General features: G+C 62.2%; 113 protein-coding genes and 10 pseudogenes (2 of these 123 only partly in view). 80 read left to right on the forward strand and 43 right to left on the reverse strand.

Features of this window, described 5'->3' with window-relative positions:
- A protein-coding gene (locus FJ490_RS23505) for a class I SAM-dependent rRNA methyltransferase (protein WP_140500219.1) crosses the window boundary here: on the reverse strand, positions 1–265 show its 5' end (the start). Its footprint begins 809 nt before the window's first position; the window shows 265 of its 1,074 coding nt (coding positions 1–265); its start codon is at positions 263–265; its stop codon lies beyond the left edge, outside the window.
- Between the two features lie 134 nt (positions 266–399).
- Between FJ490_RS23505 and FJ490_RS23510 the strand changes: the two genes are divergently transcribed.
- The 3 genes from FJ490_RS23510 (at position 400) to FJ490_RS23520 (ending at position 2,001) form a co-directional block, all read left to right on the forward strand.
- A complete protein-coding gene (locus FJ490_RS23510; RefSeq protein WP_140729242.1) occupies positions 400–1,086 on the forward strand; it encodes a YafY family protein in 687 nt (228 codons plus the stop codon).
- Positions 1,087–1,177: 91 nt separating this feature from the next.
- Positions 1,178–1,573 carry a VOC family protein gene (locus FJ490_RS23515; RefSeq protein WP_140500216.1) on the forward strand — a complete coding sequence of 132 codons (396 nt, stop codon included), beginning with the start codon at positions 1,178–1,180 and terminating at the stop codon, positions 1,571–1,573.
- On the forward strand, positions 1,570–2,001 hold the full coding sequence (locus FJ490_RS23520) for an EVE domain-containing protein (RefSeq protein ID WP_140558399.1): 432 nt from the start codon (positions 1,570–1,572) through the stop codon (positions 1,999–2,001). Before FJ490_RS23515 ends, FJ490_RS23520 begins: the two co-directional genes overlap by 4 nt.
- Before the next feature lies 1 nt (position 2,002).
- On the opposite strand, the gene FJ490_RS23525 is transcribed toward FJ490_RS23520, so the two are convergent.
- From FJ490_RS23525 to sppA, 4 genes are all read right to left on the reverse strand, one after another.
- On the reverse strand, positions 2,003–2,968 hold the full coding sequence (locus FJ490_RS23525) for an ornithine cyclodeaminase family protein (protein WP_140729241.1): 966 nt from the start codon (positions 2,966–2,968) through the stop codon (positions 2,003–2,005).
- Between the two features lie 56 nt (positions 2,969–3,024).
- Positions 3,025–3,357 (reverse strand): DUF1049 domain-containing protein, encoded by a 333-nt coding sequence (locus tag FJ490_RS23530; RefSeq protein ID WP_140522516.1) that lies wholly within the window; start codon positions 3,355–3,357, stop codon positions 3,025–3,027.
- Positions 3,358–3,410: 53 nt separating this feature from the next.
- Positions 3,411–3,695, reverse strand: a complete 285-nt coding sequence (locus FJ490_RS23535) for an integration host factor subunit beta (protein WP_006200394.1) — start codon at positions 3,693–3,695, stop codon at positions 3,411–3,413.
- A gap of 80 nt (positions 3,696–3,775) precedes the next feature.
- A complete protein-coding gene (sppA, locus tag FJ490_RS23540) occupies positions 3,776–4,732 on the reverse strand; it encodes a signal peptide peptidase SppA (protein WP_140522514.1) in 957 nt (318 codons plus the stop codon).
- A 382-nt stretch (positions 4,733–5,114) separates the two neighbouring features.
- Between sppA and lptC the strand changes: the two genes are divergently transcribed.
- The 6 genes from lptC to ptsN all read left to right on the forward strand — a co-directional run bounded on the left by lptC (position 5,115) and on the right by ptsN (position 10,308).
- On the forward strand, positions 5,115–5,828 hold the full coding sequence (lptC, locus tag FJ490_RS23545) for an LPS export ABC transporter periplasmic protein LptC (protein ID WP_140513755.1): 714 nt from the start codon (positions 5,115–5,117) through the stop codon (positions 5,826–5,828).
- On the forward strand, positions 5,815–6,399 hold the full coding sequence (locus FJ490_RS23550) for an LptA/OstA family protein (protein WP_140566097.1): 585 nt from the start codon (positions 5,815–5,817) through the stop codon (positions 6,397–6,399). The genes lptC and FJ490_RS23550 overlap by 14 nt, the downstream gene beginning before the upstream one ends.
- A complete protein-coding gene (gene lptB / locus FJ490_RS23555) occupies positions 6,399–7,217 on the forward strand; it encodes an LPS export ABC transporter ATP-binding protein (RefSeq protein WP_140500202.1) in 819 nt (272 codons plus the stop codon). Before FJ490_RS23550 ends, lptB begins: the two co-directional genes overlap by 1 nt.
- 195 nt (positions 7,218–7,412) lie before the next feature.
- Positions 7,413–8,942 (forward strand): RNA polymerase factor sigma-54, encoded by a 1,530-nt coding sequence (gene rpoN / locus FJ490_RS23560; protein WP_140729240.1) that lies wholly within the window; start codon positions 7,413–7,415, stop codon positions 8,940–8,942.
- A gap of 264 nt (positions 8,943–9,206) precedes the next feature.
- Positions 9,207–9,785, forward strand: coding sequence for a ribosome-associated translation inhibitor RaiA (raiA, locus tag FJ490_RS23565; RefSeq protein WP_140500197.1), 579 nt, complete (start codon positions 9,207–9,209; stop codon positions 9,783–9,785).
- A 58-nt stretch (positions 9,786–9,843) separates the two neighbouring features.
- Positions 9,844–10,308, forward strand: coding sequence for a PTS IIA-like nitrogen regulatory protein PtsN (gene ptsN, locus FJ490_RS23570; protein ID WP_135898701.1), 465 nt, complete (start codon positions 9,844–9,846; stop codon positions 10,306–10,308).
- Positions 10,309–10,377: 69 nt separating this feature from the next.
- On the opposite strand, the gene FJ490_RS23575 is transcribed toward ptsN, so the two are convergent.
- Together FJ490_RS23575 and FJ490_RS23580 are read right to left on the reverse strand one after the other, a co-directional pair.
- Positions 10,378–10,635 carry a DUF1150 family protein gene (locus FJ490_RS23575; RefSeq protein ID WP_140558405.1) on the reverse strand — a complete coding sequence of 86 codons (258 nt, stop codon included), beginning with the start codon at positions 10,633–10,635 and terminating at the stop codon, positions 10,378–10,380.
- 76 nt (positions 10,636–10,711) lie between these two features.
- Positions 10,712–11,137 carry an Hsp20 family protein gene (locus tag FJ490_RS23580; RefSeq protein WP_013893014.1) on the reverse strand — a complete coding sequence of 142 codons (426 nt, stop codon included), beginning with the start codon at positions 11,135–11,137 and terminating at the stop codon, positions 10,712–10,714.
- Between the two features lie 301 nt (positions 11,138–11,438).
- On the opposite strand from FJ490_RS23580, the gene FJ490_RS23585 reads away from it, so the two are divergent.
- Positions 11,439–12,380, forward strand: a complete 942-nt coding sequence (locus FJ490_RS23585) for a nucleoside hydrolase (RefSeq protein WP_140558406.1) — start codon at positions 11,439–11,441, stop codon at positions 12,378–12,380.
- Between the two features lie 172 nt (positions 12,381–12,552).
- Here FJ490_RS23585 and FJ490_RS23590 read toward each other — a convergent pair whose 3' ends face one another.
- The 4 genes from FJ490_RS23590 to FJ490_RS23605 all read right to left on the reverse strand — a co-directional run bounded on the left by FJ490_RS23590 (position 12,553) and on the right by FJ490_RS23605 (position 16,673).
- A complete protein-coding gene (locus FJ490_RS23590; protein WP_140522507.1) occupies positions 12,553–13,167 on the reverse strand; it encodes a LysE family translocator in 615 nt (204 codons plus the stop codon).
- Positions 13,168–13,277: 110 nt separating this feature from the next.
- Positions 13,278–14,717 (reverse strand): amidase, encoded by a 1,440-nt coding sequence (locus tag FJ490_RS23595; RefSeq protein WP_140558408.1) that lies wholly within the window; start codon positions 14,715–14,717, stop codon positions 13,278–13,280.
- A 10-nt stretch (positions 14,718–14,727) separates the two neighbouring features.
- Complete coding sequence (locus FJ490_RS23600; protein WP_140729239.1) at positions 14,728–15,633, reverse strand: ribokinase; 906 nt, start codon at positions 15,631–15,633, stop codon at positions 14,728–14,730.
- Between the two features lie 161 nt (positions 15,634–15,794).
- Entirely contained in the window at positions 15,795–16,673 is an 879-nt protein-coding gene (locus FJ490_RS23605; protein ID WP_140729238.1) for a bifunctional helix-turn-helix domain-containing protein/methylated-DNA--[protein]-cysteine S-methyltransferase, read from the reverse strand.
- 114 nt (positions 16,674–16,787) lie between these two features.
- Here FJ490_RS23605 and FJ490_RS23610 point away from each other — a divergent pair, with 114 nt between their 5' ends.
- A complete protein-coding gene (locus FJ490_RS23610) occupies positions 16,788–17,603 on the forward strand; it encodes a class I SAM-dependent methyltransferase (RefSeq protein WP_140558411.1) in 816 nt (271 codons plus the stop codon).
- A gap of 45 nt (positions 17,604–17,648) precedes the next feature.
- Here the strand turns inward: FJ490_RS23610 and FJ490_RS23615 are convergent, their stop codons facing one another.
- Entirely contained in the window at positions 17,649–18,143 is a 495-nt protein-coding gene (locus FJ490_RS23615) for a DUF2244 domain-containing protein (protein WP_140500184.1), read from the reverse strand.
- 22 nt (positions 18,144–18,165) lie between these two features.
- Between FJ490_RS23615 and nth the strand changes: the two genes are divergently transcribed.
- Positions 18,166–18,969, forward strand: coding sequence for an endonuclease III (gene nth, locus FJ490_RS23620; protein WP_140560249.1), 804 nt, complete (start codon positions 18,166–18,168; stop codon positions 18,967–18,969).
- 1 nt (position 18,970) lies between these two features.
- Here nth and FJ490_RS23625 read toward each other — a convergent pair whose 3' ends face one another.
- From FJ490_RS23625 to FJ490_RS23635, 3 genes are all read right to left on the reverse strand, one after another.
- The gene (locus tag FJ490_RS23625; protein ID WP_140513750.1) at positions 18,971–20,479 is read right to left on the reverse strand and encodes a tripartite tricarboxylate transporter permease; all 1,509 of its coding nucleotides are present in this window, start codon (positions 20,477–20,479) and stop codon (positions 18,971–18,973) included.
- Positions 20,480–20,489: 10 nt separating this feature from the next.
- Entirely contained in the window at positions 20,490–20,951 is a 462-nt protein-coding gene (locus FJ490_RS23630) for a tripartite tricarboxylate transporter TctB family protein (protein WP_140560255.1), read from the reverse strand.
- A 75-nt stretch (positions 20,952–21,026) separates the two neighbouring features.
- On the reverse strand, positions 21,027–22,004 hold the full coding sequence (locus tag FJ490_RS23635; protein ID WP_140729237.1) for a tripartite tricarboxylate transporter substrate-binding protein: 978 nt from the start codon (positions 22,002–22,004) through the stop codon (positions 21,027–21,029).
- Positions 22,005–22,310: 306 nt separating this feature from the next.
- Between FJ490_RS23635 and FJ490_RS23640 the strand changes: the two genes are divergently transcribed.
- Positions 22,311–22,850, forward strand: coding sequence for a GNAT family N-acetyltransferase (locus FJ490_RS23640; protein WP_140560257.1), 540 nt, complete (start codon positions 22,311–22,313; stop codon positions 22,848–22,850).
- Positions 22,851–22,962: 112 nt separating this feature from the next.
- Here FJ490_RS23640 and FJ490_RS23645 read toward each other — a convergent pair whose 3' ends face one another.
- Positions 22,963–23,811, reverse strand: a complete 849-nt coding sequence (locus tag FJ490_RS23645; protein ID WP_224684736.1) for an IclR family transcriptional regulator — start codon at positions 23,809–23,811, stop codon at positions 22,963–22,965.
- Between the two features lie 183 nt (positions 23,812–23,994).
- Here FJ490_RS23645 and FJ490_RS23650 point away from each other — a divergent pair, with 183 nt between their 5' ends.
- The 5 genes from FJ490_RS23650 (at position 23,995) to FJ490_RS23670 (ending at position 29,229) form a co-directional block, all read left to right on the forward strand.
- Positions 23,995–24,972: a tripartite tricarboxylate transporter substrate-binding protein gene (locus tag FJ490_RS23650; protein ID WP_140513746.1), complete on the forward strand. Its 978-nt coding sequence runs from the start codon at positions 23,995–23,997 to the stop codon at positions 24,970–24,972.
- A gap of 130 nt (positions 24,973–25,102) precedes the next feature.
- On the forward strand, positions 25,103–25,639 hold the full coding sequence (locus tag FJ490_RS23655; RefSeq protein WP_140513745.1) for a tripartite tricarboxylate transporter TctB family protein: 537 nt from the start codon (positions 25,103–25,105) through the stop codon (positions 25,637–25,639).
- A 4-nt stretch (positions 25,640–25,643) separates the two neighbouring features.
- A complete protein-coding gene (locus FJ490_RS23660; protein ID WP_140556474.1) occupies positions 25,644–27,167 on the forward strand; it encodes a tripartite tricarboxylate transporter permease in 1,524 nt (507 codons plus the stop codon).
- A 15-nt stretch (positions 27,168–27,182) separates the two neighbouring features.
- On the forward strand, positions 27,183–28,367 hold the full coding sequence (locus FJ490_RS23665; RefSeq protein ID WP_140560258.1) for a CoA transferase: 1,185 nt from the start codon (positions 27,183–27,185) through the stop codon (positions 28,365–28,367).
- Between the two features lie 16 nt (positions 28,368–28,383).
- Positions 28,384–29,229 carry a citryl-CoA lyase gene (locus FJ490_RS23670; RefSeq protein ID WP_140560259.1) on the forward strand — a complete coding sequence of 282 codons (846 nt, stop codon included), beginning with the start codon at positions 28,384–28,386 and terminating at the stop codon, positions 29,227–29,229.
- A gap of 5 nt (positions 29,230–29,234) precedes the next feature.
- Here the strand turns inward: FJ490_RS23670 and FJ490_RS23675 are convergent, their stop codons facing one another.
- A complete protein-coding gene (locus FJ490_RS23675) occupies positions 29,235–29,711 on the reverse strand; it encodes an NUDIX hydrolase (RefSeq protein WP_140496381.1) in 477 nt (158 codons plus the stop codon).
- 123 nt (positions 29,712–29,834) lie between these two features.
- On the reverse strand, positions 29,835–30,113 hold the full coding sequence (locus FJ490_RS23680; protein ID WP_224557047.1) for a hypothetical protein: 279 nt from the start codon (positions 30,111–30,113) through the stop codon (positions 29,835–29,837).
- Positions 30,114–30,481: 368 nt separating this feature from the next.
- Here FJ490_RS23680 and FJ490_RS23685 point away from each other — a divergent pair, with 368 nt between their 5' ends.
- Positions 30,482–31,057 (forward strand): invasion associated locus B family protein, encoded by a 576-nt coding sequence (locus FJ490_RS23685; protein WP_140729236.1) that lies wholly within the window; start codon positions 30,482–30,484, stop codon positions 31,055–31,057.
- Positions 31,058–31,131: 74 nt separating this feature from the next.
- On the opposite strand, the gene coaBC is transcribed toward FJ490_RS23685, so the two are convergent.
- From coaBC to ubiE, 4 genes are all read right to left on the reverse strand, one after another.
- Positions 31,132–32,604, reverse strand: coding sequence for a bifunctional phosphopantothenoylcysteine decarboxylase/phosphopantothenate--cysteine ligase CoaBC (coaBC, locus tag FJ490_RS23690; protein ID WP_210239491.1), 1,473 nt, complete (start codon positions 32,602–32,604; stop codon positions 31,132–31,134).
- A gap of 2 nt (positions 32,605–32,606) precedes the next feature.
- Positions 32,607–32,816, reverse strand: coding sequence for a hypothetical protein (locus tag FJ490_RS23695; protein WP_140632976.1), 210 nt, complete (start codon positions 32,814–32,816; stop codon positions 32,607–32,609).
- 74 nt (positions 32,817–32,890) lie between these two features.
- On the reverse strand, positions 32,891–34,465 hold the full coding sequence (gene ubiB, locus FJ490_RS23700) for a 2-polyprenylphenol 6-hydroxylase (protein ID WP_140496372.1): 1,575 nt from the start codon (positions 34,463–34,465) through the stop codon (positions 32,891–32,893).
- Between the two features lie 13 nt (positions 34,466–34,478).
- Positions 34,479–35,255 (reverse strand): bifunctional demethylmenaquinone methyltransferase/2-methoxy-6-polyprenyl-1,4-benzoquinol methylase UbiE, encoded by a 777-nt coding sequence (gene ubiE, locus FJ490_RS23705; RefSeq protein WP_140522478.1) that lies wholly within the window; start codon positions 35,253–35,255, stop codon positions 34,479–34,481.
- A gap of 133 nt (positions 35,256–35,388) precedes the next feature.
- On the opposite strand from ubiE, the gene FJ490_RS23710 reads away from it, so the two are divergent.
- The 3 genes from FJ490_RS23710 to FJ490_RS23720 all read left to right on the forward strand — a co-directional run bounded on the left by FJ490_RS23710 (position 35,389) and on the right by FJ490_RS23720 (position 37,873).
- Entirely contained in the window at positions 35,389–36,363 is a 975-nt protein-coding gene (locus tag FJ490_RS23710; RefSeq protein WP_140729235.1) for an adenosine deaminase, read from the forward strand.
- Between the two features lie 130 nt (positions 36,364–36,493).
- Positions 36,494–37,123, forward strand: coding sequence for a uracil phosphoribosyltransferase (upp, locus tag FJ490_RS23715; RefSeq protein WP_140496366.1), 630 nt, complete (start codon positions 36,494–36,496; stop codon positions 37,121–37,123).
- Between the two features lie 186 nt (positions 37,124–37,309).
- Entirely contained in the window at positions 37,310–37,873 is a 564-nt protein-coding gene (locus FJ490_RS23720) for a TIGR02281 family clan AA aspartic protease (protein WP_140496364.1), read from the forward strand.
- Between the two features lie 30 nt (positions 37,874–37,903).
- Here FJ490_RS23720 and deoA read toward each other — a convergent pair whose 3' ends face one another.
- From deoA to FJ490_RS23750, 6 genes are all read right to left on the reverse strand, one after another.
- Positions 37,904–39,223 carry a thymidine phosphorylase gene (gene deoA, locus FJ490_RS23725; RefSeq protein WP_140729234.1) on the reverse strand — a complete coding sequence of 440 codons (1,320 nt, stop codon included), beginning with the start codon at positions 39,221–39,223 and terminating at the stop codon, positions 37,904–37,906.
- Complete coding sequence (locus FJ490_RS23730; protein WP_140496360.1) at positions 39,223–40,029, reverse strand: purine-nucleoside phosphorylase; 807 nt, start codon at positions 40,027–40,029, stop codon at positions 39,223–39,225. The genes deoA and FJ490_RS23730 overlap by 1 nt, the downstream gene beginning before the upstream one ends.
- Positions 40,026–40,418, reverse strand: a complete 393-nt coding sequence (gene cdd, locus FJ490_RS23735; RefSeq protein WP_140665035.1) for a cytidine deaminase — start codon at positions 40,416–40,418, stop codon at positions 40,026–40,028. Before cdd ends, FJ490_RS23730 begins: the two co-directional genes overlap by 4 nt.
- A 65-nt stretch (positions 40,419–40,483) precedes the next feature.
- Positions 40,484–41,455, reverse strand: a complete 972-nt coding sequence (locus tag FJ490_RS23740) for an ABC transporter permease (RefSeq protein WP_140665024.1) — start codon at positions 41,453–41,455, stop codon at positions 40,484–40,486.
- The gene (locus tag FJ490_RS23745; protein WP_140665027.1) at positions 41,456–42,595 is read right to left on the reverse strand and encodes an ABC transporter permease; all 1,140 of its coding nucleotides are present in this window, start codon (positions 42,593–42,595) and stop codon (positions 41,456–41,458) included.
- On the reverse strand, positions 42,592–44,124 hold the full coding sequence (locus FJ490_RS23750; RefSeq protein ID WP_140513932.1) for an ABC transporter ATP-binding protein: 1,533 nt from the start codon (positions 44,122–44,124) through the stop codon (positions 42,592–42,594). Before FJ490_RS23750 ends, FJ490_RS23745 begins: the two co-directional genes overlap by 4 nt.
- Before the next feature lie 213 nt (positions 44,125–44,337).
- Between FJ490_RS23750 and FJ490_RS23755 the strand changes: the two genes are divergently transcribed.
- Together FJ490_RS23755 and FJ490_RS23760 are read left to right on the forward strand one after the other, a co-directional pair.
- Positions 44,338–44,547, forward strand: coding sequence for a SlyX family protein (locus FJ490_RS23755; RefSeq protein WP_140513732.1), 210 nt, complete (start codon positions 44,338–44,340; stop codon positions 44,545–44,547).
- Between the two features lie 17 nt (positions 44,548–44,564).
- Entirely contained in the window at positions 44,565–44,942 is a 378-nt protein-coding gene (locus tag FJ490_RS23760) for a hypothetical protein (RefSeq protein ID WP_140496352.1), read from the forward strand.
- Here FJ490_RS23760 and FJ490_RS23765 read toward each other — a convergent pair.
- From FJ490_RS23765 to FJ490_RS23785, 5 genes are all read right to left on the reverse strand, one after another.
- Positions 44,937–45,377: a GNAT family N-acetyltransferase gene (locus FJ490_RS23765; RefSeq protein ID WP_224681353.1), complete on the reverse strand. Its 441-nt coding sequence runs from the start codon at positions 45,375–45,377 to the stop codon at positions 44,937–44,939. The genes FJ490_RS23760 and FJ490_RS23765 overlap by 6 nt on opposite strands.
- 130 nt (positions 45,378–45,507) lie before the next feature.
- On the reverse strand, positions 45,508–46,497 hold the full coding sequence (locus FJ490_RS23770; RefSeq protein ID WP_140496350.1) for a BMP family ABC transporter substrate-binding protein: 990 nt from the start codon (positions 46,495–46,497) through the stop codon (positions 45,508–45,510).
- Between the two features lie 193 nt (positions 46,498–46,690).
- Positions 46,691–47,008, reverse strand: coding sequence for a hypothetical protein (locus tag FJ490_RS23775; protein WP_140513730.1), 318 nt, complete (start codon positions 47,006–47,008; stop codon positions 46,691–46,693).
- A gap of 129 nt (positions 47,009–47,137) precedes the next feature.
- Positions 47,138–47,725, reverse strand: coding sequence for a hypothetical protein (locus FJ490_RS23780; RefSeq protein ID WP_246672763.1), 588 nt, complete (start codon positions 47,723–47,725; stop codon positions 47,138–47,140).
- Positions 47,726–48,156: 431 nt separating this feature from the next.
- Positions 48,157–49,311 carry an ISNCY family transposase gene (locus FJ490_RS23785; RefSeq protein WP_140670009.1) on the reverse strand — a complete coding sequence of 385 codons (1,155 nt, stop codon included), beginning with the start codon at positions 49,309–49,311 and terminating at the stop codon, positions 48,157–48,159.
- Between the two features lie 183 nt (positions 49,312–49,494).
- On the opposite strand from FJ490_RS23785, the gene FJ490_RS23790 reads away from it, so the two are divergent.
- The 3 genes and pseudogenes from FJ490_RS23790 to FJ490_RS23800 all read left to right on the forward strand — a co-directional run.
- Complete coding sequence (locus tag FJ490_RS23790) at positions 49,495–49,746, forward strand: type II toxin-antitoxin system Phd/YefM family antitoxin (RefSeq protein WP_140522731.1); 252 nt, start codon at positions 49,495–49,497, stop codon at positions 49,744–49,746.
- 2 nt (positions 49,747–49,748) lie between these two features.
- Positions 49,749–50,192, forward strand: a complete 444-nt coding sequence (locus tag FJ490_RS23795) for a type II toxin-antitoxin system VapC family toxin (RefSeq protein ID WP_140522733.1) — start codon at positions 49,749–49,751, stop codon at positions 50,190–50,192.
- 171 nt (positions 50,193–50,363) lie between these two features.
- Positions 50,364–50,984 (forward strand): annotated as a pseudogene (locus tag FJ490_RS23800) (ISNCY family transposase); the annotation flags it as partial.
- Between the two features lie 364 nt (positions 50,985–51,348).
- On the opposite strand, the gene FJ490_RS23805 reads toward FJ490_RS23800, so the two are convergent.
- Positions 51,349–53,973: an EAL domain-containing protein gene (locus FJ490_RS23805; protein WP_140523374.1), complete on the reverse strand. Its 2,625-nt coding sequence runs from the start codon at positions 53,971–53,973 to the stop codon at positions 51,349–51,351.
- A gap of 211 nt (positions 53,974–54,184) precedes the next feature.
- On the opposite strand from FJ490_RS23805, the pseudogene FJ490_RS33195 reads away from it, so the two are divergent.
- From FJ490_RS33195 to FJ490_RS23840, 9 genes and pseudogenes are all read left to right on the forward strand, one after another.
- Positions 54,185–54,327 (forward strand): annotated as a pseudogene (locus FJ490_RS33195) (IS630 family transposase); the annotation flags it as partial.
- A gap of 403 nt (positions 54,328–54,730) precedes the next feature.
- On the forward strand, positions 54,731–54,886 hold the full coding sequence (locus FJ490_RS32800; RefSeq protein ID WP_181165398.1) for a hypothetical protein: 156 nt from the start codon (positions 54,731–54,733) through the stop codon (positions 54,884–54,886).
- Between the two features lie 21 nt (positions 54,887–54,907).
- Positions 54,908–55,804 (forward strand): LysR family transcriptional regulator, encoded by an 897-nt coding sequence (locus tag FJ490_RS23810; RefSeq protein ID WP_140501511.1) that lies wholly within the window; start codon positions 54,908–54,910, stop codon positions 55,802–55,804.
- Between the two features lie 185 nt (positions 55,805–55,989).
- Positions 55,990–56,588, forward strand: a pseudogene (wrbA, locus tag FJ490_RS23815) (NAD(P)H:quinone oxidoreductase).
- Positions 56,540–57,214, forward strand: a complete 675-nt coding sequence (locus FJ490_RS23820) for a DUF1003 domain-containing protein (protein ID WP_224647543.1) — start codon at positions 56,540–56,542, stop codon at positions 57,212–57,214. The pseudogene wrbA and the gene FJ490_RS23820 overlap by 49 nt, the downstream one beginning before the upstream one ends.
- A gap of 149 nt (positions 57,215–57,363) precedes the next feature.
- On the forward strand, positions 57,364–57,969 hold the full coding sequence (locus FJ490_RS23825) for a sulfite oxidase-like oxidoreductase (protein WP_140501506.1): 606 nt from the start codon (positions 57,364–57,366) through the stop codon (positions 57,967–57,969).
- Positions 57,962–58,708 carry a ferredoxin reductase gene (locus FJ490_RS23830; protein WP_181165397.1) on the forward strand — a complete coding sequence of 249 codons (747 nt, stop codon included), beginning with the start codon at positions 57,962–57,964 and terminating at the stop codon, positions 58,706–58,708. Before FJ490_RS23825 ends, FJ490_RS23830 begins: the two co-directional genes overlap by 8 nt.
- Before the next feature lie 250 nt (positions 58,709–58,958).
- Positions 58,959–59,645, forward strand: a complete 687-nt coding sequence (locus FJ490_RS23835) for an antibiotic biosynthesis monooxygenase (protein WP_140522735.1) — start codon at positions 58,959–58,961, stop codon at positions 59,643–59,645.
- Positions 59,646–59,806: 161 nt separating this feature from the next.
- Positions 59,807–60,301 carry an OsmC family protein gene (locus FJ490_RS23840; RefSeq protein ID WP_140522737.1) on the forward strand — a complete coding sequence of 165 codons (495 nt, stop codon included), beginning with the start codon at positions 59,807–59,809 and terminating at the stop codon, positions 60,299–60,301.
- A 183-nt stretch (positions 60,302–60,484) separates the two neighbouring features.
- Here the strand turns inward: FJ490_RS23840 and FJ490_RS23845 are convergent, their stop codons facing one another.
- Positions 60,485–61,030: a carboxymuconolactone decarboxylase family protein gene (locus FJ490_RS23845; protein WP_140501500.1), complete on the reverse strand. Its 546-nt coding sequence runs from the start codon at positions 61,028–61,030 to the stop codon at positions 60,485–60,487.
- A 113-nt stretch (positions 61,031–61,143) separates the two neighbouring features.
- Here FJ490_RS23845 and FJ490_RS23850 point away from each other — a divergent pair, with 113 nt between their 5' ends.
- The 7 genes and pseudogenes from FJ490_RS23850 to FJ490_RS33200 form a co-directional block, all read left to right on the forward strand.
- Positions 61,144–62,091 carry a LysR family transcriptional regulator gene (locus FJ490_RS23850; protein ID WP_140501498.1) on the forward strand — a complete coding sequence of 316 codons (948 nt, stop codon included), beginning with the start codon at positions 61,144–61,146 and terminating at the stop codon, positions 62,089–62,091.
- Positions 62,092–62,283: 192 nt separating this feature from the next.
- Positions 62,284–62,874 carry a peroxiredoxin-like family protein gene (locus FJ490_RS23855; RefSeq protein ID WP_281405129.1) on the forward strand — a complete coding sequence of 197 codons (591 nt, stop codon included), beginning with the start codon at positions 62,284–62,286 and terminating at the stop codon, positions 62,872–62,874.
- Between the two features lie 171 nt (positions 62,875–63,045).
- Positions 63,046–63,981, forward strand: coding sequence for a LysR family transcriptional regulator (locus tag FJ490_RS23860; RefSeq protein ID WP_140522739.1), 936 nt, complete (start codon positions 63,046–63,048; stop codon positions 63,979–63,981).
- A complete protein-coding gene (locus FJ490_RS23865) occupies positions 63,978–64,709 on the forward strand; it encodes a peroxiredoxin family protein (RefSeq protein WP_140522741.1) in 732 nt (243 codons plus the stop codon). Before FJ490_RS23860 ends, FJ490_RS23865 begins: the two co-directional genes overlap by 4 nt.
- A 250-nt stretch (positions 64,710–64,959) precedes the next feature.
- Positions 64,960–65,412, forward strand: coding sequence for a peptide-methionine (R)-S-oxide reductase MsrB (gene msrB / locus FJ490_RS23870; RefSeq protein WP_140501490.1), 453 nt, complete (start codon positions 64,960–64,962; stop codon positions 65,410–65,412).
- Between the two features lie 2 nt (positions 65,413–65,414).
- Positions 65,415–65,927, forward strand: a complete 513-nt coding sequence (gene msrA / locus FJ490_RS23875) for a peptide-methionine (S)-S-oxide reductase MsrA (RefSeq protein WP_140522743.1) — start codon at positions 65,415–65,417, stop codon at positions 65,925–65,927.
- Positions 65,928–66,085: 158 nt separating this feature from the next.
- Positions 66,086–66,323: pseudogene (locus FJ490_RS33200) on the forward strand (SUMF1/EgtB/PvdO family nonheme iron enzyme); the annotation flags it as partial.
- Between the two features lie 234 nt (positions 66,324–66,557).
- On the opposite strand, the gene FJ490_RS23885 reads toward FJ490_RS33200, so the two are convergent.
- Positions 66,558–67,511 carry an AraC family transcriptional regulator gene (locus FJ490_RS23885; RefSeq protein WP_210239479.1) on the reverse strand — a complete coding sequence of 318 codons (954 nt, stop codon included), beginning with the start codon at positions 67,509–67,511 and terminating at the stop codon, positions 66,558–66,560.
- A 729-nt stretch (positions 67,512–68,240) separates the two neighbouring features.
- Between FJ490_RS23885 and FJ490_RS33640 the strand changes: the two genes are divergently transcribed.
- The 3 genes from FJ490_RS33640 to FJ490_RS23900 all read left to right on the forward strand — a co-directional run bounded on the left by FJ490_RS33640 (position 68,241) and on the right by FJ490_RS23900 (position 71,491).
- Positions 68,241–68,813 carry a zinc-binding dehydrogenase gene (locus FJ490_RS33640; protein ID WP_347439607.1) on the forward strand — a complete coding sequence of 191 codons (573 nt, stop codon included), beginning with the start codon at positions 68,241–68,243 and terminating at the stop codon, positions 68,811–68,813.
- A 65-nt stretch (positions 68,814–68,878) separates the two neighbouring features.
- A complete protein-coding gene (locus FJ490_RS23895; RefSeq protein ID WP_140501484.1) occupies positions 68,879–69,796 on the forward strand; it encodes an NADP-dependent oxidoreductase in 918 nt (305 codons plus the stop codon).
- A 1,161-nt stretch (positions 69,797–70,957) separates the two neighbouring features.
- Positions 70,958–71,491 carry a DUF1993 family protein gene (locus FJ490_RS23900; RefSeq protein WP_181165396.1) on the forward strand — a complete coding sequence of 178 codons (534 nt, stop codon included), beginning with the start codon at positions 70,958–70,960 and terminating at the stop codon, positions 71,489–71,491.
- Positions 71,492–71,703: 212 nt separating this feature from the next.
- Here FJ490_RS23900 and msrA (FJ490_RS23905) read toward each other — a convergent pair.
- Positions 71,704–72,233, reverse strand: a pseudogene (msrA, locus tag FJ490_RS23905) (peptide-methionine (S)-S-oxide reductase MsrA).
- A gap of 257 nt (positions 72,234–72,490) precedes the next feature.
- Between msrA (FJ490_RS23905) and FJ490_RS33645 the strand changes: the two are divergent.
- The 6 genes from FJ490_RS33645 to FJ490_RS23945 all read left to right on the forward strand — a co-directional run bounded on the left by FJ490_RS33645 (position 72,491) and on the right by FJ490_RS23945 (position 78,612).
- Positions 72,491–72,973 carry a hypothetical protein gene (locus FJ490_RS33645; RefSeq protein WP_318013163.1) on the forward strand — a complete coding sequence of 161 codons (483 nt, stop codon included), beginning with the start codon at positions 72,491–72,493 and terminating at the stop codon, positions 72,971–72,973.
- A gap of 350 nt (positions 72,974–73,323) precedes the next feature.
- Positions 73,324–73,830 carry a DNA starvation/stationary phase protection protein gene (locus FJ490_RS23915; protein ID WP_140501480.1) on the forward strand — a complete coding sequence of 169 codons (507 nt, stop codon included), beginning with the start codon at positions 73,324–73,326 and terminating at the stop codon, positions 73,828–73,830.
- Between the two features lie 562 nt (positions 73,831–74,392).
- Positions 74,393–75,100: a glutathione S-transferase N-terminal domain-containing protein gene (locus FJ490_RS23925; RefSeq protein ID WP_140522747.1), complete on the forward strand. Its 708-nt coding sequence runs from the start codon at positions 74,393–74,395 to the stop codon at positions 75,098–75,100.
- A gap of 1,108 nt (positions 75,101–76,208) precedes the next feature.
- Entirely contained in the window at positions 76,209–76,391 is a 183-nt protein-coding gene (locus FJ490_RS33205) for a hypothetical protein (RefSeq protein ID WP_224656240.1), read from the forward strand.
- 391 nt (positions 76,392–76,782) lie between these two features.
- A complete protein-coding gene (locus FJ490_RS23940) occupies positions 76,783–77,184 on the forward strand; it encodes a hypothetical protein (protein ID WP_140522749.1) in 402 nt (133 codons plus the stop codon).
- Positions 77,185–77,337: 153 nt separating this feature from the next.
- Positions 77,338–78,612 (forward strand): MFS transporter, encoded by a 1,275-nt coding sequence (locus tag FJ490_RS23945; protein WP_224656239.1) that lies wholly within the window; start codon positions 77,338–77,340, stop codon positions 78,610–78,612.
- Positions 78,613–78,683: 71 nt separating this feature from the next.
- Here the strand turns inward: FJ490_RS23945 and FJ490_RS23950 are convergent, their stop codons facing one another.
- Positions 78,684–79,097, reverse strand: coding sequence for a hypothetical protein (locus FJ490_RS23950; protein WP_140501470.1), 414 nt, complete (start codon positions 79,095–79,097; stop codon positions 78,684–78,686).
- Positions 79,098–79,438: 341 nt separating this feature from the next.
- On the opposite strand from FJ490_RS23950, the gene FJ490_RS23960 reads away from it, so the two are divergent.
- From FJ490_RS23960 to FJ490_RS24005, 7 genes and pseudogenes are all read left to right on the forward strand, one after another.
- Positions 79,439–79,681 (forward strand): hypothetical protein, encoded by a 243-nt coding sequence (locus FJ490_RS23960; RefSeq protein ID WP_140522750.1) that lies wholly within the window; start codon positions 79,439–79,441, stop codon positions 79,679–79,681.
- Between the two features lie 263 nt (positions 79,682–79,944).
- Positions 79,945–80,556, forward strand: a pseudogene (locus tag FJ490_RS23965) (molybdopterin-dependent oxidoreductase); the annotation flags it as partial.
- Positions 80,557–80,735: 179 nt separating this feature from the next.
- Positions 80,736–81,206: pseudogene (locus FJ490_RS23970) on the forward strand (cupin domain-containing protein).
- Positions 81,207–81,667: 461 nt separating this feature from the next.
- Positions 81,668–84,601, forward strand: coding sequence for a lysozyme inhibitor LprI family protein (locus FJ490_RS23975; RefSeq protein WP_140565795.1), 2,934 nt, complete (start codon positions 81,668–81,670; stop codon positions 84,599–84,601).
- A 47-nt stretch (positions 84,602–84,648) separates the two neighbouring features.
- Positions 84,649–85,341, forward strand: coding sequence for a hypothetical protein (locus FJ490_RS23980; RefSeq protein WP_140522756.1), 693 nt, complete (start codon positions 84,649–84,651; stop codon positions 85,339–85,341).
- Positions 85,342–86,135: 794 nt separating this feature from the next.
- Entirely contained in the window at positions 86,136–86,486 is a 351-nt protein-coding gene (locus FJ490_RS23990) for a DUF2200 domain-containing protein (RefSeq protein WP_140522758.1), read from the forward strand.
- A gap of 591 nt (positions 86,487–87,077) precedes the next feature.
- A pseudogene (locus FJ490_RS24005) lies at positions 87,078–87,246 on the forward strand (DUF4158 domain-containing protein); the annotation flags it as partial.
- Positions 87,247–87,415: 169 nt separating this feature from the next.
- Here FJ490_RS24005 and gcvA read toward each other — a convergent pair.
- Positions 87,416–88,330 (reverse strand): transcriptional regulator GcvA, encoded by a 915-nt coding sequence (gcvA, locus tag FJ490_RS24010; RefSeq protein WP_140522762.1) that lies wholly within the window; start codon positions 88,328–88,330, stop codon positions 87,416–87,418.
- Positions 88,331–88,581: 251 nt separating this feature from the next.
- Between gcvA and leuC the strand changes: the two are divergent.
- From leuC to FJ490_RS24045, 7 genes and pseudogenes are all read left to right on the forward strand, one after another.
- Positions 88,582–89,988 (forward strand): annotated as a pseudogene (gene leuC, locus FJ490_RS24015) (3-isopropylmalate dehydratase large subunit); the annotation flags it as partial.
- Positions 89,985–90,623 (forward strand): 3-isopropylmalate dehydratase small subunit, encoded by a 639-nt coding sequence (leuD, locus tag FJ490_RS24020; RefSeq protein ID WP_140522766.1) that lies wholly within the window; start codon positions 89,985–89,987, stop codon positions 90,621–90,623. The pseudogene leuC and the gene leuD, both read left to right, overlap by 4 nt.
- The gene (locus FJ490_RS24025) at positions 90,620–91,498 is read left to right on the forward strand and encodes an isocitrate lyase/PEP mutase family protein (protein ID WP_181165395.1); all 879 of its coding nucleotides are present in this window, start codon (positions 90,620–90,622) and stop codon (positions 91,496–91,498) included. Before leuD ends, FJ490_RS24025 begins: the two co-directional genes overlap by 4 nt.
- Positions 91,499–91,612: 114 nt before the next feature.
- Positions 91,613–92,605 (forward strand): ABC transporter substrate-binding protein, encoded by a 993-nt coding sequence (locus FJ490_RS24030; RefSeq protein ID WP_181167710.1) that lies wholly within the window; start codon positions 91,613–91,615, stop codon positions 92,603–92,605.
- The gene (locus FJ490_RS24035; protein ID WP_140522772.1) at positions 92,602–93,420 is read left to right on the forward strand and encodes an ABC transporter ATP-binding protein; all 819 of its coding nucleotides are present in this window, start codon (positions 92,602–92,604) and stop codon (positions 93,418–93,420) included. Before FJ490_RS24030 ends, FJ490_RS24035 begins: the two co-directional genes overlap by 4 nt.
- On the forward strand, positions 93,417–94,169 hold the full coding sequence (locus FJ490_RS24040; RefSeq protein ID WP_140522773.1) for an ABC transporter permease subunit: 753 nt from the start codon (positions 93,417–93,419) through the stop codon (positions 94,167–94,169). The genes FJ490_RS24035 and FJ490_RS24040 overlap by 4 nt, the downstream gene beginning before the upstream one ends.
- Positions 94,166–94,996 carry an ABC transporter permease gene (locus FJ490_RS24045; RefSeq protein ID WP_140522775.1) on the forward strand — a complete coding sequence of 277 codons (831 nt, stop codon included), beginning with the start codon at positions 94,166–94,168 and terminating at the stop codon, positions 94,994–94,996. The genes FJ490_RS24040 and FJ490_RS24045 overlap by 4 nt, the downstream gene beginning before the upstream one ends.
- 661 nt (positions 94,997–95,657) lie before the next feature.
- Here FJ490_RS24045 and FJ490_RS24050 read toward each other — a convergent pair.
- Positions 95,658–96,101 carry a hypothetical protein gene (locus FJ490_RS24050; RefSeq protein WP_140522777.1) on the reverse strand — a complete coding sequence of 148 codons (444 nt, stop codon included), beginning with the start codon at positions 96,099–96,101 and terminating at the stop codon, positions 95,658–95,660.
- A 68-nt stretch (positions 96,102–96,169) separates the two neighbouring features.
- Positions 96,170–96,634, reverse strand: coding sequence for a metalloregulator ArsR/SmtB family transcription factor (locus tag FJ490_RS33650; RefSeq protein ID WP_210239480.1), 465 nt, complete (start codon positions 96,632–96,634; stop codon positions 96,170–96,172).
- A 161-nt stretch (positions 96,635–96,795) separates the two neighbouring features.
- Between FJ490_RS33650 and FJ490_RS24060 the strand changes: the two genes are divergently transcribed.
- The 6 genes and pseudogenes from FJ490_RS24060 (at position 96,796) to FJ490_RS24085 (ending at position 101,687) form a co-directional block, all read left to right on the forward strand.
- On the forward strand, positions 96,796–97,305 hold the full coding sequence (locus FJ490_RS24060; protein ID WP_140522779.1) for a hypothetical protein: 510 nt from the start codon (positions 96,796–96,798) through the stop codon (positions 97,303–97,305).
- 10 nt (positions 97,306–97,315) lie between these two features.
- Positions 97,316–97,855, forward strand: a complete 540-nt coding sequence (locus FJ490_RS24065) for a hypothetical protein (protein ID WP_140522781.1) — start codon at positions 97,316–97,318, stop codon at positions 97,853–97,855.
- 172 nt (positions 97,856–98,027) lie between these two features.
- A pseudogene (locus tag FJ490_RS33220) lies at positions 98,028–98,459 on the forward strand (ion channel).
- 198 nt (positions 98,460–98,657) lie between these two features.
- On the forward strand, positions 98,658–99,626 hold the full coding sequence (locus FJ490_RS24075) for a GAF domain-containing protein (protein WP_140522783.1): 969 nt from the start codon (positions 98,658–98,660) through the stop codon (positions 99,624–99,626).
- A gap of 142 nt (positions 99,627–99,768) precedes the next feature.
- Positions 99,769–101,286, forward strand: a complete 1,518-nt coding sequence (adh, locus tag FJ490_RS24080) for an aldehyde dehydrogenase (protein WP_140522785.1) — start codon at positions 99,769–99,771, stop codon at positions 101,284–101,286.
- Positions 101,287–101,327: 41 nt separating this feature from the next.
- Positions 101,328–101,687, forward strand: coding sequence for a DUF779 domain-containing protein (locus FJ490_RS24085; RefSeq protein WP_140522787.1), 360 nt, complete (start codon positions 101,328–101,330; stop codon positions 101,685–101,687).
- A 46-nt stretch (positions 101,688–101,733) separates the two neighbouring features.
- On the opposite strand, the gene hemN is transcribed toward FJ490_RS24085, so the two are convergent.
- Positions 101,734–103,083, reverse strand: coding sequence for an oxygen-independent coproporphyrinogen III oxidase (gene hemN, locus FJ490_RS24090; RefSeq protein ID WP_140522789.1), 1,350 nt, complete (start codon positions 103,081–103,083; stop codon positions 101,734–101,736).
- 160 nt (positions 103,084–103,243) lie between these two features.
- Here hemN and FJ490_RS24095 point away from each other — a divergent pair, with 160 nt between their 5' ends.
- The gene (locus tag FJ490_RS24095) at positions 103,244–103,972 is read left to right on the forward strand and encodes a Crp/Fnr family transcriptional regulator (RefSeq protein ID WP_140522791.1); all 729 of its coding nucleotides are present in this window, start codon (positions 103,244–103,246) and stop codon (positions 103,970–103,972) included.
- A 2-nt stretch (positions 103,973–103,974) separates the two neighbouring features.
- Here FJ490_RS24095 and FJ490_RS24100 read toward each other — a convergent pair whose 3' ends face one another.
- The gene (locus FJ490_RS24100; protein WP_319023035.1) at positions 103,975–104,472 is read right to left on the reverse strand and encodes a hemerythrin domain-containing protein; all 498 of its coding nucleotides are present in this window, start codon (positions 104,470–104,472) and stop codon (positions 103,975–103,977) included.
- Between the two features lie 144 nt (positions 104,473–104,616).
- Here FJ490_RS24100 and ccoN point away from each other — a divergent pair, with 144 nt between their 5' ends.
- The 7 genes from ccoN to FJ490_RS24135 all read left to right on the forward strand — a co-directional run.
- Complete coding sequence (gene ccoN, locus FJ490_RS24105; RefSeq protein ID WP_140522793.1) at positions 104,617–106,227, forward strand: cytochrome-c oxidase, cbb3-type subunit I; 1,611 nt, start codon at positions 104,617–104,619, stop codon at positions 106,225–106,227.
- Between the two features lie 11 nt (positions 106,228–106,238).
- Complete coding sequence (ccoO, locus tag FJ490_RS24110) at positions 106,239–106,970, forward strand: cytochrome-c oxidase, cbb3-type subunit II (RefSeq protein ID WP_140522795.1); 732 nt, start codon at positions 106,239–106,241, stop codon at positions 106,968–106,970.
- An 11-nt stretch (positions 106,971–106,981) separates the two neighbouring features.
- A complete protein-coding gene (locus FJ490_RS24115; protein WP_140522798.1) occupies positions 106,982–107,131 on the forward strand; it encodes a cbb3-type cytochrome c oxidase subunit 3 in 150 nt (49 codons plus the stop codon).
- Between the two features lie 2 nt (positions 107,132–107,133).
- Entirely contained in the window at positions 107,134–107,997 is an 864-nt protein-coding gene (gene ccoP / locus FJ490_RS24120; RefSeq protein WP_140522800.1) for a cytochrome-c oxidase, cbb3-type subunit III, read from the forward strand.
- 173 nt (positions 107,998–108,170) lie between these two features.
- Complete coding sequence (gene ccoG / locus FJ490_RS24125) at positions 108,171–109,730, forward strand: cytochrome c oxidase accessory protein CcoG (RefSeq protein WP_140522802.1); 1,560 nt, start codon at positions 108,171–108,173, stop codon at positions 109,728–109,730.
- Positions 109,727–110,245 carry a FixH family protein gene (locus FJ490_RS24130; protein WP_140522804.1) on the forward strand — a complete coding sequence of 173 codons (519 nt, stop codon included), beginning with the start codon at positions 109,727–109,729 and terminating at the stop codon, positions 110,243–110,245. Before ccoG ends, FJ490_RS24130 begins: the two co-directional genes overlap by 4 nt.
- Positions 110,220–111,538 carry the 5' portion of a cation-translocating P-type ATPase gene (locus tag FJ490_RS24135; RefSeq protein ID WP_140522806.1) on the forward strand. Its footprint extends 967 nt past the window's final position, so 1,319 of the gene's 2,286 nt are visible here — the first part of the coding sequence; it begins with the start codon at positions 110,220–110,222; the stop codon falls past the right edge of the window. The genes FJ490_RS24130 and FJ490_RS24135 overlap by 26 nt, the downstream gene beginning before the upstream one ends.

A 111,538-nucleotide genomic window follows, 5' to 3' on the forward strand; every position in this document is an offset into this window, starting at 1 on the left:
GCTTCTGGCCGGCGCCGCTGTCGAGCAGCGCATAGTCGCCATTCGGCGCCACTTCGAGGATCAGCGGAAGCTGTTCGGCCGGAAGAGCGCCGTCGCGACGGGCCAGAATGCGGGGCGCCGACTTCGGTTCGGGGCGCTCGTCGGCCCTGGCGTCGGGCCGCTCCTGCGGCCGGGCCGTTCCACGACCTTCATGCGGACGCACCCGTTGCGCACCGCTTTTTGCGGGCGGACGGCTGTCGCGGCGTTTGTCGCGAAAAGATTTCAAGCAGGAGCATCTCCGAGGCGTGGCCGCTTTTGACATAGGGCAACCGGCTTCGCAACCAAGTCCGCCGCGCGGCCGTCGCCTGGTCATGTCGGCTTGCGATGGACCAATGTCAAAGAAACAGGCAAATCTTCGATATGTCCCGCTCCGAACGCCTGCTCGACCTGATCCAGACATTACGACGGCATCGCATGCCGGTGAGCGGGCAGTCGCTCGCCGACGAACTCGGGATTTCAATTCGCACGCTTTACCGCGACATCGCAACGCTGCAGGGCCAGGGGGCGCCGATCGATGGCGAGGCGGGGCTCGGCTATGTGCTGAAGCCCGGATTCATGCTGCCGCCGTTGATGTTCAGCGACGAGGAGATCGAGGCAATTGTGCTCGGTTCGCGCTGGGTCGCCAAGCAGCCGGATTCGCGGCTTTCGGTAGCGGCCGTCAACGCGCTTGCCAAGATCGCGTCGGTGCTGCCGGATGACCTGCGCGAGGATCTCGACGCCACCGCACTGCTGGTCGGGCCGCCCAGCGGGACTGTCGAAGGCATCGATCTCGGCCTGGTGCGGCAGGCGATCCGCAACGAGCGCAAGCTGGACTTCTTCTATCGCGATGCCGGTGGCGCGGGCTCGTGGCGCATCGTGTGGCCGTTCGCGCTTGGGTTCTTCGACAAGGTGCGGGTCGTGGTGGCGTGGTGCGAAATGCGGCAGGATTTCCGGCATTTTCGCACCGACCGCATAGCCGAGCTCAAGACGACGGATCTGCGTTATCCGCGCCGCCGTCAGGCGCTGCTGAAGGAATGGCGGGCGACGCTCGACACTAGCGGTGTGTAAGCTGTCCAGGGCGCCTCCATGACGGGTACTGCCAGAATCTGACAGTGGCGCGCTTTATATCTGTCCCGGTCGAAACCCCTGGAGAACAGACATGGTCACCCCCAATTTCGTCATCCTCTACGTCGACCAGCCGCAGCGTAGCGGCGCCTTCTACAGCGCGCTGCTCGGCCGCGAGCCGGTCGAAAGCGCGCCGACATTCGTGCTGTTCGTGCTCGACAACGGTTTCAAACTCGGTCTCTGGTCGAGGCATACGGTGGAACCGGCGGCGGCAGCGACCGGTGGCGGCGCCGAGATCGTCTTTGTCCTGGATACGCCCGAGGCAGTCGATGCCGCCCATGCCGACTGGTCCGGACGTGGGCTGAAGATCCTGCAGGCGCCGACCGACATGGATTTCGGCCGCACCTTCGTTGCGCTCGATCCCGACAACCATCGCCTGCGGGTCTACTGGCTGTCGGACGGGCAGCAGGCCGACGGGGAGCAGGAATGAGCGCGTATTGGATCGCGGTGGCGTCGGCGCAGCACGTCCGGCGCGGCCGCGAGGGCGGCTTTATGCAGGTCAACCACGGCAAGGCGGCGCCGCTGCGGCGGATGCAGCCCGGGGACGGCATTGTTTATTATTCGCCGACAACGATTTTGGGCGAGAAAGACGGGCTGCGGGCGTTCACGGCGATCGGCACGGTACGGGAGGGAGAACCCTATCAAGGCGACATGGGCGGCGGCTTCACGCCCTTTCGCCGCGACGTCGACTGGGCGGCGGCCGGGGAAGCGCCGATCAAGCCATTGCTCGACAGGCTGGACTTCACGGCCGGCAAGCCGAATTGGGGGTATCAACTGCGCTTCGGCCTGTTCTCGATAAGCGCGGCCGATTTCGCCGTAATCGCCGAAGCTATGGGCGCTAACCAGCCGGGACAGTAAGCTAGCTCCTGAGCGCCTTGTAGACGGCAATGCCGGCGGCAAGGTCCTCGAGCGCGGCGCCGACCGACTTGAACAGCGTGATCTCGTCGGCGCTCCGGCGCCCTTGCTTCTGACCGCGCGCCAGCTCGTGCAAGTCGGCTATGATGGCTTCCGGTTTCAACACGCCCGAAGCGAGCGGTATGACGATGTCGCCCGCTTCCTTGGTGGCGCCGGCGCGGGTGTCGACATAGACGCGGGCGCGCCCTATCGCCTCGTCGTCGCTTTCGCGCATTGTCGGGGTGAAGCCGCCGACCATGTCGACATGGCTTCCCGGCTTCAGGCGGGCGCCCTTGATCAGCGGATCGGTGGCGATCGTCGCCGACGAGACGATATCGGCCTGGCCGAGCTCGGCATCGAGATCGGTCGCTGCGCTCGCCGCGAAGCCCTCGGCGCGCAGTCCGGCGGCGACCTTCTCGGCGTTGTCCAAGGTGCGATTCCAGATGCGGATGGTCCTGATCGGCCGCACGGCGCAATGCGCCTTGGCGAGGAATGGCGACAGCGCACCGGCCCCGATCACCAGCAGCCGGGAAGCGTCTTCGCGCGCCAGATAGGATGCGGCGAGCGCCGAGGCGCAGGCCGTGCGCCATTGCGTCAGCCGCTGGCCGTCGATCAGGGCCTCCGGTTCGCCGGTGGCGCCGTTGAGCAGGAGATAGACCCCCATCACTGCCGGTTTGCCGATGGCATTGTTGTCGGGCGAGACGGTAACGATCTTGACGCCGATATGCCCCCCGGCCGAGATGCCGGCTGCGTTGAAATCGGTCCAGGCCGGCATCAGCAGCAAGGTCGAGGCCGCACCGTCCGGCCGTTCGACCGTGTGATGGTGCCGGACAGGTTGCACCGCGCCGTCACGGAAAGCCACGCGCAGCGTGTCCACTAGGCCCGGGAAGGTCAACGACTGGTCGACCTCTGCGGCCGAAATGGTCAGCATGGGAAACTCCGTGAAGAAAATCGCGGGCCCGAGAGGGCCGCAGCGCCGTGCGGCGGTCAGTTGGTCGGCTTCGGCAGCACCGGTCCCTGCGGTGTCGACGGGGTGCGGCCGATCGCCTGGCGCAGGTTCTCGGCCTCGACGCCGCGCTGGCGCGCCAGCTTGCGGTAACGTCCCTGCTTGACCCAGGTCGCCAGGCTGCCGACGACCATGCCGACGGCGAGGGCCAGGAACAGGAAGATGAACAGCGGCAAAGTGAGCGTCAGCGCCGGATTGCCGGGATTGAACGGATCCAGCGTGAAGGCGACGAGTTCGCGATTGGCGACGGCCAGCGCGATCAGGATGACCGCCAGGGGCACGAAGACCACGATGAGCATGAAGCGATTGAGCATGATGTTTTCCGTCGGAAACCGGCCTCCCGGGAAGGGCCGGTCTGGCGTCGCGCCTATTTTCCGCCATTCAGCCTTTCGCGCAGTTCCTTGCCGGTCTTGAAGAAAGGCACCCATTTCTCCTCGACCTCGACGGATTCACCGGTGCGCGGGTTGCGGCCGGTGCGGGCGGGGCGATTTTTCACCGAAAAGGCACCGAAGCCACGCAATTCGACCCGGTTGCCTTCGGCGAGCGCGTCGGTGATCTCGTCGAAAATCGCGCCGACGATGTTTTCAACGTCGCGCAGGAAAAGATGCGGATTGCGCGTGGCAATAATCTGCACAAGTTCGGACTTGATCATCGGACGGGTCCCCTGAAATCGGTGCGGTCGAAATTATGAGGATGATTTTGTTTGCTTTTTCATCCACCCCAAACGGCATCTCAAGGGTGCCAGACGGAAACGAGACCGTCAAGAAACAAGCGGTCGGCGCCAAGTTCATGGATGATATCGCCGCTGTAGTCCGGCAGGCCGAGCGCGCCGGCGATCGTGCGCACCATCGCTTTGGAAAACAGGAAGCCGCCGCGCCGCTCCGTGTCCTTCCATTCGACCACCTTGAGTTTCGAGTCGACGCCCTTGGTCGCCAGCCAGTCGATCGCCTCGGTCTCGCCGCCGACGGCGTCGATCAGGCCGTTGGCGACCCCTTGGCGACCGGTGAAGATCGATCCGTCGGCGAGCGCCAGCGCTTGCTCGCGGGTCATCTTGCGGCGTTCGGCGACGATGCCGACGAACCAGTCGTAGCTGTCGAGGATGAGCTTGCGGACCATGGCGCGCTCGTCGTCGTTGGTCGGCTTGAAAGGCGAGGGCGAGGCCTTGAGCGGCGAGGATTTCACTTCCTCCAGCTTGACGCCGAGCTTGTCCATCAGGCCGCTGACATCAGGATACTGGATCAACACGCCGATCGAGCCGACGATCGAGGTCTTGCGGGCGACGATGTGATCGGTGGCGCTCGCGATCATGTAGCCGGCCGACGCGGCGAGCGTGCCGACCTCGGCCGCGACAGGCTTGTCGGCGGCGAGCTTGCGCACCTCCTCATAGATCGATTCACCGCCGACGGTGGTGCCGCCGGGGGAATCGATGGCGAGGATCACGCCTTTCACCCTCGGCGACTTGCGGATGGCTTCCAGCCGCTCGATCAGTTCGTCGTCCTCGGTTATGGTGCCTTCGATCCTGACCTTGGCGATATGATCGACGGCCGAGCCGCCGAAATCGTCGCGATAGAACCAGGCCGAGATCGCAATGACGCCGAGCGCAACGATGGCGATGGCCGCAGCGCGCCAGAAGGTCAGCTTACGCCGCAAGCGGCGGCGGTCGATCAGGTCGTCGGCTCTCAATGCCATGGTCAGCCTCACGGTCGATGGAAAGAGATGCTTTTAGACCATGACGTCCCGGTCTGGAAGCAGTTCCGTCTGCGCATGACGCGGCAATCCGCGCGCGGCGCACGCGAGGCAAGTGCGCGTCAGCGTCCGCCAAGACGTCGGTTTCGTGATTGGTCCGTGAACGAACGGCAGGTAAGGGGAGAGCCGATGGTAACGAAAAATGTACGCCAGACGTCTATTTCTGCTATGAAGCAGGGCTGTCGGTGTTGATCCGTTCTGATCTGCACGACAGCAACTGTCACATTTTCGCGGTTTTCGTCGGCTTGTGCTTGCTTGAAAGCGCCGACGTCCCACCTATAGGCGGTGTTGCCCGGCGGGGCAGGGGTTTTAGAAGAAAGCAGTTATGTTAGCGCGAACGAGTGAAGCGAGCAGCACCGAGACGGAGTTGGCTCCCCCGGCGGACGGCCCGGCGAGGGGGGACGCGTTCGATCGCGCACGGCGGCATTCGCGCCGGGTGCGCGTGCTCAAATTCGCCGTGCCGGTGCTGGCGGCGTTGATCGCCATTGCCTTCCCGGTCTATTCCTACCTCGCCGCACCGGTGTCCGTCGCGGTCCAGGCGGAAGGCACCGCCTTTTCCAACGGCAAGCTGGTGATGGCCAACCCTAAGCTCAACGGCTTCACCAAGCAGAAATTGCCCTATTCCATGACGGCATTGCGCGCCATACAGGACGTCAGCACGCAAGGCATCATCGAACTCGACGGCATCGACGCCAAGGTGCCGATCGCGGCCGACAATGTCGCTGCGATCAAAGCCACGCATGGTACCTACGATCGCGAAGGCAATACGATGCACCTGACCAGCGACGTCACGATCGCCACGACCGACGGCCTTCAGGCCAAGTTCAAATCGGTCTTCCTCGACATGGGCAAAGGCACTATGAAGACGGATGACCCCGTGGACGTCAGCCGTGACGGGTCGCAGATCACCGCGAATTCCTTGTCGGTGCAGGACAATGGCAAGGTTCTGGTGTTCGAGAACAAAGTGCGCGTCAATATCGATCCCGCCAATCTGAAGGCGGCAGAGGCAAAGGGCGAAGAAGCGAATGTGGCTCATTAGTTCGACACGGCTTGCCGCCGCAGCTTCGGCGCTGCTTTTGCTGGGGCTTGCGCCGGCGCTGGCGCAATCCAGCGCCGAGAGCGCGTCCGGGCTCAAACTGTCGGGCGACAAGCCCATCCAGATCGAGAGCGACAAGCTGGAGGTCCGGCAGGCGGACAACGTCGCCGTGTTCACCGGCAACGTCACGGTCGTGCAGGGACCGACCCTGCTCAAGTCCGGCAAGATGATGGTCTACTACGTCAAGGACCCGAACGCGGCCGCAAAGGGGACGGAAGCAGCGGGAGCGGCGATGACCGGCTCCGCCAACATCGACCACCTTGAAGTCAGCGGAAAAGTTTACATCAAGTCGAATGACCAGATCGCGACCGGTGACAATGGCACCTTCGACATGAAGACGCAGGTGCTGGTCCTGTCCGGCAAGGAAGTGGTGCTGTCGCAAGGCCCCAATGTCCTCAAGGGCTGCAAGCTCACCGTGCAGATGAAGACTGGCCTCGCCAATGTCGACGGCTGCGGCGGACGTGTCATCATGTCGATGACGCCACCGCCGAAATCGGGAGCGACGAACCCCTGATGGCCAGCCTGTCGTCGCTGACGGCGCGTCTTCCGGGGCGGGCCGCCGGCAAGGTTTCGGCTCCGGCCACGGTCACCGCCGATAAGGCGAAGTTCAAGGGAACCTTGATCGCCAAGGGCCTGACCAAGAGCTACAAGGGTCGCAAGGTGGTCAGCGGCGTCACGCTCGGGGTGCGTGCCGGCGAGGCCGTCGGGCTGCTCGGTCCGAACGGTGCCGGCAAGACCACCTGTTTCTACATGGTCACCGGCCTGGTGCCGGTGGACGAGGGCACGATCGAGATCGACGGCTTCGATGTCACCTCCATGCCGATGTACCGGCGTGCTCGTCTGGGCATCGGATATCTGCCGCAGGAGGCCTCGATCTTCCGCGGCCTCAGCGTCGAGCAGAACATTCGCGCCGTGCTGGAAGTGGTCGAAAAGAGCCGCAAGGAGCGCGAGCGCAGCCTCGACGAACTGCTCGAGGAGTTCCACATCAGCCATCTGCGCAAGGCGCCGTCGATGTCGCTTTCCGGCGGCGAACGTCGGCGCCTGGAGATCGCGCGTGCGCTGGCCACGCGCCCGGCCTACATGCTGCTCGACGAGCCTTTCGCCGGCATCGACCCGATTGCCGTCGCCGACATCCAGCAACTGGTGCGTCATTTGACGGCGCGCGGCATCGGCGTGCTCATCACCGATCACAATGTGCGCGAGACGCTCGGCCTGATCGACCGCGCCTACATCATCCATGCCGGCCAGGTGCTCACTCATGGCCGGGCCGATGAAGTGGTCGCAAATCCCGACGTGCGGCGGCTCTATCTGGGCGAGGGATTCACGCTTTGAGCGTGAAATTTGTTTCCTGACGCGATTTTTTTCCTGTCAGGGGCCATTTTCTCGCGATTTTGCTCCGGGATAACGCTCCGGTAAGCGGGTTTTGCTAGCGTTTGCCTTGACAAGCAAAAGCCGGGCCAGTTTCTATCGGTTCGCGAAAATTCCTTCCGGCAGTCCGGATGCAGACGAGGCGTTTGAAACCGAACCATGGCGTTGGCGGCGAAACTACAGCTACGACAGTCGCAGTCGCTGGTGATGACGCCGCAGCTGATGCAGTCGATCCGGCTGCTGCAGTTCACCCATGCCGAACTCGAGCACTTCATCGACGAGGAGATCGAGCGCAACCCGTTGCTGGAGCGCGCCGAGCCGCAGGACGACGCCGCCAGCGACCAGGCGGCGCCGAGGACCGAGGCGGCACCGGAAACGGCCGCCGACGGCGACTGGTTCGAGACCGAAGCGGGATGGAGCGCCGAGGCAATCTCGGAAAAGCTCGACACATCGCTGGAGAACCTGTTCCCGGACGACCCGGGCACCAGCGAGCGACTCGGACCAGACCTCACGGCACAGTGGAAATCGGCGACCGGCAATGGCGGCACGTCCTCGACCGAAGGCTTCGATGCCGGCGACATGGCGGCGACCGCGATCACGCTGCGCGATCATGTCAGCGAGCAGATCGCGCTCGCTTTCACCGATCCGGCGGCGCGCCTGATCGCCGGCGAACTCGCGGACGGCCTCGACGAGACCGGCTATATGCGCGCCGATACGGCTGAGATAGCTTCGCGCCTTGGTAGCGGCGCCGACGCCGTGGCCAAGGTGCTGTCGGTGTGCCAGACCTTCGAGCCGTCCGGCCTGTTCGCCCGCGACCTTGCCGAATGCCTGTCGCTGCAACTTGCCGTACGCGACAGGCTCGATCCGGCGATGAAGGCGCTGATTGCCAACCTCGAACTCCTGGCGCGCCGCGATTTCCACACGCTGAAGCGGATCTGCGGCGTCGACGAAGAGGACCTGCTGGACATGCTGGCCGAGGTCCGGGCGCTCGATCCGCGGCCGGGCATGGCCTTTTCGGGCGGCGCCAGCGACGCCGTCATTGCCGATGTCGAGGTGCGCGCGGCCAATGACGGCAGCTGGACGGTCGAGCTCAACGCCGAAACGCTGCCGCGCGTGCTGGTCGACCACATCTATTTCGCCCAGGTTTCGCCGCACGCCAAGAACCAGGCCGAAAAGGATTTCCTGGCCGAGTGCCTGCAGAACGCCAATTGGCTGACGCGAAGCCTCGATCAGCGGGCAAAGACCATTCTCAAGGTCGCATCGGAGATCGTGCGCCAGCAGGATGCCTTCCTCGTCCATGGCGTGCGCCAGCTGAAGCCGCTCAACCTGCGCACGGTGGCCGACGCCATAGGCATGCACGAATCGACCGTCAGCCGGGTCACCGCGAACAAGTACATGCTGACGCCGCGCGGCGTGTTCGAACTGCGCTATTTCTTCACCGCCTCGATCGCCTCGTCGGGCGGTGGCGAGGCGCATTCGTCGGAAGCGGTGCGTGACCGCATCAAGCAATTGATCGACGAGGAAAAAACCGTCGACGTCCTGTCCGACGACGCGATCGTCGACATGTTGCGCGAAAGCGGCGTCGATATCGCCAGGCGTACGGTCGCCAAATACAGGGAAGGCATGAATATCCCGTCCTCGGTGCAGCGCCGGCGCGAGAAGCGGGCCCTTGCCAGCGCCGGGCGCTAGGTTCGGCGATTTCCACAGGGTTCGTGCTTCATTGACAAGCTGCGGTGAAGTGGCTAGAAGCCCGCCCGCATGAGACGGGCTCGGCGCCCGCTAGCGGATGGTCCGTCACGACAATGGCCTAGGGATGGTCAAGAAGGCGGCTTGTGATCAACCGGAAAGTTTGGATTTAAATCGGCGCGAGTGACGCCGCAAAGCTTGTGCGCACGGACCACGAGTATAAACTCCGGCCAGTTTGAAGCCTGAGCAAGGAAGGTCAGTTTTCAGATGAATCTGCGCATATCGGGAAAACACATGGATATCGGCGATGCGTTCCGTACGCGCATCAACGATCGTGTCGGCGAGGCGATCGGCAAATATTTCGACCGCGGCTTTGCCGGACATGTCACCGTCATCAAATCGGGCTCGCGCTATTCGGCGGATTGCATGATCCGGCTGGATTCCGGCGCTTCGCTGCAGGCGACCGGCGATGCCCAGGACCCGACGCTGGCTTTCGAGGCCGCGGCGGATCGTCTGGAAACCCGGCTTCGGCGCTACAAGCGCCGGCTGAAATCGCACAATTCGGGCAATGGCGAGCTCACCGATATCGCCTACACGGTGATGGCGCCACTCGCCGATGACGACGAGGACATTCCGGAGGATTTTGCGCCGGCCATCGTCGCCGAATCGACCATGACGCTGAAGACCATGTCGGTGGCGTCGGCGGTCATAGAACTCGACACAAAGGACAGTCCGGTCTTCGTCTTCCGCAACGCCGGAAACAATCACGTCAACATCGTCTATCGCCGGCCGGATGGGAACATCGGCTGGATCGATCCGTCCACGACCAAGGTCGCACAGGGATAAAACCGGCCGCACGAGGGGTGGGGACTGGTGACGGCAGGCGAACAAGGGATTTTCAAGTATGGATCTGAGCGATCTCATCAACGTTCCGGCGATATTGCCGGCGTTGAAGGCGAACTCCAAGAAGCAGCTTCTGCAATTGCTGTCGGAGAGGGCGGCCGCGATTTCCGGCATTCCGGAGCGGGAGGTGTTCGACACCATCCTGCAGCGCGAGCGGCTCGGCTCGACCGGGGTCGGCAACGGCATCGCCATTCCGCACGGCAAGCTGGCCGGCGTGAAGCGCATCGCCGGCGTGTTCGCCCGCCTGGAGACGCCGGTCGATTTCGAGGCGCTCGACGACCAGCCGGTCGACCTGGTGTTCCTGCTGCTGGCCCCTGAAGGGGCCGGCGCCGATCATCTGAAGGCGCTGTCGCGCATCGCGCGGGTGCTGCGCGACGCCGATACGGTGGCCAAGATCAGGGGAACGCGCGACGCCGTGGCAATCCACGCGCTTCTGTCGGACACCCAGGCCTCGCACGCGGCCTGACGTTTTCTGGATAAACGATGGTCGAGGGCCGCCACGGGCGGCCCCGTTCGTTTTCAGCGGAAAATCGCCTTAATGAATGGCGACCGTGGTCAGGTCGTTTTCCATGGCGCCGGCCAGCGCGCGATCGCGCGCATCCGAAAGCAGGATCGGCTGGCCGTTGGCGGCAAACAGCGCCCACAATTCCATGCCGGGCGCGATTTCGCCAATGCCCGGGAAACGGCCGAGCAGTTCCTCGCTCGTTACCTTGCGCAGATAAGCGACCGAGCCCTCGCCGAGATGGGCGAATTCACCGCTGGTCATGGTGGGATTTTGGTCAATTCTGGTCATTTCAAGCCTCCTTGGCGCGAGACGCCGCCCTGGTCCTGGGCAGTAGGCCATCCCGCATGAGAGCCATCGGCAAAGATCAGTCTTTCACCGATATGTTTATTTTCCGTACCAGCCGCTCGGACTCGGGCCGATCGAGATCGATCGACAAAAGGCCGTTCTTCAACTCCGCCGCGATCACCCGCATGCCGTCGGCCAGCACGAAGCAGCGCTGGAATTGGCGTGCGGCGATGCCGCGGTGAAGAAATTCGCGCTCGGTATCGTCGGTCTGACGACCGCGCACGACCAACTGGTTTTCCTCCGTGGTGACATCGAGATCGCTTTCGGCGAAACCGGCGACAGCGAGCGTGATGCGCAGCCTTTCGGCCTTGCCGTCGGCGCCGCTGAGCCGCTCGATGTTGTAAGGAGGATAGCTGTCACCGGATTTCGCCAGGCGCTCCAGCGTCTTTTCCATGGCGTCGAAACCCAGGAGAAGCGGACTGGAGAAAGGCGTCATTCGGCTCATGTTACATTGTCCTCTCAAGAGCGACATAAACTGGAAAAACCCAGATGGCATTTTTCCCGATGGTCTTGATATGGTCCGCCCCACGACCAAGTTCAAGCCATCAAAACACCCGCCCAAAAAGACCACGTCGTGGACTCACAAGAATGATCGACATGGCGCTTGAAACGGCAGTGAGATGCAAGGAGAAGCGCTGCGCCGGGATTCGTCCCCCGGGCGGAGCGGTTCGGCAGCTCAAGGCCGGTTCGATGCGTTTCGCATGCTCGCTCGGACGCATGGGCTCATGGCCAAACAAGGAATTGAAATGCCCCAAACACGCAAGATCATCATCGACACGGATCCTGGCCAGGACGATGCCGTCGCCATATTGCTGGCGCTTGGCAGCCCCGAGCTGGAGATCGTCGGCATATCAGCCGTAGCCGGCAACGTGCCGCTGAACCTTACCGAAAAGAACGCCCGCAAGATCTGCGAACTGGCCGGCCGACCCGACATAAAGGTCTATGCCGGCGCCGTCCGTCCCCTGGCGCGTGAACTGGTTACGGCCGAGGCGGTGCATGGCCAAACCGGCCTCAACGGGCCGCAATTGCCCGAACCGACGATGAAGCTGCAGGATAAGTACGCCGTCGATTTCATCGTCGAGACGCTGATGAAGGAAGAGAGCGGCAGCATCACGCTGTGCGCTCTCGGGCCGCTCACCAATATCGCGCTGGCGCTGATCCGCGAGCCGAGGATCGCGCCGCGCACCAAGGAAATTATCCTGATGGGCGGTGGCTTCTTCGAAGGCGGCAATGTCACGCCGGCGGCCGAATTCAACATTTATGTCGATCCGCACGCGGCCGAGGTGGTGTTGAAATCCGGCATTCCGATCGTGCTGATGCCGCTCGACGTCACCCACAAGGCGCTGACCACCGCCAAGCGCACCCAGGCCTTTCGCAAGCTCGGCACCAAGGTCGGTACCGCAACGGCCGAGATGCTGGAGTTTTTCGAGCGTTTCGACGAGGAGAAATACGGCACCGATGGCGGGCCGCTGCATGACCCCTGCGTCATCGCCTACCTGTTGAAACCGGAGCTGTTCAAAGGCCGTAACTGCAATGTCAGCGTGGAAACCAGCTCGGAACTGACCATGGGCATGACCGTGATCGACTGGTGGGGCGTCACCAAGCGGGAAAAGAACGCCAAGGTGATGGGCGACATCGACCATGACGGCTTCTTCGCGCTGTTGCTGGAACGGCTGGGGCGGCTTTAAATCCGCCTCCTTACCCTCTCCCCTCGCGGGAAAAGGCGGCCTCGCGAAGCGAGGTCGGATGAGGGGTGTTCCGGGAACGCCGACGCCTCACTCCGTCACGCACCCCTCAACCATCTCGGCGCTGCGCGCCGATCCACCTTCCCCCACAAGGGGGAAGGAAAGGCGGCGGTGCTCACTTCGACCGTGAAAACGCCAGCCACAGGCCGCCGCCGATCATGAAGCTGCCGCTGATCCTGGACAGGAGCTTGACGCGGCGGGCGGACAGGATGCGACCGGCGCGGCCGGCGGCCAGCGCATAAGTCGAATCCGACATGGCGGCGAAGATCATGGCGGTGAGGCCCATGACGGCGATCTGCAGCGAATAATTGCCTTGCGGCGCGATGAATTGCGGAAAGAAGGCGCCGAAGAAGATCAGCGTCTTCGGGTTGCTGAGCGCCACCAGCAGGCCCTGCACGAAAAAGCCGCCGCGCGGCTTCCGCGCCGTTCCGTCGGCGTTCAGCTTGCCCTTGGACCGGAACATCTGCACGCCCATCCAGATCAGGTAGGCGGCACCGATCAGCCGCACCCATTCGAACCAGTGCCCCATGCCCGATATCAGCGTGTTGAGGCCGATGCCGACGATGGCGATCATGACCGCCAGGCCGGCCTGCGTGCCGGCGACATTGGCCAGGCCGGCGCGGGAGCCATGACGGATGCTGTTGGCGATGATCAGCGTGACCGTCGGCCCTGGCACCAGGATGATGACGACGCACGCAAGGACATAGGCGGCATAGAGTTCCAGCGACATGATTTTTCCCTCGGGCAGAATGCCGCCTGTGCGGCGCCACAATCAATGCATGGCGGCGATGCCGGTGCAAGCCGGCACATGGAGCCGCGCGATACGCAGATGCACCGGATTCAGGCGCCGGACGGCCACGGCAGTGTCGTCTCATAGGCCGCCGCCGCCTTCAGCACAGCCATGTCGCCACGCGGCCGGCCGATCAGTTGCATGCCCATCGGCCGGCCTCTGGCCTCGAAGCCGACCGGCACGCTGACGGCCGGGCAGCCGCCCATGGTGGCGGGCGCCGAAACCTGCATCCAGCGGTGATAGCTGTCCATCGGCCGGCCGGCGATCTCGCGCGGCCAATGGGTGCCGACGTCGAACGGAAAGACTTGCGCGGTCGGCAATGCAATCAGGTCGAAGCGGTCGAACAGCGACAGCAGCGTCCGGTACCAGGACGTCCGGACGACCGAGGCGGCGCGAATCCGAGGCGCCGTCAGGAGTTGCGCGTTCTCCACCTCCCAGACGGCTTCGGGCTTCAACAGGGCGCGCCTGGCAGGATCGTCATAATGCACTTTCAGCGCGCAGCCGCTGCTTGCCTGGCGCAACGTCACGAAGGCCTGCCACAAGGCCTCGAAATCAAAATCCGGCACCAGTGCCTCGGCCTTGAACGAGGCCTCCCCGAAGCGGTCGAGCGCGGCCTGGCAGAGCTCGAGGATGCCGGGCTCCATGGGCAAATGCCCGCCCAGATCGCCGAGCCAGGCGACACGGCCGCCTTTGGCGGGCATATGCAGGCCTTCGAGGAAGGAGCCTTGTTTCTCATAGGACAAGGGTGCGCGCGGATGATGGCCCGCCTGCACGTCGAGCAGCAGCGCCATGTCGCCGACATTGCGACCCATCGGCCCATCGACGCCCATCTGGGCATGAAAGACCTCGACGTCCGGGCCGCCGGGGACGAGCCCCTGCGATGGCCGGAAACCATAGACATTGTTCCAGGCGGCTGGATTGCGCAACGAGCCGCCGAAGTCGCTGCCGTCGGCGACGGGCACCATGTCCAGCGCCAGCGCCACCGCGGCGCCGCCGCTCGAGCCGCCGGCGCTCAAATCTGGATCAAAGGCGTTCAGCGTCGGGCCGAACACGGGATTGTAGGTGTTGGAGCCGAGGCCGAATTCGGGAACGTTGGTCTTGCCGATGATGATGGCGCCGGCCTTGCGCATGCGCTCGACGAAGAAATCGTCCTCCTGCGGCACGAAATCGGCGAAGATCGGCGAGCCGAAGGAGGTGCGCAGGCCGCGGGTCATTGCGAGATCCTTGACCGCGATCGGCAGGCCGAAGAGCGCACCGGCCCGGTCCGGACGGGCATCGGCTGCGTCGGCCTCGCGCAGGATATCGCTACGATCGCGCAAGGAAACGATGGCGTTGACGAGCGGGTTGACGGCTTCGACGCGGTCGAGGAATGCCGTCACGACCTCACGTACCGAAAGTTTCCTTTGCCGGATCGCGTCGGCCAGCTCGACGGCGGACAGGCGGCAGATGTCGCCGGTCGGTGGCGCGGCATGCTTTGTCTGGGGGCGCATTCTGGTCGTCTCAGCGGGATTTCAGGAGTGCCTGGTCGACATCGGCGGCCAACGGGATGGCCGGCTGGGCGCCCGGCTTCAGGCATGCCAGCGAGCCGGCCGCGCCGGCCCGGGCGAGCGCCTGTTCGAGGGGCAGGCCCGACGACAGGCCGGCGGCGAAATAGCCGCAAAAGGTGTCGCCTGCACCAACCGTGTCGACCGGGGTGATCTTCAATGCGGGCACCGTCAGGGAATCGGTCGGCGTCGCCGCCATCACGCCGTCGCCGCCGAGCGTGACGACGATGGCGCGGCCGGTTTTCCCGGCAAAGTCGCGCATCCGTGCCGCGCGGTCGCGCCCGCTCAGCGACAGCACCTCGCCATAGAGGTCGAACTCAGTCTCGTTGGCGACGACATAGTCGGCCTTGCCGAGCAAGCCGGCCGCGTCGCGATGGAAGGGTGCGGTGTTGAGCACGGTGACGGCACCGACCGCGCTTGCCTGATCGAGCGCGGCTTCGACGGTCGCAAGCGGGATCTCGTGTTGCAGGAGCATGACATCGCCTTTTCCGGGGAAGGCCTTGGACAGGTCGCCGGGCAGCACCGAGGCGTTGGCACCCGGCACCACGGCGATAATGTTCTCGCCATCGTCGCCGACCATGATCAGCGCGGTGCCCGTCGAGGCAAAAGTTTCGCCCACGCCAGACAGATCCACCTTGGCCTGGCGCAGCAGCGCCAGGGCCTCGCCGGCGAAACTATCCTTGCCGACGGCTCCCACCATGCGCACCTTGGCGCCGGCGCGCGCGGCGGCCAACGCCTGGTTGGCGCCCTTGCCACCGGGCGCGGTGGCGAAACCGGAGCCGCTCACCGTCTCGCCAGGGCTCGGCAAGCGGTCGACATTGGCAATAAGGTCGAGATTGATCGAGCCGACGACGATGATCAAGGAATGCCTCCTCATGAATGAGCGGGAAGCTATCCTGTAAGATCGTTGCTTTCCAGTGCATGCCGATATGGCAAGCGCTGCGGTGCCGCGTCATGCGAGTCAGCGGGGCGTCGTCGTTTTCCACGTGACAATGCCGGCGGAAGTTGCCGGCGTTCCCGATTTCAAGAGGTGACCTGTCCAGCCTCCCAGCCCAGAATGGCGCGCTTGCGGGTCAGGCCCCAGTGGTAGCCGGTGAGGTCGCCGGATTTGCCGATGGCGCGGTGGCAAGGCACCACGAAGGAGAGCGGGTTGGCGCCGTTGGCGGCGCCGACGGCGCGGCTGGCGCTCGGCGCGCCGATGCTGGCGGCAATCGAGGAATAGGTGCGAGCCTTGCCCATCGGAATCTGGAGCAAGGCCTCCCAGACGCGAACCTGGAAGTCGGTGCCGATCATCACGACATGCAGCGGCTGGTCCGGGCGCCACAGCGTCGGGTCGAAGATGCGTGCGGCGTAGGGACCGGTCGCGGCCATGTCCTCGACATAGACGGCATTCGGCCAGCGGCTGGACATATCGGCGAAAGCGGCGCGTTCCTCGCCCGGATCGCTAAAGGCGAGGCCGGCAAGCCCGCGGTCGGTGGCCATGATCAGGGCGGTGCCGAATGGCGAGCTATGATAGCCATAGCGGATGGTGAGCCCGGCGCCGCGCGTCTTGTAGTCGCCCGGCGACATCGCCTCATGGGTGACGAACAGGTCGTGCAGCCGGCCGGGGCCGGACATGCCGACCTCGAACGATGTTTCAAGCAGCGGCATGCCGGAATCGAGCAGCCTGCGGGCATGGTCCAGCGTCACCGCCTGCAGGAAAGCCTTGGGCGAAAGGCCGGCCCAGCGTGTGAACAGCTTCTGCAGGCCGGTCGGCGTCTCGCCGACCTCCTCTGCAAGCTCCTCGAGGGAAGGCTGGTCGCGATAGTCGAGGCTGATCTTCTCGATGGCGCGGCGCACGATTTCGTAGTCGCTGCCTTCGGGCGTGATGTCCTTCTTGAGGACTGCTGTCTGTGTACTCATGGGACTTCTCCTTGAGCCGGAATATCAGCCCTTGGGGCGCCGATCACCACCCGAAACTTGCCTTCTTGCGGCGCATACCCAGATAAACTCTGGTTTTCGAGCCCAGGAGTCGCCATGGCGGGTGAAAAGGTAAATCTCGCCGGCGCGAAAGAAACCTTGCTGATGACGCTCTACGGCAAGGCGCTGGAAAGCCGGATGCCCCATTCGCTGCTTGGGGATCGTTTCGCCGACGAGGCGGTGCGTAAGATCGACTATGATTTCTCAAGACTCAAGGTCGACAGCAATCTCGGCATCGGCCTGGCGATCAGGGCAAAGACGCTGGACGTCCGCGTCGAGGAGTTTTTGGCCAGAAATCCTGATGCCATCGTGCTGCATCTGGGGTGCGGGCTCGACACGCGCATCTTCCGGGTCGATCCGCCGCCAGGCGTGGACTGGTTCGATGTCGACTATCCGGAAGTCATTGAACTCAGGCGCAAGCTTTACCCGCCGCGCGACCGCTATCGCCTCATCGCTTCGTCGGTAACAGAGCCGGACTGGCTGGCTGAAGTGCCCCGCAACCGACCGGCCATCGTGGTGGCGGAGGGGCTGACGCCCTATCTCCCGGCCGAGGAAGGGTTCCGCCTGTTCTCGCGCCTGGTCATACATCTTGCCGGCGGCGACCTGATTTTCGACGCTTACAGCGGTTTCGGCCTGAAGCTGCTGCGCCTCAATCCGGCGATCAGGGCGACAGGCGCCGAGGTCCACTGGGCGATCGAGGATCCGCGCGAACTGGAACTGGCTGTCCCGAAGCTGCGATTCATCGAAGACATTCCGGCCTATGGACCTGAACACGCCGCCCGCATGGGCTGGCCCGCGCAGCTGTTCGTTCGGCTTTGGAAATACATTCCCGCACTGCGCAAGATCGGCAGGCTTTTGCGCTATCGCTTCTGAAACGTCGTACCCTTGTTCGACGCGGTCCGGACGCAAGCTGTTCGGCTAGCGCGCCTTGGCGGTGGCGAGCGCACGTGAAAAGGCGGTGGCGAAGCTTTCGCGGGAATCGGGGTCGAGAAAGCCGCCGATCGCCACGTTTTGTCCCTGCGCCTCGACCGCCATCCGGGTGATGCCGATTTCGGCGTGACGGGCGACCGAAAAGCGCGCCCAGAACGGGTTGAAGCGGTGCGCTTCCGATTTTCCCGACGGCGCGGTCTTGCGGATATCGAGACTGGTGCGCGAGATCGACACCTCCTCGCGGGCGCGGGCGGCACGGTAGTTCATGCGGAAGGCAATGTAGACGGCGACAACGTCCAGACCGAAGAAGCCGAAAACCGGCCAGGCGCCGCGCGACAGGAAAAAAGCCCCGGTCACCAGCCAGCCGAACAGCAGCGCGACCATCAGCACGGCGAAGCCGGTCTTGCCCAGCGACCGGTGCGGGGTCAGCAAGGCGCTGAAGAAGGGTTCGTCCGCCTGGAACGAGGCATTTGTGTCGTTCATATCTGGATATTATAGGAAGGAAATGGCAAGCCCCAAGTCCAAAGTACCCGCACAATCCGAAAAGAAGCCACCGCCTGGACGGCGCGACGGCTCGAACGCCAAGCCGAGCCCCAGGCCGGCCCGATCCAGAACGCTCTACAGTCCGGCGGAGGTGCACGAGATTTTCCGGCGCTTTGCCGTCCAGCGGCCGGAGCCGAAGGGCGAGCTCGAACATGTAAACCCCTTCACCCTGCTGGTGGCCGTCGTGCTGTCGGCGCAGGCGACCGACGCCGGCGTCAACAAGGCGACACGGGCGCTGTTCAAGATCGCCGATACGCCGCGCAAAATGCTGGATCTGGGTGAGGCCAGGGTCGGCGACTATATCAGGACCATCGGTCTGTGGCGCAACAAGGCCAAGAACGTCATCGCGTTGTCGCAGGCATTGATTCGCGATCATGGTGGCGAGGTGCCGGACAGCCGGGACGAACTGGTCAAATTGCCGGGGGTCGGGCGCAAGACCGCCAATGTCGTGCTCAACATGGCCTTCGGCCAGCACACGATGGCCGTCGACACGCACATCTTCCGCATCGGCAACCGCATAGGACTGGCGCCCGGCAAGACGCCCGACCAGGTCGAGCAGGGGCTGTTGAAGATCATTCCCGACGAATATATGCGCCACGCGCATCACTGGCTGATCCTGCATGGCCGCTACGTCTGCAAGGCGCGCAAGCCGGATTGCCCGGCCTGCGTCATCGCCGACCTCTGCAAGGCGCAGGAAAAGACGACCAGCGTGCCGGCGCCGCTGGTCGAGATCGCTCCGCTCGAGGAAGCGAGCGGAATTCAATAAGTTAACTCTCCTCCACAAACACCTCTTCGCGCTTCTTCTTGACCGCGGGCAGGAAGACGATGACGAGCACGGCGAGCGCGATGAGGAGCAGGCCGGCGCTGATCGGTCTCGTCACGAAGGCGCTGGGATCGCCACGCGACAGAATCATGGCCCGGCGGAGATTTTCCTCAAGCAGGGGGCCAAGCACGAAGCCGAGCAGCAGGGGCGCGGGTTCGCAGCGCAGTTTGGTCAGGAGATAGCCGAGGAAGCCGAAAAAGGCGACGGCGTAGAGGTCGTAGACATTGGTGTTGACGCTGTAAACGCCGATCGAGCAGAACGCCATGATGATCGGGAAAAGCACGTAATAGGGGATCGTAAGCAGCTTCACCCAGAGCCCGATCAGCGGCAAGTTCAGGACGATCAGCATCAGGTTGCCGATCCACATGGAGGCGATGATGCCCCAGAAAAGCGCCGGCTGTTCGGTCGCGACATTCGGGCCGGGCACGATGCCCTGGATGATCATCGCGCCGATCATCAGCGCCATGACCGGATTGGCTGGAATGCCGAGCGTCAGCATGGGGATGAAGGAGGTCTGCGCACCGGCATTGTTGGCCGATTCCGGCCCGGCGACACCTGCGATCGCGCCCTTGCCGAATTCTTCGGGGTTTTTCGATACGCGCTTTTCGACCGTGTAGGAGGCAAAGGCCGCGAGGATCGCGCCGCCTCCCGGCAGGATGCCGAGCGCTGAACCGATGATCGTTCCGCGCACGATGGGCGCCGCCATGCGCCTGAAGTCGTCGCGGGTGGGCATGAGGCCGGAAACCTTTCGGATCATCACCGAGCGCTCATGCTCGTTTTCGAGGTTGCGAAGGATCTCGGCGATGCCGAAGACGCCGACCGCCACGGCGACGAAATTCAGCCCGTCGGCATATTCGGGGATACCGAGCGTGAAGCGCGGCGTGCCGGTGTAGATATCGGTGCCGACAATGCCGAGCAACAGACCGAGCACGACCATCGCCAGCGCCTTGACGATCGAACCGTGCGCAAGCGCGACCGACGAGACGAGGCCGACGACCATCAGCGAAAAATATTCGGCCGCGCCGAATTCCAGCGCGATCGAGGTCAGCGGCGGGGCGAAGATGGCGACGAGGAAGGTCGACACCGTGCCGGCGAAGAACGAACCGATCGCCGCGATCGCGAGTGCCGCGCCGGCGCGGCCGTTCCTGGCCATCTGATAGCCGTCGATCGCCGTGACGGCCGAGGACGATTCGCCGGGCATGTTGATGAGAATGGCTGTGGTCGAGCCGCCATATTGCGCACCGTAATAGATGCCGGCGAGCATGATGAGGGAGGAAACCGGGTCGCCGATCTGAAAGGTGATCGGCAAGAGCATGGCGATGGTCGCGGTGGCGCCGATCCCGGGCAGGACGCCGATCAGCGTGCCAAGAAGGACGCCGATCAGGCAGAAACCAAGGTTCGTCAGCGATGAAGCGGTCGAAAAGCCGAGCGCCAGATTGTCGAGGAGCTCCATGCTCATCTCCTCACAATGGCAGCCATGGGCCAAAGCGCCGGAACGGAAGGCCGAGTGCGTAGCTGAAGACGAAAAATGCAAACAGGGTCAGGCCGGTCGACAGCACGAACGCGGTCAGCGGTTTCATGCGGCCGCTGGCGAACGATGCGATCAGCGCCGTCAGGAAGATTGACGGAATGAAGCCGAGGCCGCGCACCGTCAGGCCGAAGAAGATCGGAGCGGGAAGGATGAACAGCGAGCCGCGCCACGCAATGTAGCCGATCGGATCGCCCTCGAATCGCACCGCCTGGAAGAGGATGACGAGGCCAAGCAGGATCAGCACGATCGCCAGCACCAGCGGGAAATAGCCCGGCCCCATGCGGAAGGCGGTGCCGATTTCCAGGCCGAGCGACTGCAACGCGAAAAATGCGCCGAAAACGATGAACAGCGCAGCGCATATGCCGTTCGTCCTGTCGATTGCGAAAGCCTTCATGACATTCCTCCCAGGCTGCGGGCGCGCGACGATACCGAAGCGAGAACGGGGCGCCGGCGGCGCCCCGTTCAAACCTCAGTCGGCGTACTGGCCGGCGGCTTCGATGATCGGCTTCCAGCGAACGATCTCGTTTTCCAGCTTGGCCTTCAGCGCGGCCGGCGTCGCGTCGGCCTGCGGCGACGGCCTGGTGCCGAGCTCGGCGAAGCGGGCGGCGACGTTCTCGTCCTTCAGCGCGACCTGCAGGGATTTCGACAGCCGTTCGGTGATCTCCGCCGGAGTGCCCTTGGGGGCATAAAGACCGTGCCAGATGCTGACCTGCACGTCGGGAAGGCCGGCTTCCGTCGTCGTCGGGACATCGGGCAGCACATCGAGGCGCTCCGGCGAGGTGACGGCGTAAGCCTTGATCGTGCCGCCCTGGATCTGCTTGGTGGTGTTGGTCGTCTGGTCGCACATGATGTCGACCTGGCCGCCGAGGAGATCGGTCATGGCCGGGCCGGTGCCCTTGTAGGGGACGGTGACCAGCGGCGTCTTGATAGCGCTCATGAACAGCATGCCGCAGAGATGCGAGGCAGCACCTATGCCGGCATTGGCTACGGTGACGCTATCCTTGTTGGCCTTGGCGTACTCGACCAATCCCTTCAAATCGGCCGGCTCGAGGTCCTTTCGGCCAACGATGGTCATTGGCACCTCGGTGACGAGGCCGACATATTCGAAGGCGTTCAGCGTGTCGTAGGCGAGCTTTCGGTAGAGTGTGGCACTGGTGGCCATGCCGATGTGATGGAGGAGCAGGGTGTAACCGTCCGGCTCGGCCTTCGCGACGCGGCCAGCGCCCAGCGTGCCACCGGCGCCGCCGACATTCTCGACGATGACCTGCTGGCCGAGATCCTTGGACATAGCTTCCGCGACAAGACGCGTGACCGTGTCGGTCGGGCCGCCGGCCGCAAACGGCACCACGACGGTGATGGTGCGTTCGGGATAGGTTTGCGCGCCTGCGGCGACCGGATAAAGCGTGACGGCCACGGCGGCAGCCAGAGCGGCGACAAATCTTCTCATCGTGATTTCCTCCCAGAGCTTAAATCTTCAACCGCTGCGCGGAGTTCTCCTCGACACCGGCTGCACGGGTACAACTAGGGCAGGCTAACAGATTGCAATCGTACTCAAATGGCAAAGTGCTGATATCCGCAACCGTTCTGAATTGCGATCCATGAGGCGGCCGGACCATCGGAGGAACGACTGTCCCGGCTGGATCGGGGCACGCCAAGCGCGCGCCGTCTGTCTGGAAGATGATCCGCCCGGCCTGGCCCTTGCTCGCGGCCGGTGATTTGCTAGGTGCTTTGCAGGTTTGAGCGAGGGCGACCCATGAACCATCACGACACAAGCGGCGTTCCGATTATCGAAACGACGCGCGCCATCCTGCGAGCGCACCGGCTGGAGGATTTCGACGCCTATGTCGCCATGTGGGCCGATCCGGTCGTCACCCGCTTCATCGGCGGCAGGCCGCGCACGCGAGAAGAGAGCTGGATGCGCTTCCTGCGTCACGCCGGGCTCTGGTCGCTGCTCGGCTACGGTTTCTGGGCGATCGAGGACAAGGCGACGGGCCGTTTCGTCGGTGAGGCCGGGTTTCACGACCTCAAGCGCGATATGGAGCCGCCGATAGAGGGCATTCCGGAGGCCGGGTGGGCGCTCGCTCCGGCCGCCCACGGCGCCGGCCTCGCCACCGAGATCGTCAGCCGCGTGCTTGGCTGGGGCGACGAGACCTTCGGACGTGGCAAAACCGTCTGCATCATCGACCCCGAAAACACCGCTTCCTTGAACGTGGCGACGAAGTGCGGCTACCGGGAGGTGGCGCGGACCATCTATCACGAAACCCCGACCATCCTGCTGGAGCGGTTGGCCTGAGCACTCGCCAAGTGCCTAAAGCGCGCGGCGTCGAAACGGATTCATGCGCTGCGCCTAGCTTTCTTGTTTTACGTCGTTCTCCCAAAGCCGAGGTCCCTTTGGGCGGCATGCATTAGCGGTCGTTCCGCAAAGGCGTCGAAATGATCCGAGAACGCCGTCTGCTCCTGATAACCGCGCCGGGACTGGCATTATCCGTTTGCACCGCGGCTTCGCGAGCCGCTTCATCGAGCATCGAGGCATCCTCGCCGAAGGCGCGGGTGGCACTGGCCGCCGCCTCGAGCAGCGGCCGCCGCATGCGCCGCAGGAAGGCCGCGTCGACGCGTGTGCTCGGGCCGGCCAGGGTCAAGGCGCCGAGCAGAACCCGCCCAGGCCCGAACACCGGCGCCGAGACGCCCGCCGTCTGCGGGTCGCGGTCGCCGATGGCGAGGCAGTTGCAGGTCTTGCGGATGGTTTCGTACGGTTCGCCCGGCTGTCCGGAAAACGCCGCCAGCACACGCCCGCCGGAGCCCACCAGCAACGGCAGGACGTCACCCTCGCGGATCGTATAGCGGATAGGATGCTTGGACTCGACGCGATAGAGACAGGTGCGCACGTCTCCCGACCGGACATAGAACGCAACGCTTTCCCAGCTTAGCTCGCAGAGATCGCGCATGATCGGCAGCAGGATGTCGACCGCCACGACCGACCGCTGATAGAGCGCGCCGAGCCGGAAGCTGGCCGGTCCGATGCGGTAGCGTCCGTCGTCCAGGCGTTCGAGCAATTGTCCGCGCAAAAGCGAATTGGCCAGCCGCAGAATGGTGCTCTTATAGAGGCCGGTTCGGGCCGCGATCTCGGAAAGGCTGAGCGAGCGGTCCGCCGTGGTGAATGCATCGAGGATGGCAATGGCCCGGTCAAGCGCGGCAACACCGTCGGCTGACGCGCTCCGGATTTCGATGCCAGCTGGTTTGCCTGCCGAATTCATTGGTTCCCAGTCGAACAAAGGTCGAGCGGCGCGATTGTGTCGCGCAGCTCAAGCATTCTGTCCAGCAGAATATCGTTCCTGTTGACGGAACGCGGTAAAGTCTGCTTGAACTCAAGCACGGGTCTGGTTTCAGGCGCGTTTTTGGCGGGCACCGGAGGAGGTGTCGTGATTTGGAGGAATCCCATGCTGAACAGACGCAAATTTTTGATGAGCACCGCTGCCGCGGGGGCCGCCGGGCTGGTGGCGTCGCGTCTTTCTCCCGCCTTTGCCCAAGGCACGCCACAGATCCAGATTTTCGTGCCGGCGGCGCCCGGTGGCGGCTGGGACCAGACCGCGCGCACGATGGACCAGGTGCTGCGCAGCGAGAAGCTGATCTCCGGCTCGCAGATCACCAATGTCGGCGGCGCCGGCGGCACGGTCGGGCTGCCGCAATTCATCAGTCAATGGAACGGCAAGGGCAATTCGCTGATGGTTGGCGGCATGGTCATGGTCGGCGCCATCATCGCCAACAAGGCTGCCAATAATTTGACGCAGGTCACGCCGATCGCCCGGCTCACCGGCGAGTTCGAAGCGCTGGTGGTGCCGGCGGCCTCGCCGTTCAAGACGGCCGCCGACTTCGTCGCCGCGCTTAAAGAGGATCCGACGAAGGTTCCCGTCGCCGGCGGCTCGGCCGGCGGTTCGGACCATATCCTGTTCGGCCTGATCGCCAAGACGGCGGGCGTGCCGGCGACAAACCTGTCCTACGTGCCGTTCGCGGGCGGCGGCGAGGCGCTGTCAGCGCTGCTCGGCAACCAGGTGGCGGCGGGCATTTCCGGCTTTGGCGAGTTCTCCGAACAGGTCAAGGCCGGGGCGCTCAGGCTGCTCGCCATTTCCGCCGACAAGCGGCAGGAGGGCATCGATGCGCCAACGCTGAAGGAAGCCGGCATCGACGTCGAACTGTTCAACTGGCGCGGCGTCTTCGCACCCCCCGGCGTCTCCGATACCGATAAGGCGGCGATGATCACGCTGGTCGAGACCATGGCCAAGAGCGATGCCTGGGCCACGGAATGCAAGAACCGCAACTGGACGCCCATCCTGCTCACCGGCGACGACTATGCGAAGTTCCTTGCCGAGGATACGGCTCGCATCGAAGCCATCCTCAAGGATCTCGGGCTCGCCTGATTTCCCTGAAGGGGGCGGGTCCATGGTCCGCCCTTTTTCCTCCCGCCGTTCGCATGGACATGCGATCCACCGGGGATAAAAATAGGATAAAAGCCGGCTGTGAGACGCCGGCTGTCTTGGGAGGACATTCATGAGCACCAGCGACCAGCAGGCTGCGTCCTCGCGCCTTGCCGTACCCGAACTGCTGATCGGCATCGGGCTTCTGGCCTGTGCCGGGGCGGTCGCCTGGCAGACCTTGGCGATCCCGGTGTCGCCGCTCTACTCCAAGGTCGGCCCGACCGTCTTTCCCTACCTCACCATGTTCGGCCTGGTGGTTCTTTCGCTCCTGCTCATCGTCGCCGCACTGCGCGGCGGCTGGCAGCCGGAGGAGGAAAAGGAGACGCCGACCGACTGGAAGGCGATGGGCTTCGTCGTCATCGGCCTTGTCGCCAACCTGCTCCTGATCCAGCCGCTCGGCTTCACCGCGGCATCCGTCATCATGTTCGTTCTGGTCTGCTACGGCTTCGGCAGCCGGCATACGCTGCGCGATGCGCTCACTGGCCTCGTGCTGGCGCTGGCCGCCTATTTCGGCTTCGCCAGGGCGCTCGGCGTCAATATCGGCGCCGGTTTCATCGAGAACCAGCTGAATACGGTAATCGATGCGTTCACCAGCACGCTGAGGGGCTGACGCCATGGAAACGCTAGGCCATCTGGCACACGGTTTCGCCGTCGCCTTCACTCCGGTCAACCTTCTGTGGTGCCTGCTCGGCACCACGCTTGGCACCGCCATCGGCGTGCTGCCCGGCCTCGGACCGGCGCTGACCATCGCGCTGCTTCTGCCGATCACCTACCAGGTTGCGCCGGAGGCCTCCTTCATCCTGTTTGCCGGCATCTATTACGGGGCCATGTATGGCGGCTCGACGACCTCGATCCTGCTCAACACGCCAGGCGAAAGCGCTACCATCGTCACCGCGCTGGAAGGCAACAAGATGGCCCGGTCCGGGCGCGGCGGCGCCGCACTTGCCACCTCGGCGATCGGCTCCTTCGTCGCCGGCACTCTCGGCACGCTGGGCGTCGCCTTCCTGGCGCCTATCGTGGTCAGGTTCGCGCTGGCCTTCGGCCCGGCCGAATATTTCTCGCTGATGGTGCTGGCCTTCATCACGGTTTCGGCGGTGCTCGGCTCGTCCTCGGTGCGCGGCTTGACCAGCCTGTTCGCCGGCTTTGTTATCGGCATGATCGGGGTCGACCTGCAGACCGGCCAGCCGCGCTTCACCTTCGGCATGACCGAACTGCTCGACGGCGTCGACGTCATCATCGCCGCCGTCGGCCTGTTCGCCGTCGGTGAGACGCTCTACATGGCCTCGCGCCGTTATGCCGGCAAGGACGAGATCGTGCCGCTGAAGGGCTCGCTCTATATGACGGCGGCCGAATGGAGGCGCTCGTGGAAGCCCTGGTTGCGCGGCGCCGCGATCGGCTTCCCGATCGGCGCCATGCCGGCCGGCGGCGCCGAGATCCCGACCTTCCTGTCCTATGCCATCGAAAAGAAGCTTTCGAAGCACAAGCAGGAATTCGGCACGGTTGGCGCCATCGAGGGCGTAGCCGGTCCGGAGGCCGCCAACAATGCCTCGGCTGCCGGCGTGCTGGTGCCGATGCTGACGCTCGGGCTGCCGACCTCGGCGACGGCGGCAATCATGCTTTCGGCCTTCCAGAGCTACGGCATCAATCCAGGCCCGCTGCTTCTGACGACACAAGGCAACCTGGTCTGGGGACTGATCGCCAGCCTGTTCATCGCCAACGTCATTCTCGTCATCCTCAATCTGCCGCTGATCGGGCTTTGGGTGCGGCTGCTGAAGATCCCGGCGCCGCAGCTCTATGCCGGCATCCTGGTTTTCGCCACCGTCGGCACCTACGGCATTTCGCAGTCGCCGATCGACCTCGCCATCCTCTATCTCCTGGGTGCTGCCGGCTTCCTGATGCGGCGCTTCGATTTCCCGACCGCGCCCGTCATCATCGGCATGATCCTGGGACCGCTCGCCGAAACCCAATTCCGCCGCGCCATGACGATCTCGAACGGCGACTGGTCGGTGTTCTACAAGCACCCGCTGTCGCTGACCCTGCTGACGCTGGCCTTCATCGGCCTGGTCGGGCCGCATATCTGGGCCTACATCGAACGCCGCCGATTGCGGGGGCCGGAGCATGTGCCGGGCGATGCCTGATCGATTTGAAGTGACATGACAGACCTGCTTTCCGGCATTCGCGTGCTCGACCTGACCAACGTCCTGGCCGGGCCCTACTGCGCCTACCAGTTGGCGCTGCTCGGCGCCGACGTCATCAAGGTCGAGGCGCCGCAAGGCGGCGACCTGGCGCGACAGCTCGGCGGTTCGCCGGAACTCAACCAGGCCGGCATGGGCGCTTCGTTCCTGGCTCAGAATGCCGGCAAACGCTCCGTCGTGCTCGACCTCAAGAAGGAAGCCGAGCGCGAACGCTTCCTCGACCTGGTCGCCAGCGCCGATGCGCTGGTGGAAAACTTCCGCCCCGGCGTCATGGGCCGGCTTGGCCTCGGCTACGAGGCGCTGAAGGCGGTCCGCCCCAACCTTGTCTACTGCGCGATATCGGGCTTCGGCCAGACCGGGCCGATGCGCGACAATCCGGCCTATGACCAGATCATCCAAGGCCTTTCGGGCATTATGAGCATCACCGGCACGCCGGAGACGGCACCCTTGCGGGTCGGCTATCCCGTCGCCGACACGCTGGGCGGACTGGTCGGGGCCTTCGCCATCGTCTCGGCGCTGGTAAGGCAGAAGACGAGCGGCGAGGGTGCTTTTCTCGACGTGTCGATGCTTGAATGCACATTGTCGGCGCTTGGCTGGCCGGTTTCCAACTATCTGACGGCCGGGGTCGATCCCAAGCCGATGGGCAATGAGAACATGACGGCGGCACCGTCGGGCGCCTTTCGCACCGGCGACGGTCTGCTCAACATCGCCGCCAACAAGCAGGAGCAGTTCGTAACGCTTTGCCGGCTTATCGAACGGCCGGAGCTGGCGTCGGATCCACGCTTTGCCGAGCGCGAGACGCGCAAGCGGAACCGTGCGGCGCTGAAGATCGAGATCGAGGGGGCCCTGGCGAATGGCCCGGCGGCTGCGTGGGAAGAAAAACTGAACCGCGCCGGGGTGCCGGCGGGCAGGGTGCTGACGATCCCGCAAGTGCTGGCCGAACCGCAGGTGCTGGAGCGCCAGATGACCAGGGCTTTCGACGGCGTGGCTGACATGGAGAGACCGCTGACGGTTCTGCGCGGCGGCTTCATGGTCGATGGCACGGCTCCATTGCCGGCCTCCCCGCCACCGGCCCTGGGCGAGCACATGGACGAGGTTTTCGCCGGCCTGTCGCCGCGAGCGAAGACAAAGGCACTCACATGAACGAGCAAAAGACGATATGAGTGAGCAAAAGACGGGCCGCGAGCGTGCAGAGGAGTGGTGGCAGACCGGCATTATCGAAATGCGGCCGGGCGTCATCCGGCTGCGCGGCTATGAAATCCAGGACCTGATCGGCCGCGTCAGCTTCCCGGCTGTCATCTGGCTGATGCTGCGCGGCGAATTGCCCAGCGAGGAACAGGCCGCGCTGCTCGGCATTGCGCTGGGCGCCGCAGTCGACCACGGGCCGCAGGCGCCGTCGATCGCCATCGCCCGCATGGCGGCGACCTGCGGTGTCGGCATCAACAGCGCCATGGCTTCGGCCATCAACGTGCTTGGCGACGTCCATGGCGGCGCCGGCGAGCAGGCGCTTGCCTTCTATGGCGACATTGCCGCGGCGCTCGATGGCGGCACGACGCTGAAAGAGGCTGTCTCGGGGCGTCTTGACCGGTTCTTTGCCGGGGAAAAGGGCTACGTGCCGGGGCTGGGCCATCGCTTCCATCCGGTCGACCCGCGCGCGCCGCGCCTGATGGAACTGACTCGGGAGTTTGCCGCGCGCGGCGTGATCCATGGCCGCTTCGCCGATATCGCCGAGGCGATCGAGGCGGAGGTAGCGCGGCGCAAGGGCAAAAAGATACCGCTCAACATCGATGGCGCGACCGCCGTCATTTACGGCGAGCTCGGCTTTCCGCCACCGCTGACGCGGGGGCTTTTCGTGCTGTCGCGCTCGGTCGGCATCCTGGCGCATGCCTGGGAACAATCCCAGCAAGCCGAGCGGAACAAAGGTCCGCTGCCACGCGAATGGCTGTGGGCCTATGCCGGGACGCCAGTGCGACCGCTCCCCGAAGAGGACGGCGCCGGGGCGTGAGGCCTTTACGTAGGGCCGATTTGTGCCGGCTGGGGAAGCTTCAAGGTCCTTACCAGCGTCGAAAGTTCGGGTTCGTCGATGAGCATGGCCGCATCGGCCGGCGCCAGCCAGGCCCGTTGCCGCCGTTTGGCTTCCTGCCAGTCGGCGAGCTCTTGCGTTACTTCCAACAGATAGACGATGACATCGACGCGCACGAACCGGTTGGCCAGCCGCTTCCAATAGGAATAGGTGCCCGCTGGCTGCTTCAGGGTCTTGCCGAGCACGCCCGCTTCTTCCTGCGCCTCGATGGTGGCCGCCTTGCGTCCGCTCTTGCCTTTCATCGGCCAGCCCTTGGGTACGATGAAGCGCCTGGTGGTGCGCGAGGTGACCAGCATCACCTCGATGTCGCCGCGCTGGTCCAGCCGAAAAGGGATAGCCGCGACCTGGCGGATCGTCTCGCCCTTCTTGGCCTTGCGCACGGCCTTTTTCTTGGTGGCTGCCATTCGTAAAATCCAGTCGGTGCAGTGCCCATACCGTGACGCGGTGTCGTTGCAAAACCCAAACTGCCGCAAGGGCACCGGAACGCCCCTACCATGTAAGTCGGCTAAATAAAAGGGAAGCCCGCCTCAGCGGCAGGTGCTTACGGCGGTGTTGCCGATTATCTGGGTCTGGCAGTTCGGCCTGACCCGCGGCACGATGGGCGGCGGCTGTTGCACGATCACCCGGTCCTGAGCCCGATTCTGTTGCTGCTGTTGCTGAAACTGCTGCCGCTGGACACGGTTTTGCAAGGCCTGCAGATCGTTCTGCTGGATCAACGCGTTGTTGTCGACGGAGGGAATGAGCACCTGCGCGGAAGCAGGCAGACAGATGCCCGCCAGCGTCGAGGCTGCCAATGCCGCCGTCATGAAAACCGTTGATGGCCGAAGCGCCAACATCTGCTCATTCCCGCACAAACAGAATTCACTCTACATATAGTGCGTTTGTCCCCTCGTGCCACGCCAGAGTGCCGATTAACAGGAAATCGCGTGATCGCGCCCCCTTCGCGGCGGAGGAGAATCTGCCCCGCCGCCCGCATCGCACTTGACGGAAGCGGTCGATTCACCGCTCTATCGGGTTGACGCTGGCCTCGAATTCCATGGCGTCAACGGCGTCGGCATGTCCGTCGGATGCAACGGCGCCTTCGAGGAAACGGTCAAACAGAACGCCGACAGTGCGTCCCTCAGGATCAGCTTCCAGCTGGCTCAGGGATGGAGCCGGGCAAAAAGGGGTCCTTATGAGGAAGCATGCGTATCTGCTGGCGATGCTGGCGGCTGCCTGCATCGCCGGTCTTCCGGCCACGGCGGCGCAGACAAAAGGCGACAAAGCGGCGGCCGCGCCCGCCGCCAACCAGCCACAGCTGCCCGGCGGCGCATCGGCCCTCTCCGAAACCCATGGCGACTGGGCGGTCAACTGCCAGATATCGGGCGCGGCCAAGGCATGCAGCCTGTCACATCAGCAGTTCAACAAGCAAAGCAACCAGCGCCTGCTGGCGATAGAGCTGTCGAGCAGGACGGGCGAAGACGCGACCGGCACGCTCGCCTTGCCGTTCGGCCTGGCGCTCGCCAAGGGCGTCAGCCTGACGATCGACGACCAGAAGCTGGACGGCAGCCTGCAGTTCAACACCTGCCAGGCGGTCGGCTGCCTGGTGCCGGTGGCGTTCGATGCCAAGGTCGTCCCCGTGCTCAAGGCGGGCACCACCTTGAAGGTCGATGCCTTCGCGGCGGATACGGGGCAAGCGGTTAGCTTCTCCATTCCGCTCAATGGCTTCGGCAGTGCGCTTGCACGGACCGCGGAGCTTCTTGCCGACTAACACGTTCAGCGTTCGATAGAATCGCCAGCCCGCGCTAAACCTTTGTTTTTGCGGAATTCCGACGATCCAGCTCGTCAAACCACGATCGTTTTCAGCCGTTCTGCGATCAGGGTGGCGAGCCGGGCCGCGACTTCGTCCTTGCTCATCTCGGGCCATTCCTCGACGCCGGCCTTCGAGACGATGCGAACACGGTTGCGGTCGCCGCCCATCACACCGGACGGACCGACGCCGCTGGTCTGCGACACGTCGTTGGCGACAATGAAGTCGGCGCCCTTCTTCCTCAGCTTGGCTTCGGCGTTGCGCAAAAGGTCCTGCGTCTCGGCGGCGAAGCCGACTACCAGCGCCGGCCGCCGCCTGTGATGCCCGACGCCCGCAAGGATGTCGGGGTTCTCGATCATGCGCAGCACCGGCGGGCCTTCCCCCGGTGCCTTCTTGATCTTCTCGCCGGCCGGGCTGTCGGCGCGCCAATCGGCGACGGCGGCGACGAATACCGCCGCATCGGCCGGTAGAAGCTGTTCCACGGCATCGCGCATCTCCTGCGCCCGCTCGATGTGGATGGTCTTCACGCCAGCCGGATCGGCGATGCTGACGGGACCGGAGACCAGCCTCACGTCGGCGCCGAGCCTGGCCAATGCCGCCGCAATGGCATGGCCCTGCTTTCCCGACGATCGGTTGGCGATGTAGCGAACGGGGTCGATCGGCTCGTGCGTCGGGCCTGACGTGACGATGATCTTCTTGCCGGCCAGCGGCTTGGATCCGGTATCGAGCAGCGCCTCGATGGCGGCGACGATCTCCAGCGGCTCGGCCATGCGGCCTTCGCCAGCCTCGTTGCTCTCGGCCATCTCGCCTTTGGCGGGGCCAACGAAGGTGATGCCATCCTTGTGCAGCGCCGCACGATTGCGCCGCGTCGCCGGATGCGCCCACATCCTGGGGTTCATGGCCGGCGCCATCAGCACCGGCTTGTCGGTGGCCAGGAGCACGGTGGAGGCAAGATCATTGGCGTGGCCGTTGGCGAGCTTGGCCATCAGGTCGGCGGTGGCGGGCGCCACGACTAGCAGATCGGCCTCGCGCGATAGCCTGATATGGCCGACATCGTGCTCGTCATTGCGATCGAAGAGATCGGTAAAGACATGGTCTGCCGAGAGCGCACCGGCCGACAGCGTGGTGACGAATTCCCGCGCAGCCGACGTCATGACCACGCGCACCGCCGCACCCCTTTCACGCAGACGGCGGATCAGGTCGAGTGCCTTGTAGGCGGCGATGCCGCCGCCGATGATGAGCAGGATGCGCTTGCCGGAGAGGGTCATGGAGGACCAGAGATCATCAGCGAGTTTCTTCTGATCAAAATCTACTTTTTGCAGCTGCCGGCCGAATTCGAGGATCTCCTCCGCCGTAACGAAATCCTCGGCACCTTTGAAGGTGGGCGCCACTTCCTTGAGCAGCAGACTTCTTGCCTCCTGCTCCATCGACACACCATGACGGGCAGCCCGCTCGCGCAGTCTTTGTTTCAAATCCTCGTCGAGATTGCGAATGGTCAGGGTACCCATGGCTAACTTTGCCTGCCTGCCATTGGTTGAGCCTTGGCCTCGTCCTTAAATGTCAGGCGTCCGCCATCGAAGCCTTTCGTGGTCGGAAGCCCAACTGATGCCGCGAGCACATCCCGCGCCTCCTGCTCCATGGAAACGCCGCGCGCGGCACCGCGTTCACGCAATCGCTGCATGACATGATCTTCCAGATTCCGGACAGTAATCCTGGCCATAGTCGCACTCCTGCGCACAATATAGCTATCCCGCCTTTCGACTGCAATGACAGCATCGCTGTCATTGCAGTCACTCAGAGCAGCTTCCAGGCTATATAGACCAGCGTCAGGGCTATCACCCAAAGCGCCACGCGGCCGGAGCGGTTGTAGCGCGCTTCGGCCTTGCCGATGGCACGGGCCGTCGCCTCGTCGAAGCGCAGGCCATGCTCGGCCATCAGGTCGATCTCGCGCGACAGCCGCTCGGTGCGCGCTGCCAACTCGGGGGCTTGGCGGATCAGCGTCAGCATCGCCTTGCCGCCGTCGCGGGCGTCGGCCAGCAGGCCGCTTGGCCCGAGATTTCCTGATATCCAGCCGCTGACCACGGGTTCGGCGGTCTTCCACATGTTGAAGGCCGGATCGAGCGTGCGCGCCACGCCCTCGACCACCACCATGGTTTTCTGCAGGAGGATCAGTTCGGGCCGCGTCGCCATGTCGAAGAGTTCGGTCACCTCGAACAGCAGCGTCAGAAGCTTGGCCATGGAAATGGTCTCGGCCGGCTGGCCATGGATCGGCTCGCCGATGGCGCGGATCGCCTGGGCGAAGGCCGCGACATTGTGCTGGCGCGGCACGTAGCCGGCCTCGAAATGAACCTCGGCGACGCGCAGATAGTCGCGCGTGATGAAGCCGTAGAGGATTTCGGCGAGGAACCGGCGCTCCTTCTTGCCGAGCCTGCCGGCAATGCCGAGATCGACCGCGACGATCGTGCCATCAGCCTCGACGAACAGGTTGCCCGGATGCATGTCGGCGTGAAAGAAGCCGTCGCGCAGCGTATGGCGCAAGAACGACTGGATGAGGTTGGCCGCGATTGCCCTCAGATCGTGTCCAGCGGCGGCGAGTCCGGCGATGTCGTTCATCTTGATGCCGTCGACCCATTCCATGGTCAGCACGTCGCGGCCGGTGCGCTCCCAGTCGACGGAAGGGACGCGAAAGCCCGGATCCTCCCTGGTGCTTTGACCAAGTTCCGAAAGCGCGGCCGCCTCGAGGCGCAGGTCCATCTCGATCTTGGTGGTCTGCGCCAGCGTCTCGGTCACCTCCACAGGCCGCAGCCGGCGTGAGGAGGGGATGTATTTCTCCTGCAGGCGGGCCGCGAGGAAATAGCTTTCGAGATCCTGGAAGAAGCGGCGGCGCACGCCCGGCCGGATCACCTTGACCGCTACCTTCCTGGCGACGCCGCCATCGACGGTTTCAGCGGCATGGACCTGGGCGATGGAGGCCGCGGCGACCGGGTCGCCGAACCGCGTGTAGAGGTCGCCGAGCTTGCGCCCGAGCGAGCCCTCGATGGCCGCCACCGCCTCGGCCGTCGGGAAGGTGTGCATCTTGTCCTGCAGCATGGCGAGATCGAGCGCCATGTCGTTGCCGACGACATCGGGTCGTGTCGCCAGAAACTGGCCAAGCTTGACATAGGACGGCCCGAGCCGGACCACCGCCTTGGCCAGCCGATCGCTGCGCTCATAGGCGAGCGCGCGGCGGCGGGTAAACAGCCGCGCCAGCCGCCAGCCCAATTTCGGCAGGCCGGACAGTTCCTCGCCGGGCAAAGCGGCGACGACGCCCTCGCGCACAAGCACCCAGCCGGCCCGCATGAGCCGAAATCCAGCGCTGACGGTGCTCATGCCCGGGCCTGCCTCAAAGTTTCCAGCCCGAATGAAGCGCGGCGATGCCGCCGGAATAGTTGCGGAACGAGACCCGATCGAAGCCCGCGCGGGTTATCATGGAAGCAAAATTCGCCTGGTTGGGGAATTTCGCGATCGACTCGACCAGATAGGAATAAGGCTCGCCGTCGCCGGTGACGGCCTTGCCGATCTTCGGAATGGCCTTGAACGACCAGGCCTCATAGACCCTGTCGAGCAACGGCATCTCGACCTCGGAAAATTCCAGGCACAGGAACCGCCCGCCCGGCTTCAGCACGCGCAACGCTTCGCTGAGAGCGACGTCGATCCTGGGAACGTTGCGGATGCCGAAAGCGATGGTGTAGGCGTCGAAGGTGGCGTCCGCGAACGGCAGTTCCTCGGCATTGGCTTCGACGAAATCGGTGTTGCCGGACATGCCTTTCTTTTGCGCCCTGTCGCGACCGACGGCGAGCATCGAGCCGTTGATGTCGAGCACGGTGGCATGAGCATGCCCATGGCTGGCATCGACGATGCGAAAGGCGATGTCGCCGGTGCCGCCGGCGACATCGAGCACGCACCAGCCCGGCCGCTTCGGCGGATTGAGCCAGGCTACCATGGCGTCCTTCCACAGCCGGTGCAGGCCGCCCGACATCAGGTCGTTCATCAGATCGTAGCGGTTGGCGACCTTGTGGAAAACATCGTTGACCAGGGGCTGCTTGTCGCCTGCCCCTACACGCTTGAAACCATAGGAGGTTTCCATGCCGCCGGCGGCCGTGGTTCTCTCAACTGACATTTTTTTGATCCGTCATAAAACCGGCGGGACCATAGCCGATCGATGGTGCGGGCGCTATTGTTTAAGGCGCGGTGTTCAGCCGCGCTTCCAGGTGGCGGGTTTCGAGACCTGGACTGACCGACGGGATGTTTGAATGCCTTTGAAAGCGGAACTGCACTGCCACATCGAAGGGGCAGCGGCACCGGAACTCGTCATCCGACAGGCGCAGAAATACGGCAAGGACATCTCGCCCTATATCCAGAACGGCTCTTTCGTCTGGCACGATTTCACCTCTTTTCTCGCCGCCTATGATTTCGCCTCCGACCTGTTCCGGACCGAGGAAGACTATGCGCGGCTGGCTGACCATTATCTGACCAGCCTGGCTCGTGACGGCGCCATCTACTCAGAGGTCTTCACCTCGCCGGATCATGCCATGAAGGCGGGCCTGTCGCCCAAGGCCTATACTGACGCGCTCGGCGAAGGCATGGCCCGCGCCAAGGCCAAGACCGGCATCGAGGGCCGCATGATCGTCACCGGCGTGCGCCATGCCGGCGTCGAGTCCATCGAGCAGGCAGCGCGCTTTGCCGCGCGCTGCGGACATCCGCTGGTAACCGGCTTCGGTGTCGCCGGCGACGAGAGGGTCGGCGAGATGGAGGACTACGTCAGGGCATTCGAAATCGCCCGCGAGGCCGGGCTCGGCATTACCGTTCACGCAGGCGAACTGACGGGGTGGGAGACGGTCCAGGCGGCGCTCGATCACATCCGCCCGTCGCGCATCGGCCATGGCGTGCGCGCCATCGAAAACCCCGATCTTGTCCGGCGCATCGCCGATGAGGGCGTGGTGCTGGAATGCTGTCCCGGCTCCAATATTGCGTTGAAAGTGTTCGACAGTTTCGCCGCCCACCCGTTCCCCGCCCTGCTAGCGGCCGGCTGCAAGGTGACGCTCAACTCGGATGATCCGCCCTATTTCTGGACCTCGCTGAAACGCGAATACGACATTGCGGCCGAGTATTTCTCGATGAACGAGAAGGCGCTGGCGGCCGTTACCCGAACGGCCATCGAGGCCGCTTTCGTCGAGAGGAAGACCAAGGCAACGCTGCTCAGCCGGCTGGATGCGAAGGCCAGGTGAATGAAGGCTGGGTGGACAGGGAGTGGCCAGCAGTGAGCAGTTTGGCGGAGCGCGCATCGGGACTCGCAAATCGGCTCACTATTCACTACTCACTATTGGCTACTCACCACGAACCACGTCGGAGCACATCATGAAGGGCGTCACCGTCGTCGACCACCCGCTTGTCCAGCACAAGCTGAGCATCATGCGCAAGAAGGAGACATCGACGGCCGGTTTCCGGCGGCTGCTGCGCGAGATCTCGCTGCTGCTCGGCTATGAGGTGACGCGCAATCTCGAACTCACGACGACGACCATCGAAACGCCGATCGAAACGATGGAGGCGCCGACGCTGGAAGGCAAGAAGCTGGTCTTCGCCTCGGTGCTGCGCGCCGGCAATGGCTTGCTCGAAGGCCTGCTCGACCTGGTTCCGGCGGCCCGCGTCGCCCATATCGGCCTCTATCGCGACCATGAGACGCTGGAAGCAGTCGAATATTTCTTCAAGGCGCCGAGCGACCTCGCCGACCGGCTGGTCATCGTCGTCGATCCGATGCTGGCCACCGCCAATTCCGCCATCGCGGCGATCGACAAGCTGAAGGGGCGCGGCGCCACCAACATCCGCTTTCTGTGCCTGCTGGCGGCGCCCGAAGGCATCGAGCGCTTCACCAAGGCACATCCCGACGTTCCCGTCTTCACGGCTTCCATCGATCGCCAGCTCAACGAGAAGGGCTACATCATGCCCGGCCTCGGCGACGCCGGCGACCGCATGTACGGGACAAAGTGATTTACCGAAAGTTTACGCAACGGCGCGGTTTCGAGCGGCGTTAAAACGGCAAACACCATCCCGGCGTTAAGGATCGGCCTTCACGACAGCGCCGTGCGTCCTGTCGGACGCTGCGGCACTTTGATTTGCGCGTGATCCTTTCCGAAATCGATCCCGATTTTCGGGGTCATGCGCCGGGGCCGATCCATGCTGCGCAAGCTACTTATCCTCAGCGTCTTTGCCGGTACATCGGCATCCATCCCGATTGTCTATCAGTCGAATCCGCAGATGTTCGAAAGCCTGCTGAAAACGGCGGTGACGGCCAAGCCAGCGGCCGACGCCCGTCCGGAGGTCGCCTTGGCAGCGGCTCCCGACAAGCCGGTGGCGCCGTTGCCGATGGGCCGCAAGGTTGTCGTCACGGCCGACGCGCGAGGGCATTTCTCGTCGGCCTTCAAACTGAACGGACGCCAGATCGACGGCATGATCGATACCGGAGCGACACTGGTCGCCGTCAACACCTCGACGGCGCGCAGGATCGGATTGTCGCTGAACCCATCGGATTTCAGTCATGAGGTCAACACGGCCAACGGCACGATCAAGGCGGCGGTGGTGATGATCGACCGCTTGCAGATCGGCAGCATCACCGTCAACGACGTGCAGGCTATCGTGCTCGACGACAAGGCGCTGCACACCAATTTGATCGGCATGAGCTTTCTCAATCGGCTGGGCAAATATCAGGCCGAAAACGGCACGCTGCTTCTTGTCCAGTGAGCGGGCACGGCCGTTCGGGGCTGGGTCATATCAGCCACGCGGCAGGATGCGCCGGATGACCGACTTGTCGGCAGGCGGCTTGGAAGCGCCGATCGCATAGGCCGAAAGCACCGTTGCCGCCGCGGCTTCGGCGTCGGACACCGAGCGGGCATGGACCAGCGCCAGCGGCTCGCCAGCTCGAACCTCGGCGCCGACCGGCAACAGCCTGGTGATGCCGACCGCCGGGTCGACCTTGTCGTCTGGTCGGGTGCGGCCGCCGCCCAGCCCGACCACGGCAAGGCCGATATCGCGCGTGGCAATGCCGGTGACGAAGCCGTCCGCGATCGCTCTCACCGCGTGTTCCGTTGGCGCAACGGGCAAATATCGTTCCGGCTTGTCGATGAAATCGGCGGGGCCGCCGAGCACCGTCACCATGCGCGCGAAGGTGGCGGCGGCGCGGCCGCTGGCAAGCGTTTCGGTGGCCCGCCGCATGCCGTCCTGGTTGGACGGCACCAGACCCGCCGCCTGCAGCATTTCGGCGGCGAGCGCCAGCGTCACATCCTCCAGGCGCCGGTCGCGAAGGCGGCCGGTCAGGAAATCGACGGCGTTGCGCACCTCGACCGCATTGCCGGCGGCCGAGGCCAGCGGTTCGTTCATGCCGGTGATCAACGCCGAAACTTTTAATCCGGCGCCGCTTGCGACTTCGACCAGGCTGTTGGCGAGCGCCGTCGCGTCGCGCGACTTCTCCATGAAGGCGCCATTGCCGACCTTGACGTCGAGCACCAGCGAGCCCAGGCCCGCCGCCAGTTTCTTCGACAGGATCGAGGCGGTGATCAGCGGCACCGACTCCACGGTTCCGGTCACGTCACGGATGGCATAGAGCCGGCGGTCGGCCGGCGCGAGGTCCGCGGTCTGGCCGATGATGGCGCAACCCGCTTCCAGCACGGCCCTGCGAAACAGCGCGATGTCGGGCTGGCTGGCGTAGCCGGGGATGGAATCCATTTTATCCAGCGTGCCGCCGGTGTGGCCGAGGCCGCGGCCGGATATCATCGGCACATAAGCGCCGCAGGCAGCGACGATCGGCGCCAGCATCAGCGAGACGTTGTCGCCGACGCCGCCTGTCGAATGTTTGTCCGTGACCGGGCCGGGCAGGTCCGACCAGTCGAGCACGTCGCCGGAATCGCGCATGGCCAATGTCAACGCCACGGCCTCGTCGCGGCCCATGCCGTTGAAGAACACCGCCATGGCGAAAGCCGCGACCTGGCCATCGGTGACGGCGCCATCGGTTACGCCAGCGATGAAGTCGGCGATTTCGCGCGCCGGCAGTCTGTGGCCGTCACGCTTGTGGCGGATGATTTCCTGCGGAAGCATCAGTTCTCCAACAGTCCGTCGCGGAACACACGCTTCAGGATCGTCGCCAGCCGCGCGCCGCCGACCGGGGCCATATCCTTGGTCTCCTGGTGCGAAAGCTCGGCTCCGGTCATGCCGGCGGCAAGATTGGTGATGATCGAGCAGGCGGCGACACGCAGGCCAAGGAAGCGGGCAAGGATGACTTCCGGCACGGTCGACATGCCGACCGCGTTGGCGCCCATGATGCGCGCCATGCGGATCTCGGCCGGCGTTTCGAAGCACGGGCCGGAGAACCACATGTAGACGCCCTTGTGCAGCGCCGTGCCGGTCGCCTTTGCCGCCTGTTCGATCGCCTTGCGGATGCCGGCATCGTAGGCTTCGGTCAGGCCGACGAAACGGCGGTCGCTCGGCTCGCCGATCAGCGGGTTGGTGCCGGAGAAATTGATGTGGTCCGATATCAGCATCACCGAACCCGGCCCCATCTCCGGATCGACCGAGCCGGCGGCATTGGTGAGGATCAGCTTGGTGATGCCGGTGCCGGCAAGCACCTCCAGCACCGGCCGCATCGCCGCCGCGTTGCCGTGCTCGTAATAGTGGGCGCGGCCCGACAGCATCAGCACCGGCGTGCCGGCAAACAGCCCGACCACCACCTCTCCGGCATGGCCGGACACGCCGCTTCTGGGAAAGCCGGGCAGATCGGCATAGGAAACACGGATCGGGTTCTCGACCTGGCTGACCAGCCCTCCCAGGCCAGACCCCAGCACCAGCGCCGTGGTCGGCGCCAGGCCGTCCAGCCGTTCGATCAGATGGTCGAGCGCTTCCTTCATTTCAGCATGTCGCCGCGAAAGCCGTAAGGCAGCATGTCGTCCATGGTCACGGTCTCGGCGACGCCGGCATTGTCGCAGAGATAGAGTTTCGTTTCCGGACGGCAGAATTCGGCCAGCCGCTGCCTGCAGCCGCCGCAAGGCGAGCATTTGGCCATGCGCTCGGCAAGGACGGCGATTTCCATGATCTTGCCGCCGCCGCCCATGATATAATGGCCGAGCGCCGTCGTCTCGGCGCACCAGCCTTCGGGATAGGAAGCAACCTCGATGTTAGCGCCTGTGAAGACGCGCCCGTCCTCGGTGCGAAGTGCGGCACCGACCGGAAATTTCGAATAGGGGGCATAGGCCTTGGCCATGGCAGCCTTCGCCGCTTCGAACAATTCATGCGACATTTCGGTGTTCTCTCCGATGATCTTGTCCATAAGCCGGCGCGCCTTTTGCGTCGCGCCCTCGATCCTCAGCGTTCCTTGACATAGGGCACGCCGCCGGCGCGCGGCGGGATCGCCTTGCCGATGAAACCGGCGAGCAGGATGACGGTGAGAATATAGGGCAGGGCCTGCATGAACTGCACCGGCACCTTGCCGATGAGCGGCAGCGGCGAGCCTTGCAGGCGGATCGACAGGGCGTCGAGGAAGCCGAACAGCAGGCAGGCGAACATGGCGTTGACCGGCTTCCACTTGGCAAAGATCAATGCGGCCAGCGCGATGTAGCCCTTGCCGGCGGTCATGTCCTTCACGAAGCCGCCATTCTGCACCATTGACAGATAGGCGCCGGCGACGCCGGTCAGGATGCCGGTGCAGATCAGCGCCCTGTAGCGCAGCCAGGCGACCGAGATGCCGGCGGTGTCCACGGCGGCCGGGTTTTCGCCGACCGCGCGCAGCCGCAGCCCAAAGCGCGTGCGAAACAGCACCCACCAGGTGAAAGGCACCATCGCGAAGGCGAGATAGACCAGTATGGAATGGCCGGAGATCAGTTCCGCGTAGATCGGCCCGAGGATCGGCACGCCTCGGACAGCTTCGGCGCCGGGCCAGATGATCGCTTCGAACCGCTCGCCCGGCTGCAGCGCCGGGGTGCGCCCGCCCTGCTGAAACCATGCCTGGCCAAGGATGATGGTCGATCCGGCGGCGATGAAATTGATCGCCACGCCGGAGACGATCTGGTTGCCGCGATGGGTGATCGAGGCGAAGCCGTGGATCATGGCGAACGCGACCGAGATCACGACCGCCATGCCGAGACCGAGAAAGGCCGAATGGAACACGGAGGCCGCCGCCGCACCGGCGAAGGCGCCGACCAGCATCTTGCCTTCGAGGCCGATGTCGAAGATGCCGGCGCGTTCCGAATAGAGGCCGGCCAGGCAGGCGAGCAGCAGCGGCACCGAGAGGCGGATGGTGGAATCCAGCGTCTGGACGATCGCGTTGAAGGTGTCCATTCAGGCGCCTTTTCCCTTGACCGCTTCCATGCCGACCGACCTCGGGCTGAGCGAGGCGAACAGCGCCTGGATGTAAGGCCTGAACATGTGTTCGAGAGCACCGGCGAACAGGATGACCAACCCTTGAATGATCACGATCATGTCGCGGCTGATCGCAGGCATCTCGAAGGCGAGTTCGGCGCCGCCCTGGTAGAGCATGCCAAACAGGATGGCCGCCAGCACGATGCCGACAGGGTGCAGGCGACCCATCAGCGCCACGGCGATGCCGACGAAACCGGCGCCGCTGACGAAGTCGATCGCGACATTGTGCTGGTCGCCCATCACCGGATTGAGCGCCATCATGCCGGCGAGCGCGCCCGAGATCATCATGGCGGTGATGATGATGCGGGTTTCCGAAATGCCGGCATAGCGCGCCGCCTTTGGGCTGTGGCCGTAGGTACGCATCTCATAGCCGAGCTTGGTGCGCCAGATCAGCAGCCAGACCAGGAAGGCCATGAGCAGCGCGAGCAGGAAGGAGATGTTGAGCGGTGCCGAGCGGATCTTGGCGCCGAACAGCTCGATGACCCAGTTGAGCTTCGGCAATTCCGCGCCGGCGAGGAAATTGCGCGTCTGCGGCGCCTGCGAGGCTGGCGGCTTCAAGGGGCCCACCAGCAGGTAGACCATGATCGAAGCGGCGATGAAGTTGAACATGATGGTGGTGATGACGATGTGCGAGCCGCGCCTGGCCTGCAGATAGGCGGGGATCAGCGCCCACAAGGCGCCCACGGCCGCCGAAGCCACGATGGCCAGCGGAAATGTCAGCCACCATGGCAGCACGCTGTCGAAGGAGAGACAGACGATGGCGATGCCAAGGCCGGCGATGTAGGCCTGCCCCTCGGTGCCGATGTTGAACAGGCCGCAATGCGCTGCCACCGCCACCGAAAGCCCGGTGAAGATGAAGGTGGTGGCATAGAAGAGGGTGAAGGCGATACCTGTTCCCTTGCCGAAAGCGCCCTCGACCAGGATGACGGCGGCACGGAACGGGTTCTCGCCGACCAGAAGCACGACGAAGCCCGCGACGATGAAGGCCACAGACAGATTGATCAGCGGGATCAGCCCATAGTCGGCCCAGGCCGGCAATTTGGCATAGGGCGTGCTCATTGCGCCGCCTCCTGGCGCTCAACACCCGCCATCAGCAGGCCGAGCTCGCCCTCGCTCGCCTCCGGCCCGCGTTCGCCGACGATGCGGCCGGCAAACATGACCAGGATGCGGTCGGAGAGCGAGCGGATCTCATCGAGCTCGACCGACACGACCAGCACGGCCTTGCCCTGGTCGCGCATGGCGATCAGGCGCTTGTGGATGAACTCGATGGCGCCGACGTCGACGCCGCGCGTCGGCTGGCCGACGATGAGAACGCCGGGGTCCTGTTCGATTTCGCGCGCGAGCACGATCTTCTGCTGGTTGCCGCCGGAGAAGTTGGCCGTCTTCAGCCGAGGATTGCCGGGGCGGATGTCGTATTTCTCGATCTTGTCCTTGGCATCGGCAACGATGGCATCGATGTTGAGGAAGGGTCCTCTGAGGTAGCGGGGATCGTCATGATAGCCGAGGATGGAATTCTCGTTCTCCTCGAAGGCCAGCACCAGCCCGACATGATGGCGATCCTCAGGCACATGGGCGAGGCCGCGGTCGCGCAGTTCGCCGGGATCGGCCTTGCCGGTGAGATCGATCGGCTTGCCCTCGAGCATCACCGAACCGGAAACGGCGTGCCTGATGCCGGAGATCGCCTCGAGCAGTTCGGACTGGCCGTTGCCGGCGACACCGGCGATGCCGACGATCTCGCCGGCGCGCAGGTCGAAGGAGATGTCGTCGACCATGGTGACGCCGCGGGAATCCTTGACCGTCAGGTTCTTGACCGCGAGTTTTACCGCGCCGGCTTCCGCTTCGCCCTTCTCCACCCGCAAGAGCACGCGGCGCCCGACCATCAGCTCGGCCAGTTCCGCGACGGTGGTCTTCTTCGTTTCCCTGGTCGCCACCATCGTGCCCTGGCGCATCACCGAAACCGTGTCGGTGATGGCCATGATCTCGCGCAATTTGTGGGTGATCAGCACCACCGTCTTTCCCTGCTCCTTCAATTGCTTGAGGATGCGGAAGAGGTGGTCGGCCTCGGCCGGCGTCAGCACGCCCGTCGGCTCGTCGAGGATCAGGATCTCGGCGCCGCGATAGAGCGCCTTGAGGATCTCGACGCGCTGCTGCAGGCCGACCGGCAATTCCTCGACGATGGCGTCGGGATCGACCTCGAGGCCGTATTCACGCTCCAGCCGCTCCAGTTCGGAACGCGCCTTGGCGATGCTTTTCTTCAGCAAGGCGTCGCTTTCGGCGCCCAGGATGACGTTCTCCAGGACCGAGAAATTGTCGACCAGCATGAAATGCTGGTGCACCATGCCGATGCCGAGCGCGATCGCATCGTTGGGCGTGCTTATCGATGCCGGCTTGCCGCCGACGCGGATCTCGCCGCTGTCGGCCTGGTAGAAGCCATACAGAATCGACATCAGCGTCGACTTGCCGGCGCCGTTCTCGCCGACGATGCCGTGGATGGTGCCGCGCGCGATTTCCAGGTTGATGTCGCGGTTGGCGCGCACGGCGCCAAAACTCTTGTTGATGCCAATCAGTTCGATTGCGGCCAGTTCAATCGCGGCATGCGCCATGCAGCCTGTCCCACTCTTATTTTTTTATCGCTTGGTCAAAATGCCTAGCATGACGCTCCGCCCGTGCCAATTGGCCGGAGCAGCGTCCACTCTCGACAAATCCCGGCGCGCTTGTCAATTTCGAACGTGGCCGAAGCTCTCATATTCGCTAATATGGCAAGCCGATTTGACACTGCGCGCGATACCTGAGGACTTTGCATGACCATGCCCGCCGACCGGCTGACGACGCTGGAGATCCGCTCCGCCGAGCAGGAGAAGACCATCGAGGAGCTGTCCGGCCAGATCGCCGAGCAGTGGAAGGTGATCGAGCGCATGCAGCGCAAGCTCGACGCGCTGACCGACCGCTTCCTGGCGCTGGAGGAACAGGCGGCACCCGACGTGCCGGTGACTAAGCCGCCGCACTGGTAGGGGAGGGAAGTCGAGCGATGGCCAGCGATCGCATCGCAAGAGCCGGCGACTACGTGCTTGGCCTGATGAACGATGCAGAGCGCGAACGGGCCGAGCGCGATCTGGAGATCGATCCAGCCTTTCGCGATGCCGTGGTCCAGCTTGCTGAGCACCTGCATATTTTCGACCGCACCGAAGCCGCCGGTGGCGCGGAGCGCTGGCGGCAGATCACGCAGCGCATCGGCGACTTGCCGCAGATGCGCGCTGTCGGTCTTGAGGACGCTAAACCGGTGATCCGGGGCCCCGCCAAGCCGCATGATGTCGGCTTCTATTCTCTCGGCGACCGGCGCGGACTTGCGGTCGCCATTGGACTGGTCGTGGCTTTCGCATTGGGTTATCTGGCGGGAAAGCTATAGCCCACATTGGCGCGACATCAGCGCCATCGGCTCCCCGTTCTGCCTGAACGGCTCGACGACCATCCAACCAAGCCTCATGTAGTAATCGCGCGCCTCCCACGTGTAGAGATAAAGCGCCTCCACGCCGAGCGATGTGGCATGAGCTTCGATTGCCCTGACCAGCGCAGTGCCGATCCCTCGGTGCTGGTGCTCGGGAGCGATGGCCAGGCCGGCCAGCCATGGTGTCAGATCATGCGCCGGTTCGAGTTCGTCGCGGACCAGCAGGCAGGTCCCGACCGGCACGTCGCCGATCCGGGCCACGAACGCCGTTTCGAAGCCGTCGCCGTGCAGCAGTTTACGAAGTCCGGCCACGTCGTCGTCCAGCGTTCGTCCGGTGCCCGTGAAAAAGGCGGCAACGCGCAATCGCGCCACCGCTGCAATGTCACGTTCGTTCATGGGTTCGACTGTCAACTGCACCATTGGCCTGGGGTCGTGTTTCTTGCGAGACGTCTGCGTCTACCCGGCAGCGACTTCCAAAACAAAACCGCCGGGACCATGCCCGGCGGTTTGCTGTCGGTTTGGCAGATCAATACGGGCAGGCGTTGTCGGCGGTGTAGTCGTGCACCTCGACCTTGCCGGCGATGATGTCGGCCTTGGCCTTCTCGACCGCCGCCTTCATCTCGTCGGTAACCAGCGCCTTGTTGTTGTCGTCCATGGCGTAGTCGACGCCGCCTTCCTTGAGGCCGAGATTTTCGACGCCACCCTTGAAGGTGCCGTTCTTGCCGTCCATGAAGGCGGTGTAGACGGCAACGTCCACGCGCTTCAGCATCGAGGTCAGAACCTTGCCGGGCTGGAGGCCGTTCTGGTTGGAATCGACACCGATGCCGAGCTTGCCGGCATCAGCCGCCGCCTGCAGCACACCGACGCCGGTGCCGCCCGCGGCCGCATAGACCACGTCGGAACCCTGGTCGATCTGCGTCTTGGCGATCTCGCCGCCCTTGGCCGGGTCGTTCCAGGCGGCCGGCGTGTCGCCGGTCATGTTCTGGATGACGTCGGTCGCGCCTGCCGATTTGGCGCCGCCGACATAGCCGCATTCGAACTTGCGGATCAGCGGAATGTCCATGCCGCCGACAAAGCTCACCTTCTTCGTCTTGGAGGCCATCGCCGCCATGATGCCGACGAGATAGGAGCCTTCATTCTCCTTGAATACGAGCGAGCGGACATTGGGCAGGTCGACGGCATCGTCGATGATGGCGAAGTTGAGATCGGGATATTCGGTCGCGACCTTCTTCAGTGCATCCTCCCAGGCGAAGCCGGCCATGACGATCGGGTTGTGGCCGTCCTCGGCGAAGCGGCGCAACGCCTGCTCGCGTTGCGAAGCGTTGGAGACCTCGAACTCGACATAGGGGACGCCGGTCTCTGTCTTGAACTTTTCGGCGCCATGGTAGGCCGCCTCGTTGAAGGATTTGTCGAACTTGCCGCCGAGATCATAAAGGATGGCCGGCTGCACATCCGCGGCGAAAGCCGGAAGAACCATTGCAGTTGCGGCCAGAAGGCCGAGAACGATACGTTTCATGTGATCCACACCCTGTCGGTTATTTTTTTCCGTTACGCCCGCCCGCCTGCCCGGTTCTCCGGCATGCGCGCGACGTCAGCCAGGAGTGTATATTCCCCTCCCGCTCAGCGGCAATCTGGCACGGCCCGAAACAAAATTCACGTGGAATTTTGACCTTTTGGAAAAGCATGGCGGGGTGCGATGCCCGTGCCCTTCAGGCGAATTGCCCCGTGCGCCGCTGCCGCCTGTAGCCGATGGCGTAGAGCAGCAAGGCAAGCACCGCGAACACGGCAAAGCCCGGCTGGTTGAGCACCCAGGCGATGGCGCCGTCCCATAGCAGCGGGCCGGCCTTGGCGCGAACGAAGCTTTCAAAGGCGGCGCGCGTGTCGGGCGACACGGCCAGCCAGCTCGCATTGAGCGGGGTCAGCACCAGTGCCGAGGCGGCCACAGTGCGTGTCGTGTCAAGCACCGCCATGATGACCGAAATCGACAGCGCGACCATGGCCGCGAGACGAAAGACAAAGCGAAACATCAAAGACCTTTCCCCTGGCCGATCCTCAACATCCTCCCGAGGATCTCCGGCGGTGTTCCGAACGAGAAATAGAGCGCGCAGGCCCTATTCGCAATCACGGCACGCGAATTGAATCGCGGCCGACGCAGCCTAGCCGGCCGGCCTGCGCTTGCGCCGGTTGGCGAGCCAGACGGCGAGAATGCCGCCGGCAATGGCGCCGACCACCAGCCCGGCCAGGCCGATGAAGGCGGCGAAGTAGCCGCACGCACCCTCGAAGCAACTCACGTCGGTGATATCGGCGATGAGCGAACCGGCCAGGAAGCCACCCACCGCGCCGACGACCGCGCCGAGGATGATGCCGAGCAGCGCGGCGACAATGGAAACGAAGACCGACGGCGCTTCGGCTCGGGGCCTGGCATAAACGGTCTCGGCGCCGGAGCCGCGGCGCAACAGGTAGATGCAAAGCAGGCCGATGGCGATCTCGGCGGCGGTGATGGCCAGGTTTCTGGCGGAGAAGACGAAGCCCGGCACGGCAAGTGCGTAAGCGTGACTTGCCAGCAGCCAGATGATCGTGGCGGCCTGCCAGATGGTGAAATGGCTGGGGAAGCGCGCCGAACGGCCGAAGGCGAGGCCGAGCAGGTAAAGTCCCCATAGGATGGTGATGACGTCGGCGACGAGCCCGCTGAAGAGGAAATAGAAAACGGCGTCCGGCAGGCCTGAACTCCCCACCAGCCACAAGGCCGACGCCAGCCATTAGACCGACAGGGCCATGACGATAACGAGCCAGCCCACCGGGACGTAGGAAAGTCCGCTGTCCGGACGTCCGGCCGGGACCTTTCCCCCGGCTGGTGGCTGTCCGTTGTCCGGCGTACCGCCCGGAATTCCGCTGCTCGACGCCATGTTGCGACGATGCCCCCCGCAAAGCCTTTCGGACACTCGACAGGCCGCTCGGGACGAAGTCAAGCGCGGCTGGCCTCGCAGCCTTGCCCGTGCACATCATCAAGCAGCGATTGAAGTGGCGGGACTCCAAACGGATGTGCCGGCGGCCCCCATGAACGCCGTTTGGCCGGCAAAGCGAATTGACCGCCGTTATGGCTGTCGGTAGCTAATCAAGTTGTCCGGTTTGGTAGCACATGATCTGTCCGCTTCTGTTTTGGCGTCGAAGCGGTTCACGCGGCTTGCCTGATGGGGCAAGTGTCTTCGATTGCGGCGCCGTCAGAGCTGTAGCGAGCGATGCGGCGCGGCCCGTGAAAGATCGCGAGGGTTCCATCCGGGTAGTGCCTGACCTTGACGGTGGCTTTGACGAAGTGATGCCGGATCGGGCTCTGTGGCAGCTGCAATCGCAGCCGCGCGAAGGCGACCGTGTTGTCGCGGGCAACGACGCGCTCCTCCTCGATGCACAGGATCTGGGCCAGTTGTTGCGGGTCTGCGGCGACAAAGGCGCTGTCCTCGACCGCGGCCGGCCTGGCGAAGCGGGCATTGTGAGCTGGTAGGTAGGTCTGTGCGATGAACCGGTTGGCGGCCTCGATGTCGGCAATTCCGGCCAGCGCCAGCTCCCTCGGCAGCCGATCCTGCAAGGTGGAGAACATCCGCTCCGAGCGGCCTCGCGCTTCAGGGGAATAGGCTGGAATATGTTCGATACCCAGCCGCTCGAGCGCCCGGCCGACCTGGGTCAGCCGGCTTTTGTCGACCGCCTCGCCGGCCTTCAGCGTCACGAAATAGTGGCTGCCGCGATCGCTGTAGAGGCTCGATGGCAATCCCTTGGCGACGAATGTCTCCAGAAGGCCCTGAAAGCTCGACGCCGTGCCTTCCTCCTCGATCAGGAAGGCCGAATAGATCGTGCTCGTCGCATCGTCCATCGTCACGATCAGGTCCAGCATCGGCTCACCCACCAGCCATCGATGACGGCTGCCATCCTGATGCAGCATCATCCCCTCGCAAGGCTTCCTCTCCCGCTTGCGCCGGTGAGCACCGCGCCGCTTGGCCCGTTCCACAAGGCCCGCCGCGTGGAGCTGCGTCTTGATGAAGGTGTAACCCCAGCTGAAATGGTGATCGCGCAGCAGGTGCTCGTGGAAATGCTTCACATTCCAGCCGAGGTAGCGATGACGGTAAAGCTCCAGCATCTCCTCAATCGCTTCCGCCGGCACCCGACGCGTCGAAAGCTTGCCCAAGCGCCGATCCAGCAACCCAGCGTCCCCAGCCTCTTCGTACCGGTCGCGGTAGCGTCGGAATTGCCGCTCCGACATGCCAAGCAACTCCCCTGCCTCCATCATCGAAAGATCGCCACCATTCCAGCGGCTCAATACGTCTCGAAACTTCTGCATTCTCCGGTCCTGTAGCCACGCTGCCCGCTTCATCCCCAGCCTCCATCCGCTGGCGATAAAACCGGACAACTCACGTGCTACCTAATCCGGACAACTCATCTGCTTACGACAGTTGGGCTACGGCCTTCTTGTCAAGGCTCGCTCCATAAGCTATATGACTACTTTGGTCACAGGGCTGTCAAGATGAAAGAGATTCAGCTTAAAGACGTGAAGGCGACGTTCTCGCATGTGGTCGACGAAGCGGTTGCAGGCGCACCGACGGTTGTCACCCGTCACGGCAAAAGAGAGGCTGTCGTAATCAGCTATGCGGACTACGAGCGCCTTTCCCGTGTGCCATCGCTGGGTTGGTTGCTTACAAACTCGCCCTTGGAGGACGGCGACCTGCCAGCGCGAAGCCGAAAGCCCGCACGGGCTCTGCGTGACCCGGCGTTTTGACGTTGTACCTTCTGGATACGAATGTCGTCAGTTTGCTCGCCCCCTCGAGACGCAGGACACCCTCCGATGAAAGACTAGTTGCCTGGATCGTCGACAGATCCTCCGACCTTTGGCTGTCCGTCATCACCTCGGCTGAGATCGAGGACGGTATTGCGAACGCCAAGCGAACCGGTGCCACCAAAAAAGCGGCCGCGCTCGCTGAGTGGTGGGGAGAAATTCGTCACTACTACGGTAGCCGCATTCTGCCTCTTGATCTCGAGACGGCAACGATAACCGGGCAACTTATGGCAGTCGCCCGCGGAGCTGGCATCTCTCCCGGTTTCGAGGATATCGCGATTGCTGCCACAGCCACGCAACACGATCTAATCGTGCTCACGGACAATGAAAAGGATTTCAGACCGCTCGGAGTTCGGTATCAGAATCCGTTCATCGGGCTTCCCGGTTAGCTTGTCCAATCGAAATATTGAAGTTCACATAAGTATATGAATAGTAATCACAAATGTTAGTTCCATAATACATGTTATGCGACTTATGGGTATTGCCGCAAAATAGAAATGTCTTGATTCCGCAAAGTAGGAATGTCGCCCTGCTCGCCGATGAGCGAGGGAGACGGCGGGTTGGGACTGATCTTAATGAGCGAGCGCGAGCTGCAACGCATCGAGGTGCTGTCGAAGGTTTTGGAGCGGCGCATGACGGTTGTCTCGGCGGCGCATGTCCTGGATATGACAACGCGCCAGGTCCAGCATCTGCTGAAGGCGTTCCGGACTGAAGGCGCCGCGGCACTTCGGCACAAGGCTCGAGGACGACCGTCGAACCATCGATATGTCGCCGGCATCGGTGAGTTGGCGGTTCGGCTGGTTCGGGAACACTATCTCGACTTCGGGCCGACCTTGGCGGCCGAGAAGTTGGCGGCGAACCACGGCCTGATCGTGTCGCGAGAGACGTTGCGCAAATGGATGGCGGAAGCCGGAATCTGGCTGTCGCGCAAGCAGCGCCGGACATTCCATCAGCCTCGTTTGCGTCGAGAATCTTATGGCGAGCTGGTGCAGATCGACGGCAGTGATCACCGTTGGTTCGAGGAGCGGGGCGATCCATGCACCCTGCTCGTCTTCATCGACGACGCCACGAGCAAGCTCCAGCAGCTTCGCTTTGTGAAGTCGGAGAGCACCTTCAGCTCCTTCGAGGCGCTGGAACTCTATCTGAAGGCACACGGCTGCCCAGTCGCATTCTACTCCGATAAGCCCCAGTCCCCTGGTCGATCATGAGAACCTGAAAGAACCTACCCGGCCTGTCGTATCCGAAGTGAGCCGCGAGCCTTCGGTTCTGCTTCCTTCCCTTCGAGAAGCTTAAGGATGTGACCAATCTCCAAAAGCTTGCCAGTGACGCCAGCGGCTATCGCCTGCGTCATGCGGCGCGAGGCATCAATGCGTCGCTCAATTGTAATACCTGGAATGGAGGCCACCGGGCTGGCGTGAGCCTCTGCCTTGTTAGAAAAGCCATTGGTCTGGCGCGTGAAATGGCGCTAGTACATCCGCTTGGTCATGCGCAGGGGCCGCAAACGGGGGTTGGCGGGCGCCGATGCTCGTCGCGCGCGCGCTGATCTCATGATGCTGCGAGCATTCGCCGGTTGTTTAACAACTTCGTGATGCCGTGTGCGGTCATTGGTCGGCTCAGCGCATAGCCTTGCAAGATGTCACAGCCTAAATTCTTGAGGACCTTGGCCTGCTGCATCGTCTCGACACCTTCGGCGATGACCTCCACGCCCAAGGACCGGCCAATCTGCACAATCGATTGTACGACCTCTCGCTGCTGGGCTGACCTGGCGATTGGACCAACTAGCTGGCGTGCAATTTTCAACCGTCGCGGTTGAAGCTTGAGCAAGCTGACAATCGACGCATGGCCGGTGCCGAAATCGTCAATTTCGATGTCGATTCCGAGTTCCTTGATCTGGTTGACGTTCCAGATCATAAGCTCATCGTTGTCGTCGAGGAAGATTGATTCTAGAAGTTCGAACGAAACGGTTCCTGGTTTTATCGAAAGTGACGTCAGGCTGGTGATCAGCTCCTCGTCCTGAAGCCGTCTCGCGGAGACGTTCACCGAAGCGCGCGGAACCAGGAGGCCGGCCCTCTGCCAGCGATCAAGGTCGTGGAGGGTTTGTTCCAGTACTAGTCGGTCAATAATTGAAACGACATTCAACTCTTCAGCAATCTTGAGGAACCCGGCTGGCGTCTGAAGTCCGTCGGCGGGATGGTTCCAGCGCGCCAGCGCCTCAACGCCCGCAACCTCCAGCGTTTTGGCATCGAACTGTAGCTGGTAATGTGGAACAAACTCGTTGCGTTCCAACCCTGCGAGGATCTCGTCGGCTACCCGTTTGGTCCGGATGATCTCAGAGTGGAGGTCCTGGGTGAAGAACTCATATCGATTGCGTCCCCGACTCTTGGCCCGGTAAAGGGCTATATCCGCGTTGACCATCAGGCGTGGGCCGTCGATGGGACCGTCCGCATCGACTGCGATCCCGATGCTAACGCCGATACGGCATTGATGGTCCTTGTAGGGAATCGGCTGCCGCAATCTATGTATGATGCGGTCGGCCAGCTGTTTAAGCTGATCAGTTGAGATATCGCGTCTGCAGACTACCACAAACTCATCGCCTCCGACTCGGGCAACGAAGTCTGATGAGCGAACAGTTGATGTCAGCTCCTTTGCGGTATGGATCAGCACGGCGTCGCCGATGGCATGGCCGAGCGTGCCATTTATCTGTTTGAAACGATCGAGATCAAGATGCAGAAGCGCGGCGCCGCTGCCAGGCGTTGAGCCTGTGACGGCGTAGCTATCGAGCATCGTGTCAAGGTGGCGGCGATTCGGAAGGCCGGTCAGTGAGTCGTGAAGCGCCGTATGCTCATTGCGCGCTGTCGCCGCCTCAAGCTCAGCACTCCTCGTTTCGGCGAGATCCTTTGCCCGTTCCAGTTCCCGTGTCTGGATCACATCCGCCGTCACGTCCCATTCCGCGCCAACCATTTTGTGATCGGTGCCGTCCCTGTAAGTCTTGGCACGCACGCGGACGTGTCGGACAACTCCATTGGGAAGCACCACACGATATTGCGAAGAGTATATGCCGGTTGCGATCCCTTGCGCGAAATCCCGCTTAGCCTCGTCGAGATCGTCAGGGTGGATCGATCTTGACCACTCTTCGAAGGTTCTTGGTTCGCCATCTGCTGACTTGCCATAGATTTCGTTCAGGCGGTCGTCCCAGAATATAATGTCCGAGTCGAGATCCTGCTCCCAGACGCCAATTTGCGAGGCGTCAAGCGCAAGCTCCAGCCTCTCTGAAAGCTGTGCCAGTCGTCGTTCGCCGCGGCGCAGATCGGCGTAATGCTTATACCGCTGATTGAGAAGCCGCCCCGCAAAGACGATCGGAACCACGACCAGGGCGCCGCCGATGAGCATTGTTAGTCGCAAAATCCAGGCGTTGCGGGGCGTGGTGTTCCAGCCACCCTTGGGAATGGCGGAAATTTGCCAAGATCCTGTCGGCAACCGCACCTCGGAAGTGACGGGATCTTGTTCCGTCACGTACGCGGGACCGTAAAATCGCGCCCCGCTTCTCCCGAGAGCGTCCTTACCTGTCAGAGCGATTTCGATTGGCAGGTTCTTGTCTAAAAGACCGCTGTCCGCGTACAGCTTCGGAACGTCGATCACGGCGGCCACTATGCCCCAGAACGTCTCGCGAGGGCCGTCACGGTCAAGGAAGACAGGAAATCGCCCGATGAATGCCTGACCTCCTTGTTTGAGTTCTACCGGCCCGGCTAACACCAGTTGCTTGTTATCGCGTGCCCGAAGTACTGCTTCGCGCAGCTTTTCGTCTTCGCGGAAGTCCAGCCCTATCGCTTTTTCATTGCCTTCCCTCGGATACATCAACGAGACGACCAGGTCAGGGGCGCCGGCAATGTTTCTGATCTGTGTCTTCTCGCGAAAGAGGCTCTTTGCCAGTTTGGCAAAGCGAGCTTGGCTCATGTTCGGTTCAGTAACGATCGTCGCGACCAGACCACGCGCCAGTTGAAGGTCTCCGTTGACATTACCCTCAAGTTTGGCGCGAACGAGGTTCATCTCCTTCGCAACGTCAACGCGCAATGCCTGCTCGGTTACAATGCTGTTTTGATGGTCCGCAAAAATTCCGGCAGTTAACAGCACCGCAAGGGCGATCACTGCCGGAAGACTGGTCCAGGTCATCAAGGTGCGGAAGCGCTGATGAATAGCAAATGGCAAGATGGAATCTCGGTCGCCCTGATTTCCAGTTGGCGCAGGATATCGGAGCCGACTTAATCGAATCTCTTCGCCTCTATTCAAAATTTATAAAAGACACCTGGAAGACTAACGCGTATCTGGCGTGCGCTGATCTCGCCAGCAGGCGCTTGCGTTTGGATCCTCGCAGACCGGGCCCGATCCCCAGTGCCTGTTCGATGAGCCGTGGATCAAGGCCAACATGGCTCGCTGTCATGTTGGCGGCCGAAGTGGAAGCGGCTGTGCGCCCTGGCTCCGCGCGGCCATTGGCGCACCCTGACCTTCCGTGGCGCGCTGCGCTGTATGGGTGCGCGGCTGCTCCACGAATATAAGGCGATCAGCGCGGCCGGCATGGACTAAGCGGCGCCCCGCGGCAAAAAGATAATCAGCGGCCAGAGCTAACGACCGCACCTGAGCGACGAGCGGTTGAATGATACCGGCGTTTCGCGGTTTGACACCAACTGCGCTGCGCGCTGAATGAAGAGGCGCGCTGAGATCAGAAGCGTGGGGGCGGCTCGTAGCGAGGGACCGTGACTTCCTAATCGCAGGGGATATTGCCGCCGACATCCCATAGCGCCGCCAGGAGCACGCAAACTACCTACTCTCATATGCCGAGAGGCGGTGTCTCACAGATAGACGATTATGTTGAGAGTCGATAGGCACTACTTCCCAGGTGTTGCAGAGCATGGTGCCGCTGAGGAGACCGATGAATGCCTGGAAAGCCGCACTCGCGACCGCAGTCGGCCTTTTTCGCTTCCAACGAGCACGGGGGTTTGGGGTCGCCGCCGTCTGCGCTGCGGTGGCGGTGGCCGCCGCGCTCGATACGATCCTGGCCCTCGTGCTGGATCCGACCTCCGTGTAGCCCGCCGCGAGCCACCAAGTGATGAACGACCGACTCTCAGCACTCAGACTGTTTGCTCGCGCCGCGCGCGTCGGCAACTTCTCCCGTGCCGGGCGCGAACTTGGCCTGTCGCAGCCGTCCGCATCCAGGCTGATCGCTGCGCTCGAGGAGGAGGTCGGCGCGACGCTTTTTAGCCGCACCACGCGAGCAGTGACGCTGACCGAGGCCGGCGCGACGTACTTGATGCGCGTCGAAACGATCCTCGCAGCGCTCGACGATGCCGACCACGAGGCGCGCGGAACAGGAGAGTTGCGCGGCTCGCTTCGCGTCGGCACGCCGACAAGTTTCGCGCTCAGGGAGATCATCCCGCGGCTTGGCGCGTTTACGAAGCAGCATCCGGCGCTGAAAATCGAGCTCCGAGTGACGGACCGCTACCCAGACCTCGTGACTGAGGGCCTCGACGTGTCGTTGCAGTTCGGCGCCCTCCCCGACTCCAGCGCGATGGCGCGCAAACTCATCCACCAGCCAAGGGTACTCACGGCCTCGGCAGGCTACTTACAGGAGCGCGGCACACCCACGATGCCGTCGGATCTCGTGCACCACTCGGTGATCATCAGTCCAGCGCATCCCTCGCCGACTTTCTCCTTCCGCAAGGGCGGCCGCATCACCTCCGTGCGCGTTGATAGCGCGCTCTCGATCACCACCAACGAAGTAGCCACGGCAAGCGCTGTCGCCGGGTTGGGGGTCGCCGCATCGAGCGAAAACAGCGCGCGGGCAGAGCTCGACGCCGGGAAACTTGTTCGGGTGCTGCCCGACTGGGATTTCGGCTCGATGGAACTGAATGCGCTCTTTGTCAGCGCAAAGACCATAAAGCCCGCCGCCCGTGCGTTTACCGACTTCCTTCTCAGGGAACTCCGCGCTGCAGACGATCGACCATAGGATTGCAGCGATAGCGCGGCATTCCCGGCAGTTATTGATACGATACGTTTACCCTTCCTGCCCCGAAACTTAATGCTAGCAAAGCAAGCACCCGACCGGACGCCCTCGCGCCGGAGGTTTTCTGCATGCTTCGAAATAGCCGAAGACGCGTAAGCGGGCGGCGGTCAATACGATGAACGGCTCCCATGGCCAAAGTGCTAGTACTCTACTGCTCCTCCTACGGGCACATCGAAAAGCTCGCACACGAAATCACCGCGGGCGCGCGCGAGGCGGGCGCGTCCGCCGACGTGAAGCGAGTGCCTGAACTTCTATTTCCGGAGGCGCGAAGGCAGCCAACGACAACCTCGACCAGACCGCTCCAGTCGCGTGCATCGACAACCTCGCCGTGTAGGACGCGATCGTCTTGGGCGCAAGCAGGCGCTGCGGCAGGATGTCGTCCCAAATGGCAAGTTTCCTCGACCAGGCTGGCGGCCTATGGGCGAAGGGAACCCTCAATCGCAAGGTCGGCGGCTCCTTCGCGTCATCGACGACGCAGGATGGCGGCCAGCAGACGACGCTGTTCACCATCATCACCAATCTGCTCCACTTCGGCATGACGGTGGTCGGAATGAACTGCGGGTTTGCCGGCCAAAGGAAAGTCGATGAGATCGCCGGCGGTACGCCTTACGGCGCCACGACAATTGCCGGCCCCGACGCGCAGCGGCCGCCGACCGAGAACGAGCTTGCCGGCGCCCGGTGCCGGCGACGAGCCATCGCGGATATCGCCACGAAATTTCACGGCTAAACGACGCGATCAAAAACGCGGTGGGGCGCTGGCGCGTCGACCGTGCAATCAAGCGGAACGGTGCTGGCAACGTGGAAGAGAAGGTGGAAGACCAGGACGGCATGGAACAAGCCGAGCATGACCTGCTCGCCGACCTCAGGCGAGCGCGTCGCTCATTTCGTCTCCAGGACATGGATGAGTCCGCGGCGGCTGCGTGCCTGACGCCCGGGCAAAGGATAGCTGACGCCGTCGCCAGCGTCATGGGATCGTGGAGTTTCATCATCGTGCAAAGTGCGATCCTGGTCGTCTGGATAGGGGCCAACCTAGTCAGCGCGATCAGGGGCTGGGACCCCTACCCGTTCATCCTTCTCAATCTCGCGCTTTCTTTCCAAGCGGCCTACGCCGCGCCAGTCATCATGATGAGCCAGAACCGGCAGCAGGACATCGATCGCAAGGCCGCGGAGAATGACTACCGCATCAACGTGAAGGCGGAGCTCGAGATAGAGTTGCTGCATGAAAAGATCGACCAACTACGTGAGCGCGAAGTCCTGAAGCTGACGGAGGCCGTCAGGATGCTGACCGAGCTGCTGGAGCAGTCGGCGTCGGGCGCACGCGAGGCCGATGCGGAAGGCGGACGGCGATCATAACGCCCGGCTATCGACTTCATGGCGTGACGTCATTTCCCATTCGCGGCGCGGAATACTATGTTACGCCGGTACCTTGCTCATCCGGCGCACTACGGCTTGGCGTTGCGCGGGACGACGCTCTTTTTACCTGCCGAGGAAGGATGTCCGCCATGGTTACTCGCGGTTTTACCGGCCGCCAATCCGGATCGGAACTATCGGATCGGATTCCCCCGGGACAGCACCTCGTCGACAATTTCCCGGTGCTTACGGCCGGTCCCACGCCGAGGATCGAGCCCGCGGACTGGACATTCACGCTAAAGGTCGGACCTCGTCCGGTCAAAGCTTGGAGCTGGTCGGAGTTCAACGCCCTCCCACGAACCAAGATGACGCGAGACATCCACTGCGTGACCTCCTGGTCGAAGCTCAACACCGCGTGGCAGGGCGTGGCCGTCGACGATATCCTCGCCGACGCCGGCCTCAGCGCACCCACTCCGTTTGCGCTCGCCCATTGCTACGACGGCTACTCCACGAACGTGCCACTGGCGGACCTCGCGACGGGCAAGGCGATGATCGCACTCGAGTACGAAGGCCAGCCACTGCCGCGCGACCACGGGGGGCCGGCGCGGCTCTTCGTGCCGCATCTCTACTTCTGGAAGTCGGCGAAGTGGGTAAACGGGCTTCAGTTCACCGAGCGCGACGAGGCCGGCTTCTGGGAGCTGCGCGGGTACCACATATACGGGGATCCGTGGCGCGAGCAGCGATACACGAATGACTGAAGCGATTGGCACAACCGCGCGATGGCAGAGCTGCGCGATTGTCGAGATCGCGACGAGAACGCCGGCTATAAAGAGCTTCTTTCTTCGCCTATCCGAACCGTTCGAGTATACGGCCGGACAGCACGTTGACGTGCGGCTGACTGCACCCAACGGCTACACTGCCATGCGCAGCTACTCGATCGCGTCGGCCCCGGGCAATTCCAAAGTGATCGAGCTGGCGATCGAGCGCCTCGCGGACGGCGAGGTCTCCCCGTTCTTCCACGACGTCGCTCGAGCAGGAGATATGATCGAGCTTCGCGGGCCGCTTGGCGGTCACTTCCTCTGGCCGGGACCGACAGCGAAACCGCTGCTCTTGATCGGCGCGGGCTCCGGCGTCGTGCCGCTGATGGCAATGATCCGGCATCGGAAGGCCAGCGGCGAGCCAGTGCCTGTCGCGCTGTTGCTCTCCTCCAGGACCTGGCGTGACGTGCTTTTCAGGGACGAGCTCCTCGAGCTCGAGAGGTCGCTTCCCGATTTCGCACTCGCCCTGGCCTTGACGCGCGAGCCGGCGATGCGCAGCAGCGACTTCAGCAGGCGGATCGACGCGGCGATGGTCGCCGACGTCGCGGCACGTCAGCCTGTCTCTCCCGGCAGCGTCTTCGTGTGCGGGTCGACTGCTTTCGTTGACATCGCGGCGGACGCGGCGCTCGCATTGGGACTGGAAGCGAGAGCGATCAAGGCCGAACGCTACGGCGCTTGAGGGACCGTTCCTTTCGTTTTGCGAGAGCATAATTTTCGCAAACGCCAGATTATCCGTGCGGCCTGCAGCGACTTTAGTGGTTGAATGCGAGGACCCGCGCAGTGAATGAACGGGAGCCACTGGGGTGCTGTCCAAGGCGACCGATGTCGACGGCTGGAACGTCTTCTGCCGTCAAGAATATGTGCCTTTGTCGGGCCATTTCGACATTGGGACTGACTGCGTCGAAGCACTCTAGAGACGGGATACGAACATGTTTTCAGTGATTTTCGAAGTCCTCCCCAATAAAGAGAACTGGGATGACTACCTCGACAGCGCCAAGATGCTGCGCCCCGAGCTGGAGCAGGAAGAGGGCTTCGTCGACAACATCCGCTACAAGAGCCTGATCCGCGAGGGCTGGATCCTTTCGCTTTCGAACTGGCGGGACGAGAAGTCGCTCGTGCGCTGGCGCACCCGCAGGCATCATCACGAACTCCAGCAGAAAGGCCGCGACGAAATCCTCGCCGACTACCACCTGCGCGTGGGTCAGATCACTGCCGACAATCAGCTGCCGACGGGGTACGCCCTCACGGAGCAAAGGCTCGATGAGACTGAATTTGGGGAGGGCACGACGGTTACGCTGATCAACGCGACTCGCCCCGCGCAGTGGAAGCAAACCAACAACCCGTACGATTGTGCCGAGTGGCTTGGCCTGAATCCGTGGGCCGCCGACAGCACGTTCTGGGACATCTTTGACGCCGTACTCACGCCCGGCGACCTGATTCTCCTCATATCGTGGAAGAACGCCGCTGCCGCGCAGGCTTATGAGGACGCTTCTGCGCCGAATAACAAGGCCAGGATCCGAAGAGTGCGGATCGTGCGCGACTACGGAAAGTATGACCGTCGCGAGGCGCCTCAGTACTACGCGGATGCCGAAGGTGGCGAGACCCTCCACGCCTGATACCCACTGTCGGGAACCGTCGACCCGCAGCGTGATAAACCCTACGTTCGCAAAAGTGCGGGCCGCGGGGGAGCCAGGTCGCGCTCGCGAGGCCGTAGCTACGATACCTGGTCAAGGCGGGCCTGCCAAAAGGCCCTGTCGAAACCTGAAAGGAAAGCACGATGACGAACTCGAATGATGGCGCTCCCCACCCGCAGGCCGTGGTAGGCGGCGATCTTGACGGCGCCGGCGCGCTCAACGGCCGCGCCGGCGCATCGGAATTCTCCATTGGCGGCCTCAATGGGAGGGGCGGCATCACGGCCGGGGCAAACCCCTACGAGCTGCTCAGCGCTTCGCTCGCCGCGTGCACAGCGATGACGATACGGCTGCAGGCGCGAAGGCGGAAATTCCCGCTTTCTCATGTCGAGGTGGCTGTTTCATATCACCACGGCATCGAGGGCAGCCGCGACTCCTTCGAGCGTTCCATCCGGCTCGAAGGAAACCTGAGCGACGAGGAACGTGCCCAACTGATGCAGGCCGCGGACATGTGTCCGGTGGGGCGGACGCTTGGCCTCAGCGCCGACATCCGCACGAACGACAACGTCAGCGTCGGGCGAGCGGCTAGCTATGACGACGACTTGCGCAAGCTTCCGATCCCGAACATCGACCCCGACTAGAGGCATAATGCCGAAGAATGTGAAGCGGTTTTCGGGCAACACCATGCTCAACTTCTCCGATTTAGAGACGAATTCAGATTTCAGGTCGATTCGACCTGAAATCATCTGCTAGCGGGCCGCGAGGTAGACGGCGAACGCATCGGCATCGTCGCGTCGAGCGCCGGAGAGCGGCGTCACCTGGCGTTAGACTGCCTTCGCGGGCCTCACCTCCGGAAAATCAATCGGGGTCCGCACTGCATTGTTCACGAAGTTGGTCAACAGGAACTGAGCAGTCAGCGCGATCATTTCGAGGGTACTAGCATCCGTCCAGCCCGCATCCTTGACCGCCGCAAACTGGGCGTCGGAGAGTTTGCCGCGCGTCTCGATAAGCGCCTTCGCGAAGGCGACCGCAGCTTGGCGCTTGGAGTCGCTCGATCGGCCCTGCCGGTTTAGATCGATTTCCTCCGGAGGGATCTTCGCGAGGTTCGTTGAGACATAGCTGTGCGCTGCAAGGCAATAGTCGCAGCCATTTGCCTCCGAAACCGCGAGCGCGATGCCCTCCCGGGTCTTCAGATCGAGGGCCTTGGACAGCGACCCCATCAGACCGGCCCAGCCGCCCAGAACGTTCGGACTGATGGACATGAGGCGATAGTGGTTCGGTACGAAGCCGAGCATCTTGTTGATGTTGTCGAGGATTGGCTGGGATTCGGCAGGCGCGTCGTCGCGACCCGGGATAGCGATGCGGGACATTTCTTCTCCGTTGGACTCTGGCCGGCTCGGTTTTTGAATTGCTGTGGTAGCCTCTGCCGTTCGGCGCCATAATTGCCTAATCGTGAGAAATGGCCTCTCGGAGGGTGAGAGAAATGGACCGGTTTGAAGCAATGTCGCTTTTGGTAAGGTCGGCGGAGGCCGGCAGTTTCTCCGCGGCAGGCCGTCAGCTCGGCGTCCCTCTACCGACCGTCAGTCGGAAGGTCGCCGAATTGGAGACCCACCTCAATACCCAGCTGCTGGTCCGATCGACGCGGAAACTGTCCCTGACCGAAGCGGGGCTCGCCTACGTCGCCGCCTGCAAACGCATCCTGGAACAGGTCGAGGAAGCCGAATCGCAGGCCTCTGGGGAGTACACAGTCCCGCGCGGTACGCTCACGATGACCGCGCCTATTGTCTTTGGGCGCTTCCACGTAGTGCCTGTCGTGAATGAATTCCTCGCGCGTTTCCCGCAGATCAGCATTCAACTGACGCTCACCGATCACACGATCAACATCGTCGACGAGCACATCGACCTGGCCGTCCGCGTCGGCATGTTGCCCGATAGCACACTCGTCGCGACGAAGGTGGGCGAGATCAGGCGTGTGGTGTGCGGCAGCCCCGACTATTTCGCCGCCCATGGCGTCCCGAAAACGCCTGACGACCTGGCCGAGCACATGTGCGTGACGTTCACGGCACTCGCAGCTGGGATGACGTGGGTTTTCAAGCCGCGCGGCAAGGCGACGAGGAGCGTGCGTCCCTACTGTCGGCTGAAGATCAACACGGCGGAGTCCGCGATCGACGCGGCGCTCGCCGGCGTCGGCGTGACGAACGTGCTCTCTTACCAAATCGCGAGGCCTGTGGCCGCGGGGAAGCTCAGGATCATCCTGGAGGACTACGAGCCTGACCCGATCCCGGTGCATCTGGTGCACACCGGACAGGCGATCCTGCCCCTCAAGCTGCGGCGCTTCATGGAGTTCGCCGCTTCTCGGCTGCGCAAGTCGCTTGCGGCCGACCTGGCCAAGCTCTCCGCGCCAAAGATATGCGCAAAAACGACGAAGTAGCCAACTCTCTCTCGGGCGATCATTCATGCATGAGAAAAATAACTCAAACTCGCGCGGCAAGACTACCGGAGCCACGCTGCACCAGCGATTATGCTAGTGGCATGCCGGGCCGCGCGCGACGAGCCGAAGATGTTACTCCAAGACGAATTGGACGCCGTTAGAGCCGAGGATTTGGCCAGGACCCCGCCGAACGTGACGCTGGTTCGGCAACGGGCGGTGGAAGCGCTTGCCACATCCGGATTGGCCGAGCGGGCCGCGCAGGCCGGGGATCAAGCCCCTCCGTTCCGGCTGCATGATGGGCATGGCCGGGCATTCTCATCATGCGAGGCGCTGCGTCGAGGCCCGATGGTTCTCTTCTTCTACAGGGGGAGATGGTGTCCCTACTGCACAGTCGACCTTCGCGCGATCGAGGCGTGCTCTCACGACATACGCAGCCTCGGCGCCTCGCTGGTTGTCATCTCACAACAGACGGCCCACAACAGCCTTGAGACGCAGAGGTGGAATGCCCTTTCATTCGCGAGCCTGGTCGACGCGGGTGGCAAGGTCGCGCACGCTTTCGGCCTACGCTGGAGGGCCTCCGACGAACTGCGTTTCGTCGAGAAGGAATGCGGCATAGATCTCGCGACCTTCAACGGCGATCCGAGCTGGACGTTGACTATGCCGGCCCGGTACGTCGTTGCGCCCGACGGAACGATCAAATACGCCGATATCAGTGTCGACTATACGCGACGCGGCGACCCGTGCGATCTGATTCCGGTCCTCGCCAACCTCGCTGCGCACTAGCCGCTTTCTGGGGCTCCAGAAAGCGTGTCCGGGCGTCCAAACGAATAGACCCGGCCATTCCAACGTGCGCCTGCAAGTGGCATCCATGCTCCGTTGTTACGGCGTGCCCCGCACGCCACCGGGTGCATAACCTCGCCATCATAATGGTCAGCCACTTGACGGAGAAAACACATGGAGCTTCATCAAGTCCGCTACTTCCTCGCCGTCGCGGCCACCCTCAACTTCACTCGCGCGGCCGAGCAGTGCAACGTAACGCAGCCCGCCCTGACAAAGGGGGTGCAGAAGCTTGAGCAGGAGCTCGGCGGCGAATTGATTTACCGTGAGCGCCAATTGACGCAGCTCACCGACCTCGGAAAGGAAGTCCTTCCGATGCTGGAACGCACATTGTCCTCGGCGGAGGCGGTGTGTCGCAGAGCCCAGGAGTTCCAGCGCAAGGAGGTCGCACCACTGAAGATCGGCCTCGCCCCCTCCATCTCGGCGTCGCTCGTGCTCGATCCGATCGCGGAGATTGCAAAGTTCGTGCCTGGACTTCACGTGGAGCTGTACGAGGGTGTAGCGCAGAGACTCGTCGATTTATTGCTTGAGGGGGAGATCAGCGCCGCAATCGTCGGTGACGTGCCCGACATGCCCGCCCGCATCGACGACTGGTTGCTATTCGAGGAGCGCTACGTCGCAGTTCTCGCGCCAACACACCGCTTGGCGAACCGTCTATCGATCGGTATCGACGACCTCCGACAGACCGTCTTGCTGGATCGCGCGGGATGCGACGTCGCCCCAAAAATCCAACAGACGTATTTTCCAAAGGGACCACCCCATCTCGGCCACTGCAGCGGTCATGAATTGCACCTGCAGCACATGGCGGCGGCTGGCTTCGGCGTGATGCTCGCACCAGAGCACATGCCGCGCCTTCCCTCACTCAAGACCATTCCGCTCGAAGGCGATCAGGTTTGGCGGGAAGTCCGGTTGCTGGCTGTGCAGGGGCGCCGCTACTCGCCGGCGCTGGACGCTTTTGTCAAGGTCGCGCGGCTTCGCGACTGGTCGATCGATGTCCCCCATCGCGGGATGCTGGACCCAACGTTTCCGAAGGCGGCGGGCGTGCCGGCATGACCGCGGCACGCACGCCGCCGGCCAACCGCTTCCAGCCAACCGATCCGCAGTTTGACGCCAAACGGATGCCAAGCCAGATCGACAAGACACTCGCCCAGATTCGTTCGGAGCTGTTGACGAGGTTCAGCGAAGCGGACTGGGCGTCATACAACCACCTCGTGGGCTGGCTTCGCGATATAGACGTGGTATCGTACGCGTTGAAGGTCGGAGATGCCGCGCCGGACTTCCTCCTTCCGGACGCGGACGGTCGTCTTCACTCCTCCGACCAGCTGCGCCGGGGCGGCCCCCTCGTCCTGAGTTTCTTCCGAGGAGACTGGTGTCCGTTCTGCACCGCCGAGCTGTGCGCCCTTCAGGCGGCGAAGGAGGAGTTTGAGAGCGTCGGCGCAACTCTCGCGGTCGTGACACCCGAGACGGGACAATTCCCGCGGCAACTCAAGCGAAGTCTGGGCCTAGACCTGAAGGTACTGTCTGACGTCGACTACGGCGTTGCGTTGTCGTATGGCATATTGTTCCGGGTGCCTGACGAAATCAAAGCGCACTATTCCGGGCTCGGTTTCGACTTCGGTGCGCGGCACGGTTCGCCAGTCTGGATGCTGCCCATTCCCGCGACTTACATCATCGACACGGAGGGCCGGATCCGCAGCGCGTCCGTCGAACCCGACTTCACGATGCGGGCGGAGCCGGCGCAAATCTTGGCCTCGCTGCGCCGTGCCGCTTCCACGTCTTAGCCGGAGGGGTCCGCCACCCAACACCACGACCTGTTGCGGACCGCGGCCGGTGGGCGCGTCGCCCCGACAGGGATCGACGGCTTTGAACAAGCATGTCGAGGACGGAATCACTCCGACCGACGGCTCGCCAAAGCAGTGCTTCTTGCCGCTTGCGCTGCGTCGATGGCATCGTTTCGATAGCCCGAGGTGATTAGACGCTCGCCAACCCGCTACCTATTCTTCCAGCCTGCGCGAGAAGGAGCTCCGCGAAATGCCGACCTATAGGAAAAACCCAGCGACGGTCTCGAAGCTGACTCCGGAGCAGCACCGCGTCACGCAGACTGACGGGACCGAGCGCCCTTTTGCCAACGAATACTGGGGCAACAAGGAGCCTGGCCTCTACGTCGACGTGGTTTCCGGCGAGCCGCTGTTCGCATCTTTCGACAAGTCCGACAGCGGCACCGGGTGGCCGAGTTTCACGCGGCCTCTCGAGGCCGCGAACGTCGTAGAGAAGGACGACAGCTCGCATGGCATGACACGGACCGAGGTCCGCTCCAAGCACGGCGACAGCCACTTGGGCCACCTCTTCCCGGACGGACCGCTCGACAAGGGCGGGTTGAGATACTGCATGAACTCGGCCTCCCTTCGTTTCATCCACCGCGATCAAATGGAGAGCGAAGGGTACGGCCAGTACGCGAAGCCCGTTGCAAAACAGGAGGTCTGACAATGGCAGCGAGTACAGAACGAGCGATCCTTGCCGGCGGTTGCTTCTGGGGAATGCAGCAGCTGATGAGGCGTTTGCCCGGCGTCGTGTCGACACGGGTCGGATATTCCGGCGGTGACGTCAAGAACGCCACCTATCGCAATCGCGGCACGCATGCAGAAGCTATCGAGATCATCTTCGATCCAAGCAAGACGAGCTTCCGCGACCTGTTGGAGTTCTTCTTCAAGATACACGACCCGACCACGCCCAACCGGCAGGGGAACGACCGCGGCACGAGCTACAGGTCTGCGATCTTCTACACCAACGACGAACAGCTACGCGTCGCGCAAGACACGATCGCCGACGTTGAAGCCTCAGGACTGTGGCCGGGCAAGGTCGTGACCGAGATTTATCCCGCTGGCGATTTCTGGCAGGCGGAGCCCGAGCACCAGGACTACTTGGAACGTTACCCGAACGGCTACACCTGTCACTTCGTCCGGCCGGGTTGGAAGTTGCCGCGAAGGAACGCCGCCTGAGGGCGGCTGCGGTACGTGTGACCTGCGGCGGGCACATCTTGACTGCATGTGCCTCACAAACCGTTTTGTTAAATATTCCCGCCGCCGCGAAGTCGCCCACACACGACAAGGCTGCGAGATTTGGACGGCCGGACACAGCTTTCAGATTCCAAGCGCGGATGCATCAGATGTTCGGCGACGCCTGGGAATGGACACGCACAGCCCGTCCTCGCCTCACCGGGGTTCCGCGCGGTCGAGGGCGCGGTCGGCGAATACAATGGCAGTTCATGTCCGGGCAGTTCGTTCTACGCGGCGGATCTTGCGTGACGCCGCCGGGATACCTCCGCGCGAGCTATCGCAATTTCTTTCCGGCACACGCGTTGGCAATTCTCAGGACTTCGCTTGGCGGCGGACAGCTCGGTCCGCCTGTTCGCGAACGACTTGAAGGCGCTCCGCCGGAGGATCGCCGAAAGCCTTCTGTGAGTTCCGCGACGTCGCCTCGGCTGAGAGAAAACGCGGAGCCGTGATGATCTTCGTGTACCACCTGAAAGCCTTGATGTCTCAAAGCGTCCCGTGGCTGCTGGGGGCGCTGGTGCGTCCAGCGCACCTTACCGCGGTCGCGCCTACGCAATCCCGGAGCGAACACCGGCGTCAGGCTGCGTCGGATTCCTCGATCGCGTCTTCGATCGGCGTAGCGCTGTTGGACCAGGCTCGCTGCGCCTTGGCGCGGTACTCTGATGGGTCGCTGCCGTAATATCTGCGGAAAGTGCGCGTGAAGCTGCTTCTACTCTGGTAGCCGGCGTTCAGGGCGACCTGATCGACAGACAGCGCATTGGCCGCGAGCAGGTCCGCCGCGTGACGCATCCTCACGCGGCGGAGCAATGACATTGGAGACTCTTCGAAGGCGGCGGAAAACCTAGCCATAAAAGCCGAGCGGCTGAGACCGACGGCATGAGACAAGCTCTGGACAGTGTGCGGCGCGGATGGGCGCGAGGCCATTTCGGCAAATGCCCGTGCGATCGGAGGATCGCTCAAGTTCGAAAACCGCTCCACCCACGCGTTCGTCGACACCAGGCTGCGCCGGAGCAATGCGAGGAGAACAAGTTTCAGCAGTGCCGCCGACATCGGCCCTCCACCAACCTCCTGGGCTGCGAGCTCGGCCATCGCGTAGGTCATCACTTGGTCGAGCTGGTCGTGCACGTCGAACCTCTCGACAATGGGCGTTGCCAAGGAGGCGAACAAGTCGAGCGCCGGACCATAAGTGGCCCGGAAGGCCCCGCACGCAAGCACCAGTGTCGGATCACCGTCTCCGACGGTGTGCCGCTGAGACGACCCCAGTGTGAAGCCGCCGTTGTTGTGTTTGCCGGCGTTCCTTAGTGCGATCGGATGCTCCGTTGCGGTGATCGTCATCGCTCGCCCAGGAGGGACGACTACCAGCGTGTGCGGTATCAGGCGTATGGGCGTTTCATGATCACGGAGAATGAACCCGGCGCCTCGAAAGCAGTAGTGGATGGTGGAGGTTGCCGCGCGGGCAACCGCCAAGTGGGCTCCCGCCGCAAGCGTGCACTCCGACAGGCTGACTAGGGTGACGTCCAAAGTGGTCATCAACTTGTCGAGGTCTTGTCGCGATATACGCCAGAACGGCTCGCCTGCCACGTCCAGAAGCCTTCTTTATGGTGCTCAGGCCCAGCTCGACTGCGAGACAGCGGGACGATGCCATCTCGCCCACGCCTTCGGCCTGCGCAACCGGGCGAAGGGCCATTCACGCTCCCACCTGATGTGGGATTGATCGGTTCGATCTTCACTGCCTTCAACTGAAGACGCTGAACAATCACTCAGTTGCAGCTGACGGAGTAGTGGCTGAAGTCGAATTAGATATATTCAGGCGCAACATGAATGATCCTGCTGAGCGTCTCAGCGACCGGCAAACTTTATAAATTCACACAAACCGATGCCCAGGCGCCTCAACAGGAAGCCCCGAGTCTCGGTCGCACGGCCGAATTCGCGACCGACCGATCGCGACGCACCAGTATCGGACGTCAGCGTCATACCTACACTGTGCGTGCCGCGCGGCCACGCGGCTCCTCGGTCTGCGACAGTATCCGGGACAGTCCGGCAATGAGCGTCCTTGCAACGGCCCTGGGCAATTGTGAGCATGGCACCTTTGGATGACGATACCTCGCGCCTATCGAAAGCATGTCCAAAGGGAATTTCTAATTTCGTCCGCCGCGTCCGATCTTTGAGTCTGGCTGGGCCGGCCGAGCACACGCGGCCGCCTTGACATCGATTGAATTTATTGCAGCGCGTCGCGCGTGGGCTGCAAAGGAGCGCTCTATGGACTCGCGATTATGCCGCGACCAAAAAGTGGTTTGCAACTTCCTGAGCAACGAACAGAGCGACAAAATTTTCCATACGTCCGTCGCGGCTTTCTCGACGTTGCCGCTCCCCGCGGGCGCTGCTTCGCTGGCGCCGGGCGTCCTGGCAGGAACGGCGGCAAAGATCGCCGCTCTCGCGGAAGCATCCCAACCCACCTCCTCCCAAGCCGTGGATGCTTCCGCGAGTACTATCGCCACCAGATTGCCATCGCCAACGCCCTTCTATCTTTCATTCGGCCGGAACGAAGCCGGCTTCGTCGAGGTAACGGCCAACGTGATGTTTCCTGCGGAAGCGCTGATACCGCGCCCGCTGACCATCGCCGGCCCGGCCGGAGCACGGCCCACCAATGGATTGGCGGTCGACTTTGTCGTCGAGTCCAATCGTGACCAACTGAATGAGATTGTCCAACGGGTGCGGGACGGACGATTGCGGACGAACATCGACAAAGTCGTAACCCTCGACGAGGCGATCGCCGCGTTCAACGTGACCGAGCGACGTAAGGGGAAGACGATCATCCGCATTCGTCCGTGAGCGAATCGCGCTCATCGATGAAGCATTTCCGCTAAGCAGACAAAAGACCCGAGGAGACAATTCCCATGAAAGCGATCGTAGTGACGGACCAGGCTGCAGGAACGGCCGGGATGAAGTTGGTGCAGCGGCCCGAGCCGCAGGCGGCGATAAACGATGTCGTCGTCGAGATCCATGCGTCGGGGTTCGTCCCGACCGAGCTGACGTGGCCCTCGACCTGGACCGATCGCGTCGACGGCGACCGGACGCCATCGATCCCCGGGCACGAACTGGCCGGAGTGGTCACCGCCCTGGGCTACGGTACGACGGGACTGTCGGTGGGCCAGCGGGTGTTCGGCCTCGCCGATTGGTATCGCGACGGCACCCTGGCGGAGTATGTAGCCATGGAAGCGCGCAACCTCGCGCCATTGCCGGGCGATATCGACTTCACGGTGGGCGCTAGCCTGCCGATCTCGGGCCTGACCGCGTGGCAGGGACTGTTTCAGCACGGCCGTCTTCAGGCGGGGCAGAGCGTCCTTGCGCATGGTGCGGCCGGCGCCGTCGGGTCGATGGTGACGCAGCTCGCACGAGAGGCCGGCGCCTACGTCATTGGCACCGGACGCTCTGCCGACCGCCAGAAGGCGCTCGACTTCGGCACAAACGAATTCGTCGACCTCGAGAACGACACCCTGGAAGACGTGCGCGCAGTCGATCTGGTGTTCGATGTCATCGGCGGCGACATCCAGAAGCGGTCCGCGGCGCTGATCCGAGCCGGAGGCACGCTGGTGACCGTCGTCGGCCCGGCCGAGACGCGGCCCGTGGAGGGCCTGGCGGTCGACTTCGTCGTCGAAGCCGATCGTGCCCAGCTGAGCGAGATCGTCCAGCGGGTGCGGGACGGACGGCTGCGGACGAACATCGGCAAAGTCGCGCCCCTCGACGAGGCGATCGCCGCCTTCAACTCGACCGAACGACGCGCGGGGAAAACGGTCATCCGCGTTCGCCCGTGAGAGACACGTGCCGATCGATGCACGCAGCCAGCCGACGCCTTAATCCTTACCGGTCATACCGTTCCTGTCGCCGTGAGTGCAGGGTGACGGTCGGGAGCCGATTCGTCCGCATGGGGGCCATACCGGACGATGCACCATTCGAGGGAGTGGCTCCAAACAATGCGGCTCCGCAAGCTTGTGGCAAGGAGTTCCTCAATGGGTCTTGATGGATAACGGCGCGATCCGAGATGTCCTAGAGCGGTCGATAGAAATTGCCTTATGAGCTGCGAAGCGTCTTCGTGGCCCGCGTTGCCAACGTCCTGACGGTGGGGCGTTGCGCCGCGTTATTCGATCGCCGTGCTTCCAGGCACACGCTTCGCTCGCCGTCTGCCGGCAGACCACCGCCTATTGGCTGCTAACTTTGTTAGGCTGATGAGCAAGGAGACAGAAGGTGAAAAGGGAGATCCGGGACAATCCGCCATGAGCCGGTTTGCATTGCCTCTAGATTCGAAGACGGCGGGGTCGTCCTGCACACATTGGTGTCATAAGAGCTGTCCGGCCTGGGTACGGATCGCGGCTGGCGCATGGCGTTTTCGAAGCATTGCAACGCGACGGCAAAAGAGCGATCGCGAAGTGCCCCTTCATGTCTTCCTACGCCGCGCCGCACCCTGAGTACGGTGCGTTCCTCGACGGCTGATCGAAGACCGACGCGACGCCGGTTGCGACCGGAGCTTTTGGACAACGATATCCCATTCCTATCAAATGCATATCCAAAAGGAATTTCTAATTTCGTCGGTTGAGTCGGATGCTGACGTCCATTCGCCCGGTCGCGATGCGTGGCCGCCTCCAAAGCGATTGAATTCGCCAGCCAAGTCATAGTGTCTTCAGCGAGCGACAAAGGAGACCTCCAATGAAGTTACCGAGGACTGTCAGCCTGGGCGTTGCCATTGCGCCGGTCGCCGGCACCGCAGTGGCGCTCGCACAGGTCAGCGGAGCGGCTCCAGCCTGCCGCACGCGTAGGCGCTCACCTGCTGCGGCGGTTTCTCCGAGCCAATGTCGAGTCCGGCAGACTGGCGTGGCTAAATCGGAAGATTGATGGGCTTATTGTGACCACTCGTTCCCGTCAGCGACCTTTCGGGTCCGACGGACGTTCAAAGTACAAACGAGCGCATGGAGATTGGCGTGTCCTTCTCGGTCTATGACATCACTGTCCCTGTCATGGTACATGGCCTGAACGTGATGGATGATTATCTCGACCACGCTCAAGCGCTCGAGCGGAGCAAGGGATTCGATCCCGGGAGGATCCTTGGCGAACGGCTCACGCCCAGCATGCTGTCTTTCGGAGGACAGTTCTCCGTAAGCTGCAACAAGGTCGACGCGCACATGGCGAAGTTGATGCAGCGCCACCCGCCGGCACCCCGCACCACGGCGATGATGTATCCAGCATTGAAGGGGCGGCTCGTTGAGACGCGCGGCTTTCTACAAAACGTGCAGCCGGAGGAAATTGCCGGCGCGCAGTCCCACACATACGAGCTGACGCCGCCTATCGTGCGCGGGTGGTACGGCGGCGACGACTATATCCGGCACCTGGTTCTGCCTGACTTCTTCTTCCACATCTCGATTGCTCACGCGATCCTCAGGCGGCTCGGTGCGGCTATTGGGAAGCGCGACTATCTCGGTAACCTCACTCAGCAGAGCGGCGGTGATTACTCGTGAGGTGGTGGCGCGACGCACGATAACAGCCGATGCCTTCAAGCCTGGAAACGAGCTCCAGGCACATCAGTAGTGAGCGAGTTGCGAGAGGTCATTGGCGCGCGACAAGGCTTAGTTGAATTTGAGGCCGATATAGCCGAGCTGGGAGCTGCGGGTATCGACCCTCTCGTTTAGGTTCGGGCACAAGGGGATATGGCAGGCTCCTGGAAGGCGCCTCAGTCCTCCGGTCCCTCGACGGTCCGCGTCGCCTGGCATGCACGAGCCGACGGCAGTCGCCAGTTTGGCCGGATAATGGCAGCTTTGGCCGCCCGGGTGCCGTTGCAGGTAGTCCTGGTGCTCGGCCTCGGCCTGCCAGAACCGCTCCTCGGAGTTGATTTCAGTCGTGACAGGACCGGGCCACAACCCAGAGACATCGATTTCTGCGGCCGTCGCGAGCGCCGTCTCCTTCTGCCGTTCGTCGGGGGTAGAAGATGGCAGCTAGCTTGGTCCAAAGTCGCTCCTGCTCGTAGGTTGTCGGGTCGTGAAACTGGAAGAAGCGTTCAAGGATGGCCCGGTAGCTTACCACCGCGGGATCGAAGATGATCTCGATTGCCTCTGCGTGCGCTTGATGGTTGCCGTAGGTCGGATTGGGGAGGTCGCCGCCAGTGTAGCCGACGCGTGTCGAGACCACGCCTCGCACTCGCCGGGACATGGCCTGCATGCCCCAGAAGCATCCACCAGCCAACACCGCCTTTTCCGTCGCCATGTTGGAGTTCCTCTGACCGGCCACACGCCGTAGTGAGAGTACCGGTCGCCGACATGGTAAGATCATAGAAAGCGGACATCCAATCGATAACCGGCCGGGATGAGGTCGTCACGGACAGTCCTGCTACCCAGCCTCCGACAGGGCGCCTCCACGACCGGCTCTGACGTGCAGCTCGCTACGTGGAAAGCGGAGAACGAACTTACAAGCGGCTTGGGCGGTTTTGAAGGCTGACCGCCGGTATCTGATGAGCGTGATCTTTGTCTGACATCATTTGCTTTTGGCGAAAGTGGAAGAATTCGTCGCCTACAATTCCCGACCGGCATGAAATCCATACAACGTTTTCATTGGCCTGGATTGGCGGCTTCGGGCGAAATCTGAGCGCGCCAGAAACAACGCAATTTTCGATCCTGGGCAAACACACATTGCAGAAGAACTCCCGCAAACCAGAAGGACACCTACTAATGAACCTGAGACCCATTCTGTTCGGAGCATTGGCTTTTTCAACGCTTGGTGGCGGGGCTTTCGCAGGCGCTCTCGACTCGCCAGCGATGATGGCGCCGTTTTTCAATGATGCAGGAATGAAAACGATGAAGCCCAAGGCCGAATTCGAGGCCGCGTGGAAAAGCATGTCGAAGAGCGATCAGGACGCGATGATGAAAGAGTGCCAAGATGAGGCAATGAGCAAGCCTTACGCGGAATTTTGTGCGAACCTAAAGCCGCTAGGCGGCGCGAACCATTAGGCCGAAGCCCTTGATCGGCGACGGGCCTCGCGCCCGTCGTGCATGACTTGGCTGCAAGCCTACATCGAACGGCAACACTCCGTCAGTGGAAGACGGCTCATCATAAGCTGCTCGAGTCGACTTGATCGAGGCGTTTGCGTCCCCCCGCCCTGGGATCGTCGCGTGCGGCGTGGCGCCTGACGAAATGCCGGACCTTCCACATCGCTCGAACAGGTCGGCGGCTATGCGCTCGAGAACGTCAATAAAGCGATCGTCGCCCTAACCGGCGGTTTGACGAGCACGCGCCCTCCCCGCTCGTTCCACGCACGCCAGGGACTCCCACGTACAAAGACAATGAAAGGGCTGCCAACATGACAACAAATGTCCAAGAGCTGCCGAACGGCGAGCGAGACGAGCCGGCGGTGCGAAACTCGATTGCGACCTTCGCGGCAAAAATCAACCAGCTCCTTGCTGACGCTCTGTCGCTCTATCTCAAAACCAAAAACTTCCACTGGCACGTGAGCGGCCCCCATTTCCGGGATTACCACCTCATGCTGGACGAGCAGGCGAGCGACATTCTCGACCTGATCGACCCACTCGCGGAGCGCGTCCGCGCGGCCGGCAGCAGGACGATCCGCTCGCTTGGGCAGGCGGCGCGGCTGCGAACCATTGCGGACAACGATGCCGATGGCGTTGCACCGGTCGCTATGCTCGCCGAGCTCATGGAGGGCAACTTGGCCTTGGCGGCTTCGATGCGGCTGGCGCACAAGCTCTGCGACGAGTTGGACGACGTTGCGACGGCAAGCCTTCTCGAAGGGTACATAGACGCCGCCGAGAAGCGCGCGTGGTTCTTGCGCGAGGCGGCGCAGCCGCACTGATCATCGACGGATGCACTGAGCCGAAAGTTCAAAACACGATGGCGCGAGTCTGAAGCGGCGGCGTGTTCGCCAGGACTCACATTCGTTCATATCCAGAGTGAGCTCTGGTCTAGGCGGAAATCGGCGTGCGCGGACAAATACGGTCAGCGCACGCATTTCGACCGCCCACAGAATGGATCGGATGCCTGAGTTGAGCGACACGGACGAATTGCAGTGACCTCCAGCCGCGTCGAGACTGGCGCCCGCCGCTTCAGCGCCTTCCGGTGAAGTGGAATTCGATGTCGACCTTGTTCGTGATCGGGGGCGGGTCAGGAGACGTCCGCGCCGCGGGCGTGGCGTCGGGACCCGGCGCGAAGGTGATGCTCGCCGAGGGCTGCAGGTCGTGGTGCCGGTCGCGATCGAGTGTAGGCGTCAGGCGGTCGGGAATGAAATCGATAATGCAGCGGCACTTCCGTAGGGACGAACGCATTGGCAATGTGGCGTCGGCGGCTTGGTCCAGTGGCTCCGTCGACCCGGCGCCCGGCCCTTGTGCGCAGTCTGTGAAATCCTGAAGGTGAGTGCGATGATCAGCTTCTATTTCCACCCTACGCCCAATCCAGCCAAGGTGGCCCTGTTCTTGGAGGAGTCTGAGCTAACGTATGAGCTGGTGCCGGTCGACACCAGCAAAGGCGAACAACACCAGCCCTCATTTCGCGCCGTCAATCCCAATGGCAAGGTCCCTGTGATCGTCGACCCAGAAGGCCCAGGCGGAAAAAAGGTGCGGGTTTTCGATTCCAGCGCAATTCTGCTGTACCTGGCCGAGAAAACAGGCCGCTTCCTTGGTCAGCCCGCCGACCGGGGTGAGCTTTTGTCATGGCTTTTCTTCCTAGCAACAGGCCTGGGGCCCTTCTCGGGACAGGCTGTGCATTTCCAGTTTGCGGCTCCCGACGGCCTGGACTACGCCGTCAACAGATATCGCCGCGAAGTGGAGCGCCACTATCGCGTACTCGACAGTCAACTCGTCGGCCGCGACTATATCGTCCGGTCCGACTACACGATCGCCGACATGTCCGCCTGGGGCTGGATAGACCGTGCCTCACGTGTGATGAAGGGCGCCGACGATCCCTTGGCGCCGTTCCCGAACGTCAAACGCTGGTTCGCCGCAATCGATGGTCGGCCCGCCGTCGCGAGGGCGCGTGCGGTCGGAACGGATCACGAGTTCAAGAAGGTGAACGACGAGGAAACGATGCGTGCGCTCTTCCCGTCGAACTACGTCGCGGCCGACGGCTAGACCAGAGGCGACCGGATCTCATCCGGCCGCAATTGCGAGAATGGAAACCAGAACAGTACTGCATTTCCCAACGTCTGTTACGAAACTTAGCGTTCGGTGCGGGGTGTCTAGGGACCACTTGTCGTGTGGTGTCGCGTTCGCGGGTCTGTTCCTGTGACCGATATATTTTGCCGCCTGAGCGGCGAAAATCTAGGAGGATGTAGATGAACCTCGACGCGAGGGACATGGTCGTGGCTGTTTCAGATCTCTTGAGACGCGGCTACGACCACAAATACCGGATAAGGATGGCCAACTCTACGACCTGACTGCCGAGAAGCCCGTAGGTGGCGGCGGCGCCCGCGTTGATGGCGCGATAAGGTTCGAGAGCCCGCCCGAAGCGGGAGACGGTTCCAACATCTATGCGATCACCGACAGGGGGGGCGGCAGCAAGGGCTTGTTGATCGATACCTTTGATGCCTTGGACCAGGAGCGCTCGCGGGGGCTTGACGAACAGCTAAACGCGAACCGCCCCACACGTCACGACAACGGAGACTAAATAGCGAGCCGATATGGCCTGCGAAAGATATTTAAAGAGGAATTCGATCGGGATCCCGAGCGGTTTGTGCTGCGCATCGGGTTTCCTGACTTCCCCCCGTGTCCGTTAGGGCAGTCATCCTCCATGCTCGGGTTCGACACGGTGAAGCAATCCTACGTCTGTCTGGTCGCCAGCATCCTACGAGATTCCAGGGTTGAGAGAATCCCTTACCAGGGGGCTGACGTTCCCGACAACGAATGAGCGCGCAGTGGTCGGGCTTGCCGACACTGTCACCACAGCGCCGGCCCGCGGCGCCTCCTTTAAAACGACGTGAGATGAATAAGCAGATCGTGAAGCAAACAATGCTGTCGCTCGAGGCGCGCGACCTCGAGAGCGCGAGAGAAAAATACCTGGAGTATGTCGCGAGCGCCCGGCTGGATAGAAGTGAGCCGATCGAATACGATGAACAAGCGCAGGCGGAGCTCGCAAGCGACCTGTCTGAAGCCTTCGACGACACTGTTCACTCGCACTCCGACAAGATCGAGAAGCTCGACGATAGACTTCGGACCAAAGAGCAAGGTCGAAGAAGGCGCAATGCTGAAGCTACACGGTCGGTTTTTCGTTGTTGCCGTGCCGACGGCCAAATTTGCGTGCGACGGCAACGAAATTATGGGCATCTCCACGCAAGCGCCGATCTATGCTGAGTTGGAAGGCAAGCGCGCCGGTGACACGGTCTCGTTCAATGGAAGGGACCTCGTGATCGAAGAGGTCGCCTGACGGCTGCGACGCCGAATGTTGAAGGCAAGCACCCCGGCATAACGCGCGGCAAGTGATCCGGCTCTTGTGGGGTGGCTAGGGAATAAGCTGATGACGTAAGGTCTGAAGCACGGTCACGTCGTGCGCCTGAAGTGCACTCCGCACTTACTGTCGGCCGACGCTCTACGCCGCATTAACGCTTCCATGGCGCGCCGGGCGACTGGAATGGAAACGATAACAACCCGGCATTTCTAATGGTCAGCCTTTCGGGATAGCTCTGTGCAATTAACCGAGCTGACCCGAGAGACGCATGGAGTGGCCGCTAGCGTAAGGCGTCGTGATCGCCCTCTTAGATGATGCGCTATCCACGTCGCAAGGACCCGCCCAAGCAAACAAGCCATAGGAGTCACCAATGTCGTTCCGCTTCATCACCAAGTCTATGCACGCCTACCTCATCGATTATCCCGTCGCTGTCGTCTTGATCGCAGCACCGTTTGTGCTGAAGCTCGGCCAGAGCGGACCGATCGCGGTGTGGCTTTCGGTTGTTGTCGGTGTCGCGGCGCTACTCTTGCCCGCCCTTACCGACCATCCCACCGGGCTCGTCCATATCATTCCCTACTGGCTGCATCTTTGGGTCGACCGGGCCGTTGGCGTCGTGTTTGTCATCGCACCGTTCGCCTTCAAGTTTGCTGGGCTCGACGCTTGGTACTACTGGGTCCTCGCTGCCGCTGTCCTACTCACCACGTCGGTCTTTAACGCGCCTGAGGAGCCAGCCGCGACGCATTTGGGAGCGGACAGGCGTAGGGCGGCTTGAGGGCGACGATTGTCGCAGCGCTCTTCTGCGCCGCTAAGAAAACCATATGCACCGGCTAGTGGAAGGTTTCGTTCCTCGCTGCAATCGATGCCTATCGCTTCCGCAGATCTTCTCGAGTGACGCGCAGCGCAGCCTGGAACGGACAAAGCTCAATTGCGTGAGGCAGAAATGCACGGCTCGGTGCAAGACGTGCCACCAGTGATCAATGAGGCTCGCCGGGGCGGAATGCGCCAGCTGGCTTTCATATCCGCCATGGTGTCCCTGGTCGCTTCCTTTGCCGTAGCGGCCGCTCCAATCCCGCTCTACAACACCTACCGGGCGGAGGACGGGTTCACCAACGCCGGCATCTCTATGGCCGTGGTGGCGTACGCCATCGGCACTATCGCCTCACTGTTGGTGCTGGGACGTCTGTCCAATCATCTGGGCCGCCGGCTCACTTCGATCGCTAGCCTCGGTCTGCTGCTGCTGGGCTGTCTGCTGTTGCTGAATGTGCGCGACATCGAAATCCTGCTGGCCGGTCGGCTCCTGGTGGGTGTCGGCACTGGGTTGGCCAGCAGCAGCCTGACTTCCTACATCGTCGACGCCGCGCCCAGCAGGCCAGAATGGTTGGCCTCCGTCGCCTCCAGCCAGGGACCGATGCTGGGCCTCACTGTCGGCGCCATCGCCTCCGGTGCTTTGGTCCAGTTCGGCCCTTGGCCACGCGACCTCATCTATCTGGTTTGCGTCGGCTTTCTATTGCTGTCTGGTGGACTCATCTCAATCAGCCCGGAAACCGCAACTCTGACCCCGGGCGCTTGGCGATCGCTGTTGCCTCGGGTGGGCGTACCGGCCCACGTTAGGCATCTGCTCCCTGTGGCGGCAGCGGTGTTCCTGGCCACCTGGGCGACCGGAGCCTTCTACCAAGCGTTCGTGCCTGCGCTGGTGGAAGATCAACTCCAGACCCGCAGCCCGCTCATTCTCGGATTGGTGTTCGCCGCCTATATGACGCCCAGCGTTCTCGGCGCTCCTATCGGCGGCCGGTTCACATCGGCGGTCGCCCAACGCGTCGGAATGGTCATCTTCCTGACCGGAATGATCGGCGTCATCACGGCGATCGCCGCCGGCACACTTGTGTTTTTCATCATCGCAACCATCCTTGCGGGCGCCGGCCAAGGCATCGCCATCAGCGCCGCGACACGCGGTCTGTTGCGCGGCAGCACGCTAGCCGACCGCGCACCGATCTTCAGCGCGATCTATCTCCTCTGCTACAGCGGCGCCGCCTTCCCCAGCCTCATCTCCGGCAAGCTGTCCAACACTTTCTCGCTGCCGCAAATAGCCGTCGGGTACGGAGGGCTTGCCCTCCTCGCCACCTTGTTCGCGGTCATCGGTGCACGCAACCCGCACGCTTACACGACCGCGAACGACGGCTCATCGCGGTCGATAAAATGACCCAGAAAGAGAACGCCAGGACGGAAGCACAGTTGGCTGTCGCGCACCATGCTCCGCGCCGGCAAGCCGCTCTAAGTCTCCCGCCAGCCGGTCGAGCAAATCGCCACGCATCGCCAATATTCGCCCTGCTGCCTCTCCTCCCATTTGCTCTCATTGGCGACCCGGTGGTCCTGCTGGATGGGACGGTCGTTACTGATCACGAAAAGCAGGTTTACCGCGAGGCTCCGGGCGTAGATGCGATAATTATCCGGCGTGATCACGACGTCGGGATTGGTGTTGCGCTCCTGGAGCCATTCGATCGTTTGATCGACCTTGCCCTCGGCGGGCTCTTCCCAATTTTCGATATCCTGGTCGAGCGTTTGCTGGACCCTATAGGTGTACTGCAGAAACTGTACCGTCGGCTGATCACTGGCGTGCTTGATCAGACTCGCCACAAACTCCGTTTCCGTGACTGGGTAGAGGACCGGTTTTCCGACGGCGGTCATCCAGGTACCTCTTTCGCAACCGCCATTCACGTCTCCCTTTAATCCAGTAGTTTCGCGCGGGCGAAGCTTTTTCTTCACCCTTGAAGAATTTGACCCGACCGACAAGGCCTGGCTTGAGCCATTCGGCCTTTTCTTTTCAGGCCCTTCGACACCGGTCCGCCTATCTGCCCCGTTGCCGATGCTCCCAATAGGCGGCGGGCTTCTGTGGACGCACCACTGGCGGCGCGGTGCGGTTTCGGCAGCGGACGAGCTTAGCGTAAAAGCCATCGCGAAATGGAAGAGCAGCCCGCCTTGACGTAATGTTTGGCATCTCGGGGATGCGCGACCGGTGGGGAAGTCCGATGAGAGTAGCAATATTTTTCGCGGCGATCGTGATCGCTGCGACTGGTGGTGCCTTTGCCAAGGAGAAGAAAGTGGTGGTCGGTGATGCTGCGGCCCTGTGTTCTACGAAGCATTCGACCAAGAAGCCGGTGAGAGATCTGGACTGCGGTTTGACTGGCACGGCCAAATTGCCGGATGGAACAACGCCGGAAAAGCCGCGCCTCGGATACGACACCGATCCGTGGATCCTAAATGGCTTTTAAAGCTGGCTTCAGATAGCCGCCAACTTGCAGCGTGGCCGGATGGAAGCGTTTTCAGGTACTTGGAACGACACTCGCATGAAATTCCAACACAACCACACGAGTATCCCCTTTTACGCGAAATGCGGGGTCCGATTCCACGGTCATTGCCGTTCAATCGTATCCGTCCTGTCCATTTCGCCTGTGGCGGAGCTTGTTGAACCGCAAACCGAGTGTAAGGCGTGATGCGGAAGATTCCGAGCCGCAACCCTCGCCACGACAACAAATGGGGCGCCCGCAGCATGTCGCTGGCCGACGCCATGGATCCCAAAAACATCCTTTGTTACGAGATGAACGGGACTCCCTTGCCGCCTGATAATGGCTTCCCGTTGCGGCTTATAGCGCCTGGCTGGTATGGGATCGCGAATGCGAAATGGCTACAGCGTATCGATGTGCGCGACCAGCGCTTCGAGAACCGTTTCATGGGACGCGACTACGTCACACGGCGCGAGGAGGACCACAACGGCGAGACTGTATGGGTGGAGACTTCTGTCGGGCGGGCGCGGCTGAAATCGGCACCGGCCCGGGTCACTCATATCGGCAATGACTATCGCATTGTCGGGGCCGCCTGGGGCGCGCCGATCGACCGGGTTGAGGTGAAAGTCGACGATGGGCCGTGGATGCTGGCGGCCATCGATGAGACGGACAAGGCGGACTTTGCTTGGAAGATATGGTCGGTCAACTGGCCCAAGCCCTCCGCCGGGGAGCACAGCGTCACCTCGCGGGCGGTCAGTACAGAGGGGCAAGTTCAACCGGCTATGGACGATCCTTTGATTGCAAAAAAGCACACATACTGGGAGAGCAATGGCCAGGTAACGCGGCACGTCAATATCGTTTGAGAAGCGTGCTCGAAAATTCCCTTGGGTGAAGCGCATGCGCGAGACTCGCATGCGCTTTCGCCAAGGGCAGCGGTTATACTGAGCCGACAAATCGCTTGCCTAGGTGTGACGCGCGGACCTTGGCGAGCCCAACCCGGCACGCCGCCGGAATGGGTAGCCCGCCTAGACGGGAGGCTACCATGAAAGTTGCATCGCTACTTGCAGTCGGCTGGATCATATCCTGCGCAATCGCCCCCTTTGCTTCGGCCGAGGACGCGCACACTGTGACCACTCCCAGCGAGGTTAAGTGGGGTCCGGGCCCCAAAACGCTTCCTGCTGGAGCAGAGTTGGCAATCCTGTACGGCGATCCGGCCAAGGAAGGTCCGTTTGCCCTTCGGCTCAAATAGCCGGCTGGGTATGCGATCGCGCCCCATACGCATCCGGGGCTTGAAGTTGACACAGTAATATCGGGAACCATTAATCTTGGCATGGGCGAGACCGCCAACCGTAGCGCCGTCAAAGCAATTCCTGCGGGCAGCTACTTCGCTTTGCCGCCAGGCATGGCGCATTTTGCATATTTCGACGAAGAGACGGTGCTCCAGCTCACCACTAACGGCCCGTGGGGCATAAAGTACATCAATCCGGCCGACGATCCTCGAAAGACGAAATAGCTACGAAGGCTCGAAAACGACAGGGTGGTGTGGACCCAGACGAGGTCGCCGCCGGCACTGACGAGACTAGCCAAGATAGTCTCAAGTGCACAACTTGCGCGCGCTGGGCAAGCGGGCATTTTTGGCAATGAGACGAGAACTCGCGCGGCTGCGGAGAAGTCAAGACTAGCTGCAAGAGAGCAGGGTTTCCGAACGCAGATCAAAACCAAGACAAGGGAGCTTGCCTCGCTCGTCGGACAGAGTCGCTCTCCGAAAGGCGTACTTGTGTCGATACGTGAGATGACCGAGGCTATCCTGCCTTGCCTATAATCGGATTTGTACGTCGATACTGCGGGATTCTGGGTATCAGGTGGCGCGGAGGTTTGGGCGGGAGCATCCTTCTGCAGGCAACCGATCCCGATCTGCGGCATGGCGGTTGCGGCAGTGGTTGTGCTGGAACGACACTTTTCCGGAGGGCGGCTATGCGAATTTTTATGACGCTCTGCGTCGCAGCCGCCGCTCTCCTTTTGGATGCGCCACAAAAGGCTGCAGGAGCAAGCTTTGATTGTTCTCGTGCGAGACTTTCCGTCGAGCGCATGATCTGTGCTGATGCATTGCTCTCCGATCTGGACGAGAAACTGTACGCGGCTTTTCAAGCGATTGACGGCCGGAAGGCACCGGAACTCGTGGCTGCTCAGAAACGTTGGATCAAGCAGAGAAACAAATGCACCGCTCCGACATGCGTTTCCACTTTGTACAGGGAGCGGATTTTCGAACTGTCCCAACTGGGTGCCACCGCGCAGGCAGTTCCAGGCAGCACAGCGGCATCTGCGTCTACGACACCTGCTGCAAGACTGGCGGGGGACGCTCGCAAGCAGGTTCTGAAGCTTCCGAGCCAAAACGATATTTACGTTCAGAACGCCGACGTGCTTGTTCAATTGATTCAAAAATTGCCAAGGGACATTCGTGATCTCCGATTTTTCCAGAATTACGACATAAGGTTAAGATCGTATTTTCAATTCCTTACCGCAGATCAGCAGCAAAGATATTCCAAGGTAATGGACGATTGGTGGCAGACAACCTTGAAAGAAATCGGCGGGCATCCCATTGCTGTTAGCGACATCACTCTCCTACAACTTATCGCGCCCAATTTCCCTCCTGAGCGTCAGGCGCAATTGCGCGAACTAGTGGGCAGTGCTCTTTCCTCTGGTCCCGGTCCCGCCCTTACGAACGCGGACACGCTATCGATCGAGGACGGAGTTGCTGTCGAGCCTACGGATCGGGAGATTTGGGAAGGCACTGCGCCGTGCGCGCCGAAGAATACGACGTATGACTTCGTTGTCCTTGGGTCGATCGATAAGGCGAATTCCGCCTATGTGATGTCGCGGGGAGATCAGCAGACGATCGTGCGATACGCAGCAAAATACGACCTGACCATCGGCACCATCGATCTCTCCGAAATGAGCATCATCCGCAACAATGATTTCGTCACGCTTCCCAAATCCGCGAACGTGGAACTTGAGGATGGCGGATCCACGCTGGCGATGCATCTTGCGCCATCCTGTGAGGTGCGTTTGCAGAGAAAGAAGTTTCCTGAGGCGGTCCTGCAGGCGATCTCGCACGCTAAAGCCGATCCGGCATATGTACCGGCGCAAGGCCTTCCGTTCTGCGTGAGCATGTTGGCGTGGTCGCATCAGATTCAAACTGGCGCGCCTAAACTCGACCTGACCAAGAACATTACGACAGACCCCCCCATGAAGCTGCTGATCGCCAGCGCATTCCACGATTCGATGACCAGGAAGTTCCTGGGGCGTCCGCTGACCACACTGGATACGCGACAGAAAGGAGACCAGGAAATCTGGTTCAGATGGACGGAGCTTGCGCGCGAGTGCCTGGCTCATCCGCTCTATTTCGACGACAGCCCCGCGCTGGTGAAAATAATACTTCCGTACTTGAACCATCTAGGTGACGAAGATGGCGAATTGGCGATCATCTCCACCGTGGAGAACCGCGTCAAACAGGTGGCCCAGGCTGGGGCAAATTTCAGTGCGACGGCCGATGGCTTCATGAAATTGCGGGCATATGTCTCGCCGCTCGAGATGCAATTGGAGCCGGTGCTGATGCAGGTTCGCCAAGCCGTGCTCAAGCCCCTGATCGACCGCGAGGCGGAGATCGCAATCGTCGCCGTGCATGCGGAGCCACCGGCAAAGCAAGGCAGTCCAAGACCGCTCGACAGGTTGAGCGTCATTGCGGATATGATCGACGCCCTGAGAAGTGCGGACCAAGCCGCAGAAGTCGCTTCGGCTGAGACCGTCGCTATCGGGATCGTCAATGCGGATTTGACGGAGATAATCGCGCTCGGCCGCACCCATGTCGAGTACGTCGGGGCGGACATATTCTCGCTCAGCCACCTGCAACAGTGGAAGAGCAAGACCGAAAACGAGCTCGGGAGATTTTCAGAATTCGCTTCCTACAAGACCGCCATGCAATCTGCCTCGCAGGAGATAGACGGCGTAATTCCGCAAGTCGTGGCCGGGCTGGCGAGCGTCGTGACCCAAGCCACGGACATCGGCGAGATCGGGACCATATCGAGCGCCGTCGCGGAGCTCCAATCCGGCCATTCCGACGTCATGACATCTCCCATGTGGCAGGCTTACATGCGCGGCCTCGACGGATGGTTTGCGGCCCATACGACGGGCAGTGCCGCGGTCGCCGGGACATCACCAGCCAGCCATGGCCAGAATGTGGCTTCGATCTTCCACTCCCCCGAGTTGAAGAATCGGCAGCTTGTGGGGGCGATTTTTGATCACGATTTCTTAGCGCTCAGAAACGATCAGGCGGACGCCTTCGCCGCTATCGTGGGGATGGTCAGGCCGATCAATCAGGCCTGCCCGGGAACCCTCACGGAAAAATTATTGCGAGCAGTGCTTCAGCGAGGACTGGGATCGGGCGTATTCGGGACCAGCGAAGATGCTCAGAACAACAATGCAGAGTTCCTGTTGCAGGAGGGGCAGTGGCTTGGAAAAGCCCTCAATAACCCCGGGCAGTTCATGAACGACATGGTCCGAGACGCGGCCGCTCAGGATCGCGCCGAGGCCGATGGACAACTCGTCACCGACATTTCCTGTAAAGACCCCGACATGCAAACCTTTTTTGCAAATGCCGAGGAATTCCTCGCAGACCCGACAAGCGGAATTCCAAATGATAAACTGGGCGTAGCCGAGATGTGTACGAAGGCCCTACCTGCAAACCAACCCGAGACGGCGCCTTATTGTGCTTGCGCAGGTCCTATTCTTGAACAGCGGTTGACTGCGGTTGAAGGCGCTTACCTGAAGTCCGATCCGCGCCGGAACTACTCGACCGTGGTCAACCTTCTGCCGAGCGTCAGTGAGGATCTAAGAAAGTGCCAGCAGTAGCACCACCTTGTTCTTCTGGTACATTGGCCGCGCGACTGATAGTTGCCATGCTGTCGGTTGGCATGTCGCTTGCGCCGGCACGGGCGACATCCCTCTACGACTTCTTTGTCAACTACCGCAGGCAGGATACCGATCTTCAGATCGCATTCTCTACAGAGGTTTTGCGCAGCGCGCGGCTCCAGAACGGAAAGCTGGCCGGCTGTATCGAGAAGAACTTTGTGAAGCACGGCCCGGCCTTCCTGCCCGTCTACGATGCCTTCAAAATCAAGCTTTATTCGACAATCACCCCCGCAAAAACCGGCGTCGAACAGTCCATCGTTGAGGCGATTTCCGAAACGTGCAATCCGGCCGCGCTGGCGGCATACCCCGACCTGGCGCGCGATAACGTGAGCGTTCATCCTACCGACGCTTTCCATTCCGAGTACCAGGACGATGCCGCCAGGCTGGGTGCTGCCACGATCGCGGTGAATACTCAGCTGGCGCGCGTCACTTCCGAGGGCGATGACGCCTATGCTGGCTGTCTGAACGAGAAGCTCGTTACCACTGACGGCGCGATCCCGGACGCGTTGGGTGATGACAAGACGGCATGGGCCTTGGGTGCGGAAGGACAAATTCTTGGAGCAATCATCTATTTCTGCAAGGAGCAGACGAATACTGCGTCCCGGAGAAGCCGGGGCAGTACCGTCCCACCGCCGAATCCGACTTCCACGACCCGATCTTCCGGAACCAACTGCAATTGATCGAAAGCGTAGCTGTTCAGCCGGGCATTGCAGCGGTTCATGCCGGCCCGGACAAACCAGCCGCCGATTCCCGTCGGCCATCCCCGCACCGGATCATAGGGCAGTTCCTCTAGCCGGAGCAACTCCGCTTTGCCCGATCGGTCCGATGAGAGCACCTCTCCCGCCAGTGGGCCACAACGTCCGAACACCGCAATGGTTATCGTTCTGATGAGAGGGCGCGCTTCGGGCTTGTTATCTTTTGAAAAGCCTCGAGGGTGGCTCCGCAAGAATGATGCGACTTCCGTCCGGGTCTGAAAACTGAGCGATTCTTCCGTCAAGGTGAAATTAGGGGCCGCAAGCGAGAGGTCGGCTGTCGGCATCGAGCAGCTCATCCACGCTCCACTTGACGGCGCGTGCCACTCCAGCCGATGTCGGGCTTATCTACGTCGATGGCGGGACCTGCCCCTGACCACGCTTTATGCGCGGCCTATGCAAGACCAGATGCCCTTCGCGTCGGATTTGATTGGTAGTCGCGCATTCTCACCGCAGCTGCCCAGAACAGGGCGGGGGGAGAAGCTCAAGATTTTGTCGAAACACCGCTGCTTTACATTCGCGGCGCGGATGAGCCTGGCGACATCAATCGTTATATCGACGGCTTTTCGTAGCGTTGGCATTCGCAGCATCCGCTGCGCCACTATTAAGGATTGCGGGCACCTTGCGCCCGAAGAACAGGCTGCTACGACACGCCGTGAACTTATCGTTTCCTGCGCCTCGTCGGGATGATCTAATACCACTTGGCACCAAGAGGGCGATGAATGACGAAACACCGCATCTATTCGATGAGCTTCGCCAAGGTGTATCCCCTTCTCGTCGCCAAGGCGGAGAAGAACGGCCGCACAAAGGCTGACGTCGACGAGGTAATTCGTTGGCTGACAGGTTACTCGCAAAAAGCGCTCAATGGCCAAATTGAGAAAAAGACGACCTATGAGGACTTCTTCGCACAAGCGCCCAAAATGAATCCATCGAGGTCCATGATAACCGGCGTCGTTTGCGGAGTCCGGATCGAAACTATCGAAGAACCCACAATGCGGGAGATCCGATATTTAGACAAAATGGTCGATGAGCTCGCCAAGGGCAAAGTGATGGACAAGATACTCCGCGCATAGTTCGCGCAAAGCGGTTTTCGACCCGACGCAGATCAAACCTCGGCGGATGCGCAAGGGGAATGCCGTCTCCTGCGGCCGAGCCCCACGTCTCGGCCGATGGGGAACCCCGCAACGGCCCAAGAGTGAAGTGCCGAGCATGCGTTCTTCAATATAGAAGGCGCGCTTGCTTCGGTCGGGACCTCTCCGAAGGATGTCGTCGTCGTACACGTCTTTGTGCCCGATCGTCAGGACAAGGAGATCGTCAACCGGCTTGTGGCCGAAAAGTTCCGCGGTATCCATCCAGCAAACACGACACTGTGTATGCCTTTGGGAAAGCCCGAACTGAAAGTCGAGATAGAGATCACAGCCTATCGGCGTCGGCGACCGGAAGAGCCGGAAAATAGACTGGCAGTTCACCTCGGCTGACGACTACATGGGGTGCGTGCATCGATTGCAGCAGGCATGAGGCCATCCGCCAACGTGCCGCTGCTTCTTGCGGTTATTAGCTTGCGAGAACAGCCGACTCATCAGTTTGATGAACATCGTCACAGCATCGTCGGTGAGCTTCTGGCCCAGATTCATGCGCCCGATCAGCGAGTCGCGACGGCTGGCATGATCCGCCACTATTCTCTTTCGCCCGGCCGATTTGCTGGAAAACCAGCTACGGCGCCGTGAACCCAATCAACTCGGCTTTGCCATCCAACTTTGCCTAATGCGCTACCCCGGCCGGCCACTGGCCCCTAATGAGGTTCCACCGAAAGCGATGCTCGACTATGTTGCCGGCAAATAGATGCAAGTCCGGTCGGCTACGCGAGCGGCTTTGGAAATGTTCGAGCCAGCACAAATCCGGGACCGACAGCCACGGGCAAACGGTGCGATTGATCGGGTCGCGCCACACATTTCAAAACCCCTGCGACCGGCGCCACCCAACCTCAAGCAAGTCACCGACTTCAACGAGCTCCATCGGCGGCCTCTTCCAACTCGGTCGCCTGCTGCACAATCCAGTTTTCGAAAGTGCGGATCAGGAGCGTCCGCCGCGTCGCGCGCGGATACACCAGATAGTAAGCGCCCTGCGTCGGCACTCTCAAACCGAAGGGTGCGATCAGGCGTCCCGTGCGCAGATCGTCCTCGACGAAGGCGCGCTGCGCCATCACGATGCCGAGTTCATCGGTAGCCGCCTGGTAGGCGAGCGCCGAATTCTCGAATTTGAGGCCGCTATTGCCGTCGACCGTCGTCACGCCAGCGGCATGAAGCCAGGCAGGCCAGTCATCCGGTCTGTGCATCGAACAGAGCAGGACGTAACGGACCAGATCCTTCGGCTCGACGAGAGGCGATGAGCTGCCAATCAGGCCAGGGCTGCAGACCGGCAGCACGATCTCCCCGAACAATCGCCTGCAATAGAGGCCCGGTGGAGGCTCCGAGCCGGAATGGATGCAGACGTCTATCTCCTCGCGATCGAAATCGACCTGCTGGTGCGAAGTAGTGATCTGCACGTCCACATCCCGATTGAGTGCGTGAAAACGGGCGAGCCGCGGCACGAACCAGCGGATGGCGAAGGTCGGGGGCAGCTTGATGCGCAATCTGTTGCCTTCCGGTTTTTCCTGAATGCGCCGCGTCTGCGCCTCGATCTGGTCGAAGGCGACGCGCAGCACAGCAGCCAGAGCCGCCCCCTCGGACGTCGTCTCTACTCCGCGCCTGAGCCGTAGGCACAAGGTTGTGCCGAGCCAGTTCTCAAGCTGGTGCAGATGGCGGCTGACCGCACCCTGGGTCACTGAGAGTTCCTGGGCGGCGCGTGTCAGGCTGCCGTTGCGCGCCGTCGCCTCAAAGGCGCGCAAGGCATTCAAGGGAGGAAGTCGGCGCGACATGTGCTATGCCTTTTCCTGATGGCAAAAGAGTAAATTGTGGGTGTACCCTAGGGCCGGAGGAGGTTACCGTCAGCAGAAATCTACTCTAACGGACGCATTATTGCGCGAACACCGGGCGGAGCCAAAAGCCAGAAGTCGCGGGTTTCACGACTCATGTGGGAGGAAAAGTCATGCCAGTTCACGCGCCGCCGACGCAAGCAGATGGCTTAGCAGCCGTTGCAACGTCTTCGGCGCGAGCTTCGGCCTCCTCCACTGGGCCGAAGACCGTCTTCGAGAAGATCTGGACCGCCCATCTCGTTCGGCAGTTGGATGACGGGCGCGACCTCATCTTCGTCGACCGGCACGTGCTGCAGGAGACGACGTGCGCCGCCGCTTTCGCGGGTTTGGAAAAAACCGGACGGCAAGTGCGTCATCCGGAGCTTACCCTTGCAACCCAGGACCACATCATCTCCACGGCGCCGGGTCGTACCGAGAACACCAATCCGGAAGGCCGCGAGCTCCTTTCCCTGATGCGGACGAATGCGTATCGGCACCACATCCGCCACTTCGGCGTCGGCGATCCGCGCCAAGGCATCGTGCACGTGATTGCGCCGGAACTGGGAGTTGCACTGCCGGGCAGCGTGCTGGCCTGCGGCGACAGCCACACCTCCACCGTCGGAGGGATCGGCGCGCTTGGCATCGGTGTCGGCACCAGCGAGGTCGAGCATGTGCTCGCGACGCAGACGCTTGCGCTCGCGCGGCCGGAGACCATGCGTGTCTCCTACGAGGGTACGCTCGGGCCGGGCGTAACCGCCAAGGACATGATCCTGCGCACCATCGGCGAATACGGCATCGCCGCAGGTCGCGGGGCGGCGGTCGAATACGCGGGGCCGGCGGTGCGGGCGCTCTCCGCAGAGTCGCGGCTGACACTCTGCAACATGTCGATCGAGTTCGGTGCGCGCCTCGGCCTCATAGCCCCTGACGAAACGACCTTCGACTATGTCCGTGGCCGCGAATTCGCACCCGCCGAGGCGGATTTCGAGCTCGCGCTGGCCTATTGGCGAACGCTGCGGACAGAGGCGGACGCCGTCTTCGATCGCGACGTCACCATCGATTGCGACAAGATCGTTCCACAGGTTACCTGGGGAACGACGCCGCAAGACGTCACGGGCATCGACGGGCATGTCCCCTACCCCGCCTCCTTTGCCGATGTGAAGCGCCGCGAACTCGCTGCTGCCGCAATTCGCTACATGGGGATCGAGCCTGGCAGTTCACTCGAGGGTATCCCGATCGACATCGCCTTCATAGGCTCCTGCACGAACTCACGTCTTGCGGATCTCGAAGCGGCGGCGGCCGTCGTGCGCGGGCGGAAAGTCGCTCCGAATGTTCGCGCGCTCGTCGTGCCGGGCTCCATGTCGGTGAAACGCGCAGCCGAAGACAAGGGCCTGCACCACATCTTCCGTGAAGCGGGCTTCGAGTGGCGCGATGCGGGTTGTTCCATGTGCGTAAGCATTAATGAGGATGTGGTCGGTCCGGGCCTGCGCTGCATGGCGACCAGTAACCGCAATTTCGAGAACCGGCAGGGGCCGCGCAGTCGCACCCATCTTGCGAGCCCCGCCATGGTCGCCGCTGCGGCGCTCGCTGGTCACATCACCGATGTCCGTAAGGGGAATGCATGAGAGAGCCCTTCGCCAGTGTCAATGGCGTGGTGGCAGTGATGCCGCTGAGCAACGTCAACACGGACGCGATTATCCCGTCGGCCTATCTGCGGTCCGCGATGGCCGACCTCGGCAAAGGCCTCTTCGGCGGCCATCGCTATGATGAGGCCGGCCGCGAACGGCCGGATTTCGTGCTCAACCGGCCGCCGTTCCGCGCTGCAAGCATTCTCCTGGCGGACGAGAACTTCGGCTGTGGAAGCTCACGCGAGGCGGCCGTCTGGGCATTGCAGCAGTTCGGCATCCGTTGCGTGCTGGCGCCGAGCTTCGCCGACATCTTCTACGAGAACAGTTTTCGCAATGGCCTGCTTGCCGGCTTGATCGACGCAGAGACATTCGCCGCGCTGGCCGCAACGGTCGAGAGCCGTCCCAGCAACCCAGTGTTCACGGTCGATCTGACGATGTCGGAGATCGCTGCGCCGGACGGGCACATCTACGCTTTCCGGGTGCCGGCGATGCGCGCTGAGGCGTTGGTGCGTGGCGACGATGAAATCGACACGACGCTTCGCCACGCCGCCGAGATCGAGGCTTATTATGCCGCCGGCAAGACAGGTCGCGGCTGGATCTACCGGCCCGTGGAAGGGGAATGGAACACATGACGCGTACGACCATCCGTGAGGCGCTGGCACAGGAGACGCCGCTCGTTACGCCGCTAGCACATGACGCGCTCTCCGCCAGGCTGATCGAACAGGCCGGCTTCAAGGCCTTCGCCATAGGCGGATCGGCGTTGCTCGCCGCCCGCCATGCCTATCCCGACATTGGACTGATCGGGCTGACCGACATGGTCGAGGGCATTCGCGATATCGCGGCTGCATCATCGCTGCCCTTCTTTGCCGACGCCGATGACGGTTATGGCGACGTGAAGAGCGTGGCGCGTACGATCGCCGCTTATGAAGCGATCGGCGTTCGCGGACTTCTCCTGGAAGACCAGAGTCGTGACCATAAGCAGCAGCGTGCCGACAAGGCGGCCGCGGTGGTCGAGGAAGCGGTGATCGAGGCGAAGCTTCGTACCGCCCTCGGTGCACGGAGGTATCCCGAGACTTTTATCATTGGCCGCACGGACGCCTATGGCCCGCTCGGCCTCGACGCGGCTATGCACAGGGCGGAACGCTTTCTTTCCGTGGGAGCTGACGGCATCTTCATCGCGGGGCTCCGCACCGAAGCGGATTACCGGAAGGTTGGTGCCGCCTTCAAGGGCGCCTATCTGTCGGCTGCCATGTTCGAGGGCGGCGATACGCCCTGGCTAAGCCCCGCCGAACTCGGCGCCATGGGCTTTACGCAGGTGTCCTTTCCGGCAAGCATCATCTTTCGCGTGGTCGCGGTCATGCAGCAGGCAGTCTCCGCGCTGCGGCGCCATGCCGAGGGGACGGAAACACTGCAGCCGCTCGCCAACGGCGTGGCCGTGCGCGGGATCCTGGATCAGGCAGTCAATCTCGACCACTGGCGGGCGATCGAAACTCCCGGGGCGAGGTAGGACGTACTGGAGTCGCCTTTCCGAGGGTATGAATGCCGCGCAAGCAGTGGCCTTGGCATGGCAAAGAGAGTCACGGGCTTAGCGACGCCCGGAGAATTGAAAAGGGAGGAACTTATGAAAGTATCGAATGCATTCTCGCGTCTAGCGGTTCTCGCTGCGGCCAGCCTGGCGCTGGCGGGCACGGCGCAAGCCGAACAGATCGTTGTGAGCAACTACGGCGTCTCGGCAAACGGAATGCCTTTTGCCGTGGCCATGGAGAAGGGCTTCTTCAAGGAAGAGGGCGCCGACGTTACAGGCATCCTTTCCTCGGCCGGCGGCGGCACGACGCTGCGCAATATGCTCGCTGGCGACGCGCCATATGCGGAAGTCAATCCGAATGCCATCATCGCGGCGATCCAGCAGGGCGCCGATATCAAGATCATCAGCGACAACGTGCTGACAGTTGCAGAATTCATCTGGGCAGTGAAGCCGGATTCGCCGATCCAATCGGTCAAGGACCTGAAGGGCAAGAAGATCGCTTTTACCAACCCTCGCTCCACCAGCCAAGGCTTGGCAGCGCTGGTCTTGCAGGCTGGCGGCCTCAAGACTGAAGACGCCGAGCTCGTGAAGACTGGCGGTTTCGGCGAAGGCGTTGCGGCGCTGGACACCGGGCTTGTCGACGTCGCGCCCATTCCAGAACCGCTGTGGTCGAAGTTCAAGGACAAGTATCGGCCTATCGCCAAGGCCTCCGATCTGCTGCCGCCCATCGCCAATGTGCTCGGTGCCGCTGCTGGCTCGGCGGCCGAGAAAAAGGGCGATTTCATCAAGGCGGTGATCCGCGCCCGCCGTCGCGCGGTGGAGTTCATGGCGCAGAATCCCGATGAGGCAGGCGACATCATCGCCAAGGTGTATAATCTCGAGCCAGAAGTAGCGCGCAGCGCGGTCAAGAACCTCGTGGACAGCCGTACCAACGGCATCGAATATTGGGGCACGGGGCAGATCCACCTGGACGGGCTAGAGAAGTCCGTCGAGGTGCAGAAGATGATCGGCGCCCTGAGCGGCGACGTCGACCTCAAGGCAATAATCGATACCCAGTTCCTGCCAGACGATATCAAGGAATTGAAATGACCATTTCGCAAAGCGCACAGGTCGCGCTGCGCGGCGTAGACAAGGTGTTCACCCGGCCGGGACGGCCGGGTGACACCGTTCACGCACTCGGCGCGATCGATCTTGAGTTGAAGCAGGGCGAATTCTTCGCCGTGGTGGGGCCGTCCGGCTGCGGCAAATCTACCCTACTGGAACTCGTCGCGGGACTTTCGACCGCGACCCGCGGCGAAGTCACCTTCGAAGGCCGGCCGATCGCCGGCCAGATACCGGATGGCGTCGGCGTCGTCTTCCAGGAAGATGCCTCCTTCCCCTGGCTTACGGTCGCCGACAATATTGCCTTCGGGCTGCGGCGCATGAAGATTTCGCATCAGGAGCGCGAAGAACGGATCGCGCGGGCGCTCGCGATGATGGGGCTCACATTCTTTGCCAAGAGCTATCCTGCCCAGTTGTCTGGAGGTATGCGCCAACGCGTATGCATCGCCCGGACGCTAGTGACGGAGCCGCGGCTCATTCTGCTTGACGAACCGTTCGGCGCGCTCGACCAGCAAACCCGCCTCCTGATGGGCGATGAGGTGCTGAACCTCTGGCGCAAGACCGGCGCGACGGTCTTCCTCATCACCCATGCGCTCGATGAAGCCGCCATGCTTGCCGATCGCATCGGGGTGATGTCGGCCCGACCCGGACGGCTCATCGATATCGTTAAAACGGACTGGCCGAAGGATCGCGACAGCCGCATCGTGCAGGAGGAGCGCTTCGGGACAATTACAGCCCGGCTCTGGCGTTCGCTGCGCGAGGAATCGCTCAAGGCGATCGGCAAGATGGAGGGGGCGGCATGAAGAGCGCCACATTCTGGCGGATCGGTATCGTCGTCGGCTTCGTCGGCCTGCTCGAAGTCTTGTGCTTTGTTGGGGTCATCCCCCACCTCACGATGCAGCCGCCGCACCGCATCGTCATCGATCTCGTCAAGATGTTGGCCTCGGGCGCGCTCAATGCCGCGATTGCCAAGACGTTGGGCAACGCCGCAATCGCCTTCGTCATTGCCGTTGTCACCGGGGTCGCGAGTGCTATCGTCATCCATCAGTTCGAGCGTGTGCGCGACACACTCGACCTGGTCTTCGCGACCTACTATGCGATCCCGGTCTTTGCTTTCTACCCGCTCCTGATTATCCTCTTCGGGCTTGGTGACGCACCGCAGATCTTCATCGGAACCATGCTGGGCGTCGTCGCTGTCATCGTGAATACGTTGAATGGCCTGGACCGGGTGCCGCGGGTGTTCCTCAAGACCGCCAAGATGGGCCATATGTCTGCGGTCGAGACCGCGTGGCGCATCACCCTGCCTTGTGCAGCACCTTATATCCTCACGGGGGCCAAACTCGCCGTCGCCTATTCGCTGATCGGCATCATCGGCGCCGAATTCATCATGTCGACGGGGGGGATGGGCTACGAGATCAGCTTCGCCTACAACAACTTCGACAATGCGATCATGTATCCGCTCATTCTGCTGATCCTGATCGTTTCGATCACCATCAACGCGCTTCTCGCCCGCTGGGAGAAGAAGCTCATGAACCGGCGGGGGCTTCGATGAGCAGCAAACTGCCTCTCAACGCGGTCGTCTCCGGCAAGGTCGATACGGTTGCGTCGACCGAGACCCGGTCAGCCGCACAGGACTTCCATATTCCCGACGGCCTGCGCAACGGCGTCACCCTCGTTGTCGCGCTGCTCGTCTTCTGGCAGATCCTCTATTGGATCGTGGGAGAGGTCGCGCTGCGCTCGCCGCTCGAGACGCTCGGCTTCACGGCCCATCTCGTCACAACCGGGCAGTTCTGGGTTCATCTTACCGAGACCGCCCAGGCCTTCGGCCTCGCGCTCCTGTTGGCGGTCGTCATCGGCCTCGCGATCGGTTTCACGCTTGGCCTGAACGGCGCCATCGCCGAGGTTCTCGAGCCCATGCTCGTCGCAGTCTATTCGATCCCCAAGATCACGCTCTACCCGATCCTGCTGCTCGCCTTTGGGCTTGGCATGTCGGCGAAGGTCGCATTCGGCACGATCCACGGCGTCATTCCTATCGCACTCTTCACGATCAATGCAGTGCGAAACGTCAAGCGCGTTTACGTCAAGACCGGGCACGTCATGCGCCTGAACCCTGCCGACATGATCGCGCGCATCGTCCTGCCGGCCGCCATGCCGGAGATCTTCGCCGGCATCCGGATTGGCTTTTCGCTGACGCTGATCGGGACGCTGCTCGGCGAGATGTTCGCCTCACAGCGCGGCCTCGGTTTCCTCCTGATGAACGCAATCGGCTTGCACAACATAGACCTCATCATGGCGCTCACTTTCCTGCTCGTCGTCATTGCGGGCGTCTCCAGTAGCCTGCTGCTTTATCTCAACCAGCGGCTTTATGGACGCGCCTAGCTAAGCCCCGGATCTTTTTGTTTTGAGCGTGCAATCTTTGTCGAGCTTGGCTCTTCAGAAACGACCCGGCGCAACCATGGAAGTGCTCGCCGATAAGACAGCCGAAACGCCGCATTCGAGACGGATGAGGTTGTAGCCAGGATCGTACGGCTGGTCGTGCCGCGAAGGCTTCACCGCGCCCGCTCCAAGGCGGATATACTGCCTCCATCACGGCACGGTGTCTGTGCTTGTGGCCGAAGAGGTGCAGGATTGCACGAGAGGTCAAAGCATCGTTCACAGCGCCTCCGTCAAAGAGCCAGTCGATTGGATGATGGACGAGCACAAGGCGACTGTATTCGGCACCAGCCGTTTGTAGGACTCAGAAAGATGTCGCTGGCCCTGTCGTCTTCAGTACGGCCAAACGGTGCCATGACCCGAGAATCTCTCGCCGAAGAGCTTGAGAGTGCGGCCGAGTGCCATTGCGGACATGTCGCGGCCGGATCTTCAAATCATCCTTCGCCGCGGTGCCTTGATGTTCCGAAACCTCGCTGGCTTTCCTTGAAGCCGGCGACGGACGATGCGCTCGCCTTGATCGCCTCTGTGATGAGGATCTGGGCTTGGAGATTACTTCTCCACAGTTCTCCGGGCAAGGGCGGTCAGGCGAAGCGCAATTTCATCCGGCTCATCGCGCGCGGCAGCGCTGGAATGTTTCCGGATCATCGGACGACCAGGAAAAGCCGTGCAGGGACAGGCTTATCCTGTTGGGCTCCGAACGCGAGAGCTCGACCGTGCCTGCGCTCATCGGGCTGCCGCCCTTGTAGCATTGGGCGGCAACGCGCAGCGTTTTTCCGTCAACGTGCGGTTCGCCGAATTCGCAGCCGACCTCATAAAAGGTCAATCCCGACGGCAGAACCTCCAGCACATCGACTTCCCCGTTCTCCTGCTCGCAGCGCAGCGGATCGGTCGACCATTTGCCGAGGAAGTCGTTCGGCATCTTGGCTTGGACGGCTGCCGGCAGGAACGACGCCAGTGCGACAAGGACCGCGAGCGAACGCTTAGCCCCGGCGCGGCGATGGCTGTCCGAGCTGGATTGCCTTTTCAGCATGACCGATCTGGTCATAAGCATGGTTCTCTCCTTTCTGCTGCCCGCCCATTCACAGCCGCGCCGGCCCTATTCAGGATTGACAGCGGCAATCAGGCAGTCCTTTCCTTGACCTTGTTGGTTCTGGGCCTTGCGCGTTTCGGCGGCGCGGATGCCGTCGCCTTGGCCTTTGCAGCCAAGCTCTTCGCGGCTGAGGCCTTTGCCACCGGGATTTTGGCGACTTGCTGATCCTTGGCGCCGGGCGCCTTTGCCTTCCTGGCCAGTGCCTTGCTCTCGCGGCGGATCGGCCGGCCTACCGGGCAGATCTCCTGCACAAAGCCGGTTAACGTCGAGGCCAGCGTGTTAGGCGCCTGGCGGTAATAGACGAACTTGCCGCGCTTTTCGCTCAACACCAGGCCGGCATGCTCAAGCAATTGCAAATGCTGCGAGATCGACGGCTTCGACATGTCGAAGCGCCCGGCGATGTCACCCGCGCTTAGTTCGTGATGCGCAACATAGGCAAGGATCTTGCGGCGTACCGGCGAGGACAGCGCCTCAAAGATGAGTTGGATGGACATACGACAATGCTACACGACAGCAAGTCGATTAGGCAATCAATTAATTGTTGACGCATTGACGATAAGCTGATTACCTAAATGACGAAACGAATTCGATCGGGGCTACAGGGGCGGGAGACAAGGCTGACCGCCGATGGCGGACGGCAAAGAAGGATGGCGAGATGCGCCCGGCCCTGAAAACCTTGCTCAAGATCGCCTTTGACATAGTCGCCACGATCGCCTTCTTCTACCTGGCCATGCTCACGGTGCCTTACGCGGTCGGCTTTCCTGTCGCCGGGCTGATGCGTCTCTTCTCATTAGGTGCTGGGTTTGTGGCGAACACCTGGATCGGCCACCAGTCCTTCCTGACGGATGCCCTGCTCGACACTTTGGGCATCACGTATCTGATGTTGGTCTTCGCCGTCGGCATTGAGATCGTGCGCCGGCTGGTCGGGTCCCGATCGATCTGGCTCTATGTCGTCGGCGCCTTCGTCACGATGGCGGTCTATATCGGCCCCGCATCCACAGCACCCCGTCCGGCTAGTGCCTTCGCGCTGGCACTACCGCTGATGATGGCCGCTGGATACGGTGCCGGCTACTGGCTGGTGACCATCCGTCTGCGCGCCGCTGTCATCCAGTTCGCCAGGCGCCTGATCTGCGGCCCCGACGCCAAACCCTGCGTGTTCTCCTGAGGATATCAAAATGTCTGCTTTGCGCCTTACATCTCTTTTGCGTTTTTCAACTCTGGGGTTCTTTACGCTGTCGGCATTAGCGTTGCTCGCCATCGCCACCGGCAGCGCTATGGCGGCGCCGGCGAAGGATCTCTACAAGCTCTGCCGCCAAGTGAAGAACGACGACGAGGTCCTCCCCTATTCGCACGCGCTTTACGCCGGCACGGTCAGGGCGTTCAAAAAGCTGTTTCCAGATGCCAAGATCGTGCCGGAGGAACCGGAACTCGAAACCCAGGTTCACTATCGCTGCATGAATGGCAAGCTGCTGGCCTGCTTCGTGGGCGCCAATCTGCCCTGCACCAAGATGAACGCCTCACGCGACAATCCTGGCGCTGACGAATTCTGCAAGGCGAACCCGAATGAAGACTTCGTGCCGGCCGCGGCGAGCGGCCACGATACCGTCTATTCCTACAAATGCCAGGACGGCAAAGCTGTGGTCACGGGTGATACTTGGGCACTCGACGAGCGCGGCTTCGCCAAGAAGCTTTGGGCCGAGGTAATTCAACATTGAGTTTGGTTTTGGCGCCTCAACGCTCTTCACCTCACTTGGGCCGAGACAAAGGGGCGGCAATTCCAGAGCATCAGTCAGGGCGGCTTCGGGAGGGGCAACGACACTGCATGCCCGTTACAGATTTGATCTCGCACGACGTCTGGTCGTGAGCTCGAATGGTAGAGACTCGCCTGTGGCTCTCAATCTCCTTATCGGTACCATCGTGATCAGCCTGACGGTACTGATTCATATCTTTGGCCTCATCGAGGTCACACACCCGGTGGGGGGTGCCTTGTGTCCCGTTTTCGCATGCACGGGCGCCGCAGCCGCATCGTCGCGATGACGCGTGGTGATGGGTCTCTTTGCCGTCATGACGGCAAAGATCTGGCTTTGGGCGGGGTTGTACCGGATGCTCAACATCTTCGCCGACTTTGAAACTGCATTGTACTTTTTCCACCATCACCTTCTCGACTGTTGGCTACGGCGACATAGTGCCTGCCCTTGCGTGGCGTGTCCTGGCGGCACTCGAATGCGTTAACGGGTTCTTGCTCATCGGCTGGTCGACCGCCTGTCTCATCGCAGCCGGCACCGCATCGGACCGTCCAAGGCGGGCGAGCATTTCTGACCAGTTGGTGCTCAGGTTTGCTCCCGATCAATACTGTACGGGCATTCTGTTGGTACGCTCTTACGATCGGGTCAGCCATGATTTGGCCGACGATCAGCAGGAGGGAGAGATCTGCCTTTCTGCTTCTTTGGACGAATTGACTATGACCTGATCGAACCGCAGACCGGGAGGAAAGACATCAGAGTTGGGAGGATAAGCATGGGAGAAGATCTATTCGGTCATCATGCCGACCGCATCCAGGCGGCGATTGCGTCGGACGCTGCGGCGAAATCCGCCCTGGTTGCCTCCTGGCGACGGTCTTCCAATTTGCATCGACTCGAACCAGCCGATTGCAGGCCTCCACATTATCTGACGGAGGCCGAACTGGGACAGGCCCGGCAACGAATCGAACCTCTCATTTGCGCTGCCCAAGCGAGTCTCGACCGTCTCTATCTCGCAGTAGGCGGCGTGGGATGCTGTGTCCTGCTCGCCGATCGCGACGGCGTGCCTGTCGAACGGCGCGGCGCGCTCGTGGACGACGAGACGTTTTATTCCTGGGGTTTGTGGACTGGCTCCGTCTGGAATGAGGAAAGGCAGGGCACCAACGGGATCGGCACCTGTCTGGTTGAGCGACGCCCGCTGACAATTCACCGCGACCAGCATTTCCATACGCGCAATACGCTGCTCAGTTGCACCACCGCTCCGATCCACGATCATGAGGGGAATCTTGTAGCCGTGCTTGACGTGTCGTCCTGCCGGGCTGATCTGACCGAAGCCTTTGTCAATCTCATCTCGATGGCTGTGGTCGACGCGGTGCACCGGATCGAGATTGAGAACTTCAAGATGGCATTCCCGAAGGCGCGAATTCTGCTGGCGCCGGTGACCAACAAAGGCTCTGGCGCGCTGATCGCCGTTGACGCGGACGATCTCGTGGTCGGCGCGACCCGTTCGGCCCGCCTGGCGCTTGGCATCACACAGCAGTGTTTCGACAAACCAATGCCTGCCGCCGATCTGCTCGGCTGGGCTGAGATCGGCCCTAAAGTTCTCGCTGAGGCAGAGCGTGGAGCCCTCCAGCGTGCGCTCGCGCGCGCTGACGGGAACGTCTCAGCCGCAGCTCAGGCGCTTGGGATCAGCCGGGCGACGCTTCACCGCAAGCTCAACCGTCTGGATGTCCGCCGGTCACACTGACGCCCAAGCTCTCATAACTGTCGCAATTCTGCGACACATCCTACCCGACCAGCGTGACCGGCGCGGTGACAAGCACCGCCGAAAATCGCAAGTGTCTTTCGAAGCGTCGCATCCCGCGACGTCAGCTTTGGGAGGAAGACGCATGAACAAGGTTGAATTCTCACGCTCGGTCAAGGCGCCCTTCGACAAGCGCTATGGCAATTTCATCGGTGGCAAACGGGCCGAGCCCCGCTCTGGCCGCTATTTCGAGAACTTCTCGCCGGTGAATGGCCAGCTGCTATGCGAGGTAGCGCGCTCGGACGGCCAGGACATCGAGGCGGCCCTGGACGCCGCCCATGCCGCCAAGGACGCCTGGGCGCGCACCAGCGTGGCCGAGCGCTCCCTTATCCTCAACCGCATCGCCGATCGCATGGAGGAAAACCTCGATCTCCTCGCATGCGCCGAAACGTGGGACAACGGCAAGCCGATCCGCGAAACGACCGCGGCCGACCTGCCTTTGGCCATCGACCATTTCCGCTATTTCGCCGGCGCGGTGCGTGGCCAGGAAGGCAGCCTTTCGCAGATCGACGACGACACTGTCGCCTATCATTTCCATGAGCCGCTCGGCGTGGTCGGCCAGATCATCCCGTGGAACTTCCCGTTGCTGATGGCATGCTGGAAACTTGCTCCCGCGTTGGCGGCCGGCAATTGCGTCGTCCTGAAACCTGCCGAGCAGACCCCGGCTGCCATCCTGCTCTGGGCCGATCTCATCGGCGATCTTTTGCCGCCGGGTGTGCTCAACATCGTCAACGGCTTTGGCCTCGAGGCCGGCAAGCCGCTGGCTTCGTCGCCGCGCATTGCCAAGATCGCCTTTACCGGCGAGACAACGACGGGCCGGCTGATCATGCAGTATGCCAGCCAAAACCTGATCCCGGTGACGCTCGAGCTCGGCGGCAAGTCACCCAACATTTTCTTCAAGGATGTCGTCGCCGAAGACGACGATTTCTTCGACAAGGCGGTCGAAGGCTTCGTCATGTTCGCGCTGAACCAGGGCGAGGTGTGCACCTGCCCGAGCCGCGCGCTCATCCAGGAATCGATCTACGACAGGTTCATGGAACGCGCCCTCAAGCGCGTCGAGGCGATCGTGCAGGGTGATCCGCTCGATCCGGCAACGATGATCGGCGCCCAGGCTTCGTCCGAGCAGATGGAAAAGATCCTGTCCTATATCGATATCGGCCGCCAGGAAGGAGCCGAGTTGCTGACCGGTGGAGCGCGCAGTCTTCTGCCCGGCGATCTGGCCGGCGGCTACTACGTCCAGCCTACGGTGTTCAAGGGTCACAACAAGATGCGCATCTTCCAGGAGGAGATTTTTGGGCCGGTGGTATCGGTCACGACCTTCAAGGACGACGACGAAGCGCTCAGCATAGCCAACGATACGCTCTACGGCCTCGGTGCCGGTGTCTGGACACGCGACGCCAACCGTGCCTATCGCTTCGGCCGCGCGATCCAGGCTGGCCGCGTCTGGACCAACTGCTACCATGCCTATCCCGCGCATGCGGCCTTCGGCGGGTATAAGCAGTCCGGCATCGGCCGAGAGACCCACAAGATGATGCTCGACCACTACCAGCAGACGAAGAATATGCTGGTCAGCTACAGCCCGAAGAAGCTTGGCTTCTTCTGATCGGCTCAAGGGCGCGGCTCCGCAGGGGACCGCGCCCCAAGCTGGATCGAAAACCTAATGCATACCAGGTCACGGCAACGCCGGCAGCGCTTGAACTGATCGCGGAGATCGTTGCCGAGCACGGTCCAGTGCTGTTCCATCAATCCGGCGGCTGCTGCGACGGCTCTTCGCCGATGTGCTATCCGCTGGACGAATTGATCGTCGGCGATCGCGATGTCTTGCTCGGCCATATCGGTGATGCGCCGTTCTACATCGGCGCATCGCAATTCGAGGCCTGGAAGCATAACGATCTCATTATCGACGTGGTGCCAAGCCGAGGCGGCATGTTCTCGCTGGACAACGGAAGGGAGAAGCGGTTCCTGACGCGGTCGACGATCTGCGCTGTCCAGATCGGGATGTAGGCCTTTCCATACGATTTGGGCGAGCATTTCTGACCGCAGCCGATGTTCAGACCGCCACGGAATGCCTCGCCTTGCCGGTTTCGAAATACTTGTCGAACTTCGCCGCGACGCTTCTGACAAAGGGGCGGCTTTCCAACGGCACGACGAAGCGGTCACCGTCAAGTTCAAGCAACCGGGCAGGGTCAAGAAGGGCGGTGGAACTCGCTCTGCCGAGAAGCCTTTGGCCAGCTTCGCCAAAGCGCTCGACCAGGTCGATCGCTGAAAAGCCGGAATCGCACATCAGCCGCTCGATGATCCACCCGCGAGCGCGGTCGTCGTCGGACAAAGCAATTCCGCGGACCGCAGCCAACCCACCGTCATCCACCATGCGGCCATACTCGGCGGTCGAAGGCATGTTCTGTACATAGCCTTGCCGGAATTGGCTGATGGATGACGGGCCGAGGCCGATCAAGGTTTCGCAGCGATCCTCGGTGTAGCCCTGAAAGTTACGACGCAACATCCCCGCGTGCGCAGCAAGCGCCAGCGCATCGCCCGGTTTGGCGAAATGGTCGAGCCCGATTGCTTCGTATCCCTGGTCGAGTATGGCGCGAGCTGCCAGTTGCGATTGAGCGAACCGCTCCTCCGGGCCTGGCAACCAGGCCTCGTCGATCATTGTCTGATGTTTCTTGAACCATGGCACATGGGCATAGCCAAAAAGGGCGATCCGATCGGGTTCGAGCGTCAGCGCCTGCATGACAGTGGACAAGACACTCTCCCTGGTCTGGTGCGGCAAGCCGTAAAGCAGGTCCAGGTTGACCGACTCGACGCCGCGTGACCGAACGCCGTCGACGACTGTCTTGGTCTGCAAGAAGGTCTGTTCGCGATTGATGGCCTTCTGCACCTTCGGATCGAAATCCTGGACCCCGAGGCTCGCCCTCGTCATGCCGATTTCGGCAAGTGCGTCGAGGCGGGCTTCGTCCATATCGTTGGGTTCGATTTCGACGCTGATCTTGGCGCCGGGAAGAAATGAGAAGCAGTTGCGCAGAACGGCTCCCAGCGCGACCATGTCCTGTGGTTTGAGCATCGTCGGTGAGCCGCCACCGAAATGGACGGCACGTACCCGGCCCTTGCCTCCGGCGAGACTTGAGACGGTGGCGATCTCCGCATGCAGTGATCTCAGATATTTGGTGACCGGTTCGTAATGGCGTGTCTGCTTGGTGTGGCACGCACAGAACCAGCAAAGCTTGTCGCAATAAGGGATGTGCAGATAGAGCGAGATCTCGTCGCCCTTGTTGAGCGCCTTCAGCCAGTCGCGACAAACGGCGGCATCGACGCCCGGATGAAAATGCGGCGCCGTCGGGTAGCTCGTATAACGCGGCACGTTTTCACCAAGCCTGGCAATTAATTCTGGCCGCATCTCGATATCTGCTCCGATGTGTATTGCACGATCCTGCTCACATCGGACAATGGCAGCCTTGATCTCGGTCAATGATATCTCGCCGCGGACAAACTGCCGCAACGGATTTCTCGGGCCGATACTATATCCTGCCAGTACTTTGGGTTCGCGGACGACCACGATGACAGTGCGTCAGGATGTACATAGCGCCGGCATTCCCGTGCTTTGCCAGTCATGCGAAGCGCGGCATCATGGCGTTTGCGGCGCGCTCGATCCGGACCAACTGGTGGGCCTCGCCAAGACCTCATCGAAGCATACCGTTGAAGCGGGCGTGGAATTGATCGGTGATGCCGAGGCCATCGACAGTTACGCGAATGTGCTTTCCGGCGTGGTCAAGCTGACGAAGAGCCTTTCGGACGGACGCCAGCAGATTGTCGGGCTTCAATTTGCTCCCGATTTTCTGGGCCGGCCCTTCAAGGTGGAAAGCGCGATCAACGCCGAAGCCGCAACCGCGGTCTCCCTGTGCTCGTTTCCAAGGGCCGTCATCGAACGGATGATGAAGCAATCGCCGGGACTGGAGCATCGTCTCTTCAAGCAGACGCTGAACGAACTCGATGATGCCCGCGACTGGATGGTGATGCTGGGCCGCAAGAGTGCTTCGGAAAAGGTGGCGAGCTTCCTTCTCATGATCGCCAAGAACATCGACCCCACGCTTGATCCGACCGCCCAGTCGACACGTTTCGACCTGCCTTTGACCCGCGCCGACATCGCCGATTTCCTCGGCCTGACGATCGAGACTGTCAGCCGTCAGCTGAGCCGGCTGCGATCAGATGGCGTGATCCGCATCGAGAACAATCGGCATGTTAGTGTCGATAGCTTGAATCGGCTGCAGAGCCGCTCCGGCGCCTAGGCTCAATCGACAAACCCGATCATCGGCAGGACATGCTCGCGCTCGAAGGCGATATGCCGGCGCAGGCTTTCGAAGAAACCGCGCAGCATGAACCCAACCGCCTCGGCGTTGTCGATCGTCTTGCCGTGGCCGATCGCCAGCAACATTTCGGTCACCTCACCGGCAAAGCACTCGTCCTCGATATGCTCGGCGCTCAATCGCCTTGCTGAACCAAGGTCGGCATCACTGCTGGCCAACGCGGCCTCGTAGGCGGGAAAGATGACCGTCTCTTCGTATCGATGACTGTCGCGCAACAGCGGAACGATTGCGTTGGCTACGCTCAGGCACGCCAACGTGTCGACCTTGGGCAACGTGTCCGCGATCCTTTCCAAGACGTCGCAGAGCTGCAGTTTTTCTAGGTGTGCACGTTTCATCACCGCAGCAAACGCTGTCGGTATCGAATTTTTGCCGGCTGCATGCGGCGGAAATGGTCCCCCTGCTGTCTGCGAGTTCAACGGCAATCTCCTGATCGTTCGCAGGACCAAGCCTGCCCACTCCAAATGCAAATGACTTTGACATGGATCAAGGCGGCGACGTGCCGGCTGCGGAATTGGTGTTGCCGCGGATTGGCGCCCGCGCAGGGAATCCGAGGTCGGGGATATGTCATGAAGTTCGGCACACAAATCTTCGCGTTGAGCCTTTTTACATTCGCGGCTTTGGTGGCCGCCGGCTTCGGCGTGGACCAGCCATTCCGGCAGCACATGTGGGTGCTGTTCTTCGTGCTGCTCGGTTTTGTCGCCATCCTCATTCGCAACTCAAGCTTCGAAGTGACCGCACCGATCGACCCTTCCGCCTACATGGACGGTCCGATCCGCTACGGGGCCATCGCCACAATGTTCTGGGGCGTGGTTGGCATGCTGGTCGGCGTGGTTATCGCGCTGCAGCTGGCCTACCCCGATCTCAACATTCAGCCTTGGTTCAATTTCGGCCGCTTGCGGCCGCTGCACACTTCCGGGGTCGTCTTCGCCTTCGGCGGTAATGCGCTGCTGTGCACCTCATTGTACGTCGTGCAACGCACTTGCCGCGCCCGCCTGTTTGGCGGCGATCTCGCATGGTTCGTCTTTTGGGGCTACCAGCTTTTCATCGTAATGGCCGCGACAGGCTACTTGCTCGGCATCACCGAGAGCCGCGAATACGCCGAACCCGAATGGTACGTGGACATCTGGCTGACTATCGTCTGGGTCGCTTACCTCATCCTGTTCCTTGGCACGATCCTGAAGCGTAAGGAACCGCACATCTACGTCGCCAACTGGTTCTACCTGTCCTTCATCGTGACCATCGCGATGCTGCATGTGGTCAACAACCTTTCGATGCCGGCCTCTTTGCTCGGTTCCAAGAGTTACTCCGCCTTTTCGGGGGTCCAGGATGCGCTGACGCAATGGTGGTACGGCCACAACGCGGTCGGCTTCTTTCTCACCGCCGGCTTCCTCGGCATGATGTATTATTTCGTGCCCAAGCAGGCGAACCGGCCAGTCTATTCCTACCGGCTTTCGATCATCCATTTCTGGGCGATCATCTTTCTCTACATCTGGGCCGGGCCGCATCACCTGCACTACACCGCCCTGCCCGACTGGGCGCAGACGCTCGGCATGGTGTTCTCGATCATGCTGTGGATGCCGTCCTGGGGCGGCATGATCAATGGTCTGATGACGCTGTCCGGCGCCTGGGACAAGCTGCGCACCGACCCGATCATCCGTATGATGGTGATGGCCATCGCCTTCTACGGCATGTCGACCTTCGAAGGCCCGATGATGTCGATCAAGGCGGTCAACTCGCTATCGCATTATACCGACTGGACCATTGGTCACGTGCACTCCGGTGCGCTCGGCTGGGTCGGCATGATCTCGTTCGGCGCGATCTACTACATGGTGCCGAAGCTCTGGAACCGTAACCGGCTCTATTCACTGCGGCTGGTTACCTGGCACTTCTGGCTGGCGACCCTGGGGATCGTCGTCTACGCCGCGGTCATGTGGGTGTCCGGCATCATGCAGGGCCTGATGTGGCGCGAATACGACGAGCAGGGCTTCCTGGTCTACTCCTTCGCCGAAACGGTCGCAGCCATGCACCCCTACTACGTCATGCGCGCCATCGGTGGCGCCATGTACCTCTCGGGCGCCCTGGTCATGGCCTGGAACATCGCCATGACCATCCTCGGCCACCAGCGCGAGGAGCAACCGATGCCTGGCTCCGTTCCCGCCCTTCAGCCTGCCGAATAAGGAGCCAGAACATGGGCTTGATGGATAGACATGCACTAATCGAGAAGAACGCCACGCTTCTTCTTGTGGGCTCCCTTCTTGTTGTGACAATCGGCGGCATCGTTGAAATCGCACCGCTCTTCTATCTCGACAACACGATCGAGAAGGTGGAAGGCATGCGCCCCTACTCGCCGCTCGAACTTGTCGGGCGCAACATCTATGTGCGCGAAGGCTGCTACCTCTGCCACAGCCAGATGATCAGGCCGTTCCGCGACGAAGTCGAGCGCTACGGCCACTACAGCCTGGCTGCGGAGTCGATGTACGACCACCCCTTCCAGTGGGGATCCAAACGCACCGGGCCGGATCTCGCCCGCGTCGGTGACCGCTATTCGAATGCCTGGCACGTCGCGCACCTTGCCGACCCCCGCTCGGTCGTCCCGGAATCGGTCATGCCGAGCTATGCCTTCCTGAAGGACGCGCAGATCGAGGTGAAGAACTTCTCGACGCACCTGGTTGCGAACGCGCGCGTTGGTGTCCCTTACTCGGACGACATGATCGCCAACGCCAATGCCGATTTGAAGGCGCAGGCCGACCCGAATGCCGACACGTCCGGCCTCGAGAAGCGCTATCCCAAAGCCAAGGTCGGTGACCTCGACGGCAATCCGCAGGAGGTGACCGAAATGGATGCCCTGGTTGCCTATCTCCAGATGCTCGGGACCTTGGTCGACTTCAAGAACTACGACGAAGCCGCCGGCTACCGTTGAGGAGTTTATCCATGGATTACAATTTGATGCGGGAGTTTGCTGACAGCTGGGGTCTGGTCGCCATGGCACTCTTCTTTGTCGGAGCAATTGTCTTTGCCCTGCGCCCTGGCAGCCGCAAGCTGGCCGACGAAGCTGCCCGGATTCCCCTTGAGGACGAGTGATCATGAGCGACGAGCACATCGATGAAATCTCTGGCGTCTCAACCACCGGTCACGAATGGGACGGCATCAGGGAGCTGAACAACCCGCTTCCGCGCTGGTGGGTCACAACGTTCTACGTCACCATCGTGTGGGCGATCGGCTACACCATCGCCTATCCGGCATGGCCGCTGCTGCACTCGGCGACAACGGGTGTTCTCGGCTATTCGAGCCGCAATGACGTCAAGAACGAGCTGGCGGCGGCGGAAGCAGCGAAGGGCAAGTACGTCGCGGCGGTGGAGTCGAAAAGCATCTCCGAAATCGCCGCGGACGATGTCTTGCGGGAATTCGCGGTCGCGGCCGGCGGCGCCGCATTCAAGGTTAACTGCACGCAGTGCCACGGCTCCGGCGCCCAGGGTTCCAAGGGCTTTCCCAACCTCAACGACGACGACTGGCTGTGGGGCGGCAAGGCCGAGCAGATCCAGCAGACGATCACGCACGGCATCCGCTTCGCTTCAGATCCGGACACGCGCCTGTCGGAAATGCCGGCCTTCGGCGACATCATCACCGCCGACCAGATCTCCCAGGTCAGCGCCTACGTCGCCAGCCTGTCCGGCAAGGTCCGCGATGCAACTCTTATTCAACTCGGCGCCAAGGTCTTCGCCGAAAACTGCGTCGCTTGTCACGGCGACAATGCGAAAGGCAACAGGGAGCTCGGCGCGCCCGACCTGACCGACGCGATCTGGCTCTACGGGTCGGGCGAAACGGCAATCGCCGACCAGGTTCGCGCACCGAAGCAGGGCGTGATGCCAGCGTGGGGCGCGCGTCTCGGCGAGACCAAGGTCAAGGAGTTGGCGGTCTACATCCATTCGCTCGGCGGCGGGGAATAGGTCGGGGGCCCTCTTTCCTGCCCTTCGCCGCCTGAGCGACGCGGCCCGGCCAGTCCGGGCCTCAATTTTTTCGGCATTCCTCGATTGACCTGCATCAACGCGGGTCTGTCCATGCCGCGGCAAGGTTGTCCAGCGCACTCAAAGTCACGGTCTGCGCGCAAGTGGAGATACTCGTGCTGGACAAGACGCAGATAGAACGGCTGGAAGCCGAGGCGGTCAATTCCGCCAAGACCCGTCAGCCCCTTTACGCTGCGCGCAAGAAAATTTTCCCAAAGCGCGCCTCAGGCAACTTTCGCCGCTTCAAATGGCTGGTGATGGCGATCACGCTTGGCATCTACTACCTGACGCCGTGGCTGCGTTGGGACCGCGGTCCATTTGCCCCGGACCAGGCCGTGCTGCTCGATCTCGCCAATCGGCGCTTTTACTTTTTCTTTGTCGAGATATGGCCCCAGGAATTCTACTATGTGGCCGGCCTTCTTGTCATGGCCGGCGTTGGACTTTTCCTGATTACCTCGACTGTCGGCCGTGCCTGGTGCGGCTATGCATGTCCGCAGACCGTATGGGTCGATCTGTTCCTTGTCATCGAACGTGCGATCGAGGGGGACCGCAACGCCCGCATGAAACTTGACGATGGTCCCTGGACCGCCCGCAAGCTGATGCTGCGCGTATCGAAGCACGCCGTCTGGCTGGTCATCGGTGCGGCGACCGGCGGCGCCTGGATTTTCTATTTCGCTGATGCACCGACACTTGTGGGCGAGCTTTTCACCGGTACCGCCGCGCCTGTCGCCTACATCACCATCGCCGTGTTGACGGCGACCACCTACACGTTCGGCGGCCTGATGCGCGAACAGGTCTGCACCTATATGTGCCCATGGCCGCGCATCCAGGCAGCCATGCTCGACGAGAATTCGCTCACCGTCACCTACAATGACTGGCGCGGCGAACCGCGCTCGCGTCACGCCAAGAAGGTGCAAGCCGCAGGGCAGTCCGTCGGCGACTGCGTCGACTGCAATGCCTGCGTTGCGGTATGCCCAATGGGGATCGACATTCGCGACGGCCAGCAGCTCGAATGCATTACCTGCGCGCTGTGTATCGACGCCTGTGACGGCGTCATGGACAAGCTCGGCAAGGAGCGCGGGCTGATCTCCTACGCGACGCTCTCCGACTACAACGCCAACATGATGCTGGCGACCGCAGGCGGCTCCAGTTCAATCAATCCGTCGCTGGTCAGGACTGCCGTCGGCACCTTCTCCGATCAGGTGGCGCATTTTCACATTCGCAAGATCTTCCGGCCGCGCACCTACGTCTACATGGGCCTGTGGTCGCTGATCGGGCTGGGCCTGCTCTATTCGCTGCTGACGCGCAATCGGCTTGAGCTGAACGTGCTGCATGACCGCAATCCGCAATTCGTCACGCTATCCGATGGTTCCATCCGCAACGGCTATACCGTCAAGCTGCTCAACATGATCCCTGAGCCAAGGACCATCGCCGTCACCATGCAGGGCCTGGAGGGTGCCGACATGGTCGTCGTCGGCGACGACATCCCGGCCGGCCGGTCTTTCGCCGTCCCGGTCGAACCCGACCGCCTGAAAACGTTGAAGGTCTTCGTTCGCCAGCCGGCGGACCAGATCCACGCCCCGGCCCAGACCTTCAAGCTCCGTGTCGAGGACAAGGCGAGCTTCGAGTCGAACGAGTACACCGCCACATTCAACGCGCCAGAGGCCGCCAAATGACCGCCAATGCCCAAAAGCCTCGCGAATTCACCGGCAGGCACATGCTGGCCATCATTCTCACCTTTTTCGGGGTGGTCATCGCGGTCAACCTGACCATGGCCACGCTCGCCAATACGAGTTGGACCGGCCTCGTCGTCGAAAACACCTATGTGGCCAGCCAGCAATTCAACAAGGAGGCCGAGGCCGGCCGCGCCCAAGCAGCGCTCGGTTGGACCGGCAAGCTGACCATCGCATGGGGCGAAGTCCGCTACGGCCTCTCCGACGCAGCCGGCAAGCCGGTTCCTCTGCACGGCGTCAAGGTGCTGTTTCGTCATCCCGCCTACGAGAAAGAGGACGAGTCCGTCACGCTCGCGCTTGCCTCCGGCCAGGAATTCGCAGCGCAGCATATGCCGAAGGACGGTGTCTGGATCGTCGAAGTCGACGCCGATGCCGGCCAGGCACGACCCTATCGCGACGTCCGCAGGATCATGATTTCTCATGGAGGCTGCAGTGAGCTGCTGTGCACCGGGCGCTGAAATGGCGCTAGATCTGAACGGCGCCACATCGGTCCTGCCATCCAGCCAGGAGATCAGGTTGGCGAGCCGATCGCTTGGCGACGATCTTCGGCAGACCGACCTTTCAGTGCCGACGGTTCATTGCGCCGCCTGCATCCAGACGATCGAAGCGGCACTTGGAAGGCTCGATCACGTCGAAAGCGCGCGCGTCAACCTGTCGACGAAACGGGTCGCGGTCCGGTGGCGTGGAGACGAGGTGCCACCCTTCGTCGCCGCGCTTGGCAGGCTGGGCTACGAGGCGCATCTGTTCGCACCCGAGATCGACGACAAGGACAAGACGCTTGCCGAACTGATCCGCGCAGTCGCTGTTGCCGGCTTTGCGGCGGGCAACATCATGCTGCTTTCGGTTTCGGTCTGGTCCGGCGCCGAAGGTGCTACCCGCGACCTGTTTCACTGGGTCTCGGCGTTGATCGCCATTCCTGCCCTCGCCTTTGCCGGCGGCATCTTCTTCCGTTCGGCCTGGAATGCTCTGCGCCATGGTCGCATGAACATGGACGTGCCCATCGCGGTCGGTGTTTCGCTCGCCTACGCCATGAGCCTCTATGAGACGGTCAATCATGGCGACCACGCCTATTTCGACGCGTCGGTATCGCTGCTGTTCTTCCTTTTGATCGGACGCACGCTGGATCATGTGATGCGGGAGCGTGCCCGGACTGCCGTGAAAGGCCTGTCTCAGCTGGCCGCGCGTGGCGCCATGGTGCTGCGCGGCGACGGCGCGCGCGACTATTTGCCGGTCGGCGAGATCGAACCAGGCATGCGATTGTTGATCGCAGCCGGCGAGAGGATCCCCGTCGACGGCAAGATCATCCAGGGAACGTCGGATTTCGACTGCTCGCTGGCCTCGGGCGAAAGCACGCCGAAAAACGTGGCGCCGGGCGAAGCAGTACAGGCCGGCGTGCTCAATCTTACCGGCCCGCTGATGATTCAGGCGACAGCCGCCGCAAAGGATTCGTTCCTGGCGGAAATGGTCCGGCTGATGGAGGCCGCCGAGGGCGGTCGCGCGCGCTATCGCCGCGTCGCCGATCGCGTCTCGGCGCTCTACGCCCCGGTGGTTCATCTCACCGCCTTCTTGACATTCCTGGGCTGGATGGCGGGGACCGGCGACTGGCACCGGGCCGTGACGATCGCCATCGCGGTTCTCATCATCACATGTCCATGCGCGCTCGGCCTCGCCGTGCCGATCGTTCAGGTGGTCGCAGCACGACGCCTGTTCGAGAACGGCATCATGGTCAAGGATGGTTCGGCCATGGAACG

Source organism: Mesorhizobium sp. B2-5-11, assembly GCF_006440835.1.
Lineage (GTDB): Bacteria > Pseudomonadota > Alphaproteobacteria > Rhizobiales > Rhizobiaceae > Mesorhizobium.

Coding starts and splice junctions, on each gene's coding strand:
- FJ490_RS24060 (WP_140522779.1), top strand. CDS start 96,796: ATGCGCCCGGCCCTGAAAACCTTGCTCAAGATCGCCTTTGACATAGTC.
- FJ490_RS23925 (WP_140522747.1), top strand. CDS start 74,393: ATGATCAGCTTCTATTTCCACCCTACGCCCAATCCAGCCAAGGTGGCC.
- FJ490_RS33640 (WP_347439607.1), top strand. CDS start 68,241: ATGGACTCGCGATTATGCCGCGACCAAAAAGTGGTTTGCAACTTCCTG.
- FJ490_RS23710 (WP_140729235.1), top strand. CDS start 35,389: ATGCCTTTGAAAGCGGAACTGCACTGCCACATCGAAGGGGCAGCGGCA.
- FJ490_RS23975 (WP_140565795.1), top strand. CDS start 81,668: ATGCGAATTTTTATGACGCTCTGCGTCGCAGCCGCCGCTCTCCTTTTG.
- FJ490_RS23640 (WP_140560257.1), top strand. CDS start 22,311: ATGAACCATCACGACACAAGCGGCGTTCCGATTATCGAAACGACGCGC.
- ccoO (WP_140522795.1), top strand. CDS start 106,239: ATGGGCTTGATGGATAGACATGCACTAATCGAGAAGAACGCCACGCTT.
- FJ490_RS24050 (WP_140522777.1), bottom strand. CDS start 96,101: ATGCTTATGACCAGATCGGTCATGCTGAAAAGGCAATCCAGCTCGGAC.
- FJ490_RS23825 (WP_140501506.1), top strand. CDS start 57,364: ATGGTTACTCGCGGTTTTACCGGCCGCCAATCCGGATCGGAACTATCG.
- FJ490_RS23605 (WP_140729238.1), bottom strand. CDS start 16,673: ATGAGTACACAGACAGCAGTCCTCAAGAAGGACATCACGCCCGAAGGC.
- sppA (WP_140522514.1), bottom strand. CDS start 4,732: ATGGCATTGAGAGCCGACGACCTGATCGACCGCCGCCGCTTGCGGCGT.
- FJ490_RS33650 (WP_210239480.1), bottom strand. CDS start 96,634: ATGTCCATCCAACTCATCTTTGAGGCGCTGTCCTCGCCGGTACGCCGC.
- FJ490_RS23850 (WP_140501498.1), top strand. CDS start 61,144: ATGGACCGGTTTGAAGCAATGTCGCTTTTGGTAAGGTCGGCGGAGGCC.
- ccoN (WP_140522793.1), top strand. CDS start 104,617: ATGAAGTTCGGCACACAAATCTTCGCGTTGAGCCTTTTTACATTCGCG.
- nth (WP_140560249.1), top strand. CDS start 18,166: ATGGCAAGCCCCAAGTCCAAAGTACCCGCACAATCCGAAAAGAAGCCA.
- FJ490_RS23635 (WP_140729237.1), bottom strand. CDS start 22,004: ATGAGAAGATTTGTCGCCGCTCTGGCTGCCGCCGTGGCCGTCACGCTT.
- FJ490_RS23940 (WP_140522749.1), top strand. CDS start 76,783: ATGTCGTTCCGCTTCATCACCAAGTCTATGCACGCCTACCTCATCGAT.
- FJ490_RS23835 (WP_140522735.1), top strand. CDS start 58,959: ATGTTTTCAGTGATTTTCGAAGTCCTCCCCAATAAAGAGAACTGGGAT.
- FJ490_RS24065 (WP_140522781.1), top strand. CDS start 97,316: ATGTCTGCTTTGCGCCTTACATCTCTTTTGCGTTTTTCAACTCTGGGG.
- FJ490_RS23625 (WP_140513750.1), bottom strand. CDS start 20,479: ATGGAGCTCCTCGACAATCTGGCGCTCGGCTTTTCGACCGCTTCATCG.
- msrB (WP_140501490.1), top strand. CDS start 64,960: ATGCCGACCTATAGGAAAAACCCAGCGACGGTCTCGAAGCTGACTCCG.
- FJ490_RS23760 (WP_140496352.1), top strand. CDS start 44,565: ATGGCCAGCGATCGCATCGCAAGAGCCGGCGACTACGTGCTTGGCCTG.
- FJ490_RS24130 (WP_140522804.1), top strand. CDS start 109,727: ATGACCGCCAATGCCCAAAAGCCTCGCGAATTCACCGGCAGGCACATG.
- upp (WP_140496366.1), top strand. CDS start 36,494: ATGAAGGGCGTCACCGTCGTCGACCACCCGCTTGTCCAGCACAAGCTG.
- FJ490_RS23765 (WP_224681353.1), bottom strand. CDS start 45,377: ATGAACGAACGTGACATTGCAGCGGTGGCGCGATTGCGCGTTGCCGCC.
- FJ490_RS23865 (WP_140522741.1), top strand. CDS start 63,978: ATGACCGCGGCACGCACGCCGCCGGCCAACCGCTTCCAGCCAACCGAT.
- gcvA (WP_140522762.1), bottom strand. CDS start 88,330: ATGTCGCGCCGACTTCCTCCCTTGAATGCCTTGCGCGCCTTTGAGGCG.
- rpoN (WP_140729240.1), top strand. CDS start 7,413: ATGGCGTTGGCGGCGAAACTACAGCTACGACAGTCGCAGTCGCTGGTG.
- FJ490_RS23665 (WP_140560258.1), top strand. CDS start 27,183: ATGACAGACCTGCTTTCCGGCATTCGCGTGCTCGACCTGACCAACGTC.
- FJ490_RS24115 (WP_140522798.1), top strand. CDS start 106,982: ATGGATTACAATTTGATGCGGGAGTTTGCTGACAGCTGGGGTCTGGTC.
- msrA (WP_140522743.1), top strand. CDS start 65,415: ATGGCAGCGAGTACAGAACGAGCGATCCTTGCCGGCGGTTGCTTCTGG.
- FJ490_RS23745 (WP_140665027.1), bottom strand. CDS start 42,595: ATGAGCACGCCCTATGCCAAATTGCCGGCCTGGGCCGACTATGGGCTG.
- ubiE (WP_140522478.1), bottom strand. CDS start 35,255: ATGTCAGTTGAGAGAACCACGGCCGCCGGCGGCATGGAAACCTCCTAT.
- FJ490_RS23610 (WP_140558411.1), top strand. CDS start 16,788: ATGGCGGGTGAAAAGGTAAATCTCGCCGGCGCGAAAGAAACCTTGCTG.
- raiA (WP_140500197.1), top strand. CDS start 9,207: ATGAATCTGCGCATATCGGGAAAACACATGGATATCGGCGATGCGTTC.
- leuD (WP_140522766.1), top strand. CDS start 89,985: ATGAGAGAGCCCTTCGCCAGTGTCAATGGCGTGGTGGCAGTGATGCCG.
- deoA (WP_140729234.1), bottom strand. CDS start 39,223: ATGCTTCCGCAGGAAATCATCCGCCACAAGCGTGACGGCCACAGACTG.
- FJ490_RS23845 (WP_140501500.1), bottom strand. CDS start 61,030: ATGTCCCGCATCGCTATCCCGGGTCGCGACGACGCGCCTGCCGAATCC.
- FJ490_RS23515 (WP_140500216.1), top strand. CDS start 1,178: ATGGTCACCCCCAATTTCGTCATCCTCTACGTCGACCAGCCGCAGCGT.
- FJ490_RS23755 (WP_140513732.1), top strand. CDS start 44,338: ATGACCATGCCCGCCGACCGGCTGACGACGCTGGAGATCCGCTCCGCC.
- FJ490_RS23695 (WP_140632976.1), bottom strand. CDS start 32,816: ATGGCCAGGATTACTGTCCGGAATCTGGAAGATCATGTCATGCAGCGA.
- FJ490_RS24025 (WP_181165395.1), top strand. CDS start 90,620: ATGACGCGTACGACCATCCGTGAGGCGCTGGCACAGGAGACGCCGCTC.
- FJ490_RS23520 (WP_140558399.1), top strand. CDS start 1,570: ATGAGCGCGTATTGGATCGCGGTGGCGTCGGCGCAGCACGTCCGGCGC.
- FJ490_RS23775 (WP_140513730.1), bottom strand. CDS start 47,008: ATGTTTCGCTTTGTCTTTCGTCTCGCGGCCATGGTCGCGCTGTCGATT.
- FJ490_RS23645 (WP_224684736.1), bottom strand. CDS start 23,811: ATGAATTCGGCAGGCAAACCAGCTGGCATCGAAATCCGGAGCGCGTCA.
- FJ490_RS23790 (WP_140522731.1), top strand. CDS start 49,495: ATGAAAGAGATTCAGCTTAAAGACGTGAAGGCGACGTTCTCGCATGTG.
- FJ490_RS23650 (WP_140513746.1), top strand. CDS start 23,995: ATGCTGAACAGACGCAAATTTTTGATGAGCACCGCTGCCGCGGGGGCC.
- FJ490_RS23720 (WP_140496364.1), top strand. CDS start 37,310: ATGCTGCGCAAGCTACTTATCCTCAGCGTCTTTGCCGGTACATCGGCA.
- FJ490_RS23530 (WP_140522516.1), bottom strand. CDS start 3,357: ATGCTCAATCGCTTCATGCTCATCGTGGTCTTCGTGCCCCTGGCGGTC.
- FJ490_RS23860 (WP_140522739.1), top strand. CDS start 63,046: ATGGAGCTTCATCAAGTCCGCTACTTCCTCGCCGTCGCGGCCACCCTC.
- FJ490_RS23885 (WP_210239479.1), bottom strand. CDS start 67,511: ATGACCACTTTGGACGTCACCCTAGTCAGCCTGTCGGAGTGCACGCTT.
- FJ490_RS23685 (WP_140729236.1), top strand. CDS start 30,482: ATGAGGAAGCATGCGTATCTGCTGGCGATGCTGGCGGCTGCCTGCATC.
- cdd (WP_140665035.1), bottom strand. CDS start 40,418: ATGTCGCATGAATTGTTCGAAGCGGCGAAGGCTGCCATGGCCAAGGCC.
- FJ490_RS23660 (WP_140556474.1), top strand. CDS start 25,644: ATGGAAACGCTAGGCCATCTGGCACACGGTTTCGCCGTCGCCTTCACT.
- hemN (WP_140522789.1), bottom strand. CDS start 103,083: ATGCGGCCAGAATTAATTGCCAGGCTTGGTGAAAACGTGCCGCGTTAT.
- FJ490_RS23580 (WP_013893014.1), bottom strand. CDS start 11,137: ATGAGCCGAATGACGCCTTTCTCCAGTCCGCTTCTCCTGGGTTTCGAC.
- lptC (WP_140513755.1), top strand. CDS start 5,115: ATGTTAGCGCGAACGAGTGAAGCGAGCAGCACCGAGACGGAGTTGGCT.
- FJ490_RS23550 (WP_140566097.1), top strand. CDS start 5,815: ATGTGGCTCATTAGTTCGACACGGCTTGCCGCCGCAGCTTCGGCGCTG.
- FJ490_RS23615 (WP_140500184.1), bottom strand. CDS start 18,143: ATGAACGACACAAATGCCTCGTTCCAGGCGGACGAACCCTTCTTCAGC.
- FJ490_RS33205 (WP_224656240.1), top strand. CDS start 76,209: ATGCTGAAGCTACACGGTCGGTTTTTCGTTGTTGCCGTGCCGACGGCC.
- FJ490_RS24045 (WP_140522775.1), top strand. CDS start 94,166: ATGAGCAGCAAACTGCCTCTCAACGCGGTCGTCTCCGGCAAGGTCGAT.
- FJ490_RS23575 (WP_140558405.1), bottom strand. CDS start 10,635: ATGACCAGAATTGACCAAAATCCCACCATGACCAGCGGTGAATTCGCC.
- FJ490_RS23810 (WP_140501511.1), top strand. CDS start 54,908: ATGAACGACCGACTCTCAGCACTCAGACTGTTTGCTCGCGCCGCGCGC.
- FJ490_RS23655 (WP_140513745.1), top strand. CDS start 25,103: ATGAGCACCAGCGACCAGCAGGCTGCGTCCTCGCGCCTTGCCGTACCC.
- FJ490_RS24035 (WP_140522772.1), top strand. CDS start 92,602: ATGACCATTTCGCAAAGCGCACAGGTCGCGCTGCGCGGCGTAGACAAG.
- ptsN (WP_135898701.1), top strand. CDS start 9,844: ATGGATCTGAGCGATCTCATCAACGTTCCGGCGATATTGCCGGCGTTG.
- FJ490_RS23535 (WP_006200394.1), bottom strand. CDS start 3,695: ATGATCAAGTCCGAACTTGTGCAGATTATTGCCACGCGCAATCCGCAT.
- lptB (WP_140500202.1), top strand. CDS start 6,399: ATGGCCAGCCTGTCGTCGCTGACGGCGCGTCTTCCGGGGCGGGCCGCC.
- FJ490_RS23595 (WP_140558408.1), bottom strand. CDS start 14,717: ATGCGCCCCCAGACAAAGCATGCCGCGCCACCGACCGGCGACATCTGC.
- FJ490_RS23510 (WP_140729242.1), top strand. CDS start 400: ATGTCCCGCTCCGAACGCCTGCTCGACCTGATCCAGACATTACGACGG.
- FJ490_RS23980 (WP_140522756.1), top strand. CDS start 84,649: ATGCTGTCGGTTGGCATGTCGCTTGCGCCGGCACGGGCGACATCCCTC.
- FJ490_RS23630 (WP_140560255.1), bottom strand. CDS start 20,951: ATGAAGGCTTTCGCAATCGACAGGACGAACGGCATATGCGCTGCGCTG.
- coaBC (WP_210239491.1), bottom strand. CDS start 32,604: ATGGGTACCCTGACCATTCGCAATCTCGACGAGGATTTGAAACAAAGA.
- FJ490_RS23990 (WP_140522758.1), top strand. CDS start 86,136: ATGACGAAACACCGCATCTATTCGATGAGCTTCGCCAAGGTGTATCCC.
- FJ490_RS23805 (WP_140523374.1), bottom strand. CDS start 53,973: ATGACCTGGACCAGTCTTCCGGCAGTGATCGCCCTTGCGGTGCTGTTA.
- FJ490_RS23830 (WP_181165397.1), top strand. CDS start 57,962: ATGACTGAAGCGATTGGCACAACCGCGCGATGGCAGAGCTGCGCGATT.
- FJ490_RS23950 (WP_140501470.1), bottom strand. CDS start 79,097: ATGACCGCCGTCGGAAAACCGGTCCTCTACCCAGTCACGGAAACGGAG.
- FJ490_RS23960 (WP_140522750.1), top strand. CDS start 79,439: ATGAGAGTAGCAATATTTTTCGCGGCGATCGTGATCGCTGCGACTGGT.
- FJ490_RS24040 (WP_140522773.1), top strand. CDS start 93,417: ATGAAGAGCGCCACATTCTGGCGGATCGGTATCGTCGTCGGCTTCGTC.
- FJ490_RS23670 (WP_140560259.1), top strand. CDS start 28,384: ATGAGTGAGCAAAAGACGGGCCGCGAGCGTGCAGAGGAGTGGTGGCAG.
- FJ490_RS23740 (WP_140665024.1), bottom strand. CDS start 41,455: ATGGACACCTTCAACGCGATCGTCCAGACGCTGGATTCCACCATCCGC.
- FJ490_RS32800 (WP_181165398.1), top strand. CDS start 54,731: ATGAATGCCTGGAAAGCCGCACTCGCGACCGCAGTCGGCCTTTTTCGC.
- FJ490_RS23785 (WP_140670009.1), bottom strand. CDS start 49,311: ATGCAGAAGTTTCGAGACGTATTGAGCCGCTGGAATGGTGGCGATCTT.
- FJ490_RS23680 (WP_224557047.1), bottom strand. CDS start 30,113: ATGACGGCGGCATTGGCAGCCTCGACGCTGGCGGGCATCTGTCTGCCT.
- FJ490_RS24030 (WP_181167710.1), top strand. CDS start 91,613: ATGAAAGTATCGAATGCATTCTCGCGTCTAGCGGTTCTCGCTGCGGCC.
- FJ490_RS23675 (WP_140496381.1), bottom strand. CDS start 29,711: ATGGCAGCCACCAAGAAAAAGGCCGTGCGCAAGGCCAAGAAGGGCGAG.
- adh (WP_140522785.1), top strand. CDS start 99,769: ATGAACAAGGTTGAATTCTCACGCTCGGTCAAGGCGCCCTTCGACAAG.
- FJ490_RS23730 (WP_140496360.1), bottom strand. CDS start 40,029: ATGAAGGAAGCGCTCGACCATCTGATCGAACGGCTGGACGGCCTGGCG.
- FJ490_RS23590 (WP_140522507.1), bottom strand. CDS start 13,167: ATGTCGCTGGAACTCTATGCCGCCTATGTCCTTGCGTGCGTCGTCATC.
- FJ490_RS23895 (WP_140501484.1), top strand. CDS start 68,879: ATGAAAGCGATCGTAGTGACGGACCAGGCTGCAGGAACGGCCGGGATG.
- ubiB (WP_140496372.1), bottom strand. CDS start 34,465: ATGAGCACCGTCAGCGCTGGATTTCGGCTCATGCGGGCCGGCTGGGTG.
- FJ490_RS23915 (WP_140501480.1), top strand. CDS start 73,324: ATGACAACAAATGTCCAAGAGCTGCCGAACGGCGAGCGAGACGAGCCG.
- FJ490_RS24075 (WP_140522783.1), top strand. CDS start 98,658: ATGGGAGAAGATCTATTCGGTCATCATGCCGACCGCATCCAGGCGGCG.
- FJ490_RS24095 (WP_140522791.1), top strand. CDS start 103,244: ATGACAGTGCGTCAGGATGTACATAGCGCCGGCATTCCCGTGCTTTGC.
- FJ490_RS23840 (WP_140522737.1), top strand. CDS start 59,807: ATGACGAACTCGAATGATGGCGCTCCCCACCCGCAGGCCGTGGTAGGC.
- FJ490_RS23525 (WP_140729241.1), bottom strand. CDS start 2,968: ATGCTGACCATTTCGGCCGCAGAGGTCGACCAGTCGTTGACCTTCCCG.
- FJ490_RS23770 (WP_140496350.1), bottom strand. CDS start 46,497: ATGAAACGTATCGTTCTCGGCCTTCTGGCCGCAACTGCAATGGTTCTT.
- FJ490_RS23585 (WP_140558406.1), top strand. CDS start 11,439: ATGCCCCAAACACGCAAGATCATCATCGACACGGATCCTGGCCAGGAC.
- ccoP (WP_140522800.1), top strand. CDS start 107,134: ATGAGCGACGAGCACATCGATGAAATCTCTGGCGTCTCAACCACCGGT.